This window comes from Acinetobacter sp. ME22 (assembly GCF_022012315.1).
GTDB classification, from domain to species: Bacteria; Pseudomonadota; Gammaproteobacteria; order Pseudomonadales; family Moraxellaceae; genus Acinetobacter; species Acinetobacter brisouii_A.
The window spans coordinates 57,672-173,014 of record NZ_JAKLTL010000002.1 but is presented as its reverse complement, the minus strand read 5'-3'; the positions used below and the strand labels follow the sequence as shown (position 1 = coordinate 173,014).

Sequence of the window (115,343 nt, the reverse complement as noted above, 5' to 3'; positions counted from 1 at the left end):
ATGGTTTTAACCCCAGCAATCAGACTCAGTAAAGTTGATTTTCCAACACCATCGGGGCCAATTAAGCCAACTGTAACACCGCGTGGCAAACGCAGACTCACCGCGTTTAATGCACACACTCGACCATAATGATGCGAAACAGCATCCAACCATACCGCGACTTGTTGCTCTGACATAAAAGTGTCCTCGCATTAAGATTGGGGAAGTTGAATTGCCCACTGTTTCGGCCAATTTGCCCGCGAATTCAGGCGGACATAACCATTGCCTGTCATGCCACCTTTAAGTAACTGGTTATAGCGCAAGGCAATCTCACTCGGAATTGCAAGCTTGACTTTATACATGAGTTTTTCACGCTCATCGGCTGTTTCAACATACTTGGGTGTAAATTGTGCTTGATCCGCAATAAATTTAATTTTGGCAGGGAAAACCGCATTTAAACCATCCAGCACAATACGGGCATCATCTCCAACTTTTAGCTTTCCAACCGTATTGGTCGGTAAAAATACCGTCATGGTGACATCGCTCGGATCAAGTAAAGTCACCACCTTACTGCCTGCTGCCAAGACATTGCCCACTTCTGCAATTCGATATTCAACCCGACCCGCTTTTGGCGCTCGAATCAGCATATCTTGATGTGTCGAATCGGCTGAATGAATTTGTGCTTGTGCCTGTCCAACCGCAGCGGTTGCTTCGGCTTGGGCTGCCTGTGCTGCATGAACGGCTGCCACTTCAGCATCATAAGCAGCTTGACGGCGATCAAGTTCGGCTTTAGAAACCAAGGCTTGCTGATACAACTGACGAGTATTTTCCAAGTCAAGTTTGGCAACTTTTTGCTGTTGTTGACGAGCGCTCACTTCTGCGGCAGCGCGTACCACAGTTTCTTTGGCACGATCTTTTCCTGCTTCAGCAGCCATAAGCTGACTATTACTCTGCTCTGAAGACAATTCAGCCAAGACTGCATTTTCCTTGACACTATCGCCTTCATTGACCAAAAGCTGTTGAACACGCCCTGCGTACAAGGTCGCAACATCTAGACGCTGTAACTCCAGTCGACCATTGGAGGTCGCAAAACCTTCAGGAAGTTGATTTTTACTTTTATAATTCATCCAAACGGCAACACCGATCAAAACGGCAACCGCGACAATCACCAACACCTTTTTCAGCATGATTTGTCACCTTATCGTTAAATCATTTAAATTTATAAATATTTGTAATGACGCTGAGTGTATGCGCTCTAGGTCTGAATATTAAATCATTAAAATTAATAAGCCTTTCAATCTTCAACGCTTTTACATATCAAGTTAAATGATATGTAAAAGCTATTTTTGACTCAAAAAGTGCTGAACTGATGCTACAGTAGCTCAATTTCAATTATTTATTTTTGTTATTTATCAGTCAAAAAATATAAGATTATTCATTTGATTTTAATCATAAATTTTTAAAATTCTGGCAATATTTTCACAAGTTCTAGCCAAGTTTTCTTGCCCATGTTGACATGCTGTTGCTAGATCACAACAACCATCCAAAATGCCAAAAATCGCTGTAAATCCTTCGCTATATAGTGTTTCAATACCTTTTCCGACATAGCCCGCACAAGCAAACACTGGTTTATTGAACTGCTTAGTCACTTTTGCAACGCCTAAAGGTGTTTTGCCAAATTGGGTTTGAAAATCAATTCCACCTTCACCTGTAAAGACATAATCAGCACAGGCAATATGCTTGGCAAGTTCTGTTTGCTCAATCACTAACTCGACACCCGAATGCAGCCTTGCACCTGTAAATGCCATCAGCCCCGCAGCCAGACCGCCTGCCGCCCCCGTACCTGTCACTTGAGCAAGATCAAGTTGACAAGCTTGTTGAATTTTTTTGGCAAAATAGCGTAAATTTTCATCCAATTGCCTAACCATGTCAGGTGTTGCACCTTTTTGTGGGGCAAAAACTGCCGAAGCACCTGTTTCTCCAACCAATGGATTACTCACATCACTGGCAATCAAAATTTCGACATGCTGTAAACGTGGGTCAAGTTCAGTTACATCTATCTGCTCAATCTGCTGCAATTGTCCACCTGACATCCCCTTTGCAAGGATTTGCCCATCTGCATTGAAAAAGCGCACGCCCAAGGCCTGTGCCATTCCTGCACCTGCATCGTTGGTTGCACTGCCCCCTAATCCAATGATGATTTTATCGACATCATAATCGAGTGCTGCGCGAATCAGTTCCCCCGTACCGAAAGTTGTGGTCAACAAAGGATTGCGCTGCTCAGGGCGGAGTAAATCTAAGCCATTGGCTTGAGCCATCTCAATCACCGCAGTTTTTCCCTGATCAATCAGTGCAAAATCAGCCCGCACTTTATCTGGATAGAATGAACCTGTGACCTCAAAACTAATTCGCTGACCTTCTCGTGCCAAGAGCAGGGCATCAACTGTGCCTTCACCTCCATCTGCCATAGGTACATGAATAAAACAGGCATTTGGGAAAATACGGGAAATCCCTGTTTGCATGGCTCGGCAAGCCTCAACAGCACTCATACTTTCTTTAAACGAATCGGGGGCAAGCACAAAGGTTTTTGGCATTTTATTATTCAATCTGAAAGTCATATATTTCAGCCCAATCTAAGGGATTTTTACCTCTAGGTCACGTTGATTTTCAACACGATTATGTTTAACGCTAACAGTACACTCGAAACAGCATAAATAATTTGTGATCAAGCGATTTAGCCCTGCCAAATCAGCTTATTTCATTTATAAAATAACAAGTTATTTTCAATGTTCAGCTTTTCTTAAGCTTTTCTCAGAAAGTCTTAAGTTTCCTCTTCTAAGGTTCTGAATAGTTTATCATTATGGATGCTTTATCTTGAAATGGTCTCGCCCTGTACTTGTTGCCTATGAGCGGAACAATTTAATTTTACTGCTGTTCGCAGCTTTGATTTTATCTGTATTTTTTCCAGTCAAAGGTGCACTGGATTTGTCTTTGAGTTTGCCGTGGGTTGATGCTCAGGGGCATTACTATTTGAGAGATAACTGGTGGTTAACACGGATTGGGCACGACGCCTTAAAACAGGGTGTCTGGTTGATTGCTTTTGTGCATCTCTATATTTTAATTGCAGGTTACTGGCAAGAAAAATGGCGCAGTTATCGCCGTTTATGTGGTTATATTTTGCTGGCAATGATCATGAGTACCAGTCTTGTGGGCTTACTTAAATCGCAATCTGAGCATGCCTGTCCTTGGAATATTGTTGAAATGCATGGTCAAACCGTGACTTGGAGTAAACATGTCATTGGCTTGGGCAAATGTTTCCCCGGTGGACATGCCTCTGCGGGATTTTCCCTGATTGCATTATATTTTGGCTATCGTCATCGGCATCCACGACTGGCAATCATGTGGCTTGTACTCGGTTTACTGATTGGCGGCATCATGAGCGGTGTACAAATGGTTCGTGGCGCACATTTTCTGAGTCATAATTTGTGGGCGCTGTGGTGGACTTGGGCTGTAGATCTTGTGATTTATATCATTCAAGCACATTGCTTTCATGCAATGCCTCAGACTGAGGATTCGACCATTTCAGAAATTTCAAATTAACCTGCAATCCATGCAAACATGCAGAGGGCTGAAACTGTAACTCTGCATGAATTTGTTGCAATGCAGTCTGTACAATCGACAATCCCAAGCCACTGCCCATTGCCTGATGTTGCGTCTTTTCCAAGCGCACAAAGCGCTGCATAACATGATCATATTGGCTTGGCTCAATGCCTGCACCATCATCATGAATCTCCAAATACACATATTGAGCATCTTGTTTCATATTCAGTAACACAATCCCTTGCTCAGGGTTATATTTAATCGCATTGTCTAGCAGATTCAATAAAATGGTCTCTAAGGCAGCGGGCAAAGCAGCCACCACACTATCGACATGCTCATCTTGAATATTCAACTGAATATCGACTTGTTTTTTATGCGCACTGGCCAGTAACTGCCCAACACAGCGTCGAGTGCTATCAACCAAATCGACCGCTTGTAACTGCTCCTTACCTTGTACTTCCTGATGCGCCAAACTCATCAACTGCTCGACCAAATGCGACATACGCTTTAGGCTTTGCTCCAAATCTTGTAAATTTTCAGCATAAGCTTTTGAGTCTTTTTGAGTTTTTGTAAGTAATGATGTCTGTAAGCGAATCGCGGTCAGGGGGGTACGTAATTCATGTGCCGCATTGGCAATAAACATTTTCTGCTGCTGCTGTGCTTGCTGAATACGCTGAAACAAATGATTCAACTCATCAATTGCAGGAGTAATTTCAGCAGGTAAATGCGCGATGCGTATTTCCGATAAATCTGAATAATCACGTACCGCAAAGGTTTGTTTAAGTTGATCAAGCGGTTTTAAATGATGACGAATCAGTCGATAAAATCCATAAATTGCAAATGGCATAAACAGCACATAAGGAATGAGCATGGTAAATGCCAATTGCTTGGCGAGATGACGACGAACCTTAATAAACTGACTAATCTGAATCTGTTTGTCAGGTAGTGGCAGGACATAAACTTTCAACTCACCACGAGAAGAATGAATTTTCTGAAAATGTGCTTCACTGGCATAAGCAATTAAATAATTCGGATGTGCTTTCTTTGATAACAATTCTTGTTTTGGCACAATATCAATAAATAAATCTGTTTCATCATAAGGTCGATGTGAGTCATACACCGACATACGATTCGGAATATTGTTCTTATCTAAAAAACTTGCCATCTCTTGCATTTGCCGATCGAGTACCTCTTCGGACTCTTCGAGAGAAATCTGATAAGCCGACATTCCGATCATAAAAAACAATAAGATACTAAAAATACAAACGCTCAAGGACATCCTTGAGCTGAGTGCTAAATGTTCATATCGCTGTTGTAACTGCTGGACATACTTACGCAGTCCTAATAAATTATTTTGCATGGGTTTCAATACAGTAACCTAAACCTCGTACCGTGCGAATCAGGTCTTTTCCCAATTTCTGCCGTAAATTATGTACATGAACTTCAATGGTATTGCTATTGATTTCGGTTTGCCAGTCATACAGTTTTTCTTCAAGCACTTGCTTCGAAAAAATTTGATTGGGATACATCATCATTGGCTCTAAGATTGCCCATTCTTTTTGGGATAGCTCAATATTTTTACCTGCTTTTAAGATGCGATGCGTGGTTGGAAACAGTTGAATATTACCCACTTTAAAGCAAATTTCTTCATCAATACTCAAGTGACTACGACGTAAAACTGACTCAATCCGTGCCGTCAGTTCCTCAAAATCATAAGGTTTAATCAGATAATCATCTGCCCCAAGTTTCAAGCCCAAGATTTTGTCTTTGCTTTGGTCTCGGGCGCTAATAATAATCACCCCCATACGATTAAGATCGGCTTTTTTACGAATATGTTTCAAGATTTCCAAGCCATCCAATTCAGGTAAGCCTAGATCAAGCAAAGCAATATGATAAACATTGCGAAATAGCAAATCTAAGGCCTGTAAACCTGTTTGTGCCCAATCCACTTGAAATTTTTCGTGCTGCAACAACTGGTAAGTACTCTTCCCAATCATTGCATCATCCTCAATATACAGCACTCGAATCATGCTAAATTTGCCCTTTGCAACTCGACAACATATCTAGTTTTTGGTCATACACTTGAGTCTGAACATTGAGTAAACCCAAAACGGTTGGGAATAAATTGTCCTGACTCCATGCACTGTCTTTATAATGTGACAAGCATTGATAAATATGATGACGTTCTGACCAGTTTTGCGAAAACCAAAACAACATTGGAATATGTGTCTGCTCTTTAGGCGCAACCATATAAGGTGTGCCATGCAAGTACAAACCACTTTCACCTGTAGACTCACCATGATCAGATAAATACAGCATACTACTGGCAACAGGCTGCTGTTTCAGCAAATCAATGGTCGATGCCAAAATATGGTCTGTATATACAATGGTATTATCATATGTATTAATCAATGCCTGATGATCACAGTTTTGAATATTATTGGTTTCACAAATCGGTGTAAATTTCTTAAATTCAGCAGGATAACGCTTGTAATAAGCAGGTCCATGACTCCCCATCTGATGCAGAACAATCAACTGATTTTGTTTTAAATTTTTCATATCTAAAGTTTTTAAATAATCAGTCAATGCATCAATCAAGATACCATCACGACACTCGCCATGATCACACCACTTTTGATAACGTGGATCATCTTTCGGTGAAATATAGTTTTTAATGCGGGTACATGTGCCTTTACAGCCTGAGTTATTGTCAATCCAAGTGACTTGATAACCCGCACGCTGTACGATATCGAGCAGACCTTCACGATGCGATGCCAAACCTTCATCATAGTCTTTACGTGGCATACCTGAGAACATACACGGTACAGACACCGAAGTTTGCGTACCACAAGATGATACATTATTAAAATTTAAGATATCCAGCTTAGACAGTTCAGGATTGGTATTTTTTGAATAACCATCCAAACTGAAATTTTGGGCACGAGCCGTTTCACCAACCACCAGCACCAAAATCTTCGGCTGACGTTGTGTAGCAGATATAACCACATGCGCATCTTGCCCATAAGCAACCAGTGGTTTATTGGCATGTTTGAATTGTTTACGAATATAACTTGTGCCACTCGACAAGACGTTCATCGGTGAAATCTGGGCTTTAAGCTGACGATGCTCACGAAAAATTGGGGCATATTGACTATAAAAAGAAAATAAACCTCCTCCCATCACAGCCAATGCTACAACCAACGATGCCACTTTGGTAAGTATGACTTTTTTAAAGGATTGGGGTTGAATCTGCAAAAAACTCAAGACCACAACAGGCAAAACGACTGTGAGCAGACACCAGAGTAAAAAGGGAAAGGACAATAAATCCAGTGTTTCATGTAAATCGGTCTGCGCAACATTTTCAATTTGGGCAGTACTCATCTCAACACCCAACTGATTCACAAAATAAGAGGTCATCCCCGTCATGATCACTAAAATAATGCTCAGCGGCTTGGCTGTACGTCGCCAATTCAATAACTGCAACACAAAAAAGTAAAAACTACTTAACAAAATAAATGTCACAAAGACAAATAAATAATTGCTCATACCCTGATATGAGCTTAATTGTGAAATATTGCGGTAAAAACTGAGATTGGTAAATCCTGCCAACCAACACGCAACTAAACCATTAAATAGCGCCAAAGGCAGACTGATTTTATTTTTTGAAATAAATGCCAGCATAATCAGATCATTGTTTAGAGAATGATCGCTATTAAAGCCTGTAAACCTTAAGAGTTTATTATCTACATAATTTTTAAAAATCAACAATTTAAATTAAAGATAGAATTTTTTTATTTTAATCTGAGCAAAAGCTTGGTTTTCTTCAAATGATTTCATCATTTGATCATCTATTTTTGTTATTGGCAGTCAAACCCTCAAGAAAAACCAGTCTATAAAAGACTGGTTTTTTTCTGTCACTTCGCCCAACTTAGAACGAATATTTGATCGACGCATAGTACGCACGACCCGGCTCATTATAAGTTTGGCTATTGGAATTACTATCCCGATAAATGACTTTATCAAACAGATTCGATACCCCAATACGTCCACTCAGGTTCTTATTGAACTTATAGCCAAAATTAATTCCTGCAATACTATAACTCTTCAAACTGGTTAAATTATCGAGGTCTGTAACATCTGCTTTGGTGACTGCGTACTGACGTGGCTTTTGGCGACCATATTGCGTATAAACAACATTCATATCTAGTTTGTCAGTAATGTCATAACCTAAAATCGAGTTAATCGTATAGATTGGAATGACTGACAACGGGTTACCTGTTTCTTTATTGACATTGTCATGGTAATAAGTGAAGTTGTTTGTCCAACGGATATTCCCCCAGTCAAACCCAAGACTTCCCTCTAAACCTTGAACCAATGCTTTTGGAATATTTTCCCATTTAAAGACATAATAAGTTGTTCCATTGCTGGTCACGGTGTCCTGTAAATCCGTACCAACTTCGATTTTGTTTTTATAGTCGTTGCGGAACCATGTTAAGCTAGCATTTACGATATCTTTCTTAAACTGAATCCCAAACTCTTTATTGACTGAAGTTTCAGGTTTTAAGTCAGCATTCCCCTGAATCAGACAGTAGGTATAACTCGAACCTGCTGGACAGCCATTTCCGCGACTCAGCAACAAGTAACCTTCAGCATTTTGATACAAGTTTGGAGTTTTATAGGCTTTGGCAATCCCGCCTTTTAAAGTGACATAATCACCCAATTTCTGAGTTAAATTCAGACCTGGACTCCAACTTGTCCCTGAACTGCTGTGATCATCAAAGCGTAAACTAACCGCAGCATCTGTACTACTGGTTAAACTGATATTGTCTTCAAGATAAGTCGACTTAATATCTGAGCTCATTTTGGTTCGATCGCCCGTGGTCAACTGTGCAGCATACGTCGAACCATCACTGGCTCCCACAGTCATTGATGATGGATCTACAAAATGATCATCGACATATTCCACCCCTGCCGTTAGCACATGAGGTACATAGAACTCAAACGGAATATTAACTTCACCATTAAGTCGGAAAGTTCGTAAATTATTGGTCGATTTATCGGTTGAGTTAATTGTTCCTTCTACTCCACCAGTTAAGCCTTCAATATATCGCTTGTTTTTAGTGTCATCATACTGGACAACAAATTTACTTTTCCCCCAATCCCAATCCGCATTATGAGTCAGCGCAAAACTCTGACGGTACATGGTATTGGTTTCTTGACCAATCAATGGACTTGCATAAGTCGTTTTGGTATTGGTTCCTGAGGTTGTATCGTAGTTGTACTGTGTATCCCCTGCATAGATATTACCTTGACGACTCACAGATGCATCTAAAGTTAAAGACTGTTGGTCATTGAGCTTCCAAAGCAACTGCCCAGATACATCTTTATTGCGCACCCCTTCACGTGGTGCTGCGGTACTTCCAATCGCACTGTTAAGATCAGCGGAATCCGCATCGGTTTTATTCCAGTTACCATATAAACGATAAGACAGCACATCATTAATAATCGGGCCGCTTAAGTTAAAACCAACGCGATTAGAAGCACCTTCTTTAGAGTTTTCAGGCTGATTGGTATAATATTCAAGTGATCCATGCGTTTTGTTACTGGCTTTTTTGGTGATAATGTTAATCACACCACCCATTGCACCATTACCGTAACGCGCTGCGGCTGGTCCACGTAAAACTTCAATATGATCAATATCTTCAGCAGGAACCCAATTGGTATCACCACGGGTATCACGATCTCCTGTTCGACCATAACGCACAGATTGACGCGAGTTGACAGGACGACCATCAATGAGAATTAGCGTGTTTTCAGGTCCCATGCCACGAATATCAACTTGTCGGTTATTGCCACGCACACCATTAGCACTATTTCCCGTCAGGTTAATACCCGGCTGACGCGCTAAAATTTCTGAAATATCATTTCTAACAGGGTTCTTTTCTATATCTTCTGCAGTAACTACTGAAGCCCCTAAAGACTGTTTTACTTGCTGTTCTGCCGTCACTACGATTTTCTGCATTTGAACGACATCTGACTGTGTCGAACTTTTAGTATTATCTTCTTGATCAGTACTATCAGCAGCTTGTGCCATAGTCGCCATTACTGTCAATACAGAAATGGATAAGAGAGATTGCATGATGCGCTTAGACATATAAAACCTATTGTTTTGTCATGAATATGTAAAAATTGCCGAGCTAATGTAACAGATTTAAATGAGAATGATAGTTAATTTAATAATTATTTTCATTTATCTTTTTTATAATTTATGCTTTAAACATATAATAATTTACTATTAATTGTATTTTAATAAACATTATCTTTAGGCTCTTTTTTATTTTAAATACCTATTAAATCCATATTTATTTTTTAAGATTTAAAATCAACATTTTTATTGTGATCTATTCATGAAAATAAATATACCTGCCTATTTTACGTCTATGACAATATTATTTATATGCAGCAGTACATTATATGCAGCACCACCTCAACAACCGCCACAGCAGCATAACTTTGAAGACTTATGCAGAGGCAAAGCAATTGGGACAAAAGTATCAAATAAACAAGGTGATAAAACAATAAAAGGCACATGTGAATTGGGTTTAAAACCCAATCATCCTCCAATGAATGGTGAAAATAGACCGCCGAAACCTCAACAGGGACCTGAAGGTGGAGCACGTCCGCCAATGCCAAACCCATGTCAAGGGAAGCGAATTGGAGATACGGTAACACTCAATCAAAAAGATAAAAATATGACAGGAAAATGTGAAATTCGATTTAGACCTGATATGCCAAAAGCATAATTAAAATATATCTACAGAATATTTTAATCATTATTCTGTAGATTATTTTACTTATATCATTAATATATTAAACGCCATTTTTTAAAGAAAATACTATATCCCTACAGCAGATCTAAAATTACTTGATAAATCATGTTTTTATCACGGTAATTTCACACAACTTGTCTTTCTTTACTATTTTCCGTAATCTGTGACAAATTTCTTCATCATTGGTCATAGACTTGCGTAAAGATAGTCGGCTGTCCCGTATGCTGCATGTCATTTTGCACATGGCATATGCCAAATCCCCCCTCACTTCTGAACAAATTGCAAAAATGATCGACAGTAATGCTGTCGTTGTACGGCGCACTTTGGCGGGTTTAAGAGAACAAGGCTATGTGCAATCCACTAAAGGGCATTATGGTGGCTGGATACTCAATTGTGCACTGGAAGATATTTCACTGTTCGATATTTACCAAGCTGTCGGTCAAGGTGACTTATTTACTCTACACACAGAGACTGAGCATCCCGATTGCTTAGTTGAAGAAGTGGTAAATCAATCTCTGCAAAGCATCCTCAATGAAGCTGAAAACTTAATTGTGCAACGCCTTAAAAATATCAAGCTATCAGATCTCTCTAAAAACTTTAATGCAGGTGCAAAGCTCACTCATTTTTAAAGACTGATTTTAAACATCATGCTTGCACTTTAATTAGTTTACCCTATCATGTAATTTTTAAAGTTACGTGATAGGGTAAATAATGTCTTCTGAAATATTACATGCTTTTTGGATGTGTCTGGTGATTGCACTTGCTGCAACCAGTATTTCCATCACCATTACTCAAACTGAGTTATTTGTTCCTGTACAACACTGGATGCAACGGTGTCACAGATTATTGGGCTATCTGTTTCAGTGTTTTTATTGTATGAGTCATTGGGTCGTGATTGTGATGGTACTGATTTACCAACCGATTTTAATTCACAGCCAATTTATTTGGATCGATTTGATGGTGTCGATTTTTGTCTGTATTACGCTGACCGCATGGATGTGCGGAGCAGTCTTTCAGGTCTTTGTGCTGGCAATTCGCAAAAAACAAAAGCAATTCGAATTCCAAAATCTGATCTCAAAATAAGATCAGATTTTGACAACAAGGCTATTCACGGTAACGGATCAATTTGGCAGGATTACCCGCGACAATCTGTCGTTCTTCTACCGATTTGGTCACCATGCTATTCATACCGACAATGGCTTGATCTGCAATGTTGATGCCATCTTTGATGCCCACATGTGCCCCAAGCCAAACATCTCGCCCAACCTGAATACCTTGCGAACGTACCGCTTGCTGATAAATCGGTTCAGCCAAGTCCATGCCATGATCAAACGCATATAAATGACAATACGCAGCCAAACGTGCCTGATCACCCAAAGTAATGCCCGCACGTCCACCATCTAAAATACAATGGTGATTAATCGCCACTTCATTGCCAATGGTTAATGGGCCGTGCAAGGTACAATCCGCAGCAATAAAGGTATTGTCCCCAATCGTGATTTTTCGACCACGTTCGGCAAAAATATGCGCTTGCGGGGAAATAAAACAGTTCTGACCAATTTCAACGGTTTCCATATCCATCAGGTAAGCCTGATATTCACGCTGCCACTGCTCCGCCCATTCACGATGTTTCGGCTTTAAACGCCAGTACAACCACGGCATATAGTTGAGACGCTGTTTATGCTGTTCACGATATTTGAGTAATGGATCATCAGCCTGCATCTTGCTGTTGCTCCTCTAAAATACGTAACTGTTCACGTCCACGGGTTACATCCTGAATTTTTTTGGCAAGCCCTTCAATTTGATGAACCTGTAACTTTGCTAAAATTGCAACACCTTCAGCGGTATAGTCTTCTTGAAACTCAATCTCTTGTTGTTGTAGCTCATATTGAAAGATTGCCCATTCACTAAATGAACAGGAAAATTTCACCTGTTTTTTTTCAATCAGTTCGATCTTTTCAGCTAAGAGTAAACATTGACCTGCTGTACCGCCATAAGCACGAACTAAGCCACCTGTCCCAAGTTTAATTCCACCATACCAGCGATTGACCAACACCAAAACATTGGTCAGTTCATTACCCTCAATGGTGGCTAAAATCGGTCGTCCTGCTGTCCCAGATGGCTCACCATCATCATTAAAACGGACGTGATGCCCAATTTTCCATGCCCAACATTGATGGGTGGTGGTGGTGTCTTTATACAAAGCCAAAAAATCCTTCACATCCTGTTCGGATTCAACAGGTGTGGCAAATGCCTGAAAACGGCTTTTCTTAATGTCTTCTTCAAAACTCACCAATGCTGCAATGGTAAATGGCATAACCCTGTTTCTATTCCCAATCTTAGGAGGCATATCATAAAAGGTCTGATGGCATAAGCAAATGTGCTTTTGCAATTTTCCCTCAGTAAAGATTAAAGTAGTGGCTCTTGCCGCCCTGGGGTATTAGCAAAACCTAACCCACCAAGCGCTTGTAAATAAGGCTGGGTTAAATATTCAGCTTGACCATTGAGTTGATTTAACAAGGTCATTGTTTCTTGGTTATCAGGCTGTTGTAAATATGCCGCTTCACACCAACGCACGGCTTGCACATAGTCAAAATATTGTGGACGATTAACCTGATCAGCATATAAAGCCGCCAGTGCAAGCATTGCCGCAACTTGACGCTGATTGGCAATCACCAATAAATACTCAATCACAACAGAGGCAATATCAGGATAATAGCTGTATTGAAATAATCGCTCTGTATAAATACGCCCAATATCATCGACTAAAAACTGATAACTGCCATAGCGTTTTTTTTCAAGCGCTGCACAAATACCACGGCACTCTTCCAAATATTCAATATGTTTTTGCAAATACCATTTAGGTTGCTGTTCTTCAGGCTCTAGTGCTTTATTTAGAAAATACACCCCCATATTAAACAATGCTGAAGGATGTCGCTGCGCTGCGGCACGTTTGGCATACAGCAACTCTTTATCTGGATCAAAATATTCACTGTCTTGTTGAGCATAAATATAGCCTGCTAAAAAAGACGGATAGACATAGCCTAAATGACTGGCTGCGACAAGCAAATCTAAAATGATGGCATAATCCTGATGTTCACTAAATATTTCTGTGACTTGATAATATGCACAATGTGCCCCTTCAGGATAAGCTCGTGGAGGTTCTAATGGAATTGCATATTCATACCATGAATAGGAAACCAACGGATTTTTCTCAACCCCTGACCAACCATGCTGACATAAAAAACCATACAACACAGCCGCAGTCGCCTGATACTGTCTGGAATGGTAAGCAATTTTCCCTAAAAAATCTGAAGATCTGGCATGCAAATACCAATAGCTGATGGCTTGATTAATGTGCTCAGCTTCAAAGACAGGAAATGCTGCTGCATGCTGATAACATGCCAAAATGTGTGGCTGATAATCTTCACCATCCTCAAGCAAACCATATAGATGAATCAGATACAATCCAACACGTGCACGATCCTGCTCTCGGAGCGGACGCTGATATAAAGCTTGAGCTTTAAGCAAACTACGGCGAATATCCGTTTGCTGCTCAGCCGTATAATACTGCTCAATCTCAGCAAACCATGCCATAAAAGCCAAAGTATTTTTTGCAAGTTCTGAGAAATCCTGACAATAATCCGAATCGCAGAATTCTATAATCTCTGTCAGGTCATGCACCCATTGTGGCAGTAAAAACTGACAATAGATGCGACACAATCCCAAAGCATATTGGCATTGCTGCGCATAAATTTTTAGCCAGAATAAAGGCGTTTCTACCTCTTCCCATTGCTGCTTATTTTGCAAATAACAAGGAATTTTCTCAGGTAAATCAATTTTCAGATGCGAATGTAAACCGCTACGCTGTGCCAAGCTCAGATCTTCACTACGAATTTTATGCTGTAAATGAAAAGAACGTTGCTTGATATACCACTCACGCCACCAACTTGGCATATTGAGTTTAATCACGCTTTGCAGCAAATACACACAAACGACACTTGCCTGTTCCGAGCGCTGGAAGGCCTGCATAGCATGAGCAAATAGCTGTTTTTGAGTTTCCCGAGCACAACGCCAATGGCTGTCATCAACATCAACTGCCCATGCATTGCCCCGATATTGCTCACCCCACATAAACCAGTAAAAACAACTGATCCAGTGGGGGTAAAAACTTTCAGGATAAGCCCGTTGCCAAGCATCTAGACATTGCAATGCATGTTCAGGATTGTGTAAAAACTGATGACGGAACATCTGCTCAGGCGTAATTAAACACAACTCTTCCCATGCAAAGGCTGGAAGCTGCTCACGGCGTTGCCACAGATCCGTAAAATATTGCTCTAATTCATCAAACTGATGCTGAGCTAATAGATCTTGTGGGAACTGACGCTGTTTACGCAAAAATTCATGGACATATTCTGCATGGATCATTATTAGGCTGCCTGCTCAAGTTGTAATTCTTGCAAGAAAGACAGATCCCATGCCAAATAATCCCAGTTATTCTGATGATGTTGCAAATAACGTGATACATCAACGGTTGCTGAACGGTCAATATTTTCATCATGCGACGTTAAAATCAGTAAAATTAACTCGCGCCCCTTGACATAAGCATCCCCAAGAGATTCCCAGTTCGAACAACAATCCTGAATAATTTGAGCAGATGCAAAAATATATGACCACGCTACCTGTTCTGAAAACTGATAAAACTGAACCAATAAGCGCATTAAGAAAATCTTTTGAATATGGTCAAATACAATCATGTCACGTAAATGCTGATGGGCTTTGGCATAACTCAATTGATAGATCTGATCCAACTGATCCGTCACAAAGTAATCTTTAAGAAATTTTAAAAGCTGTCGTTCCTGATGAATCGGACTATTCGATTTGATTTCCAGCATTCGATTTAAATGACTTAAATATTGTGTTTTATTCTGTTCAAATACCTCAGACTGCAATTTTTCAGAAGTGACTTCCTGCAATATGCCCTGACGATAATAAATTACATCGCCCGTTGCCAGTGCCCAACGCTGTGCTTCATAACCTGAATTTCGAAGTGATACCACCAAGCGATAACAATATTTAGTTATTCCATAAAAACAGCCTTTAATGATTGGAATACGGCTTAACATCGCCCAAAATAAAACCCAAAGCATCAGATACAGCATCAACATGCGTCTGGCAAAAGATGGAGCTTGCGTCGCTTTAAACTGAAATGGCAAATTAAAATAAGGAAATTGCTGCAAGCTGTTTAAATCTGAAGCTCTGACCTGTTGCTGATACTGGCGCACTGCCTGCACGATGCTATGCTCTGTTGGCTGCTGCGGTAGTTCAGTGTCTTGTGTTGCGCGACCTGCCAGTAAAATCCAGTTTAAACATGCGGTTTCTACAGGAAAACGTTGTAACAACCAAGGATGCTCAAAAACAATACTCTCTACGGCCTGTTCATGCTTGAGTTCATGAAAATAAAAATATAAATCACCTGTTTCTTGCTGTAGCTGTTGATCTTGCTCAAGCTCAGGTCGGTACAAAATCCCCATGTTTAAACAGTCAGGATTAGACTCAGAACTCGGCGCAAGAAAATTGAGTAAACTCAGCACATCATCGGCATATTTAGCAATTGGAACCGCATTTTGTTTGCCTTTAATTTGCTCAATTCGCCAGCCTGTGCCTGTCATATCTCGTTCTAGACTCAAGGTTACATGAGGCTTGTTATGGGCATCACGCAAGCTAAACAGGCGCAACATCCCCTCTTCTTTTTCAGTCACGTAATATTCGGCATACCCGCCTGTTAAAACTTCAAGATCTTCAAACTGCCCTAGACAGTGCTGCATATGCCATGACTCATACGCTAACTCTTGCCGCAATAACTGTCCTCGCGCTACGATTTCAACAAACTGTCCAGTTTCAACCGAAAGTATCGGTTGAATGGCTTGTAAGTTGCTTGCCCATTGCCCTTTTGCCAAGCGTTTTTTCATGCGCTCATGGTCTTTTTGCCACGCTTGCATGACTTGCTCATAGGTCATTTTCATAAATTTTCGGGCAAGTGGCGTATGCAAATGTGCATTAAAAAATTCTAATAATGGTTTTTCTAACTGAGTAATCTGCTGATGGTACGGATCAATATATAACATTTCAGCATGTTGATCATCCAGTTTAAGCCTAAACCACTGTGGGACAGGTTGCGGTAGCTGACACATTTGCCATGCTTGTAAGGAATTAATGCGTGCTACAGGCTGAAATTGCTGAATTAAATGCTCAAAGAATTTTTTCTCTAGCCATTGAGTAATTTCTGGAGCATCTTGGCGCTGTTGGCTACGTTGTACAATACTGTTTTTTAATTGTGGTGCATTGACAATATCACGGGTCATTTTCATTTTTAGATCAACTTATTATTAATATATTGTTTTATTTTAGAAATATTCATTTTTTCTAAAAATAGGTCTGTTGAATCAACCAAAACCAACCGAAAAATTGCAAAATCAAAAAGGCAACCTGCCAACGTACCAGCATCAAACATCCCCGTAAACGCTGTGACCATGGGCGTCCTAATTTTTTCTGATCAGCTAAACCGAGTGCCGCAAGTGCTTGATCCATCTGCTCAGTTTGCCATGATAACTCCACCTCTGAAGATTGGGTCAGCTGATGCAACAATGCCGCATCAAATTGAACACGACTGTGCAGATAAATTTGTACCAGTAATAAAGATGAAATCCCCACCATATAGAAAATCAGACTCCATGCACGCAACCCCACAAAAAGTGCGATGAATAAACTCAAGGTAAAAATGGTATAACTGGCAAAAATAAGATGCCGACATGAACGCAACAACTGCGCCATGATTTGAATTTGCTGTAACATATTATTTCAACTCATGATTAAATTTTTTAAGTTCTAAAATTTGTTGTTGTTTCAGGACAATCCACGGTCGTGCCTGCTGAATCATGGCAATCGCTTGATCGGTCTGCTCTGCCCAACCTTTCTGCAAAATCCATGCCGCCAAAACTGCACTGCTGCGCGAGTAGCCCAAAGCACAGAACACCACAATATGCCGAATATGATGGTATTGGCTTTCTTGGTAAAGTTGCTCAAACACCTTAACCGCTTGCTGTAGTTGCTGCGCTTCCAATACAGTCAAATCCAAACTGACATACTGTGCATAAACCGTATGTGCAGCAACAGGCAACTCAGCACAACAGTCCATCCATGCTTGTGTGTTTGGTTGTGGTTGGCTCGGAATACGCCCCAACTCTAGCATGATGCCATGCTGCGAAAGATGAAGTACCAATGAATTTTCAGGGTGTTTTTGTGTCCAAATTCGGCTATTGATCCATGCACAAAACAGATAAAGTAAAAATAATATCCATGCCGCAGGCGTTAAATTACCTTGTGGAGTCTTCTGCAACCAATGCACACGCACTAAGGCATAAGCCAAACTGAGTAAGGCAAAACTCAATGCAGGGTAAATTAACCAAAGTGCCCACGATCTAAGCCAACAGGCCAAAACCAATAAAATGATGGCTGGAATAGCATAAAAAATTGCCATTTTGATGTGTTTGCTTTGACGCTGCTGCAACGGCTCACTCGCAAATGGAGATTTGACCTGCAAGGGAAACAGCCACAGACACAATGCTCCCACCAGTAGACCTGTTGGCAGATCAATAAAATGATGTTGCCATGTGGTCAATACCGATATGCCGATTAACCCTGACCACAGATGCACCAACCAACGCCATGATGTTGCGACATGTCTACGATAAAAATCCCAAAGAATCAGCAGTAAGACAATATGCAGCGACGGCGCCTGATTATAAGGACGATCAAAGCCCATCAACACATCAAAGCACCAGCCAAAGAAGCCCTGTAATTCAGGTCGTTGCTGACTAAACATCAGTGGAAATGCCAAAAAGCAGCCGATACTGATCAATTGCGCGGTCAGCAAACGTAAAGCATGCCGATTCAGCTCAAAACGATTCCAGCACAGCAGCAAGGATAAACCGTAAAACAAATCGATTGACCAGTACGGCACTATTGTCCATGGTAAAAGTGGAATATGCCGTTCCCATGCAAAGACAATACTGGGCACATGGGACAGACTTTCCGCATAATGATTGGCAAAACCATAGCTTAAAAAGAAAAACGGCGCGAGCAGGCACAAATACAACACGCCATAACGCCATGTGCCTGCCTGTTTTTCAGTGAGTAAATCTCGCACTTTAAAGCTTTTTCGCAACAGATACGGTAAAAATACCGAATTCATCAATACATTGATCGACTTTACTAAAACCTGCCTGTTCAACCAACGCATCCATTTCCGCTTGGCTACGCAGACGCATCACCCATGCTTGTCCTTCACGATGTGAGGTTAGCGCACGTGCAATAAATTCTTGTTGTGGATGCCAGATTTGCCCTGTGTAAATTAGATAACCACCTTGTTCCATCGCCAAGTTTAAGCCTTGTAGCGATTGGCGCAGTGCATCATTATCGGCAAACAGTTCATATAAACCTGAAACCACAGCCAAATTGGCTTTCGGCTCAATCGCAGCCAGTTCATCTCGATTAAAGGCATCGCCCAGTTCAAACTTAGCGATTTTTTCTAAGCCTCGCTGCTCAATCAACAGCTCCCCTGCCGCGACATTCAAATCACTATAATCACGCAGTAAGGCTGAGCTTGGTGGTGTCTTCAGTTGAGCAATCGCATCTAAAATATAACGCCCATGACCCGCCGCAATATCCAAAATTTTCACGGATTGCTGATCATCTTGTAAACGCTTGGCATATTTGGCAAGTAACTGCTCAATATGCTGTTTACGCACACGGATCCCTTTCCAGCCAATCGCATTTAAATATTGATGATCAATCACTTTACCCAGTAAGTGCTGACTTTCTGTCTGATTGCGATAGACAAAATCGAGGGTACTACCCGAGTCATAACCTGTATCTTCGCCGATTTTTAAGGCTTCAGACCAGCGACTTCCCAGTTTCAGGTTGCCCTTGGTGAGTTTCCAGAACCAGTCTTTGACTGAATGTTTCGGCAAATCAGTTGAAAGTCGTTCTGCCTGCGCACAGCTTGCCCCGATTTTATCGGCATTTAAAAGTTGTGGCGCTTGATAAGGCTGTGCAAAGCACTGCTGAATAAAACGACGAATTTTGGCAATTGCCAGTTCACGGTTTTTTTCGCCTAAAGTGTCATGAAAAAAACCTTCCAAAACATGAAACTCTTTTTGTGGATGTGCCAAACGGGCATAAAATTGACGCTGTGGTTGTTGTTCCACCACAAAATCTGAACCTGAACACAGCACTTGCGTCGGCACATAAATATTTTTGGCATCATCGACCACTCGTTCCGCAGCAGCAGATAAACCGAGTAACATACGCACAGAAATGGCTTTGGCAATCAGAGGATCACGCTCATAACTTTTGGCGCGTTCTTCATCGTGGGTCAACATTTTGGCTTTAACATAGCTTTGAATGAAAAAGTTACCGCGTACCTGACTCAGTAAATTCAAACCCGATTTGGCAAAAGGCACATATAACTTGATCTCAAATGCAGGTGATGCTAGACACAGTGCCCGCAATTTTGGCGCATAGTCATGTACCCAAGTCGCAGCAATCACTGCACCAACACTCTGCCCAATCACAGCGATATTTTCGCTGGAAATCGCATATTTCTTTTGAATATGCTGTACAAAATACTGTAAGTCTTGCACACATGCTGAAAAACTCGGTGCATCACCACGTTGACCTGGCGATTTTCCATGTCCTCTTGCATCTAGAGCAAAAAAATCATAATCAGGTAAATCCAGCTCATTGACCAAATGTGACATTCGTCCCGAATGCTCATGCCCTCGATGCAGCAAAATAATCGCCTGTTTTACAGGTTGCTTGTGATTGCGCCAAGCCTGATAAAACAGAGAAGCGCCATCATGGCTGTTAAAATATTGCTGCGTATTGTTATACATCGTTGTTACCCCAAAGTGTGCACTACAGTGCTTTTTTAATTCGATTAAAAATCGTGATAAATAAACAAAATAAGATAATGATTAAAATACTATTACAAGAAAATTGCACGATTTTTTCGGTCAACCAAGCTTGGCAAGCCACCAGAAGTGCCAACAGACTAAAGGCAAATGCTCGGTCACTTTTCCCCATTGGTCCATCATATCGGCGGTCGACTCCAACCAATGGCGCCATGACGCCTGCATATTCACTCAATATCGCCAGAAAAGTGACGAAAAGTAAAAGTTCAGTCTGAATTTGTGTGACTACGATAAAACAGACATATAAGGCACTATCTGCAACCACATCACACAATTCATTGAGATATGCACCAAGCTTAGATTGTTGTTTAAACTCACGTGCCAACATACCATCAATTGCATTAAATGCCATCCGTAGTAGCATCCATACAGGAATCAGCACAAAACTCCATGCATGTATTGCGTTAAAGTTATAAAAATAAATGCCACAGGCAAGCAGTATAGATAACAGCATCGCGATCAGCGTTACCTGATTTGCTGTTACACCACGCTTATACAAGTATCGAACACTTGGTCGTAAACATCGTTGAAATGCAGGTTTAAGCTGATAAATCGATGGCATTATTATTTAAACTGTTAAAATTATTGTGTGAATTGTAAAAATATTAACACTAACAAAATATTGTGTTTTTGTGAATTTAGCACCAAAATCATGCGATTTTAAAGTTAAATTAAACTATTGATGGAACAATCAATTCAGTAGTCAACAGGATCAAAATCGTGAGCATACAAACTCAAGTCATTCAATATTCATATCAAGATCAACAATTAGAAGGTTATTTAATTTACCCTGCACCTTATATTCAGGCTTTAGCAGGATTACTGATGGCACCAAACTGGATGGGCATTAAAGATGGTGACCTAGAAATGGCGGTTGAAGTTGCAGCGCAAGGTTACTGTGTCTTTGTACTGGACTTATATGGTCAAGGTCGCCGCCCGAAAGATGCCGCCCAAGCAGGTGAATGGGTTTCCAAAATTAAAAATACAGAACACGAAGTCGGTTTACTACGTGCAGCACATCAAGCATTCTTAGAACAAGAGTTTTGCAAAATTGAACCAAACCACGTTGCAGCATTTGGACTTTGCTTAGGTGGACACAATGTTTTGGAATATGCACGTAGTGGAGCAGAAATTAAAGCAGCCGTTTCATTCCACGGCTCACTCGATCAATCTGGTTTATATAACATGCAGCAGTTTAAAGGCTCGGTTTTAGTGCTAGATGGTGCGTGTGATCCACTGGTTCCTCGTCAGCAATTGCAAGATTTTAGCGAAGAAATGAAAAAAACTGAACTCGACTGGCAGTTAATCAGTTATGGTAATACCTGCCATTCTTTTACTGAAAAAACAGCGAACAATCCAGGCATCCAAGAATATAACGAAAAATCATCAAAACGTGGCTTTCAAGCCATGTATGAACTCTTAGAAGACGTTTTCCAATAACCCTGAAAAACAGGATATTCATTCATGTACACTTTATGGATCGGCAATAAAAATTATTCATCATGGTCATTGCGGGCATGGCTCAGCCTACGCGCCCTAGAGATTCCTTTTGAAGAACAACTCAGTACATTGAATTTGGGGAGCAGCAGTTACCTCAAATTCAAAGCATTCTCACCTTCAGGTAAAGTACCTTGCTTAGTGGATGGTGAACATGTGGTTTGGGATTCACTGGCGATTATTGAATATGTTGCTGAACAATATCCTGTTTTATTCCCTCAAGACAAAACTGCACGTACATGGGCGCGTTGCGCTATGGCAGAAATGCACTCAGGCTTTATAGAACTTCGCTCACGTTGCCCAATGAATTGCTCACTGACTGGCATTGAAATTGAACACACGCCTGCGCTCGTTCACGATATTCAACGACTGGATGAACTACTTCAACAAGGTCTGACTCAGTTTGGTGGAGCTTGGTTAGCAGGTGAAAAATTTACGGCTGTCGATGCTTTCTTTGCACCAGTCGCATTACGTGCCCGCAGTTACAGTCTTAAATTTTCTGATAGCGTACAGCAATGGATGCAGCAAATTTTGCAACATCCTGCTTTACAAGAATGGTGTCAGCAAGGTGAACAAGAAGACTTTTAAACTTCTTTTCTCCAATAAAAAAGCCTGTGAAAACAGGCTTTTTGATTTTGATCTTTTAAGCATTATGCTTCAGGTACAGTTAGTTCAGTCATTGGCCAACGTGGAGTTGTGGTCACAGACAATCCATCACACGCGCCTGCTTTTAAACGCTGATAACCTGCAAATGCAATCATCGCACCGTTATCTGTACACAACGCAGGTTCTGCATAATAGACCTGAGCTTTAATCTTGGCGAGTTTTTGTTCCAGACTTTCACGCAAACGCAGATTGGCACTGACGCCACCTGCAATCACCAAACGTTTTAAACCAGTTTGCTTTAAAGCTTTCACTGATTTTTTCACCAAAGTATCGACAATCGCTTCTTGGAAAGATGCAGCAATATCGGCATCACGATTTTCATCACCCAGTTTTTTCATTTGCACTGAAACCGCAGTTTTTAAACCACTAAATGAAAAATCTAAACCTTGATGCAACATTGGACGTGGAAATTCAAAGGCTTCAGGATTACCACTCAACGCCAACTTGGCAATATTCGGCCCACCTGGATAAGGTAAACCCATCATTTTGGCGACTTTATCAAACGCCTCACCCGCTGCATCGTCAATAGATTCGCCAAGTAGCTCATACTGACCAATGCCATAAGCTGCCATTAACTGGGTATGCCCACCAGAAACAAGCAAAGCGACAAATGGAAACTCAGGTGGTGTTTTAGAAAGCAGTGGCGCAAGCATGTGCCCTTCCATATGGTGCACACCAATTGCAGGCTTATTTAAAGCAAATGCCAAAGTACGACCAAACAGTGCCCCTGTCATTAACGCACCCATTAAACCAGGCCCGCGGGTATAGGCAATCGCATCGATTTGGTTTTTCTGAACGCCACTTTGCTGTAACAGTTCATTTAATAAAGGAATCAGTTTACGAACATGGTCACGCGATGCCAGCTCAGGTACAACACCACCATATTCGGCATGTAGCTTAATTTGACTGTACAATACTTGACCTAAAAGCCCCTGTTCACTGTCGTAAAGCGCCAGCCCTGTTTCGTCACAAGATGTTTCTAAGCCTAAAACAATCATTTAAATGCCTATTTTCACTATCCAAATTACAGCCATCGCTATTATAGACTTGTGATATGAGATGTAAATGAGTAAAATACTGACCTTCACTTGTCAGCCATGCACAGTGCACGGCTGTTACCCATAACTTAATGAGGATTATTCATGCCACAAGTTAAATTGAAAGAAGGCGAACCAGTAGACGTAGCTATCCGTCGTTTCAAGCGTTCATGCGAAAAAGCGGGTGTTTTAGCTGACGTTCGTAAACGTGAATTTTACGAAAAACCAACTCAAGAACGTAAACGTAAAAAAGCTGCTGCTGTTAAACGCTATCAAAAGAAATTGACTCGCGAATCAGTACGTACTACTCGCCTTTACTAAGATTAATTTGTGATTGATTGACTCACCTGGACAAAATAAATGACTACTTTAAAAAACCAAATCACTGATGTTTTGAAAGCCGCAATGCGTGCTAAAGAAATGGACAAGTTGACGGTGATTCGTAGTCTACAGGCAGCAATCAAGCAAATCGAAGTCGATGAGCGCATAGAGCTTGACGATACTCAGGTTCTTGCGGTCATTGAAAAGCAAGTCAAACAACGTAAAGAATCGGTTAAAGCCTTTGAAAGTGCTGGCCGAGAAGATTTAGCTAGTAAGGAACAAGCCGAAATTGAGGTGTTATCCCAGTTTCTACCAGAAGCTATGACTGAGGAAGAGCTTGATTCCATCATTGCACAGACCATTACTGCGCAAGAAGCTACTAGCATGAAAGATATGGGTAAGGTGATGAACTCTCTACGTCCGCTCATAGCCGGGCGTGCCGATCCTGCACTTGCATCTGCAAAAGTAAAAGCAAAACTCGCTTAATACTGCAAAACTCCAAGTCAAAAACACACCCTCTCCAAAGTTTATTGCACAGCATCATCGATATACTGTGCAATCAGAATTTTTTTTATATCAAATTACAATTTAACTGTTTCAGACTCAAACCTGCTCTTGTCGAAATCATGGCTTTTAACTGCTCACGCGTAAATGTACGCTTGTCAGGTTTTAATAAATCACGATTTTGATCCATCAAATTATAAAGATTATTAAAATAAATCTGTGTAATATGGCAAGCTCTTTGGCTTTGTTGAGGCGTGATCTGTTTTGCAGAAGGATCGATTGTTTTAAGTAGCTCATCACGGCTTTGTATATATTGGCGCTTATATAGCTCCATTTTCTGATCCATTTCCGCCACATTGTGTACTTTCAATGAACTACTCGCCGCAAAGCAGGATAGACTCATTGAACACCCCAAAAGTAAAGTTACAATCATTTTCTTCATCAGTTCTTCACTCTAATTTTTTATTTATCGGTTATGATTTTAAATTTGGCATAATAATATCAACGCCCACATTATGCCAAAGCGTTAGTTTAACTTGCAGTTCACCCCCATTTTTTGCAAACTTTGATAATCAGGTGCTGCATAAACTGCCTGTTGAATAAATTCAGCCTTGGTTAAACTTCGATCTTCTGCTGCCAATAAATCACGATTTCGGTCTAATACTGCATACATATCATTAATTAAACCCTGAGTAATCTGACAAAAGCGTTGCGACTGTTTTTGGGTAAATTGAGTTGCTTTAGGATCGATTGATTTCAAAAAATCCTGCATTTCTTGATCATGCTTTTGTGTTGATTGATCAAGTTTTTGCTCTAATTCTTGTTGATTATTGACTTTCAAATCATCAGTCATTGCAGCAAAGCTTGAGCAACTTACCCATCCCAAAATAATAATACCAACCAATTTTTTCATATATTTCTCTAAATTTATGTCACTTTTATAAAGTAAATAGACGCTCCGCCTGCATATATTTTAAACGCTGAGCAATCGTTGCAGATAATGATACATTATCTTTTGCTAAACGCTGTGCATGTAATAAGGATTTAATCCCCTCTTCTTCATGACCCGACCAAAACTCAGCCTCAGCACGATAACGGAGTACCCGTATTGCTTGCACAGGAGATGCATCATCAAGTGCTGCGGCACGCTGCATCAAATCCCACCCTAGTACATCTCTAGGATTATCACGCAATATTTTATTGACCAAATTAAAAACAGGTGCAGGCTGATTTTTACGAATCAAAACTTCAGCCAATTTATAGGTTAAAGCCCGATTTTCTGGCATGATTTGCTGCTGTGCCAAAATCGTCTGATATGCCTGTTCAAACTGATGCTTTAAAAGAAAAATATCTGTCTGCAATAATGTTGCCAATATATTTTGCTCGGTTTTCAGCTGTGCAGTATTCAGTGTTGCTTGTGCCTGCATAGCATCACCTTGTTGCACATAAAATGCGGTCAATGCCAAAATTGCAGCTTGATTATGCTGAGTTTGCAAGGCTTTGAGTTGCTGTTCGGTGACATCGTTAGATAACACTGCTGCATATAACTTCACCAGCTCATAATCTGGATCACTGATATTGGGTTTAACATTTGGATATTGCCTTGCTCTAAGGCGTGCTTCACTCATACGTGCTGTCGTGAGTGGATGAGTCATCCAAAATTCAGGCATAAAACTCAGTTGAACTGATGAACGCTGCATTCTCTCAAAAAAATCAGCCATTGCATTGGGATTGTAACCTGCTGCAACAAGGTATTGCATCCCGATCCGATCCGCTTCTCTTTCCTGATCACGACTATAACTCAGTTGTTGACTTACTAAAGCTGCCTGTGTACCAAGCATGACCGCCGAACCTGCTCCAGCATCAGACTGGGTTGCAATCGCAGCCCCAACCAAAATCCCTGCAAGTGCCAACAAACCTTGTCCTTTAAAGGCTTCTTGTGAACGGCTGTAATGTCGCTGAGTCACATGCGCCACTTCGTGCCCTATCACACTTGCAACTTCATCACGGTTTTTTGCCAATTCAATCAAGCCTGTATTTATTGCAAAAACACCACCTGGCACAGCAAAGGCATTGACTTGTTTATCTTTAATAATGAATAAACCAATAGGCGCACCCAAATTGGTTTGGCTGATAATATTGTAAAAAATACGATCAAGCTGATCTTCCAGCCACGGATTTTGAATAACATTCAGATGAGCATGAATCTCACGATAAACCTTTTCTCCTAAAATTTTTTCATTCTGCTGATCGATCACCCCAACACTTACCCCACCAATATTAGGAACATCAAGGGCTTCAGGACGATAATGCTGCTGTGAAAAGTCATCGTCTGCTGCATGACTCGCTGTCATTAAGCCCATGCAACAGATCAATGAATAGAAAAAAGATGCCCCCATCCGCATATCAAATGCACCTACGTAGGATTAGGAAAAATTGGGATTTACAGCATAACGAGGTTGACGCTGCTGCAATGCATCCACCAGATTTTGGTAAGCAAGCTCAGCCATTTTTAGACGTGTTGCCTCAGTTGCAGAACCCAAATGTGGCAAGGTAACGACATTTTTCAGATGAAATAACTCAGACTCTTGTAGCGGCTCTTTATGGTAAACATCTAACCCTGCTGCAAAAATTTTCTGGGCTTTCAATGTTTCAATCAATGCTGCTTCATCAATCACTGAACCACGGGAAATGTTCACCAAAACAGCATGCGGCTGCATTTGGTTCAACTCTGCTTGCCCGATCAGTGCTTTAGATTCGGCATTTAAATCCACTGCAACGACCACAAAATCAGAGCGTTGTAATAACTCATTTAAACCACAGTATTGCGCATTAAAAGGTTGGGCTGCTTCAATTTTCTCACGGCGATTATGGTACAAAATATTCATGTTAAAACCATAAAAACCACGGCGTGCAATAGCTGCACCAATATGCCCGAGTCCAATAATTCCTAAAGTTTTCCCAAAAACATCTTGACCAAATTGTGCAGTCCCTACAGTGCGTTGCCATTGTCCCTGCTTAGTCCACTGATCTAGTTCAGGCACGCGGCGCGCTGCACTCATGAGTAAGGTAAATGCTAAATCTGCGGTGGTTTCTGTTAAAACATGTGGGGTATGGGCAAGCCAAATTTTCTTTTGATTTAAATAATTTACATCGTAATTATCATATCCTACGCTCACGCTCGAAATCACTTTTAAGCGCTGTGCAGGGGCTAAATTACTTTCATTGAGCAAACGACCCGCACCAATCATGCCATCTGCATCAACCACATGCTGCCTGATTTGTTCATTTATATCGCCCTGCTTCGGGTTAATCTGCACAACATCATAATCTTGCTGAAGTCGTTTCAAAATTTCTGGAGCGATTTGACTAAAAACCAGTACTTTTTTTGGCATGAAGTGATCCTAGAGTCTTAAAGGTTGAATCAGTTTCCATAATTGTTGTTTTAACAATGGCTGTTGTAGCATATCAGCTAAACTTGCAAGCTGTTGATGTTCAAGTGCCAAACCTGCTGGCAAGCTCCCAAAACAAAAAATTGTTTTTTCAGCAGCAATCACATCAAGAAAACCTTGTACATAATCGCCCAAACCTGCTGTATCTTGCAAGTTGGCTAAAGGAAACGGCCATTGCAATCCAGCATCCTGCAAAGATAATGCAGCCTGAATATTTCGCCAAAGCACTAAAGTTTCCGTGTTTAAATTCAATTGGTCTGTGAACAGCACAAATTTCTCGGCAATCAATGCCTGTAGCTGAAAAGCTTGAACTGGCTGAGTCTGCGCCGTCACAACAACTGAAGTTGCTTGAGAAAGTACCTGTTTCTGAACAGGCTGCTGAATTTCTTGCTTGATGGGTTGAATGACTTTTGGATCTTTGATCTCAATTTTTGCTGTGACAGGTTGCACAGAAATTGAAGGCGTTTGATCCCTGCTAATATCTTGATCTCGCCAGCACGTTGCAGAACTTGGCAACGTACGCGCAGCCATATGCCGAGGAATCCAGACATCAATTCCCATCATGGCAAGTTGTTGGCGCTGCTGCTGAATCATGTTCTCATCATCTTTCAAAAGTTGGCATAGTGTAGGCGATTTTCTCAGGAAACCGAACTATATTTGCCGATTTGCTACACGATCATAATGCTGTTTTTCTTCATCACCTGATCAACGATCTCATCTGTTTCAAAACCAAGACGCCAGTACAGCAACTGCAAGACATCCAGTTCATCTTGGGTAATGACTCGATCATTCCACAAACACTCTTCTGCAATACTCAAAATCCGCAAACGATCTCGCAGTAGCAAGCCTGAAATATCTTGCAAAATCTCACCTAAATCAATCGGTTCATCAGATAAATCTTGGTAATGCTGCCAGTCTTCAGGTTGTATCAATTTTCGGATTAGATTTTCTCGAATCTCCAATTGATTACTGGTATTGAGCTGTTGAACATGCAATAACGCATCCATTAAACGAACGATCTCAGGCAATACATCTTCAAATGCTGTCGGCATGTGTGTGGGTAATAAATTCAGTTGATATTTCACCCGCTCTATCAATAGACCATCGAGTAAGCCAATTTCACCATCTGCCTGTGCAATCAGCGCCAGTTTGGTTAAAAACTGCCGTGATGCGCTCAGTGGCATACGCTGAATGTTCTGACATGCCAAATAGAAAATCTGAACATGTTGCCGACCATCAATACTGAGCAAAGCATCAACAATCGCTCGACTGACCTCGGCATTTTTGGGCACAAACTCACGGTATTGACGAATCATTAAAATCGCAACCAGTACCTCGCGTGAGCCTGTTGCTGTTTGCAAAGCACGATCAATTTGTTCAGGGCGTGCCATTTTAACCCGTATTTTTGGATTAAGTGGCTTAATCGCATCTTTAATGGTAAAGCTAATCGGGGATAAGCGCAGCAAAGGTAAAGGCTGTGGCGCAGACCATGTAAAAGCAACCTCATGGGTTTCATCACCAAAAGGACGAAATAAACTAAAGAGTGGTTGAGTTTTGATTTTTCTCAGATTTTCAAGACGAAGATCTTCAAGCAAATTTGGATTCAGTTCATAAATTCGACGCTCAATATCGGGATGGATATTCAACCAACTCTGGCGACTTAAAGAATTTGCAAAACACATATGCGCAATCGATTCTGAGTAGGCACTATGAATCTGAGAGCCTGCATGATGCACATAAATCCGTAGCAAGGTTTGAATATTGGCATCATTAGCAACCAACTGTGTCGTGCTCACATCATTTTTAAAGGTACGTCCTGTTAAGGTAATAAATTTAATAAAACGTGAGATGAGCAAGCCAAGACTTCCCATCAGCCAAATCACACCACCCACAGCCACCAAAATGGTCTCGAACTTATTTTGACGCTTACTGTGATAAGGCTTGAAACCATGCCGTGCCACTTTACTGCCTAACTGGCTAAATGTGGTCAGGCTACTGAACATGATTTTTAAACGGGTATTCTGATAGGTTTCCCCTGTTAAAATCTGATTAAAGGCATTTCCAAATAAACCATAAAGTTCAACTTCATCTAGGTTTTGCAAAGCACCCCATGTAATCACGATCACCGTATCTTCAGGATGAACTCCTGCCGTTAATGCATTGACTCCAACCTCATCAGGAAGCACATATACCGCAGGAACATCGACCCCATATTGCTTGGCAAACTGCTGTGTAATTTTAATGGCGACTTTTTCTTCAGGGGTACTCTCTACAGGATTGAGAAATCGCGCTCGTAATTGTTTTGCTAATGAATGTCCGCCTTCACGAAAAACATAGACCTCATAAAGCACCGAACCAAGCATGATCGCCAAGATAACCAAAAGCACAATTGGGCTATACTGATACCAAAACACGGATTGAGTTGGATCGATATAGTGCATCACCAAACCAAAGGATAGGTTAAGCACCACCAAAGTCAGCACAATTGCCAATGAACAAATGGTCGTTGACCAAAACAAACTTTTCTGATGTCCTGAAGAAAGTGTTTCCATGACTCAATAACAGCCTCAATGCATACCTGCGCTTTCAATCATAAAATAAAAAAGCGGGGAAATCCCGCTTTTTCACTGCGCTGAGTAACAGGATTATTCTTCGCGAATACCCGTCAAATCAACCGATGCTGCATCGATATTCACATCAATGTAACCATCTTTTTTCTTTTTGGCATTGTCACTACGACTACGCTGCAAGTTGTCCAAATAGGCTTCATCAATATCGCCAGTGACATAAACACCGTCAAATACTGAACAGTCAAATTCACTCACTTCAGGCACTTTTGGAATACGAATTGCTTCTTTCAAATCTTCCAAATCTTGGAAAACCAGACGATCTGCACCAATGATTTCACGAATTTCTTCAACGGTACGATCAGAAGCAATCAGCTCAGTTTTTGCAGGCATATCAATACCATACACGTTTGGATATTTCACCATCGGCGCTGCTGAAGCAAAGTAAACTTTCTTCGCACCAGAGTCACGTGCCATTTGGATGATTTCGTTACAGGTTGTCCCACGTACAATCGAGTCATCCACCAACAAAACGTTTTTGCCTTTAAACTCAAGCTCAACAGGGTTCAGCTTTTGACGTACTGATTTTTTACGTTGCTGCTGACCTGGCATAATAAAGGTACGTCCCACGTAACGGTTTTTCATAAACCCTTCACGGAACTTAATCCCCAAAATATTTGCAAGCTCAAGTGCAGATGTGCGGCTAGTATCTGGAATTGGAATGACTACATCAATACCGTGATCTGTACCCCAATCTTTTAAGATACGATGCGCCAGTTTTTCACCCATTTTTAAGCGGGCTTTATACACTGAAATCCCATCAATCGTTGCATCTGGACGTGCAAAGTAGACATATTCAAAAATACATGGGAAGTATTTTGGATCTGTTGCACATTGTTTAGTAAACAATTCGCCTTCAGCATTGATATAAATTGCTTCACCTGGTGCAATATCACGCTCAACTTTAAAGCCGAGTGCGGTAATCGCAACCGATTCAGACGCAATGATATATTCAGTTTTGCCTGCATCGTTGATACGTGAACCGTAAATCAATGGACGAATACCATTTGGATCACGGAAACCGACCAAGCCTTGACCAGTAATCATGGCAACAACACCGTAAGCACCGCGGCAACGCTGATGTACGCGATGAACTGCATAGAAGATATCTTCTGGGGTCGGATGCAAGGTTCTGAGTTTTTGCAACTCATGTGCAAATACATTCAATAGAACTTCAGAGTCTGAATCTGTGTTCATGTGACGCAAGTCAGTTTCAAACAGATCTTGACGAATGTCGTCTGCGTTAGTCAAGTTACCATTGTGCGCCAATGTAATCCCGTAAGGTGAGTTTACATAAAACGGCTGTGCTTCTGCACTGCTTGATGAACCCGCAGTTGGATAACGAACGTGACCAATCCCGTAGTTACCTTGCAAAGCACGCATGTGGCGAGTGTGGAATACATCACGTACCAAGCCATTGTCTTTACGCAAGAATAAACGCCCATTGTGACAAGTGACAATACCTGCCGCATCTTGTCCACGATGCTGCAACATCGTCAAAGCATCAAATAACAATTGGTTAACTGGCGAATGACCAGCAATCCCAACAACTCCACACATAGTAACCTCGCAGACAAGCTTGGATTAATTAAAAGGGTTTTTAGTCGAATGCTCTGAGCGATTCCCTAGAGAAGACTCGCGCTCAGATGAGTCATCTGAAGCTTGAACTTCAGTCTGACTCTGATGATGATTCATATGTTTAATTGCATCACTGGCAAGATCTTTCGATAGATCGGCTGCAAGCGGTGCATAAGGCAAAAGTGCCTGAACAAATAAGGAATGCTTCCATGAGTCGGCACGATGTAACCAAGGTGCCAAACTTTGCATAATAATGAGAACGATAAATAAACTTTTCAGTGTACCAAAAGCTGCACCCGCTAGGCGGTTCAAAGGATCAAGTTTCAAAGTCTTGACCATGCTATTGAGCACCCCTGTCACCAGCCATGTCAGCACAATGACCACCAATGCTACGCAGGCGAAGGCAGCCACTTTTTGTACCATGACACTATGACTGACCCCAGACATTAATGGTGCAAGTGTCGCAGAACAACGACTCGCAATAAACAAGGCCAAGATCCAACCCAATAAATTCGCCAAAGCACTGAATAGTCCTTGTCGCAATCCATTGACACAACTAAATGCCAGAATTGCAATAACAATAATGTCTAAGGTATTCATAATTTTACGTCATAGAATGAATACAATCTTGTACCAAGTCTGGACCTGTATAAATCAGGCCACTATAGATCTGAACCAAACTTGCACCTGCCTGTTGTTTAGCAAGTGCTTGTTCACCTGCCAAAATTCCGCCAACACCAATCAGTGGAATCTGATTTTTTAACACAGCAGCAAAAGTTTTTAAACAGGCTGTACTTTTTTCAAACACTGGCGCACCCGACAAACCACCTGCTTCATCACCAAAAGGTAGATTTTCCACCCCTTCACGTGACAATGTCGTATTGGTCACAATCAGTCCGTCAACTTTAAATGCCAACAATTGCTTGGCAATAAAAGCAATATCATCTGTACTTAAATCAGGTGCAACTTTCAGTACCAAAGGCACGTAGTGACCGTACTGTTCAGCAAGCTCAGCTTGACGATTTTTTAAAGTTTCAAGCAAATGGGTCAATGCTTCGCCACTTTGCAGGCTACGGAGATTTTTTGTATTGGGTGATGAGATATTCACCGTCACATACGACGCATAATTGTAAACTTTTTCTAAACAGATCAAGTAATCATCTGCTGCTTTTTCAACAGGCGTATCAGCATTTTTGCCAATATTGATACCTAAAACACCTTTGTATTTGGCTGCTTTGACATTTTCCACGAGTTTGTCTACGCCATCATTATTAAAACCCATACGGTTAATAATGGCTTGAGCTTTCGGCAAACGGAATAAACGAGGTTGCGGATTACCGGATTGAGGGCGTGGAGTAATTGTTCCAATTTCGATAAAACCGAAACCTAGTGCCGCCAAGGCATCAATGTAGTCACCATTTTTATCTAGACCCGCAGCTAAGCCAACAGGGTTTGGAAATTCGATTCCCATACAGGTGACAGGTTTAGCAACAAACTTTGCTTGCACCAACCCCATTTTATGCGCAGTTTTCAGCCATGATAATGTAAGTTCATGCGCACGCTCTGGTGCTAACGAAAACAACAAAGGGCGAGCCAGTGAATACATCATAAAATCATCAAGTGGGTAGTTTTAAAACGCGCTTATTATAGGCATGCATCCTCAAAAACGCCATGCTTCACAACGCTTTATTTATCATATTCGTAACAGGGGTGTTGTGATTTTCATCACTAATTCTTGAGAAATCATTGAATTGCTCATTTATCACAAACAATTCAATGACAAATTTATCTTAAGCCAATGGAATAAAGCTTGCAGTTTGTGTTGATAAACCTTCAGCAATCACAGCTTGTTCATAAATTCGAGCTTCAGCAAGCGCAAAAGGATGAAAGGCAAGTTGTGTTAAACGCTCCGCAATAAAAGCCACAACATTCATATGACAGACCACCACAATCGACTCATACGGCAGTTTTGATAACCAGTCCACAGCTAAATCAGGATCATCATCAGGTTTAATGTGATCGCATAACATGACAGGCACATTTGAGAAATAGTACTGAATATGTGCCAGTGTTTCTTGTGCCCGCAATAATGGGCTAACCACAAAAAGGTCTGGCTGAACCTTATGTCGCAGAAATTCCGCGGTTTGTTCAGCTTGTAAATGTCCACGTTCGGTCAGCGGGCGTTTGGTATCATTCCCATGGACTGGAGGTGCAGCCTCACCATGACGAACTAAAGTTAATTGCATAAAATTTCCTGAAAGTGCAATCTTGAGGCTTTATACCTCAATAAGATGAAGATTTTCTTACACCTGCTGGTGTGGCAAAACAAATTCCACATCACTACGATGCCCACTTTTCATCAATGACAATGCAATCGAAAGTGGTGGTGCTTGTTCAAAGATCACATCATATAACGCATTGGTAATCGGCATATAAACGTCCAATTCTTTGGCACGAGTACGCACTTGTACAATGGTATTAATCCCTTCTGCTGTTTGTCCTAATTCTTCTGTTGCTTGCTGCAAGGTTTTTCCCTTTCCAAGTGCAAACCCAACCTGATAGTTCCGACTCAGTGGACTATTACAGGTTGCAAATAAGTCACCAACACCAGACAACCCTAAGAAAGTTAAAGGATTTGCTCCTAATTTTACTGCAAAACGACTCATCTCCGCCAATGCACGAGTCAAAATCATACTACGGGTATTTTCCCCTACACCATGCGCAGCCGCCATTCCCATCGCAACTGCATAAATATTTTTCAATGCACCGCCTAGCTCTACACCATGCACATCATCACTGGCAAAAACACGAAACAATGCACTATGCAAAGCTTGCTGGACTGCATAACGAACCTGTTCTGAATGGCTCGCAATGACTGTACCTGCGGGCATACCCGCCATAATTTCTTTGGCTAAGTTTGGCCCTGACAATACCCCATAAGGCACTTCTGGCAATTCTTCACGAATAATTTCACTCATAAAACTAAAGGTTTTTGCTTCAATCCCTTTGGTCAATGAAATAATGGCTTGTGCAGTAATGAATGGTTTAATTTTTTGGATAATACTGCGAAATGAATGACTTGGAATCGTGACTAAAATTAAATCTCGCTCACGAACTGCATGTTCTAGATCGGCTGTCACTTGCAAACTATGTTCAAGTTCAAAATCAGGTAAATAGCGTTTATTGACATGTGTTTGATTCATTTGTGCGGCTGTATCAGCATCTCGAATCCACAGCATGGTATCGCAGCCATTACGCGCAGCTAAATTTGCCATGGCTGTCCCAAAACTACCACCACCTAGCACAGTCACACGTAATGCTGTTTTTTTATCTACGGGCACAGCATCTACCAAATCTGTAAATTTCACTTCAGACATTTTTCTTTCTCAACTTGATTACGGTGCTGACCAATAACTGACATAATTCGACACTGTCAGTTCAGCACGTGGTGCTAATGCTTTTGCGGCTGTCCCGACATAAATAACGCCTGAAATCAGATCATGTGCTTGTAAACCTAGCGCTTTTTTCAAACTCACTGATTCAACAATAGCACCTGTGCGCCACATACTGGCAAAACCTTGACTCTCAAGTGATAAAAGAAGGTTTTGGACAGCCGCGCCTGAACTTAAAATTTGCTCAAACTCAGGTACTTTTGGATGCTCAACAAGATGAGTTAATGCCAAAACCAGCAAAGGTGCGCGCATTGGATGATTTTTAATACGTTCAATTTGAACTGGATCTATTTCAGGAAAATCTTGCTGCATTGAATTGGCAACGAGCTCTCCAAATGCAATACGTTGATTCGTTTCAACCACCACAAAGCGGGTTGGTTTTAAACGATGATGGTCTGGTGCAGTGAGTGCTGCTGCAAATGCCAAATCAAGTTGCTGTGCAGTGGGTGCAGGTTCAACAAGAAGACCGACTGACTGGCGCTGTTGAATATTATCATGAACTGCTTGTACTGTTGTATTTGCCATGAAGACTGTCATCTTTTCATCTAAACAATATAATTTAGATTAACATACTCTAAAAAATGAACTCTAGTTTTAGCAATAAAAAACACAGCAACAAAAGATCAGCAAAAAACAGCAACATGCCTATGATCACCATACACACTGCACAATATTTCTAAGGCACACTACAACTGCCTTCAATCAAGTTTCCAGAGGTCAAATGAAATATTTAACATTGATCAGTAGTTTTGGCATAGCAGTCGTTCTCAGTGCCTGTAGCTCTAATCCAGCTGCGACATTGGTACTACAAAATGAAAACCATCAATTTGAAGTAACAGGTTTAGGTAAAACGGCTGTGATCGCCAAAAATAATGCCATTCTTGCTGCCAATAAAACCTGCTCACGACAAACACCAATTCTTCGTAACGAATCCACAAACTACAACGGTATTTTTAAAAATGTAACCGATGAACAAACTGGTCGAAGCATCACAACAGCGACGGAAGTTATTGGTGGAATTTTAGGTTATAGTCCAAAATTACAACGGGATGATGACTATCAAACCACCTTGATTTTCACTTGTCAGAACAAATAAGTATAAAAAAAGGGATCAATCATGACCCCTTTTCATCTCAATATCTTAAATTAGCAATAACCATCTAAACGTGTAAGCGGTAATTTTTGTCCAATCGCTTTTTCAATATCAGACAAATAAAAGGCATCATCTTCTGACAAGAAGCTAATACTCACGCCTTGTGAACCTGCACGGCCTGTACGTCCAATACGGTGAACATAATCGTCAGATTGCTCAGGCAAAGTAAAATTCACCACATGTGATACGCCATCGACATGGATACCACGACCCGCCACATCGGTTGCAATCATGATGTTGTGCTGACCATTTTTAAACTGATCAAGCATTTTTAAACGTTTGTCTTGAGCAATTTCACCCGACAACATGACGACCTTATAGCCATCTTTTTTCAAACTGTCATATAAGCGACGCACCTGATCTCGGCGATTGGCAAAAATCATGACTTTTTCAATCGGCTCGTTATGCAAAACTTCTTGCAATAATTTGTACTTGTCTCGGTTAGAAACCACATACACACGCTGTTCAACATCTGCGTTGGTTTTCTTTTCTGGCTCGATTTCAACGGTGACAGGTTCAAATAACCACTGACGCGCCAAGTTTAAAACGTCATAACTAAAAGTCGCCGAGAACATTAGAGTTTGACGCTGCTCTTTACGTGGTGAGAAACGCACAATTCGTTTTACAGCAGGAATAAAGCCCATATCCAACAAACGGTCAGCTTCATCAATCACTAAAAACTCAACTTGATCTAACCAAACTTCTTTTTGTTCAGTGAAATCAATCAGACGACCTGGCGTTGCAACCAAAATATCGACAAACCCCGCATCAAGCTGTTTTCTCTGTTTATCGAAATCAACACCGCCTAGCAACGTCACAACATTTAATGAAGTGCATTTGGTTAAGTCTTTGGCGTCTTGCTCGATTTGTAAAGCCAACTCTCGAGTTGGTGCTAAAATCAATGCACGTGGTTCGCCACGATAACGCTGCTCTTGAATCGGATTATTCAACAAGTCATTAATAATACTAATTAAAAATGCTGCCGTTTTCCCTGTTCCTGTTTGCGCTCGACCAATCGCATCGTGACCTGCAAGCGTAAACTTTAAAACCTTTTCTTGAATCGGCGTCATGCTGGTAAAGCCCAACGCATCAATCGCCTGTTTTAACTGAGGATGTAAATTTAAGGTTTCGAAACCAGATGACATAAACCTGTTAATCCGTTATGCGCGTAAAATAAGTCGCCATTATAAACAAAAAACGCCCCAAATGTTATGGGGCGTTTTCTTAAGGTTAAGCACCTAAAAAGATCAGTCTAATGGCTGAACTTCTTCTGCTTGGAAACCTTTTTGACCTTGTACAACGCTGAATTCAACGCGTTGACCGTCACGAAGTGAACGGTGACCTTCGCCTAGGATAGCGCGGAAGTGAACGAATACGTCATCGCCGCTGCTACGTTGAATAAAGCCGAAACCTTTAGTGTCGTTGAACCATTTAACTACGCCTTGTTCACGTACTGTCATTAGTTAATCCTCTGTGATTAAAAAAAAGGATCACCCGGTGTTGCAAACAGTAGAGCGACAAGGTTTAAAAATAGTTATTATTTTTAAGCTTGTGATCATTCTGTAAAACTATTAACAAAATCCGGTTATATCCACATTGTCATAGGTTTTTTGCGAAATTGCATCCTACATACGGTTCCGAGAGTAGCATGCCTTTCAGTGAATTGATACAAAAATTTTTCATAAATATAGCATTTTATCAGCGCATGATTTTTCTTACATTTAGATTGTTTTTTACCACACCTTTCCTCTTTTTAAGATCTAGGCTTTTTGTTAGTATCTAGGGCTTTATTGAGTTTAGAACCCAGCTTTATGTCCGATCCTAAGGCAACTTTCATTGAAATTGATGCGATAGGCAAACCTTGCCCTATGCCGCTATTGATGTTGAAACGCGCAATAAAATCTGCACCTGCTCAACAAAAATTCTGCTTAAAAGCATCCGACCCCAACAGCGAAATCGATATTTTACGTTATTGTCAGATGCAGCAACTGAACTGTCAAATGATCAGAATTACTGAACATGAACTACACTACATCATTGAATCTGAATGAATAATACATGTACAGAATTTGAAGACACTGGCATAAAAGTTTACATTTCGCTACCCTTTTTGCCTTAATTCTGCTTCTAAAGCAGATTAAGATGAACACATTGATTTTGACTAGCTCATCCCTATAAGGAGTTTTCATGACTGACAGCAGCAATCAATTGATGCCCCTGTCATTGTCTGCACCCGGTGTGAACCTAGGCGCATACATCAGTACTGTCAATCAGATTCCAATTTTAACTGCCGAACAAGAAAAAGAGTTGGCAGAACGCTATTACTACGACCAAGATCTTGATGCAGCAAAAATGCTGGTCATGTCTCATCTACGTTTCGTTGTCCATATCGCACGTACTTACGCAGGCTATGGCTTGCCACAAGGCGATCTGATTCAAGAAGGCAACTTAGGCTTAATGAAAGCCGTAAAACGTTTTGACCCAAATATGGGCGTACGTTTAGTGTCTTTTGCAGTTCACTGGATTAAAGCAGAAATTCACGAATATGTGATTCGCAACTGGCGTATTGTCAAAATTGCCACGACCAAAGCCCAACGTAAATTATTCTTTAATTTACGTAGCTTAAAAAAATCCAGTAAAAAATTGACGCTTGAGGAAGCACAATCAATTGCCAATGACCTGAATGTTACCCCAGAACAAGTTCTGGAAATGGAAGGTCGTTTAACTGCATACGATGCAGCCTTTGAAGCGCAAAATGATGATGATGAAGAAGGTTCAACCCATGTTGCACCTGCATTGTACTTAGAAGACAGTCGTTACGACCCTGCGCGTTTGGTCGAAAATGAAGACTATGAAGAACAAAGTACCTCTGCACTGCACGATGCCATGAATCAGCTTGATGATCGCTCTCGTAATATTTTACAGCGTCGCTGGTTAGATGATGACAAATCAACCTTGCATGAGCTTGCAGCCGAATATAATGTCTCAGCGGAGCGGATTCGTCAGCTTGAAAAAAATGCGATGGAAAAAATTAAAGTTGCGATGTCATCCAACTAATTTTTTCGTTCATAAAAATGAATAAATTAGGCTGATTCTTCAGCCTTTTTTATTGCCCAAGTTTCATGCAAATAATCGTAACCCAGCCAAAAATTATGTTATGGTATAGCGCAAATTCTTGACGGAATAGCACAATGTGGCTTGCAATCTCTGCGTTAAATCTTGCGCTTGCAGTGATTCTCGGTGCCTTTGGTGCACACGGTTTAAAAGCTCGGGCAACCATTGACCAACTTTCTTGGTGGCATACTGCAACCGATTACTTTTTTTATCATGCGCTTGGATTATTAGCCCTTGCGATTTTGGCAAAAGTGTCACCACAGTTCCCAATCAAGGTCAGCTTTATTTGCATTCAAATTGGGATTGTATTCTTCTGTGGTTCACTCTATGTCATGGGCTTAGGTTTACCCCGTATTTTAGGGGCAATTACGCCAATTGGCGGTGCCTTTATGATTATTGGATGGTTAGCATTGGCTTGGAATGCCATGAAATTTGCAAAATGAGGACAGCATGCAAATCTTTTTAAACGGCGTGGCAACTGAAACGTCTTGTGAAAACCTACTTACATTAGTTCAATCTCTGGCCTTAGAAAATAAACGCTTTGCGGTTGAACTCAATGAAATGATTGTGCCGAAATCAAAATTAGAACAAACACAGATTCAAGCTCAAGATCATATTGAAATTATTCATGCCGTTGGTGGTGGTTAATAGGACATAATTATGCAAGACGCTCAATTTAACGATTCCCCTTTAATTATTGGTTCACGTACTTTTCAATCCCGCCTATTGGTTGGCACAGGCAAGTACAAAGATCTCAATGAAACAGATTTAGCGATTCAAGCCAGTGGCGCAGAAATTGTGACTGTTGCAATTCGCCGTGTGAATATCGGTCAGCACCCAGATCAACCGAATTTACTTTCTGTTGTTCCACCTGAGAAATACACCATTCTGCCAAATACAGCAGGCTGTTTCGATGCCAATAGCGCAGTTCGTACCTGCATGCTGGCACGTGAACTGCTTGATGGACACAATTTGGTGAAACTTGAAGTCTTGGGTGATGAAAAAACCTTGTACCCCAATATCACTGAAACACTGAAAGCTGCACGTACCCTAATTGACGATGGTTTTGAAATCATGGTCTACACCTCAGATGACCCAATTGTGGCTCAAGAGCTTGAGAGCATGGGCTGTGTCGCCATTATGCCTTTAGGCAGCTTGATTGGTTCAGGTTTGGGCATTTTAAATCCACATACCATTTCCATCATTAAAGAAAATGCAAAAGTTCCAGTGTTGGTCGATGCGGGTGTGGGTACAGCCAGTGATGCTGCGATTGCAATGGAATTGGGTTGTGATGGCGTGCTGATGAATACTGCGATTGCCAATGCACAAAACCCGATTTTAATGGCATCTGCCATGAAAAAAGCAGTTGAAGCAGGTCGTGAAGCCTTCTTGGCAGGACGTATGCCACGCAAGCGCATGGCAAATGCCAGCTCACCTGAAACAGGATATTTCTTTAAATAATTCAAATGTATGTATAAAAAAGCCAAGTTAAACTTGGCTTTTTTATTACCAGCGAAATTTGTCCCAGTTGTCTGGGTTCGCCCAAAACTTCGAGTTAAACCAGTCAGGCACATGTTTGTAGGTCAAAATATTAAACTGCCACAAGGTCAGACTACCCTGTTGCTGCGTTTTATCTAACATTTGAGTTAAGCCCAAAGCGCGCATTAATTGCGTATCCTGATGTGGACACACCACCACCAAGCGTTTTGCCATGAGATCACGTAATTTCACCAAAAGTCGCGACTTCTCGGTATCGGTTAAATTTTGCATTTCTGGGGTGTCGAGCAAAATGAAACCCAAATCATAGCGACGGGTAAAAGGCAGACTTAAAAAATCAGATACGTTAAAATATTGCCAGTCAATTGAGTGTTGTAAGCCGTGTTGGCAAAGATCCTGTCCAATACATAATGCAGTTTCAATGGGCTGCTCCTGACATAAATCGTCTAGCATTGAAGTGATGACATTTTGTTCAGCCATAAACTGCACCTTTATCTGAGTTAGAGAGAAATTGATATGGAATTACAAGGCATTTGCCATAAGATGCATGCCGATTTAGCCAACCATAGTGTAACCGAACAGAACACTCAAAAAGCGCATGTTGAATACAGCTTTATTCTAGACCAATCTCAGATCAATTTACCCTTTACTTTAGGTCAAGAGCTTGAAATTGAATGGACTGGGAAGATTTTCTGCGTCTCTTGCGGTGCAAAAACACCTAAATCCTATTCACAAGGTCACTGTTTTAAATGTTTTAAAACCAAAGCGTCTTGTGACATGTGTATCATGAAGCCTGAAACCTGCCATTATCATCTTGGGACTTGCCGCGAAGATGAGTTTGCCCACAGTGTTTGCTTTCAACCGCATATTGTCTATTTAGCCAACTCTAGTGCCTTAAAAGTCGGCATTACCCGCATTAGCCAAATGCCAACGCGTTGGTTAGATCAAGGTGCAACTCAAGCCTTGCCGATTATGCAAGTCGGTTCACGGCGCTTGTCAGGACAACTCGAAATCATGTTTGGTGAACAAGTCGCAGATAAAACTGACTGGCGTAAGTTACTCAAAGGTGAAGCTGAACCACTGAATCTGATTGAAGTTCGTGAGCAACTGGTCGAAGAATTTGCACCTAAAATTCAGCGTATTCGTGAAGAATTCAGTCAAAATCTGGAGTTTGATGAAGGTATTCAACTGCTTGATGACGAAAAAATGCGGGAATTCATCTATCCAGTCGAGCAATATCCTGAAAAAATCAAATCACATAATTTGGATAAAACCCCAACCATCCGTGGCGTTTTACAAGGGATTAAAGGTCAATATCTGATTTTAGATACGGGCGTGATCAACATTCGTAAATACACAGGTTACGAAATCATTATTCGCTCTTAAACTTAAAATCATAAAAAAGGCAGGAAATTCCTGCCTTTTTTAATTCTTAGATTAGCCTTAACGTGCTGCCAATAATTGCAAAATCGCGTGTACAGGATCTTCAGTATCCCCTGAAATCAATTGCTTATGCATGGTTATATGCTGCATCACTTGAATTTGAGCCGTTTCAACATTCATTAACTTTTCAATTTCCGCAGCCAATGCTTCAGGTGTTGCCTGATCCTGAATCAACTCTTGAATGACTTTTTTACCCGCAATAATATTCGGCAAAGAATAATATGGAATTTTGACCATCAAACGCATAATACGATAGGTCAACCAATGTAACTTATAAAATGTCACCATTGGACGATGCAATAACATCGCTTCGAGTGTCGCTGTACCTGAAGCCAAGGCAATGATATTACTTGCATTCATGACCAATCGCCCAATTTTCGACTCGGTATGCTGATTGTCAAGAACATGAATTTTGGCACGTAAACTTTCAGGATAATTTGCCAAAATCTGCTGAATTTGCGTTAAACGCTGCTCATTAATTGCAGGAACCAGATATTCATACTCAGGATATTTGGCTTGTAAAATCTGTGCAGCGCCAAACACCAAGGGGGCTAGTCGTTCCACCTCACCACGGCGGCTGCCTGGCAGTAAAGCAATATATTTGGCTTGCTCAGGAAGATTAAGTGCCTGTCGTGCTTGCTGAACGTGATTGTCTAATGGCAACTGTTTTGCCAGTGGATGCCCCACAAAAATCGCAGGAACTTGATATTTTTGATAAAATGCTTTTTCAAATGGAAATAGACACATCACCAAATCAATATTCTTTTTAATCCCAAAGACACGCTTTTGTCGCCATGCCCATACTGAAGGACTGACATATTGTACGGTCTTAATCGGTAACTGTTTTTGTTTGATGCGTTGAGATAAACGTAAATTAAAGTCAGGTGCGTCAATCCCAATAAAAATATCAACAGGCTTTTCCTGCCAACGTTCAACCAGACCATCTCGTACTGCGAATAATTGTTTGAGTTCTTTTAAAACTTCAACCAGCCCCATCACGGACAAAGTTTCCATCGGATAAAAACTTTGGAAGCCTTCAGCAATCATTTGTGGGCCACCAATCCCCTCAAATTCAACATCAACACCTTGCGCTTTAAAGCAACGCATCAGCTCAACGCCAAGAGTATCTCCTGAAACCTCACCAACCACGATGCCTATTCTGAGTTTACGATTTTGCAAGAATGTCTTCCTTTGGGCTTTATCATCCACAATATTATAAGAGATTTCGTCGCTTTACTTCATGCAAGTCATACAAACAACGAGATTTTCTGTATTCAGCTTTGCTTTTTCCTCACAAGATAAACCCAAGAATGATACTCATTCATGTAATTTTTTGTTGCATCAGACCTTATAATAGTTAATCATATTGCGAATCATTTTCATTATTTCTAATATTTGGAATAACGATGTTTAAGCCGAATGCTCTCTTCCTCGCCATCCTCAGCATCACTGCAACCTCAGTCTATGCGGAAGATAATCAAACACTCCCAACCATTACCGTTTCAGCAGACAAAACTGCAAGCAGCTCTGAAAAAACCAAAGCCTATACGGTCAAAGACAGTAGCAGTGCCACTAAACTTAATATTCCAGTCCAAGAAACACCTCAAACCGTCAATGTTGTGACGCGCCAACAAATGGATGACTTCAATCTGACCACGACCCGTGACATTTTGCGAAACACGCCTGGGGTTACAGTGACAGGTTTAGAAACCAACCGTACCACCTATACAGCGCGTGGGTTTGATATCTCCAATATTCTGGTGGATGGTGTTGGTATTCCCCAAGTAGATAGCTACAACTACAACGGTAATGACCCCGATGGCTATTTCTACGATCGTGTAGAAGTGATCAAGGGTGCAGATGCCTTGACCAATGCTTTAGGTGACCCTGGAGCAACGATTAACTATGTGCGCAAACGCCCTACTCAAGAATTTCAGGCAAATGCAGGAATTAGTTACGGATCTTGGGATACTCAACGTTATGAAGCCGACATTTCAGGCCCATTGACCCAAGATGGTCGAGTTCGTGCTCGCTTAACTGGCTATGAAAAAGCAGGAAATTCTTATATTGATCGCTATTCTGAAGAGAAAAATGGTGTTCAAGCCATCATTGAAGCAGATTTAACAGATTCGACCACTGCATCTGTTGGTTATTCCAAAGTTCACCAATTTACCAATGGCTCACAGTGGGGGGCTTTACCCCTGATTAACAGTGCAGGACAACAATTGAGTTATTCTCGTAGTTATAACTATGCACCATCGTGGACGTATTATGACTGGTCAATTGATAACTACTTTGCCTATATTGAGCAGAAACTCGGTGGTGATTGGAAAGCCAAGCTGAGCTATGATGAAAAAGCATCTACCCTGAAAGACAAGATGCTTTATCTTGGTGGCGCGCCCTCTGCAACAGATAACACTTCAGGCATTACCCTCTATCCAGAAATTTACAATCAGAAATTTCGTGAACGTACTATCAATTTGAATTTCAATGGGACTTATGGGCTATTTGGACAGCGTCATGAAGCTAACTTTGGCTACGCATGGTCAGATTATAATGTGAAAAGTTATTATGCATTAGGTGATAGCTATGGTGTGACCACAACAGATTTAGCCAGTTGGACACCTGCTACGCAATCATGGAGCAGTATTTATTCTGTCGATGATGTAAATATCATCATTAAATCGCTATATGGTGCAACACGTTTGCATCTGACCGATGATTTAAAAATGATTTTAGGCGCAAACTACACCGAAATTGACAATAAAAATACTTATCAAAAAAATAAGGTATCGCCTTATGCAGGCCTGACCTATAACTTCACCCCACATTACACGGGCTATGTCAGCTATACCTCAATCTTTAGACCTCAAACCATTATTAACAATGCCACAGGTAAAGTTTCTGATCCTGTTGAAGGCAAAAGTTATGAACTGGGTTTAAAAAGTGCTTGGCTGAATAACCGCCTGACGGGTTCGATTGCTGTATTTAGAACAGAGCAAAGTAACTTCCCACTTAACTCAACCTATAACGCAACCGATTTTAAATACTACTCGGATTTAGGCACAGTGCGCTCACAAGGGGTTGAATTGGGGCTTGCAGGTAAAGTCAGTCAAAATCTAGAAGTGTCGATGGGCTATAGTAAATTTAGCCTGAAAAATATGGAGACTGGTGTCAACCCTCGCCAATATAATCCGACCCAAACCTTTAATATTTTAACCACTTATACCGTTCCACAGTTACCAAAACTGAAAGTGGGCGCAAGTGTGCAATGGCAAGATGCGATTAGTGATCCAGCGACCAGTAACGGTTATGGCTTGATTAAACAAGGCAGCTATGCCCTGCTCAACCTAATGGCAAGTTATACCTTAAATGATCACGTTAGCTTCCAAGTCAATGGTAACAACGTGACCGATAAGAAGTATCTGACTGGTTTATATCAGGGACAAGGTTATTACGGCGCACCTGCCAACTATACGGTTGCGGTCAAATTTAAATACTAATCCATTCTCAAACATCTTTAACTCTTTCTTAAAGCCAATCCTTGTGATTGGCTTTTTTTATTGCTGCTTACAAAACAATTTAACTTGCATCTCTCAACACAATACGCAATCATATTGCGAATAATTTTCATTCGTATAAACTGGTCATATTCTATGCTTGCTTGGTCATATCGTTGGGCTGTCGCCTACCGCTTTTTAGTGGCGTTTGTCATGGGCTATGCTTGCACCAGTTTATTCATGTTAGTTCTGCTTAAAGTCTTTCAGCATTTCTTTGCCCAAGCTGAATCTGTGTATTTATCTGCCTTTATTGCCATCATTTTTTATGCCGTATTTGTTCTGAGCAGTTTCTGTATCCATTCATTGTTCAAGCTCAGTAGTGTTGCACTGATTCTATGTACCTCATTTTTTCTAGCTTCGAAATTTATAGGTTAAATGATGCATAAATCTATTCGACAATCGATGGCATGGCTGCATTCATGGTTAGGGTTAATGCTTGGTTGGGTACTATTTTGTATTTTTTTACTTGGAGCAACATCCTACTACCGCCAAGAAATCAATGCGTGGATGCAGCCTCAGTTTAATCATATTGAGGTTGATCAACAGCAAGCTATTCAAAATGCATGGGAATATTTAGAAGAAAATGCTCATGATGCCAAATCATGGTATATCAGCGTTGCTAATGCTCAACATCCCACCAGCAATGTCTATTGGCAAAAGTCCGATGGCAGCTATGCCATTAAAAATTTAGACCCTGTTACAGGTCAGGAAGTTCAGGCAGCGACAACGCAAGGCGGCGACTTTTTTTATAACTTCCATTTTCAGTTATTTGGTGTGCCCTACATGATCGGGCGACTGATTGTCAGTTTTGCTGCTTTTATTATGCTCATTGCGTTGATTTCAGGCGTGATTACCCATAAAAAAATCTTTACCGATTTTTTTACTTTTCGAACATTTAAAGGGCAGCGTTCTTGGCTAGACTTTCATAATGTGGTTTCTGTGATTGCTCTGCCGTTTTTCCTCACCATCACCTTTACGGGGCTGACCATTTTCTTTAACTTGTATTTGCCTTATGGCATACAGCAAGTCTATTCACCCAAGCAAAGCTTACAATTTTTTGAAGAAATTACCTCGACTCAACCAATCAGTACAGCACAAGGTCAATCCACAGCCATGCTCACGTTTGAGCAACTGAACCATAAAATACAACAACAATGGCCCAATCAGCCTGAGATCAATACGATTGAGGTCAAGGCTCCCTATACATCTTTGGCACAAATTCAAATTAAACAGTTAGAAGATCATAGCATTAGCTTAAAACCCGAACAGCTTTCAATTGCAGGTTCAACAGGACAGATTTTGCCTGATATTCGTAATTACAGTCCTGTCGCTACGCTTTATTCAGGTGTTTATGGTTTACACATGGCGCCGTTTGCTCAACCACTTTTACGTCTTGGGTTATTTTTTAGCGGACTTTTGGGCTGTGCCATGATTGCTTCAGGACTACTGCTCTGGAGTCTCAAACGTCAACTACATGCAAAATCTAAAAGCTTTCATTTTGGGCATTATCTGGTAGATCGAGGAAATCTTGCTTGTTTTGTCGGATTACCCATCTCAATGCTGGTCTATTTCTATCTCAATCGACTCGTTACGCCGTATATACATGGCAATAATTATGAGATTCAGGGCTTTTTTCTGACATGGCTCATCAGCTTGGTTGCTGCTCTTTTCACAAAAAAAGCCTATCTTTGGCGTAGCCAATTGACCGTATTGATTGCTTTAGCAACACTGTTGCCACTGGTCGATTACTATAGCCTCTATCAACAGCATCTTTTATTTAGCCAAAGTTATTGGACATATTTACGTGTTGATCTATTTTTTTGGTTATTTGCAGGTTTAGCTTTCTTAATCTATCGCAATATCCAACCGATTCAGCAACAGGCTCATCAACGTATACAGCGAAAATCATCCTTGAACTCAGAACTTGAGGCAAAATCGTGATGCTTATTGTCATTTTATTTGTCCTGATTTTTACTGGCTTTTATCTCCTGTTCCTAGTGAGTGAAAAACAGCTCAAACAAACCGCTCAATCCCGTTTTCAGATCATCTTAAAATATCGTAAATTGACACGTTTCAGTGCCTATCTTTGCTTTCTTTGTGGATTTTATCTGAGTATTTCCATCTATGGATTTTCCATTGGTTTTATTAGTAGCTGGATTTTCGCTTCGCCCATCATTTTTGCACTGATTTTATGCAATAACCGTTTAAAAAAACCTCTAAAACTATAAATTTCAAGATTTGAGGCGTTTATTCATTTTTAGAATAAGCAAATCATATTTTATGACTACATTTTTTCATAAAAACTCCTAAGATATGCACAAATTTATATAATGGCATACACTCATGGTTGATGCAGTTCAGTTCATTTTAGCAGGCATGCTTGTTGGTTTTTGTGTAGGTATCACAGGGGTGGGTGGCGGCTCACTCATGACGCCTATACTGATCAGTTTATTTAAGATCGAACCCCACATTGCGATTGGTACTGACCTGATCTATGCCTCAATTTCTAAGCTTTGCGGCTCGGCAGTACATGCCAAAAAATTGAATATCGTTTGGTCAATCGTCATTTGGCTGTCTATTGGCAGTATTCCTGCTTCCTTTGCAACGCATTGGGTTCTTGAGCATTATTTAAGTCAGTCCGCACAATACAAAGCCTTACTGACCATGGTGTTAGGTTTTATGTTGACCATCACAGGACTTTCTATTGTTTTTCGCTCACAAATCGAGAAATTCTTTAAGCGCTTCCGTGACCAACAGTCACCATCAGATGAATTATCTTTTACGGGGAAACGCCGTATTTATATCATCATCATGGGGGCAGTCTTAGGAATATTTGTGACCTTGTCTTCAGTCGGTGCAGGGGCTTTTGGGGTTATGGCGCTGATTCTACTTTTCCCAAATCTCCCGATGATCCGTATCATTGGTTCAGATGTTGCCCATGCCGTGTTACTGACTTTTGTTGCTGGTATGGCACATATGAGTTCGGGCAATGTCGATTTTCACCTTTTAGGTTGGTTACTCATCGGTTCGATTCCTGCAATTATTTTTGGCACACTCATCAGCTCGAAACTGCCAGAAAAAATGATTCGTAAAATTTTAGGCATTACCTTATTTTTACTGGGGATTAACTTCATCGTACATCCAAGCAAAGAAAAGCCAAAAGCCAAAGCTGAAACTGCAATGTTGATTCAGCCTGCAAATTCAACTCAACAGCATGTTTAATGCTGTTGAGCATTAGACTAATAGACGTTTTAAATCCAAAGTTTTAGTGCAATCACGCTCCTTTGTTTCATAAAGCATGCTATAGTCAGATTCATCCTGATGATCGTATTTTTTAACCAGTGAAGGCAATGAATAGTTTACAGCCCCATTCTATTACCTCAGCCGATATTGATGACATCAATATCCAAAGTATCCAACCGCTTGTTACTCCAGCACAATTAAAAGAAGAACTTCCTCTTTCTGAGCAAGCCTATCAAACTGTGCTCAAAGGACGTGACACGATTCGTAAGATTTTGGATGGTGAAGATAAACGTTTATTTGTGGTGATTGGCCCATGTTCAATCAATGATCCAAAAGCTGCACATGAATATGCTGAACGCCTTAAAGCACTCAGCGAAAAAGTCAAAGATACGCTTTACTTGGTTATGCGTGTCTACTTTGAAAAACCGCGTACCACGATTGGCTGGAAAGGTCTGATTAACGACCCAGATATGAATGACTCATTCAATATCGAAAAAGGTCTGCGTATTGGACGTAAATTATTACTCGAGTTGAATGAAGTCGGTTTGCCGTGTGCGACTGAAGCACTTGATCCAAACTCACCACAGTATTTACATGATTTAATTTCTTGGTCTGCAATTGGTGCACGTACTACCGAAAGCCAAACTCACCGTGAAATGTCTTCAGGTTTATCCTCTCCTGTAGGCTTTAAAAATGGTACAGATGGCGGTTTAACTGTTGCAACCAATGCGATGCAAGCTGTAAAACATGGACATAGCTTCTTGGGTCTCAATGAAGATGGTCAAGTTTCTGTGATTCGTACCAATGGCAACCCTTATGCCCACGTAGTACTCCGTGGCGGTAACGGCAAGCCAAACTACGATGCAACGTCTGTTGCAGAAGCAGAGCAAGCTTTGGCAAAAGCAAAAGTTAGCAATAAAATCATGATTGATGCTAGCCATGCCAACTCAAACAAAGATCCATACCTACAACCATTAGTTCTTAAAAATGTCACTGAGCAAATTCTCGATGGCAATAAATCAATCGTTGGGTTAATGGTTGAAAGCCACCTTAAAGGCGGTCGCCAAGATATTCCAGACAACTTATGTGATCTTGAATATGGCAAATCCGTGACTGATGGCTGTATCGATTGGGATACAACGGAAAAAACGCTACTTGAAATGCACGATGCATTAAAAGACGTCTTACCAAACCGTTAATTGTTTTACAATACGCCATCATGATGATGGCGTTTTTTATGATTGATCACACATGAACAGTTTAGAACAAGCGCTTAGCCAGACCCTCAACTTTCAATATATTCATGAACGTCTTTTGAGTTCAGGGCAGCCAACCGTTGAAGAGCTTAAGCTCATCAAAGCCTATGGTATTAATACCGTCATTAATTTGGCATTGAGTGATGCCAGCAATGCGCTTGAACATGAAGATAAAATTTGCCTTGAATTGGGGCTAAACTATATTCAACTTCCCATTCACTGGGAACTTCCCGATCCAGAGCAAGCTCTCTTTGTTCTCGATACCCTGAACTTTCTAGTGAAAGAACAAAGTATCTGGATACATTGCTCTAAAAATTATCGGGTGAGTGCATTGATGTATTTATATCGCCAGTACTATATGAACAATGACATTGAACAGGCACAGCATTATTTACACCAAATTTGGGAACCTAATGATACGTGGACAGGTTTGATCCACAATGTTGCTTTACAACTTCAAGGACGTAAAGCAACATTAGAGCTTCAACAAGCCCTGATGGGAAAAGCATTTTCATAATGCCTGTTCTTAGCTTGCTGCCACCAACAATACGGTGGCAGTTGCCAAAATTCCTTCCTGACGTCCAGTAAAACCTAACTTTTCAGTAGTTGTTGCTTTAATACTAATTTGCGAGACATCCACATCAAGCACATCTGCAACACTTTGACGCATATCTAAATTGTATTTCGCCAATTTTGGACGTTCACAAGCCACGGTCATGTCAGCATTACTGAGCATATATCCCCGATCTAAAATCAATTGATAGACGTGTTGCAACAGTTTACGACTATCTGCTCCCTTAAATTCTGGATCAGTATCTGGAAAATGCTGCCCAATATCACCGAGTGCCAATGCACCTAGCAAAGCATCACACAGTGCATGCAAGACCACATCACCATCGGAGTGTGCTTTTAATCCTTGTGTATGTGGAATTTGAACACCCGCCAATGTGACAAATTCACCATCTTCAAAAGCATGTACATCCATACCCTGCCCAATTCTAATTTTTGCAACCATGGTAAACTTCCTTCTAAGACTTGTGTTTGTTATTGCGGATTCGCTATAGTTAGCGCTAGCATCATATTGTCAAAGTATAAGCGATCATGTCGTTGAATTTTAATCTTTATAGCAATAAAGCATTCGGCTGTATGGTTATACTCAGTGTATTTGTGTGTATCCAAAGTTCTGCTGAACAACCGCTATGTCATTCAAAGTTGCATCAATCTCGCCAACTCTACTGTCATACTCAATACCAATCGCAAGTGAATCAGATTAATCAGCTTTATCTCAGTTCTAACTTAGTTACAAATGCCCCCTTACAACTTTTACACGACACACAAAATATGTGGCAAGCTCGCCTTGCTCAATGCAAAAATAAAAATTGTCTAGAACAACAATTTGATTTGCGTAGTGAAGACCTCAATGCTTATAGCTCACTCAATCAAAGTCTGACACAACATTTTATTAAATATCATCATGGTCAAATTGCTCAACCGCAGACCTATTTACAAATTCATCAATTAGAACAAGACAAAATTAAAATTGAAGGCTGGGTCTATCGCAATCCAAATACCAGTCTCGATAAACTTAGTTTTGCTTTTCTGGCATACTTGAATAATGCAGATAAAAGCAAGGTGACCAACAATGAAACTGCATGTCAGTATCAGTTTAATTATCAAAAAGCAGTCTTGGTCGTAAGCAGTACCAATCGTGTCAGCAAGAAAAATTGCCAACGTTTTACAGGCACATATCGCTTATATGACTAATTCAAAGTACAGCTCAAGTTAATTTGCTAATTGTTGAGCAGTTAAAATAAGTTCAGCCAACTGTAAATCTTCAGGGTAAGTTATTTTAATATTGTCAGAACGCCCATGCACAACAATCACAGGCTGCTGGGAAAACTCCAATGCACTTGCTTCATCTGTAATATTAATTCCAGCAGCCAAAGCATGTTCTATCGCTGCTTTTAATACAGAGAATTTTGCGATTTGCGGTGTTTGCGCCTGCCACAAAGCTTCACGGCTCACCGTAGTTTCAATCTGATTCTGATCAACCACACGCTTTAAAGTATCACGCACAGGCGTTGCTAAAATCGCACTACTGTTATGCTGTTGCGCCTTTTCAACTAAATCTTGTAATGATTTCAATAAAATACAAGGTCGCGCTGCATCATGTACCAGTACATAATCATCATCTGCTGCAAATGCTTCTAAATACTTTAAGGCATTGAATACTGAGTCAACACGTTCAGCACCACCCGAACAAAAATGAGCTTTGTCAGGAAAAGCTAAAGGGAGTTTTTGGGCAAGTTGATCTTCTGGACTAATCGCCAGAACATAACCTGCTAGAGGAAGTTGATTCAAACGCGCCACACTATGTTCAAGCACAGTCTGATCTAAGATGTTTTGATATTGTTTTAATTCAGTTTGTGAAAATCTGCGACCCGAGCCCGCAGCAGGAATAATAGCCCAAAGTTTAGTGCATATCTGGGCTGTCTTCATCTTCATTCGTACCTACATCTTGTTGCTTATTCGGATCAACATAAGTCGATTGATACTGCGTTGTAATTGTACTCATTTGTACAAAAGTTTCATGCGGCTTAATTAAACCTAAGTCCAAACGCGCATGTTCTTCAATCGCTTCTGCACCATTTTTCAAATCATAAACTTCTGCACCCAAGATTCGGTTACGCTCTTTTAGCTCTTGGTTAACTTCCGTTTGTTGCTGGATTTGTTGCATGAGTTTTTGATGATCATAATAACCACCCTCACCAAACCAGAACATATATTGAAACCCTGCGACCAAAATGATCGCAAGGCACAATATGATGCGACTTGAAAAAGAGTTAAAGGTCTCTTTCCAAAACATCAACATAAAGCTTAGTTCAAACCTTTGAATTCAGCTTTACCGCGATAAATCGCTTGCGTCAATTCTTCAATACGAAGCAATTGGTTATATTTTGATACGCGGTCAGAACGGCACAGTGAACCTGTTTTGATTTGACCCGCAGCAGTACCAACTGCCAAATCAGCAATGGTTGAATCTTCTGTTTCGCCAGAACGGTGTGAAATTACAGTTGTGTAACCATTTGCTTTAGCAAGGTAAATTGCATCTAAAGTTTCAGTCAAAGTACCGATTTGGTTGTACTTGATCAAAATTGAGTTTGCAACGTTTTGGTCAATACCGCGTTGTAAAATCTTCGGATTGGTTACGAACAAGTCATCACCAACCAACTGGATTTTATCACCCAAGATTGAAGTCAAGTACGCCCAACCGTCCCAGTCAGATTCATCTAGACCATCTTCGATTGAGATAATTGGATATTGTTTTACCAAACCTGCAAGGTAGTCGGCAAACTGGTTGCTTGTGAATGCTTTGTTGCCTTCACCTGCAAGGATGTACTGACCATTTTTGTAGAATTCTGAAGATGCACAGTCAAGTGCAAGCATAATGTCAGAACCTGCTTTATAGCCTGTTTGACCGATTGCTTCCAAAATAACCGTGATTGCTTCTTCGTTTGAACGCAAGTTTGGCGCAAAACCACCTTCATCACCAACAGCAGTGTTTAAACCTTTTTTGTTTAAAACTGATTTTAGGGAATGAAAGATTTCAGCACCCGCACGCAATGCTTCAGCGAATGAACTAAAACCTACAGGTTCAATCATAAACTCTTGAATATCAACATTATTATCTGCATGTGAACCACCATTTAAGATGTTCATCATTGGCACAGGCATAGACAATGTTGTTTGACCACGCAAATTTGCGATGTATTGGAACAAAGGAAGTTTTTGTTCAGTTGCCGCTGCACGCGCTGCTGCTAGAGATACAGCCAACGTTGCATTCGCACCCAATTTAGCTTTGTTTTCAGTTGCATCAAGCGCAATCATTTGTTCATCAAGTGATTTTTGCTCAAATACGCTTTGACCAACAAGCAAATTGCGAATATCGCTATTTACATTTTGAACTGCAGTACGTACACCTTTACCTAAGTAACGTGATTTATCACCATCACGAAGTTCAAGTGCTTCACGAGAACCTGTTGAAGCACCTGACGGTGCACATGCACGACCAACAACCCCAGAATCTAAAATAACATCTGCTTCGATGGTTGGGTTACCACGAGAGTCCAAAATTTCGCGCGCACGAATGTCAACGATTTGGCTCATGAACAATTCCTCTGTTAATTAATAAGCTAATGCATTCAACGCATTAGTGTGTGTCTAATTTTTCAAATCCTTTGACCAACGTATCCAATTCTTTAAGCTGAGCCAAGAATGGTTCAAGTTGGGATAAACGTAAGGCACATGGGCCGTCACATTTCGCTTCATCTGGATTTGGATGAGCTTCTAAAAATAAGCCAGCTAAACCTGTTGCCATGCCTGAACGAGCAAGCGTGGTAATCTGAGCACGGCGACCGCCCGCAGAGTCTGCACGACCACCTGGGGTTTGCAAAGCATGTGTCACATCAAAAAATACAGGCACATTCATGGCTTTCATGGTATCAAAACCCAGCATATCAACGACAAGGTTGTTATAACCAAATGCAGAACCACGTTCACAAAGAATCAACTTGTCATTGCCTGCTTCTAGACATTTATTCAAGATATGATTCATTTCACGTGGAGATAAGAACTGTGCTTTTTTGATGTTAATAATGGCATTGGTTTTTGCCATGGCTTCAACAAGGTCTGTCTGACGACTTAAAAATGCAGGAAGCTGAATAATGTCTGCAACTTCAGCCACAGGAGCCGCCTGATACGGTTCATGTACATCAGTGATAATTGGAACATTAAAATGTTTTTTAATGTCAGCAAGCCATTCAATACCTTTTTCCAAACCAGGACCACGGAAAGAATATAAGCTTGAACGGTTGGCTTTATCAAAGCTGGCTTTAAAGACATAAGGAATGTCTAAACGCTTACAAATATCGATATACGTTTCTGCAATCTCAAATGCAAGATCTTTTGATTCAAGTACATTCATGCCGCCGAATAGTACAAATGGCAAATGATTTGCCATTTGTATATCGCCTAAACGTACAATTTCTTGTGGTTTTAATTGTGACATTTAAACTTCCTGAAGTTGGAGTAATTTAATTTTTACTTTTTTGATACTGTTTTTTAGCTGCATCAATAAAGCTAGCGAACAACGGATGCCCATCACGTGGCGAGCTTGTAAACTCTGGGTGGAATTGCACTGCAATAAACCAAGGATGTGCAGGAATTTCAACCGTTTCAACCAAATGTTGTGCAACAGAATAACCTGAAATTTTCATGCCAACTTCTTCAAGCGGTGCAATAAAACGGTCATTCATTTCATAACGATGGCGGTGACGTTCTGTAATCTCAGCTTTACCATACACTTCACGTGTTTTCGTGCCTGCAACCAATTCAGATTTTTGAGCACCCAAACGCATTGTGCCGCCCAAATCAGACTCAACACTACGTTGTTGCAATTCGCCGCGCTCATCTAACCATTCAGTAATCAAACCAATCAATGGATATTTTGTAGCACGATTGAATTCTGTTGAAGTCGCTTCTGGTAATCCTGCAACATGGCGAGCATATTCAATGACTGCAAGCTGCATACCCAAGCAAATGCCCAAGAATGGAATTTCGTTTTCACGAGCGAACTGAATGGCTTTCATTTTCCCTTCAGTACCGCGTTCACCAAAACCACCTGGAACCAAGATTGCATCGGCATCTTTGAGCTCAGCCGCAACATCTTTTGATTCAAGTGCTTCTGCATCAACATAATCGATTTGCACTTTAACGCGGTTTTGAATACCCGCATGCAATAACGCTTCGTTTACTGATTTATAAGCATCTGGGAGTTCAACATATTTACCCACCATCGCCACACGTACTGTGTACTCTGGATTAAATAATGCTTCACAGACCTGATCCCAGTCAGACAAGTCAGCTTCTGGTAAATCGTTGTAACCAAAACGTTCACAGATCAAGTCATCAACGTTTTGTTCATAGAAATTACGCGGGATTTGATAGATTGTTTTTGCATCTTTACAAACAACAACTGCACGCGCTTCTACGTTAGTAAAGAGTGCGATTTTGCGTTTAGTGTCTGCATCAACATCATGTTCAGTACGGCAGATTAAAATATCTGGCTGAATACCAATCGAAAGCAATTCTTTTACAGAGTGCTGCGTTGGTTTAGTTTTGAGTTCAGCAGCAGATTTGATATATGGCAACAACGTCAAATGCATGAGCATGCTACGTTTGTGGCCAAGTTCAACCAATAACTGACGAACAGACTCCATAAATGGAAGTGACTCGATATCCCCAACTGTGCCACCGATTTCAACGATCGCAACATCGTAGCCTTCGCCAGCGCGAAGTACACGTTCTTTAATATTGTCCGTAATATGCGGGATAACTTGTACCGTACCACCGAGATAATCACCGCGACGTTCTTTGTTCAGGACGTCTTGATATACTCGGCCACTCGTAAAGTTATTGAGCTTGGTCATTTTCGCACGACGTAAGAAACGTTCGTAATAACCCAAGTCTAAGTCTGTTTCGGCGCCATCTTCGGTTACGAAGACTTCACCGTGTTGAAAAGGACTCATTGTCCCTGGATCGACATTAATGTATGGATCCATTTTAACCATGGTTACTTTTAAACCACGAGCTTCTAAAAGTGCAGCAACTGAAGCAGCTGAAATACCTTTACCTAGTGATGATACAACACCACCAGTAACGAAAATAAAATGGGTCATTCGGTTTCTCGTACAATCAAGCCTAAATCGGCATGCAATGCTGGGCAATTTTACTTTACTCTGGCCCTATAAAGCAAAGTCATTCCACAGGTATTCACATAACAAATTACAATTGCCTATTTTACCACCATTTTTGATGCAATATGGTGACATATCTGTACATTTGCAATTGAATTTTTATTGCTATAATGTCGCATCTTTATTTAAGTCAATTTTGTTACGCGATGAATAAGAAACTTCTGCTCTGCGGTGCGATCGCCGCTGGTCTACTTCTTGTAGCTTGCTCGAAAGAAAAAGAACCTTCTCAAGATAATCAACCTGCACAATCTGAGCAAACAACAAATCCTGCATCTGAGCAATTTCACTCTATTAATGAAACTACTGCTCCAGCAGCGTCTGAAGTTGCACCGCCTGCACCTCCAACCCCAAAGGTAGTGACCATTCAGCGTGAAGAAACTGAACATACCACCACAGAAATTCGTCGTGAAACGAAAGACGTAACTGCTGATACAGCAACTACGGACAACACCACAGCACCAGCAACCAATAGTTCAACTACTACAACAGAAAGTAGTGCAAATTCAAGTAATAGCCAAGCTGTCACTGAGAAAAAACCTGCTCCAAGCAAAAAAGCACATTTAACTGAAGATGATGCTGTTGCTGCTGCAATTGCTGCTGCAAAACCCGCACTAAACAACTAAGATTGCATGCTTAGCCATAAAAAAACCAGCGCAATGCTGGTTTTTTATTTCTAAACAGTTAAATCGTTGCTGCAAGTTCAGCGCCTTGGCGAATTGCTCGTTTAGCATCGAGTTCACCTGCTTCTTTAGCCCCACCAATCAAATGAACAGACTTGCCTTGTGCCAGCAGTTCATCATACATCGCGCTATAGGATTCTTGACCTGCGCAAATAATTACGTGGTCAACAGCAAGCAGTTTACGCTGCTCATTCACTATAATATGTAAGCCCTGATCATCAATTTTTTCATACGTAACGCCTGAGAGCATGTGCACATGACGATGTTTAAGACCAAGTCGATGAATCCAACCTGTGGTTTTCCCTAGATGTGCGCCAACTGCACTATTTTTTCGCTGCAATAAAAACACTTCTCGAGCCGCTGTTTCAGGATGACTGGCTTTTAAGCCTCCTGTATATTCATAACTCGGATCGATTCCCCATTCATCATAAAATTTTTCAGGCACAATACTGGCACTGGTTCCTGACTGCGTGATGAATTCAGCCGTATCAAACCCGATTCCTCCCGCGCCAATAATCGCAACCCGTTGTCCTATAGGTTGTTTCTCCTTTAAAACCTGTAAATAATTGAGAACCTTTGGATGATCAATACCCTCTATATCGAGTTGTCTTGGCGTGACACCTGTCGCAATCACAATTTCATCATAATCAGCTTGTTGCAAGCGATCACTATTCACGCGTTGATTTAATTTGAGTTGAATTTGTTCAGCATATAATTCAATTTGACGTTGAAAATAACGCAGTGTTTCATAAAATTCTTCTTTGCCCGGAATGGTTTTGGCAATATTAAATTGTCCACCTATTCGGCTTTCTGCATCAAATAAATCAATCTGATGCCCACGTTGTGCTGCATAAATCGCAAAGCTTAAGCCTGCAGGCCCTGCACCAATGACGGCAATTCGTTTTTTCTGAGTGGCTTCTTTAAAAATCAGCTCGGTTTCATAACATGCTCGTGGATTGACCAAACAAGATGCTATTTTCATCGAGAAAATCTGATCTAAACAGGCTTGGTTACAGCCAATACAGGTGTTGATTTCATCAGAACGCCCTTCACTGGCTTTAAGTACAAACTCAGGATCAGCAAGCATCGGGCGTGCCATGGAAACCATATCCGCATGACCAGATGCCAAAACATGTTCTGCCATTTCTGGGGTATTGATACGGTTCGACGTAATTAATGGAATCTTGACCTGACCTTTGAGTTTTTGTGTGACCCACGTAAATGCAGCGCGAGGCACTTTGGTGGCAATCGTTGGAATACGCGCTTCATGCCAGCCAATGCCTGTATTTAAAATGGTTGCGCCAGCTTGTTCAATTTTTTTCGCAAGATCGATGACTTCTTCTAAATTTGATCCACCTTCAACCAGATCTAACATCGACAGGCGATAAATAATAATAAAGTTTTCACCTACAGCTTCACGCGTACGACGTACAATCTCCAAAGCAAAACGAATACGGTTTTCATACGTACCACCCCATTCATCATCTCGATGATTGGTGCGTGCAGCGATGAATTCATTAATCAGATAACCTTCAGACCCCATAATTTCCACGCCATCATAACCTGCGTACTGAGCCATTTCGGCACAGTGAATAAAGTCATGAATGGTTTGCTCAATCTCCTCAGCACTTAATGCATGAGGTTTTACAGGGTTAATCGGCGCTTGTATTGCCGAAGGTGCAACAATGTTAGGTTGATAAGAATAACGCCCTGTATGCAGGATTTGCATGGCAATTTTACCACCTGCCTCATGTACAGCTTCAGTAATTTGGCGATGCTTTTCTGCATCTTCCTGATTATCGAGTTTTGAACCGCCCAAAAATGTCACGCCTGCTGCATTGGGGGCTATTCCTCCCGTGACAATTAAGCCTACACCACCACGCGCACGCTCAGCATAAAAAGCTGCCATACGTGCATAGCCATTTTCTGCTTCTTCCAATCCCACATGCATTGAACCCATCAACACACGGTTTTTTAATGTGGTAAATCCCAAATCTAAAGGGGCAAATAAATGCGGATAAGTCGACATTTCAGACTCCTGCTAGCATCATGCTGGCGTTATTATGCAATTTGTTGCATTTAGTTATAGTCAAGTTTCTTTTTCAATGCAACTTGTTGCATAATCTATTCAGTCACTTTTTGTTATCCTGTCAAAATTATGTCTTTAGCCCATGTTTTACTTACCAGTTTATTGGAAAAGCCAAGTACAGGCTTTGAATTGGCACGGCGCTTTGACCGCTCTATGGGCTATTTTTGGAATGCAACTCATCAACAGATTTATCGCGAGCTAGGACATATGCTCAGCAAAGGCTGGATTTCCACCGTAGATGAGGCTCAATCTTCTCGTAAAAAAGTCTATCAAGTGAAACAGTCTGGTCGAATTGAACTGGCTGACTGGCTCAGTAAACAAAGCCCTCCTGCCCAACTTCGTGAAGATTTGATGGTACGCCTTCGCGCAGAGGCAAAATTGGGTGGAAATTTGATTTTGCCTGAGTTACAACGCCATTTAACCCTCCATCAGGAAACGCTCAACATTTATCAAAGCATTTATCAAAAAGATTTTGGCGATAATATTCCACTACAACGGACGTTATATATTCATAAAATGATTTTAGAATTGGGCATACAGCTTGAGCTGGAGTGGATTAAATGGTTACAACAATTAATTCCCGTCTTGGCAAGATTAGAAGAATAAGGTGAGCTATGCCATTTTATGTCATGCGTGACCAACAATCTCTTTTTGTACGTGAATTTGGTCAAGGACAACAGGTTGTCATCGTGCTTTCAGGTTTAGGAATGAAAAGCTGGCAATGGCTACCTTTTTTGTATCAGCATCGTAAAAAATTTCGTTTTATTATTCCTGACTGGCGCGGTTTTGGGCATTCCCGACACTGTGAAATTCCTCAAGGTTTAGATGCCATTTCGAGTCATTGGCAAGATTTAAGTGATGTTATTCAGCATAAACATCTTGAAAAATTTATCGTGATTGCATACTCAATGGGTGCAACAACCGCTATGCATGGTATGGCACACGGCGATTTAACAACTTATCTGCAAGCCTATCTACATATCGATCAAAGCCCCAAAATTGCAGTCGATGCAACATGGTCACATGGACTTTTTGCTGAACAACAACAACTTTTTAAACAGCATTTGGCTCAGCTTTCTCAGTTATTACACACCTATCACCCTCATCGCTACATTCAAGAGCTGTCAAGCCATGAGCGTTTTCATCTGATTGCCATTTGGCATCAACTTCTTGAATTTCAAAATAGTAATGATTTATTTCCACGTTTATTTAAAGTGGCGCAACGTCATCATATGCTGCAACCGATTATTTTACCCATGCAGCGTTTAGATTATCTTGCTTGGTATGTCGATACATATTTACAGCATGATCAGGATTATCGTGTCGCTTTACAGCAACTGAACTGTCCAAGTACATTTTTTATGGGCACACGCTCTAAACTGTATCCAATTGAAGGACAACGCCTGATTGCCGCCAATATGCAGCAACAAGCACATTGTGTTGAATTTGAGCGCTCAGGGCATACCCCTTTGGTTTCTGAACCCAAAAAATTTGCTCAGGCACTTTCGGCTTTTTTACGACGACATCATCAACACTCAGGAGAATAATATGCAAAAACTGGTGATCTTTTCTGGCGCAGGAATGAGTGCTGAAAGTGGTATTGATACCTTTCGTGACAGTAATGGCTTATGGGAAAATTATGCCATTGAGGATGTTGCCACACCTGAGGCATGGGCGCGCCAACCTGAACTGGTACAACGCTTCTACAATCAACGGCGTAAACAGATCTTGGCAGCACAGCCCAACCTTGCTCACCAACTGATTGCATTATTACAAGCTTACTTTGAGGTCAGCGTCATTACACAAAATATTGATGACTTACATGAACGTGCTGGCAATCAGCACGTGATACATTTGCATGGCAATATTCGACTTGCAAAAAGTTCTGCACCAGATATATGCAAAGAATCAGAACATTTCTACCCAATTGATGGTTGGGAACTGCGTTTAGATCGTGATTTTGCTGAGGATGGCTCACCTCTGCGCCCACATGTGGTGTGGTTTGGTGAAGCAGTTCCCGAATATGAGCATGCTCAGCAGATTGTCCGTCAAGCTGATATTTTTATTGTGATTGGCTCAACTTTACAGGTTTATCCTGTCGCGGGTTTGATTCATCATATCCCAAAACATTGTCAGGCATTTTATATTGACCCTAAAGCTAGCCATGCCGCTGTACCCAAACAATATCAATTGATTCAAAAGACTGCGACACAAGGTATAGCTCAACTTTTTACACAACTGATTTCCTCCTAAGCAGATACCGAGTCATTCAAACAATCTACAAAAGAAAATCAGTGCTTTAGCATGTTCAATTCATTCATAAAAAAGCCATCCGAAGATGGCTTAAATCACCATTCAGATTAGCTGGCTTGTACAAATTCTTCGTCAGGAACAACTACAATTTCAGAGACTAAATTTTCAAATTTAAAAATATCATTGAGTTGCTCTTGAGTCAGTAAACCACGCTCAAGTACAACTTCAGGAATGGTTTTGTTCTCCGCAATACATTGTCTACCCAACTCATCACATAAACTATGCCCCAAAATCGGATCAAGTAAAGTCACTATTCCAACGCTACGCATCACTGAATCTCGACAGACTTGCTCATTGGCACGCACCCCTTGAATACATTTTTCATCTAGAGTACGTACCGCTTCAGTTAACAGTGAAATAGATTCTTGTATTGAATAGGCAATAACGGGTTCCATGGCATTTAACTGCAACTGTCCTGCTTCAGCAGCAAAAGTGATGGTCAAATCATTACCAATGACCTTAAAGGCAATCTGATTGACCACTTCAGGAATCACAGGATTGACTTTCGCTGGCATAATCGAGGAGCCTGCTTGCATTTCAGGCAATTGAATTTCAGCAAACCCTGCCCGAGGACCTGAACTGAGCAACCTTAAATCATTACTGATTTTGCTTAATTTTACTGCAAGACGTTTTAAGGTGCTCGATAAAATAATAAAGACCCCACAGTCACTGGTCGCCTCAACATAATCTTCACTGGTTTTAACCGATAAGCCTGTGATTTGGCGTAAATGTCGTGTCACCAATTTGGCATAACCCTGTACGGTGTTGACTCCTGTTCCAATCGCAGTTGCACCTAAATTGATTTCAAGCAGTAATTCTCTGGTTTTTCGGATCAGGCGGACATCTTCTTTTAGCAATGTAGCAAAGGCATGAAACTCCTGCCCAAGCGTCATGGGTACAGCATCTTGTAATTGCGTTCGCCCCATTTTTAAAATAGTTTTAAATTCCAATGCTTTATTTTCTAGTGATGCAATCAAGTGTTGCATTTGCTCAAACAATGGATCAAGTACACTATACGTAGCTAAACGTAATGCCGTTGGATACACATCATTGGTCGATTGTGACTTATTCACATGATCGTTGGGGTGTAAAATATCATATTGCCCTTTACGATAGCCCATCATTTCTAAGGCAATGTTGGCAATCACCTCATTGGTGTTCATGTTAATCGATGTACCTGCACCCCCCTGATAAACATCGAGCGGGAACTCTTTATACCAATGTTCTGGGGTCTGAATAATCAGGTCACATGCACCCTGAATAGCCTGACTCATCTGCTCACTAATTTTTCCAACCTCTAGATTGGCTTGCGCAGATGCTTTTTTGACTTGGGCTAACGCACGTAAAAAATGTGGCTGTTGCCCTACGGTTAATGAAGAAATCTTGAAATTTTCCAGTGCCCGTACAGTATGAATACCGTAGTAACAATGTTGAGGAACTTCTTTAATGCCCAATAAATCTTTTTCTAGTCGATTGGCTTTAACGCTATCCATGTTTAAACCCTTTACAAAATAATGCACTTCAACTGTGCAAAATCTAGCTTAATCAAAATTTAGATCAACTGCTTTAGCCAAATTGCTATTTATCAGTTATTTTTTAACTGGAAATGGTAGTTTTCGCCAATTGGGATTTAAACAGGATTATCCTGATGTTTTTAAAAGGGCAATTTTGAAATTTTTTTAAAAACTGACTAAAAATTAAACCAAAAATAAGATCTTATTGCTTTTAACTTTGTATCAACAGATCAAATTCCTCTAAAATGAATGCCTTCTTGCTCATCACGTGATTACATCGTAATCCTAAGGACGTATCACTTATGACTGTATTTGCATATACAGCACTCCCCACAACCTGATTGGCTTCACATACTGCACTTGCTGAATATTCACTTTTGATGAATTTTTAGCCTCGATTATTTCATTATTACTTTTGAATTTCCCTCTAAAAAACACCCTGATTATAGTGAGTTATTCGGTAATTATTTTGTAATTATAGATTTAATTCACTTGCTGAACCGCAACACACGGACCGTTTTTTAGACAGGATGATCTATGAACTATACTAATCCGACCGTTATTACCTTTATTCTGTATATTATTGCCATGGTTTGTATTGGCTTATATGCATACCGTTCAACTCGCGACTTTTCTGACTATATTCTTGGGGGGCGTAGCTTAGGCAGTTTTGTCACTGCATTATCCGCAGGCGCTTCTGACATGAGTGGCTGGTTGCTTATGGGGCTACCAGGCGCTATTTATGCCGCAGGACTTTCTGAAGCATGGATTGCCATTGGCTTGACGATTGGGGCTTGGCTCAACTGGCAATTTGTTGCCGGTCGTCTACGCGTCCACACTGAAGTCCAAAATAACGCACTCACATTACCAGATTATTTCACCAACCGTTTTAATGACTCAAAACGTGTCTTGCGTATTGTATCTGCATTAACGATTTTGATTTTCTTCTCAATCTACTGTGCTTCAGGTATGGTCGCAGGCGCACGCTTGTTTGAAACCATTTTCCATATGGATTACACCACTGCGTTATGGGTCAGTGCAATCGCAACGATCAGCTATGTGTGTATTGGTGGTTTCTTGGCAATTAGCTGGACAGACACTTTCCAAGCTGCAATGATGCTGTTTGCCTTGTTCTTGACCCCCGTATTTACCTATTTAGCAATTGGTGATGGTCAAGCACAATTCACGCAACTGGTTGAAACGGCACGTCCACATGCCTATGACATGTTCTCCAATTTGTCTAAGATTGCCATTCTTTCTTCAATGGCATGGGGCTTAGGCTATTTTGGTCAACCGCATATTCTTGTCCGCTTCATGGCGGCTGACTCGGTAAAATCAATTCCTGCCGCACGCCGTATTGGCATGTCATGGATGATTTTATGTCTTGCTGGTGCAGTTGGTGCGGGTTTCTTCGGTATCGCATTTTTCCAAGCACACCCAGAGTTTGCAGGCAAAGTCGGCACAAACTCTGAATTGGTGTTTATGGAATTGACTCAAATTCTATTTAACCCATGGGTTGCAGGAATTGTGATGGCTGGGATTCTCTCTGCTGTCATGAGTACATTAAGCTGTCAGCTTTTGGTGTGTTCGACCACACTGACCGAAGACTTTTACAAAGCATTTATCCGTAAAAACGCTTCACAAAAAGAATTGGTTTGGGTGGGTCGTTTAATGGTGCTTGCGATTGCAGTTTTCGCCATTATCTTGGCAAGCAACCCTGACAGTAAAGTTTTAGGCTTGGTGTCTTATGCATGGGCTGGTTTTGGTGCTGCATTTGGTCCACTAATCATTTTCTCTTTATTCTGGAAACGTATGACGCTAAGTGGTGCGGTTGCAGGGATGGTTGTTGGTGCTGTGACTGTCATCTTGTGGAAAAACATGTTTGCTGCCACAGGTATCTACGAGATTATCCCGGGCTTCATTTTTGCGACATTAACTATTATTGTGGTGAGCTTGATCAGCAAGCAACCTGCTCGTGATGTTGTTGAGCGTTTTGAACAAGCTGATGAAATCTATCGTCGTGAACATTAAGATCGACAGATAAATCAAAAGGCATGCTTTGGCATGCCTTTTTTATTTTTTGCTATGTAGCTTAATTTGCGTGGTTTCTTTGACGACTTGCATGACTGGATAACTGCGCGTTTCCTTCACGCCTGGTAGATGCCAAAGTACCTGCCCTGCAATACGCCGAAACTCGTCCATATTCTGACTGCGGATTTTAACCACAAAATCAAAACCACCACTGGTCATGTGGCACTCTAAAATTTCAGGGTGTTCCTGCACTGCATCGATAAAATCTTCCAGAACATGCGGCGTGGTTTTATCCAATAAAATCTCGACAAACACCAAAAAACCCGCTTGCAACTTCTCAGGATTGAGATGTGCGTGATAACCCAAAATAAAGTTTTCTTTATTGAGTTTCTGTACGCGAGCCATCACTGCTGTAGGTGATAAATTGACCGCTTCTGCTAATTTAATATTAGAAACACGCCCATCTTTCTGTAATAAATCCAGAATTTTGAGGTCTGTACGGTCTAGGCTAAAAAAAGCGTCTGACATATAAATTTTTCTCTAAAAAGAAGCCGAATTATAGTGAGTTATTTGGTAATGATTCTGTAATTATAGATTTAATCCACCTCTGGTTCAATTTTTTTAGCAACAGGACACGCGCCATGATGGAAACTGAAAAGGTCACTGCAACTCAATCGACCACTGTGACCGATATCACTGTTTTCGATGAAAAAAATCATTTCGAAAGCAAGATTAATCAGGCATGGCGCCGCCCTGAGCCTGAGGCAGTACAACAACTTTTACAATTTGCCCAATTGCCAAGTGAATTGGACAAAAAAATCTACGAACTCGCTTTCCGTTTGTCATCAGGTTTACGTGAGCGTAAAGCCTCTGCGGGTAAAGCTGGGATTGTGCAAGGCTTACTTCAAGAATTCTCATTGTCTTCCCAAGAAGGCGTAGCGCTGATGTGTTTGGCAGAAGCACTGCTTCGTATTCCAGATAAAGCAACCCGTGATTTGCTGATCCGTGACAAGATTAATCAAGGGAACTGGAAAGAGCACGTGGGTCAAAGTAGCTTGATGTTTGTCAACGCTGCGGCATGGGGTTTAATGCTGACTGGCAAAATCATGCAGCCAAGCAAAACCAGTTTATCGAGTATCTTAACGGGCATTTTGGCACGCAGTGGTCGCGGCATTATTCGTAAAGCGGTTGACGTTGCAATGCGTATGATGGGTGAACAGTTCGTTACAGGTGAAACCATTGAAGCTGCGCTTAACCACGCAAAAACTTTAGAAGCAAAAGGTTTCCGCTATTCATACGACATGTTAGGCGAAGCGGCATTTACTGAAAGCGATGCTGACCGTTATATGCAGGATTATGTTTCTGCGATTCATGCCATCGGTCAAGCGACAGCAGATAAAGACGTTTATACAGGCGCAGGGATTTCAATTAAATTATCTGCGATTCACCCACGCTACCAACGCGCACAACACGACCGCGTTCATACAGAACTGTATAGCCGTGTTTTAGAATTGGCGCGTTTGGCGAAACAGTACAATATTGGTTTAAATATTGATGCGGAAGAAACCGACCGCCTTGAACTGTCTTTAGAACTGCTTGAGCGTTTATGTTTTGAGCCAGATTTGGCAAACTGGAAAGGCATTGGCTTCGTGATTCAAGCCTACCAAAAACGCTGCTTCTTCGTAGTTGACTATATTATTGATTTAGCAAAACGCAGCAAAAAACGCCTGATGATTCGTTTGGTGAAAGGTGCGTATTGGGACAGCGAAATCAAGAAAGCACAAATTGACGGAATGAGCGACTACCCTGTTTATACCCGTAAAGTGCATACCGACTTGTCTTATATTGCCTGTGCGAAAAAATTACTGGCTGAGCCTGACTATATCTACCCACAGTTTGCGAGTCATAATGCACAAACTTTGGCAACGATTTACAATCTTGCCAACCCTGAAAAATACTACCCTGGTCAGTACGAATTCCAATGTCTACACGGCATGGGTGAACCTTTGTATGAAAATGTCGTCGGTTCAAAAGCTGAAGGTAAACTCGGTGTGCCATGTCGTATTTATGCGCCAGTGGGTACACATGAAACCTTATTGGCTTATTTGGTTCGTCGTTTATTGGAAAATGGTGCGAATACATCATTCGTCAACCGTATTGCAGACCAAAATCTTAAAATTGATGATTTGATTCAATCGCCAATGAAAGAAATTGAGCAAAATACCCAACATGACAAAACAGTCGGTTTGAAACATGCCTCAATTCCATTTCCAAAGAATTTGTATAGCTTAGACCGCGTGAACTCAAAAGGTTTTGACCTTGCCAATGACAGCTGTCTTGAAGAATTAAATACGGTTGCAAAACGCTTTGCTCAACATCAATGGCACAGTCAGGCATTGGTTGCAGGTCAAGCGGCTGAAGCCCAAGGCAACAATCAAGCCGTGATCAACCCTGCAAATCACAAAGATATTGTCGGTCATGTCAATGAAGCGACAGTTGAGCAAGTCGAACAAGCCTTGGCTCAAGCACAATCGCAACATAGCACTTGGCAAAATACCCCTGTGGTCTTGCGTGCTCAAGCGTTGGAACGTGCTGCCGACTTGATGGAAGAACGTCTGCTTGAACTGTTGGTTTTACTGTGCCGTGAAAGCGGTAAAACCTATGCCAATGCAATTGCAGAAGTTCGTGAAGCGGTTGATTTCTTGCGTTATTACGCAAAACAAGCACAGCATTTCCCAAATCAAAAAGCATTGCAAAGCTTAGGAACCATCTTGTGTATCAGCCCATGGAATTTCCCATTGGCAATTTTCACAGGGCAAATTGCTGCGGCTTTGGTCACAGGCAACTGCGTAATTGCCAAACCTGCTGAACAAACCCCATTGGTTGCTTTCCAAGCCGTGAAAATGCTGCATGAAGCGGGTGTTCCACAAGCGGTTCTCCAGTTCATGCCAGGTCAAGGTGAAACTATCGGTGCGAAACTCAGCCAAGATGCGCGCATCAGCGGGATTATGTTCACAGGTTCAACTGAAGTTGCGAAAATCCTGCAGAAAACTGTGGCACAGCGTTTGACTCAACAGGGTCAACCTGTGACCTTGATTGCAGAAACTGGCGGTCAAAATGCCATGATCGTCGATTCATCTGCACTGACTGAACAAGTGGTGTTTGATGCTGTCAACTCGGCATTTGACAGCGCAGGTCAACGTTGTTCAGCACTGCGTATTTTGTGTGTGCAAGAAGACAATGCCAAAACCGTATTGACCATGCTCAAAGGCGCGATGCAACAGCTTCGTGTGGGTAATCCTTACCTTTTGAAAACTGATATTGGCCCAGTAATTGACAGTGAAGCTCAACAAAACATTCAACGCCATATCAGCAAAATGCAAGGCAAAGGCTACCCTGTGCATCAACTGATGTTCGATCAAACTGTGACTCAGGCTCAACTTGGACAAGGTACTTTTGTACCCCCAACATTAATTGAGTTACCAAACCTGAATGATTTAGAGCGTGAAGTATTCGGCCCAGTGTTACATGTCGTGACCTATAAGTACGGCGAACTGGATGCCTTGATGCAACAAATCAATAACAAAGGTTATGGCTTAACTATGGGCTTACATACCCGTATTGATGAAACCATTCAAAAAGTCGTTGATTCTGCACATGTCGGTAACCTGTATATTAACCGTAATATTGTCGGTGCTGTGGTTGGTGTACAGCCGTTTGGTGGCGAAGGCTTGTCAGGTACAGGTCCAAAAGCAGGCGGTCCGTTGTATTTGTACCGTTTAATGCAAGATCACGCGTCAGCAGGTTTGACAACACCATTTGCAGTAAAAACCACATTGGTCGATCAAAATGCAGTCGCAACACAAAACTACCAAGCATTTAAAGCATGGGCTGCGAAAAACATCAGTGGCATCAACACCAATGCTGTTCCGAGTTTCATGGTCGATAAAATCTATGAATTGCAAGGCCCGACAGGTGAAAGCAACCAGTATGTGATTTTGCCACGTGAACGTGTGCTGTCACTGGCAACCACTGAACAAGAGCAGGTTTATCAATTACTGGCTATTTTCGCAGTCAACTCCAAAGTTGTCTTGGAACGTGACAATGCGTTCTTTGCCAAATATGCGCAGTCATTGCCTAAACAAATTCTAGATGCCATTCAACTGACTGATGACATTGCTACCGCACATTATGATGCTGTGCTGCATCACGGTTCGACCCAAGAGCTTGAAGCCTTGCAAAAAGTCATGGCAACGCGCACAGGTGCCATTGTTGGCATTACTCACATGTCAAATAACAGTGCCGATATTCCACTGGAACGTTTAGTGATTGAACGTGCGATTAGTATTAACACCGCAGCAGCAGGGGGTAATGCTAGCCTGATGACGATGACTGACTAATCCATAACTTTATTTCCTCAGCTCTCCCTCAGTGCCTCTGTCATGCTTCGTTCATGGCAGAGGTTTTTTCTTTTAGGCAATTGCAGCGCAAAACTAGGCTAATCCAGTCGAGTTTGTTAAGATTGCCGCTTTCGTTTAACGTGTATTTTTTTGTTCATGACCTCTGCATATCAACAACAACTGCAAGCCAAAGTCGAACGTATTCGCACCCAGTTTGCCGAATTCCAAACGCCAAATCTTGAAGTGTTCGATTCACCTGAACAGCATTTTCGTATGCGTGCAGAATTTCGCATTTGGCATACCGACACCGACTTGTTTTATGCAATGTTTGAACGCAACACTGACAACAAAGAAAAACAGGTGGTTCGTGTCGACAACTTCCCGATTGCAGCGCAAAGCATTAATGATTTAATGCCGATCTTGCTTGAAGCGTTAAAAGCAGAACCGCAACTGCACCAGCGTTTATTTGAAGTGGATTTTTTGGCAACACTCAGCGGTGAAATGCTGGTGACGCTGATTTATCACCGTAAACTGGACGAACAGTGGATTGCTGCCGCTAAAACCCTTGAGCAACAACTCAATATTAAAATCATTGGTCGTAGCCGCGGACAAAAGCTGGTGCTGACCGATGACTTCGTGGTGGAACAGCTTGAAGTTGATGGCCGCAACTATTTTTATAAGCAAATTGAAGGTGGCTTTACCCAGCCGAATGCCAAAGTTTGCGAAAAAATGCTGCACTGGGCTTGTGATGTGGCAAATGATGCTTCTGGACATTTGCTTGAGTTGTACTGTGGCAATGGTAACTTTACCCTACCGCTTTCACAAAAGTTTGACCGTGTACTGGCAACAGAACTGGCGAAATCTTCGGTCTACGCTGCCGAATGGAATATTGAAAAAAATCAGATTGAAAATATTCAGATTGCCCGTTTAGCGGCTGAAGAATTTACTCAGGCCTTTCATGGCGAACGTGAATTTCGTCGTTTGCAAGAAGCGCAAATCACGCTCAGCGAATATCAGTTTGATACTGTGTTTGTTGACCCGCCACGTGCAGGCATTGATGATGCAACCCTACAACTTTTACAGCAGTTTAAACGCATCATTTATATTTCATGTAACCCAGACACCTTACATGACAACTTGAAAACGTTGAGCCAAACCCATCGTATTCAGCGTTTTGCGTTGTTCGATCAGTTCCCCTATACCCACCATGTTGAAAGTGGTGTGGTACTGGAAAAGATCTAAACTTTTAAGATCAAGCCAAACAAAAAATTAAAGCCGATCAATGATCGGCTTTTTTAACAGAGTATCTTTATTTAGATATCACATGCGATTCATTTAATGCAGGCTCTTGAACTGATTTCGGCTGTGCTGATTTTCGGTTTAACAACAGATTCAGTAAAATTGCGGCAAAGGTTGCTGTCCCGATTCCACCCAAATCAAACGCCCCAATATGCAATGAATAGTTCCCTGTTCCCATAATAATGGTGATTGCGGCAACCAGCATATTGCCATTTTGAGAAAAATCGACCTGATTACTCATCCAGATCCGCGCACCTGCAATGGTAATCAAACCAAAAACTACAATGGATGCCCCACCTAAAATAGCGACTGGAATGGTACTGACCAACGCTCCAAATTTTGGTGACAAGCCGAGCAAAATTGCAAACACACCTGCAATCACGAACACCAAAGTCGAATAAATCCGTGTCGCAGCCATGACCCCAATGTTTTCTGCATAGGTAGTCATGCCTGTCCCACCAATCGATGCCGATAAGGTTGTACATAAGCCATCAGCAAAAAAGGCACGCCCCATATACGGCGAGATATCTTGCCCAGTCATGGCACTGACGGCTTTGAAGTGACCCAAGTTTTCAGCAATCAGAATAATCGCCACAGGTGCAATCAATAATGCAGCATTTAAACTAAATTCAGGATGATGGAACGTTGGCAAACCAAACCATGCAGCATTACTAATCGGTGCAAAATCAATCGGTTTCCCCAAACCCAAAACATTTGCCAAAACAAAATACAATGCATAAGACAACAGCAAACCGACCAACAACAATAAACGGCGCAACATGCCTTTGGTAAAGACTGCAATTCCCCCTATACACAAGACCGTCACCAGTGCCATCCATGTATCGAAGCTATTGCCCGACACCCCTTTAATGGTCACAGGTGCAAGGTTCAACCCAATGATCATCACAATCGAACCTGTCACCACAGGCGGTAGCAAGTTTTCAATCCATGCCGTGCCGATTTTCATGACCAGTAAACCAACCAGCATATACACGATACCACAGGCAATAATCCCACCGAGCGCCAACGCAATATGAGGATTCGCCCCAACGCCGTTATAGCCTGTCACCGCAGCCACTGCACCAATAAATGCAAAGCTTGAACCCAAATAACTCGGAACACGCCCACCTGTGATCAGGAAGAAAATAATCGTACCAATCCCCGTAATCAGCATGGTCAGACTCGGATCAAAACCCATCAGCAATGGCGCGAGCACCGTCGCCCCAAACATGGCGAAAGCATGTTGAATACCGAGCACAAGGGTTTGCCCTGCGGGTAGATATTCATTGGTTGCAACAGGGGTTTGTTCCAGATTCCCTTGATAAGGTCGCCATTGATTAAACCAACTTTCTTTCATAGTAATACTCCCTTGCTTATCAAGGTGTTGATCATGATTGATGACGTGTTAGATGATGATAGGCACGATCAAAATAGATCAGTCCCTGCGCACCCGTATTCAATTGTAATTGTTGAACTTCACAAAATAAAATGTCATGCGTCCCAATTGTGACAATTTGATTAATTTTACAGTCAAATGCCACCACGGCATCTGTTAATACGGGCGAGCCTGTCGTTAATGACTGCCATTCTCCCTGAGCAAAACGCTCGGGCATCGGCGTTTTACCGCCAAACAGATTGGAGAGTTGCGTATGATGCTGCGCCAATGTATTCACACACAGCACTTGGTTTTTATGAAAAATCGGGTAGACCGAAGCATTGCGATTTAGACAGACCAATAAAGTGGGTGGGCTATCGGTCACGCTACACACGGCTGAAGCGGTAAAGCCTGCGCGCCCTGCCTCGCCATCGGTAGTGACAATATTCACAGCCGCAGCCAAATTACTCATCGCTTGCCGAAACTGTTTTTGTGTTTCAGTCAGTTCAACAGGTGGTTTTGCTGCTTGTGCCATCATTTTATTCAACGCAGCAGCCGTATGTGAATTGGGTTGTAAAATACTCATGGTTTGCTCCTTGCATGCATCGTGATGCTTGCCCTATCGACAGGGCAAGTGCTGCTTGAAAACTCGATTACAAATGTGCGACTGAAGCAATTTCAATTAAAGCTTCTGCTTTGACCAAACCACATTGAATGCAATAACGCGCTGGTTTGTCGTTCGGGAAAAATTCGGCATAAACCTGATTAATCGCGGCGTAGTCCGCCCATTCTTTAATAAAAATCGAATTAAAGGTCACGTCATCCATGCTGCCCCCCGCAGTGACAATCACCTTTTGAATGGTTTCAAGCACATAACGGGTTTGTGCTGCGGCATCACCCACATGTACCACATCATTATTGGCATCGAGGGGCAATGTGCCTGAGACATAGACAATATTGTTGGCTTCGGTTGCAGGGACATACGGCGCAAGCGGTTTCCCTGTTCCTTCTGGAATAATCACATTTTTTGGCATGGCAAAATCTCCTTAAACCACTTCAGCTTGAGGTTGAGCAACTGGGGCAAAACTTTCTGCAAAACTTTGGGTGTCAGACACCCAACCAAAGAAGGTTTTGACATTAAATAAAGTCGCTTCATGCGCTTCGACTGGCCCTGCCTGATAACAAGCATCATCGAGCAGCACCCCGAAATATTCCAAAAAGAAACCATCACGCAAAGTTGATTCCACGCAGACGTTGGTGGCAATGCCTGTAAACACTAAATTGCGAATGCCTTTCGCACGTAAAATGCTGTCCAGTTGGGTATGAAAGAAGCCGCTATAACGAGGTTTTTCAATCACAATATCCTGTGGTGCGGGTTGCAGCTCATCAATCAGTTCATAATCCCAACCACCTTTAGACAAGAGCTTGCCTTGTAACTCAGGCTTTTTCTTCATGGTCTTAATGGCATTGGATTTATGAAAATTTGGAGAGCCTTCACCGCCTGCTTCCACATAGTCGGCATCCCAACCATTTTTAAAGAAAATCACTTGAATGCCCGCAGCATGCGCGACATCAATCGCCTGCTGAATCTGTTTCACGACTGGCTGCGTTTTCGATACATCAAAACCTGCCAAACCCAAATAGCCGCCCAGACTGGTATAGGCATTTTGCATATCCACCACGATGAGTGCAGTTTGTTTGGCATCGAGCTGAATGGACTCGGGTTCCGCCTTTAAAATCGGCGCGTTGGCTTGGGTAAAACTGGCACGGATGATTGAGTGGCTCATGCGCTTTTCTCCATAGAAAGATCAGTCACTTGGCTTGCGACAATGCTGTCTGCCAAAGTACGGCTTTTCATTAACGGTTGAATTTTTTCACCAAAATCTTTGACCCCTAAAACAAAGTCATCGAAGGTCAACAAAATGCCATCTGTGCCTTTGACTTCCGCAATTTCATCGAGCATGGCAGCGACTTTGGCATAAGAACCCACCAATGTTCCCATGTTGATATTCACAGGCGAAACGCTTGAAGCCATGTGGCGAATATTGGTGTCACTGCCTGAAATCTTGTCTTTGCCTCCCTGATCTTGCAGCCAAGCAATCGCTTGCATGTCCGCGCCATCGTTATAGCTTTGCCATTTTGCGAAAGCCTGCTCATCAGTTTCATCTGCAATCACCATAAACAGTACAAAGGTACTGACATCACGTCCTGTTTTATCGGTTTGTGCTTTGAGACGATCATTGATTGAGGCATAAGCAGTTGGCGTGTTTACACCCTTACCAAAGACAAAGTTATAGTCAGCGTATTGTGCGGAGAATGCCAAACCCTCATCGGACTGCCCTGCACAAATAATTTTTAAATCTTTGGATGGCTGAGGCTTCACCTGACAGTCATCCATTTGGAAAAACTCGCCTTTAAAGTCCGACTTTCCTGTCGCCCAAAGCTCTTTTAATACTTGAACATATTCCGACAAATACTGATAACGCTTGCCAAAATATTCATCACCCGGCCACATCCCCATTTGGCTGTATTCAGGACGTTGCCAGCCTGTGACGACATTGAGACCAAAGCGGCCATTGGAAATTGAATCAAGTGTTGCCGCCATACGTGCCACAATGGCAGGTGGCATCACCAGTGTTGCTGCGGTTGCATAAATCTTGATTTTAGATGTGACGGCAGCCAAACCTGACATTAAGGTAAAGCTTTCTAGATTATAGTCCCAAAACTCGGTTTCACCGCCGAAACCACGTAGTTTGATCATCGACAATGCAAAATCAAAACCATATTGCTCTGCGCTTTGTACAATTTCTTTGTTCAATTCAAAGCTTGGTTTGTACTGTGGTGCATTTTTAGAAATGAGCCAACCATTGTTGCCAATCGGACAGAAAACACCTACTTGCATACTGACACCTCGTTTATCCATAAAGTGTGAAAATCAAGACTGTGGTGCACTCACAGTATTTATTTTTAATAATGCAAATTGAATGCCAATATTATATATTGTTAAATATCATATATTTGTATTTATCATATGGTTTTATTATTTAGACCATTTAGTCCAACATTAAGCAATATCAAAATAAATCTGCACAAGCTTCGTGCACTTTTTGCGCACAAATCTCACTACCTTGCCTATTTCAGGACAAGTCTTTGCTACAATAGCCACAAATGAAAATCAGGTTAGCCCGATGTACGATGAAACAATGACTTCTGTAAAAAAAAGTAGAAATGCACAACAAAAACAACATCTCATTTTGAAAGCGGCACTTGAGGTTTTTTCCACTTATGGACTACAAGGTGCCAGCATGGAACAAATTGCCGAGACCGCTGGTATTTCCAAATCCAATCTGTTTTATTACTTCGCTGGAAAAGATGACTTATATGTGGCTGTGTTGTCACAAGTTCTGACTGCATGGTTATTGCCACTCAATCAACTGGAAAAAGAACAAGATCCTGCACAGGCTTTGGGAAATTATCTGGATGTAAAATTTCAGCTAGCCAAAGACTCACCACAAGCATCACGCTTATATGCTTTGGAAATGATGCAAGGTGCGCCCTATATCAACACGATTTTAAAAGGCTCACTCAAAAAACTGGTGCAACAGAAAACTGCAGTGATTAATGACTGGATTGAACAAGGGCGCTTAAAGCCTGTATCAGCGCTGCATTTAATTATTCATATTTGGGCAGTGACACAACACTATTCTGATTTTACCGTGCAGACCCAAGCCATTTCAGGCAAAACTCTAAAAAATAAAAGCTTCTATCAAGAAGCTTTGGCAACTTCGAAACAACTGTTAATTGAGAGCCTAATTCCTACGGTTGTAGAACATTAAAAAGCTCAGCGGACAACCCGATTGAGCTGTCCGCTTAAAAAATATGCAAGATATTAAACAATCTGACAGGTATCTTCAAAACTCAAACGTGGTAAACGCCCATAGAGTTTTTCAGGATTGCCATAACCAATATTGATCAGCAGATTGGTTTTCCATGTTGTCCCTGCCAAAAAAGTTTCATCGACCAGTGTTGGGTTAAAACCTGACATTGGCCCTGTATCGAGACCTAAACTACGACACGCCAAAATTAAGTAAGCAGCTTGCATGGAACTATTACGAAATGCAGTTTCATGGGCAAGTTCTGGACTTGACGTAAACCAAGATCTCGCATCGCCATGTGGGAACAACTCAGGTAACTTTTCATAAAATTCGCTGTCATAGGCCACTAAAACTGTGACAGGTGCCGTCATGGTTTTTTCGACATTACCTGAGGACAGCGCAGGTTTCAGTCTGGCTTTGGCTTCTGCACTTTGAATAAACACAAAACGTGCAGGCGAACAGTTGGCTGAGGTCGGCCCCATTTTCAGCAAATCATACAACTCCTGTAGCAACTCAGGTGCAATCGCTTTGTCTTGCCACGCATTATGCGTCCGCGCTTCACTAAACAACTTTTCTAAAGCGTATTCTTCCAGTTTTAAACTCAAACTATTCATCACGATTTCCTTGATTTAAGAACATAAATATTGCAATACACATGCATTAAACCAGTCAGGCTGCGTCACACTGCTGGCATGCCCACCTGTTGGGTACAGCTCAAAATCTGCATGGGAAATTAAACGAGACAGTGCCAGACCACGTTGCCAAGGCACTAAAAAATCATCCTGATTGGCAATCACCAAAACAGGCTGGGTGACTTCACGTGCCGTGTGTTCAGGTTGATACTGACGTAATTCTGCCAAACGCTTTTCTACATTTTCTAAAGGTGCAAAGTGGGCAATCGCCTGTTGCTCTTGCTGAACAAGCTGCTGATCATGTGTAGAAATCCATGCAGGCGGATACAAAAACAACGCTTGCGCCTGCACATACGCTGCGACACCTGCCTGACGTAACAAGGTCAAGCGCGTCGCAAAACAACGATTGGTATGTGCATCAAGTTGATCCCAAGCATTCACCACCACTAACTTTTCAACAAGGCAAGGTGCTAAACGTGCTAGCTCCAAACCGATAAAACCACCAAGCGCATGCCCAATAAAGTGACATTGATCAATTTTCTCTGCTTCTAGAATTTGCTGTAACTCAACCGCCATTGCAGGCAAAGAATAATTGTCTGGAAGAATGTCACTCTCGGGGAAAACGCCTTCTTGGTCATAGGTCAGCACATGAAAATGCTGCTGCAATGCGTCAATTTGTGACTGCCAATACTGTGCATGTCCACCTAAACCAGAACTTAACACCACAGTTTTGGCTTGGGACTTCGTTGATCGATAAAGAGAAACTGCCATTTTTTAAACCAAATAGTCCAATTTTTAATTATTAATTAGCAATAAAAATGCCAGAATCTATACCTCCTTTATTTTATTTATTCTTAACTCTCTTATTTATATGAAGAATTTATATGGATATATTTTAAAATCAGATCAGATGAATTTTATAAAATTATTTTTTGACCTTTTGGAAAATAAAAATCCATTAAAAAGAGATAAAAAGATCGAATAATGCCCCAATTTTGATCTTTCACCCATACACATCGCTTTGAATGGAATTAATCCATCTAGATAACAAATTTGTAAAAAAGTATGACAAAGCACACAAATTCATTTCTTTGTTTTTGATTAATTTTTCAGAAAAAATACGTTCAGCACATATCATCTTCATTTTTATGCACTACTTTCGCCAACTTGTTTTTTTATTTTTTTAAATTATATTCCGAATTATCTTAGGTTGCGTATGAAGGCTTTATGAGTTTTTGGCAGAAATTTTTTGGTGCACACGATCAGCATAATGACCACAAAAATCATGTGGCATGGGTTGAAAATGACTGTGCATGTAAAACCAATGATCAGCTACTTCAAACTTTGGCTTTAACTCAGGACGAGGATGTCATTAAGGGAATCAAGCGTATCCTGCTCTCACGTGGGTTTAGCCGCAAAGAATTAAATCAACTGACTTGTCCGATTCAATAATCCAGACTTGATCGAAAATAGCCACCCTGAATGCGGTGGCTATTTTATTTGTAGAGATCAGCTTACAAACTCCCCAAGTGCAGCCGATTTCGTTACAATACCGCTTTGTTCTAAACATTTAGGTTATTTGCGTGAAGTGGTTACAAATCCATATTACTGTTGATCAAGCACAAGTTGATTTTACTGAAACATTGTTACTTTCTTTAGGCGCAGTCAGTGTCACGCTAGATGATGCTGAAGATCAGGCATTGCTTGAGCCACTTCCAGGCGAAACTCCACTTTGGAACAAAGTGATTGTGACAGGCATTTACCAGCAAGATGACAGCGAACAAATCGATGTCGATAGTTTGGTGAAATTTGTACAAGAACAGCTTCCTGAAGCGCCTGTACGTTTTGACGAGCTTGAAGACCAAGCTTGGGAACGTGCATGGATGGACTACTATGAACCCATCCAAATTGCAGATAAGTTCTGGATCGTGCCTGAATGGTTAGAAGCACCCGATGCTGAAGCCACCAACATTAAACTTGATCCAGGTCTAGCCTTTGGTACAGGGAACCACGCCAGTACTTTCCTTTGCCTACAATGGTTAGGCAGTGTCGACCTAAAAGATAAAGTTGTGGTTGACTATGGTTGTGGTTCAGGCATTTTAGGCGTTGCAGCACTGCTTTTAGGTGCTAAAAAAGTTTATGCAACTGACATTGACCCACAAGCTGTACTTGCAACCCAACAAAATGCTGAATTGAATGGTGTTCTTGACCGTTTATACGTAGGCTTACCAGAAGAGTTCAATGCCGAATTTAAGAGCCAGCAAGCAGATGTTTTAGTTGCCAACATTTTAGCAGCACCGCTCATGGCACTTGCACCTGAATTTGCAAAACTGCTGAAAGCTGATGGTGAATTTGCACTTGCGGGTGTGATTGAAGAACAAGTGGCTGATGTTTCAGAAGTGTATCAAGAGTTTTTTGATATTTTAAATATCGAAAAACGTGAAGAAAACTGGTGCCGTATTTCAGGCAAACGCCAAAGCTAATCTGTTTAGGCAACGCTTATGTGTGACATACAAACCCAGTGCCCAAACTGCAAAACACAATACTTAGTTTCGCCAACACAGTTGTCGATTGCAAAGGGTACGGTTTGTTGTCCGAAATGCGAACACCATTTCAATGCTTACGAATTTCTCAGCCATTTACCTTATATTGCACAGTTAGAAGCCAATTACGAATCTGTCACCGCACTAGCACATCATCGTCTGCATGAACGAGGCAGTGAAAATGCTTTGGCTATTTTTGAGCGTAAAATTGAAACTTCTAGCCTCGACTTATTGAGTTATCTAAATACCCATATTGTCAAAGAAGAAGAAAATTTAAATTTTAAGCGTCATCCCTCATTTTTTAGTCTACAAAAAAATACGGCAACACGCCTGATTAATACATTGGTTCATTTGTTTTTACTGGTACTCAATCTTTTGGTCTTTGGGATTATTCTCAGTCAGTTCACGAATAATAATCGCGATTTGAAGCAACAATTTCCTCTACTAGGCATCTTTTCAGATCACGCATGCAGTGTTGTAAAATGTAACAATAAAATGAATACCGAACTTAGAATCGAAGCAACCAAGATCCATCAGGATTACCCAGAATTTACAACGATCACAGGTAAATTTGTCAATTACAGTCACAGCTCACGTACCTTACCTACAGTACAGGTTGTAACTCCCCAACGTATTTTTAGCTTTACACCCAAGCAATATTTACCTTTAGCACAACAAGGCAAACAACATTTGCAACCTCAGCAAAGCCTGTATTTTCGTATTGATATCCCGCTAAAAGATGCCAATCAGCAATTTAAACTACAGCTCAAAAAGGCTTTAGATTAAATCACGATAAAAAATACTCAAGCGTGGTTCATCAAGCAAATCTATACTCCTGTACAAGTTTTCACTCTTCCTGATTATTTTTATTCAATCTTCTGATATTCAATGCTCAGTCATCTATCAAACAAATAAATAAAATAAAATTAATAAAAAAAAACGATAAAATTTAATAAAATTCTGCATTAATTTTACTCACTTTTTCAGCGACAGTGGTATGATACGCGCCACGAAAGCTTGACCACACAAACATCTCGTAGAATTCCCATAATGAAATAAATTGCCAGATGTGCATTATCCCAATATTGCGCATGTAGCAGTTTTTTTATTTTAAAATTTGGCTGTAACAATTCTTTAACAACTGTTACGCTTATTTTTTGGTCAATACAGACAATGTATGGCAAGCTAGTTACTTATTTTTAATATTCTCTTCACAAGCTGAACTGAATATTTTTTAACCTTTTATAAACTCAACCACTTTTATCCAAGTGGTTATAGATTATTCGGATTAAAACGCATGAATAGCAAATCTCCTATTTTTACTGCACAATCTGATGTAGCGCTTCGCATCCACGTGGATCGCGCAGTTCGTCATTATTTTGCACAACTGCAAGGCGAGCAACCTGCTCAGGTATATGACATGGTGCTAGCAGAAATGGAGAAACCTCTTTTATCTGTTGTTTTAGAATACACTCGCGGCAACCAAACTCGCGCTGCTGAAATTCTAGGACTAAACCGTGGTACTTTGCGTAAAAAGTTAAAAGCTCACGGTTTAATGAGTGAATAAATGATAAAATGCTCACGTCGTCGTGGGCATTTTTTTTGCCTAAATGTTTAATCTGAAGACTTGAAAATCATGACTATTAAGCGCGCTTTAATCTCAGTTTCTGATAAGACTGGTATTGTTGAATTTGCTCAAGAACTTGCAAATTTGGGTATTGAAATTCTTTCAACTGGCGGTACATACAAGTTACTCAAAGACAGTAACATCGCTGTTGTTGAAGTATCTGAACATACTGGTTTCCCTGAAATGATGGATGGTCGTGTTAAAACTCTACATCCAAAAATTCACGGTGGTATCCTTGCTCGTCGCGGCTTAGATGAAGCAGTGATGCAAGAACACAACATCGACCCAATTGATCTTGTGATCGTGAACCTTTATCCATTTGCAGCAACGGTTGCAAAACCAAACTGTTCACTTGCAGATGCGATTGAAAACATCGACATCGGTGGCCCGACAATGGTTCGCGCTGCGGCTAAAAACCATGCCTCTGTAGGCATCATCGTCAATGCGTCTGACTATGCAACTGTTGTCGCTGAACTTAAAGCAAACGGTGCATTGTCTTACGAAACTCGTTTTGACTTGGCTGTGAAAGCATTTGAACACACAGCTCAATACGATGGTATGATCGCGTCTTACCTTGGCGCTCGCGTAGGTAAAGAAGAAGGTCAAGCAGACAAATTTGCTCGTACTTTCAACACTCAATTAGTGAAAGCACAAGACCTTCGTTACGGTGAAAACCCGCATCAATCAGCTGCATTCTATGTTGATCCTGCTGCAAAAGAAGCATCAGTTTCTACATCTAAACAGTTACAAGGTAAAGAACTCTCTTATAACAACATCGCAGATACCGATGCAGCACTTGAATGTGTGAAATCTTTCGCTAAACCTGCATGCGTGATTGTAAAACACGCAAACCCTTGTGGCGTTGCAGTATCTTTAGACGGTATCAAAGCTGCGTATGACCTTGCCTATGCAACAGATCCTGAATCTGCATTTGGTGGCATCATTGCATTTAACCGTGAGTTAGATGTTGATACAGCGAAAGCGATTGTGGAACGTCAATTTGTTGAAGTGATCATTGCACCAAGCATCGCTGAAGGCGTACTTGAAGTGACTGGCGCGAAGAAAAATGTTCGCGTATTGGTCTGTGGCGATCTTCCTGCAATTGACGAACGTGCACCACAACTTGACTACAAACGTGTCAATGGCGGTTTGTTGGTTCAAGACCAAGATTTAGGTATGATCAAAGCATCTGACTTGAAAGTTGTGACGAAAGTTGCGCCGACTGAACAAGAAATTGATGACTTAATCTTTGCTTGGAAAGTTGCGAAATACGTTAAATCAAATGCGATTGTTTATGCAAAAGGTCGTCAAACCATTGGTGTTGGCGCAGGTCAAATGAGCCGCGTAAACTCAGCGCGTATTGCTGCCATTAAAGCAGAGCATGCGGGTCTCGTGGTTGAAGGTGCAGTGATGGCATCTGACGCATTCTTCCCGTTCCGTGATGGTATCGACAATGCTGCGAAAGCAGGCATTAAATGCATCATCCAACCGGGCGGTTCTATGCGCGATGAAGAAGTGATTGCAGCAGCAGATGAACATGGCATTGCGATGGTGTTCACAGGTATGCGTCATTTCCGTCACTAATTGATTAGAAATCATATTTATTAATCCCTCTAAATCCCTCTTTGTAAAAAGGGGGACTTTTCATATAAGCAACCTTGGTTTTCTTATATGATCACCTCCCTTTTAAAGGGAGCTCAGGAGGGATTCTTTTCTTTGAGGGATTTTTGAGAATGAACATTTTAGTTTTGGGTAGCGGTGGTCGTGAACATGCCTTAGCATGGAAAATCGCGCAAGATGCAAAAGTCAGCAAAGTCTTTGTAGCACCAGGTAACGCAGGTACTGCAACAGAAGAAAAATGCGAAAATGTACAACTGGATATTCTCGACAATCCAGCCATTATTGAATTCGCAAAAAATAATGATGTCGCTTTAGTTGTTGTTGGCCCAGAAGCACCGCTTGTGAATGGTGTGGTTGATGCGGGTCGTGCAGCAGGTCTAAAAATTTGGGGTCCAACTCAATACGCGGCACAACTTGAAGGTTCAAAAGCGTTTGCCAAGCACTTCTTAAAACGCCACAACATTCCAACTGCATTCTATGATGTATTTACAGAAGTCGATGCAGCGAAAGCATTTGTTGAAAAGCATAGCGCGCCAATCGTGATTAAGGCAGATGGTCTTGCAGCAGGTAAAGGCGTCATCGTTGCAATGAGCAATGAAGAAGCGTTTGCTGCGATTGATGACATGTTGGCAGGCAACAAGTTCGGTGATGCAGGTTCTCGTGTCGTGATTGAACAGTTCCTTGCAGGTGAAGAAGCGTCATTCATTTGTATGATTGATGGTCAAAACATTTTGCCTATGGCAACTTCACAAGATCACAAACGTATTTTTGAAGGTGACCAAGGGCCAAACACAGGCGGTATGGGTGCATACTCTCCTGCACCTGTGGTGACTGCTGAAGTATTTGAACGTGTAATGACTGAAATTATGCGTCCTACCGTAGACGGTATGGCAGCAGATGGTCATGTTTATACAGGTTTCTTGTATGCGGGCTTGATGATTGATGAACAAGGTCAGCCGCGTGTAATCGAATTCAACTGCCGTTTTGGTGACCCTGAAACTCAACCAATCATGATGCGTTTACAATCTTCATTGGTTGACTTGGTTGAAGCGGGTCTTGAAGGCAATTTGCCTGCCGAAGCACAGTGGGATGAACGTAAATCAATTGGTATCGTTCTAGCGGCTGAAGGCTACCCTGAAAGCGTGCGTAAAGGCGATGTGATTTCTGGTTTAGGTCAATCTCCTGAAGGCACAAAAGTGTTCCATGCAGGCACTGCAAGCAATGACAAAGGTCAGGTCATCACTTCAGGTGGTCGTGTACTCTGCGTCACTGCGTTAGGTGATAGCGTGCTTGAAGCTCAAGTCAATGCTTTAGAAGTGTGTGGTCAAATCACATTTAACGGCATGCAATACCGTAGTGATATCGGTTACCGCGCAATTGCACGTGAACAAGCATAAGTTCTCATTTTTCTAAGTAAAAACGCTCTTTAGAGAGCGTTTTACTTTTTTATAGCCTTTACCACAAATTTTCATATGATTTGTGTTTTTTATTGTTTTGCGCGGTAAATACAACTCTTTATACTGCCAGCAATCTTGCTCAGATACACTTTTGTGAAAATATTTCAATGAAAATCAATCGTGCACCATACAGATTCTGTATGCTCCCCTATTGTGCATTTTGTTTTCTTGGTATCATGAGCACAATTTCACACCGATGTAACTGATCTATGCTGTGTCTGACCTTAGATATTTGTTCAGACAAGTACCAACATCGTTTTTATTTCCAATCTCCCTGTTGACTTCAGCGGTTTGCTGCACATGGCGATAGATCAACGACTGTTAGATCAGCCGTTTAGTGGTTTTATCCAAATCACTAAATATTATTGATTAGGAACACACACCTCATGAAAAAACTATTGAGTATTGCTTTAGGTACAAGCGTACTTCTTGCCGCAGGTTGCAGTAAAAATGCACCTGAACAAAGCAGCACCACCAAAGCTGCCGATGCCAATCAACCACAAAAAATCGTTCTTGCATCGACAGGTTCAGATACTGATGTTTGGCAATTTATCGCGACATTACCTGAAACTAAAAAAGCAGGTATTCAGCTTGAAGTGAAAAACTTCACTGACTATGTAGCCATGAATAATGCAACTGCAAATAAAGAAGTCGATGCCAATGCATTCCAATCATATAACTATATGGTTGCTTACAATGCTGAAAGCAAGTCTAAAGTTGCAGCAGTTTCAACAACTTATATTGAGCCAATGGGTATTTACTCAAGCAAATACAAAAAAGTGGATCAATTCCCAAGCAATGCAACTATTGCAATTCCAAATGATGCAGCCAATGAAGCACGTGCTTTATCTTTATTGCAAACTGCGGGTTTAGTGAAGCTAAAAGCTGACTTTAACCCAATCCAAGGTACGACCAACGATGTTGTAGAAAATCCAAAACATCTACAACTTAAACCAATTCCAATGGCAACCGCAGTACGTGTGAAAAATGACGTTGATGCGATTGTTCTTGGTAATACCTTGGCAATGGAAGGTGGCTTAAACGTACTTAAAGATGCTTTGTTCTATGAACCAGCTGACCAATCAACAAAACTTTATGTCAACCTTGTTGCAACTGCAGCAGGTCGTGAAAATGATCCTATTTTGAAAAAATTAGGTGACTTGTACCATACGCCAGCAGTGAAAAAATTCATTGATGAGAAATTTGGCGGTACAAAAATTGATGTAAACAAACCAGTCAGCTACTTTACTGAAAACAAACAGTAAGATAGATGTAAATGAACAGGCAAAGTATGTTTCTTTGCCTGTTTTTCTTTTTAGTATAGTTTTTGACCCCATGATTCAATTTAAAAACATTTCAAAGCACTATCAGCTTAAAGGACAAACGCTGCGCGCGCTTGACCAAATCAATCTCGATATTCCTGAAGGAAGTATTTTCGGGATCATTGGTTATAGCGGTGCAGGTAAAAGTACCTTAATTCGCCTGATTAATCTGTTGGAACGCCCAACCGAAGGTCAGGTCATTATTAACGGGAAAGACTTTACTGCATTGGATGCGCGTGCATTACGTCAAGAGCGTGCCAATATTGGTATGATTTTCCAGCATTTCAATTTGCTTGAAACCAAGACGGTTGCAGAAAATATTGAAATGCCAATGAAATTACTGGGCGTCAGTAAGGAAAAACGTCAAGCACGTTTAGATGAGCTGCTTTCTTTTATTGACCTCAGTCATAAAAAGAATGCTTACCCTGACGAACTTTCTGGCGGTCAAAAACAACGTGTCGGGATTGCACGTGCGCTTGCAAATCATCCCAAAATTTTACTGTGCGATGAAGCAACCTCTGCCCTTGATCCACAAACCACACAGTCTGTTTTAGACTTATTGAAGAAAATCAATAAAGAACAAAATATTACGATTGTCATGGTCACACATGAAATGGACGTCATTGAAAGCGTCTGTGATTATGTTGCGGTTATGGAGTCAGGTAAAGTCATTGAAACAGGTAAAACAGTCGATCTATTCAGCCGACCACAGCAACCAACTACAAAGAACTTTATTCAAACTGTGTTACAGCAACAATTGCCAAGCAATATTCTGAAACAGCTCGAACATCAACATGAGCATAGCATTTACTGTTTGCAGTTCTTGGGACAGTCGGCACAGCAACCTGTCATTCAAGCAATGATCAAACAGTTTGATATTAGTTTGAATATTCTATTTGCAAATATGACTGAAATTGATGGTACGGTGATTGGTCAAATGTTTGTACAAATCTTAGGTGATGCGGTGATTGTTGCCCAAGCGACTGATTACTTAAAGCAACAAGGGGTTGAAGTCCGTCAACAAGGAGCACAATCATGAGAGATTGGATTGTACAATGGTTGACTGAAGTGACTCAGCCATTTTGGCATAGTTCTCTGAGCATTGATCAGTTCGTTACAGCATTGCAAGAAACTTTCCAAATGGTGTTCTTTGCACTGATTTTTGGTGGGATTTGGGGACTTATTCAGGCGATTGTATTATTGGTGACTCGCCCTGAGGGAATTCTCCCGAATGCTGTGGTTTATCATATTCTTAACCCGATTGTGAATGCCTTACGCTCTTTGCCATTTATTATTCTGCTGATTGCTGTGATTCCATTTACTCAGTGGCTGGTTGGCTCTTCAATTGGGACTTGGGCGGCGATTGTCCCCCTCACCATTTATGTTGGCCCATATATGGGGCGTCTTATTGAAACCTCATTGCTTGAAGTCAATGAAGGTATTATTGAGTCAGCACAGTCTATGGGTGCAACGCCTTGGCAAATCATTTTTAAGTTTATTTTGCCTGAAGCGCGTAGTTCGCTCATTTTAAATATGACAACTGCCACCATCAGTTTGATTGGTGCAACAGCTATGGCAGGTGCAGTCGGTGCGGGTGGTATCGGTGATTTGGCTATTTCTTATGGCTATCAACGTTTTGACAGTAGCGTCATTATTTTAACCGTGATTGTTTTACTGATTTTGGTGCAGATTGTTCAAACACTAGGAAATTGGCTCGCCAAATTACGATAAGATTTGATTATTCCAAAAAAATGCCATCAGATGATGGCATTTTTATTTCAGGTCATCTTAGAAACGGTAGGTCACACCGACTTTGGCAGATGGCAACCACTTGTATTTATCATCATTGGCAATTTTATTTTCCTGTGCTTTTAAATCACTTTGAAATTGAGCATTGCTGCCACCAGAATTGACAGTTGCATCCGATGCCAGTGTTACAGTTGGATTATCTGTGTAGTAAGCACCAATTTCTCCAAATACACCCCAGTGCTCACTCAGCATTGGACGAGCACCAATTCCGACATACGGCGCAATATCATTTTTATACTTCATTTTGCCTGTAATATTGCCGTCAATGTTGTATTTATTGTCATTAACGGTGACATTGCCATTGCTAGACTGTGAAGTCAGTTTATAGTCATTGTCCAAATATGCTGCCCCTGCTGCCACATAAACTGACTTGGCAAAGGCATTCTGACTTGCTCCCCAAGGGTGCATTTCTGCATTTAAATAGACGTTGTTGTTATTGTCCTGATCGAGATTGTATTTGGTTCCATGACTTTTAATATCATTACGCCAATTAATATCTCCACCGTTATAACCCAAACTTACACCAACATAAGGGTTTACATCCCAAGTCAATGCACCACCATAACCTGTTGTACCTGCTTCAGCACGTACGGAAGTCGGCAAGTAGGTTTTATAAGTATTGCCTGGTTCTGTAATCACAGGTTCATCTGCCAAAGCAACCCCTGCAATGGAAAACAGTGTTGAGGCAACCAAAATCTTTTGAAATTTTTTCATTGAGATGTCTCCTAACAAATCGTGAATTTTCACTGACAGTCTTGCAGTTATGATTGGACATACTAGAGTTAAAAGTGGCTTTTTTTCATACGTTTTTTATGCTGAATTTGCAGGGTTTATGTTATTGTTTGATACAGTTTTTCAAAATATTTCATGAAAATTTTCCTGAAATATATTAAAAATCAAATAGTTCAATTTTAGCTTATATACATAAAATAACCAAATCAATAGCCTCACTTAATAGATTGGATTTAGGTCTTGAACTTGCTTTTCCTGAAATCTTGACTGTTTTGCTATTTTTTCAACCGCATGACTTTATTTTTAGTGTAAAATCGCTGTAATTTTTTGAGCGTAATTTGGGATTAGCATATGTCTGAACTTGCTACAATTATTGAACAAGCCTTTGAAAACCGTGCCAACTTTACTGCAGCAGACTGTCCTGCTGAAGTTCGTGATGCTGTTGAGCAAGCGATTCAAGGTTTAGACAACGGTAGCCTTCGTGTTGCAGAAAAAATTGATGGTGAGTGGGTTGTTCACCAATGGTTGAAAAAAGCGGTACTTTTATCATTCAAACTCAATGATAACAAACCAATCGAATCTTGCGACCTTCGTTTCTACGACAAAGTTGACACTAAATTCAAAGGTTGGACTGAAGAACAATTTAAAGCCGCTGGCGTACGTGTTGTACCACCAGCAGTTGCACGTCGTGGTAGCTTCCAAGCGAAAAACGTTGTCCTTATGCCATCTTATGTGAACATCGGTGCATATGTTGATGAAGGTACAATGGTTGATACATGGGCAACTGTAGGTTCATGTGCACAAATCGGTAAAAACGTTCACTTGTCTGGTGGTGTTGGTATTGGTGGTGTTCTTGAACCACTTCAAGCAAACCCAACCATTATTGAAGACAACTGTTTCATCGGTGCACGTTCTGAAATCGTTGAAGGCGTGATCGTTGAAGAAGGTTCTGTAATTTCAATGGGCGTGTTCATTGGTCAATCAACCAAGATTTATGACCGTGCAACTGGCGAAATCCATTACGGCCGCGTACCAGCAGGTTCTGTGGTTGTTGCGGGTAGCCTTCCATCTAAATGCGGTACTTACAGCCTATACGCTGCAATCATCGTGAAAAAAGTGGATGCGCAAACTCGTGCAAAAACTAGCTTGAACGATTTGCTTCGCGACGAGTAATCTCGACACTGTTGCGGAACTTAAACCGTTCCTCGGAGCGTCCATCGCTCCTCGTCTCTACGGTTGTAAAATCGTAGAGATTTTTGTTTTTTAAAATACCATGGTTACTTTACTATGAATCCGCTTCGCTCCTCTCAAATCCCTGTGACTGATCCTGCCGCAGGTTTACGTATTACCGAGATTTTCTATTCACTACAAGGTGAAGCGAATACCGCAGGACTACCAACGGTTTTTATCCGTTTAACAGGTTGCCCACTGCGCTGTACCTATTGTGATACGACTTATTCCTTTGAGGGTGGTGAGCGCTGGTCTTTAGATAAAATCATTGAAACTGCTCAATCTTATCAAACCCCGTATATTTGTGTGACAGGTGGCGAACCACTGGCTCAGCCTAACTGCATCACACTCATAGATCGCTTATGTGAGATGGGTTTTGAAGTTTCTTTAGAAACCAGTGGCGCGCTTGACGTCAGCAAAGTTGATCCGCGCGTTTCTAAGGTTCTTGATCTAAAAACCCCAACTTCAGGTGAAGCACACCGCAATTTACTCAGCAATCTAGACTTACTGACCACCAAAGATCAGATCAAATTTGTGATTTGTAATCGTGAAGATTATGAATGGTCAAAGCAACAAGTTGCAGAGTATCAGCTCGACCAAAAAGTCAGTACCGTTTGGTTCTCCCCTGCTTTTGCTGTCGAGAAAGGCAATGCCAAATTGCCACGTTTTGCGCGTGACTTGGCTCAGTGGATTTTAGATGATCACCTCCCTGTTCGTTTTCAGTTACAACTGCATAAACTGTTGTGGCAAGATGAAACAGGTCGTTAATTAATTTTTTTGGAGAATGAATATGCGCCCACGCGCCATAGTTTTATTATCTGGTGGCTTAGACTCAACTACTTGTTTAGCTTGGGCGCAAGCACGCTATGAATGTATTGCCCTCAGCTTTCAGTATGGTCAGCGCTCAAGCACCGAACTTGATGCAGCCAAAGCACTGGCTGAGCGTTCGGGTGTAGAACATCGCATTATCAATATTGATTTAGGCAACCTTGGTGGCTCAGCACTGACTGACCATAACATTGCTGTCCCTGAACAGGCACAAGAAGGTATTCCTGTAACTTATGTTCCAGCACGTAACACCATTTTCTTGTCTTATGCACTAGCAGCAGCCGAAGTTTTCTCTGCCGAAGCCATCGTGATTGGCGTAAATGCTGTAGATTACTCAGGTTATCCTGACTGCCGACCTGCATTTATTGAGGCTTTTGCCAACCTTGCAAGCCTTGCAACTAAAGCAGGCGTTGAAGGAAAACCACTTAAAATTGAAACACCTCTGTTACATTTATCTAAAGGGAATATAATACGTCTCGGTCTTGAACATGGTGTAGACTACAGTCAAACAGTCTCTTGCTACCAAGCAGACGACCAAGGACGTGCTTGTGGTAAATGCGATAGCTGCCGTTTACGTAAAGAAGGTTTTGCTCAGGCAGGTGTTGCAGATCCAACACGTTATATACCTCAATAAAAGGCAGGTTTTATGAAATTTTTAAATTCAAAACTGATTGTTTCTACTCTTTTTTCTGCACTTGCATTCACTGCAACAGTTTCTCATGCAGCACAAGACCCATCTAAAAGTACGAACGTGCGTGGTACGTTAATTGGTAACTGTAAAGAAAGTGCAGGTAAAGGTGGCAAACTGACTGCTGCGGAAGCAGATAAGTTTTGTACTTGCCAAGTCGATGCTGAAGGTCGTTTGACTAAAGCACAAGAATGGCAAATTATCAGTACTGTAAATCAAAAGAAAAGCCCAAGCTCACTTCCTTTCATTCAACAGCAAAACAAATCAATCCAATCTTGTTTCGGCCCACAGCTGACTTCAAAACTAAAATCATTGTCTGAAGAAGCAATGAAAAATGCTCAAGCAGCAGAGAAAAAGAAATAAGACATCACCACTGAGTGATTCAATTAACTAGCCACAATGTGGCTAGTTTTTTTATGGAACAACGCATGACATTAGAAACAGAAAACTTGAATATACACCACGCTTGGAACAGCAATGCTCAAGATAAAAAATTTGTCGCTTCTTACAGTGGCGGTAAAGACAGTACTCTCGCCCTCTATCAAGCTATGCAGATGGGCGAAGCGATTGGTTTAATCGTCATGCTTGAGGAAAATGGGCAAAAGTCGCGCTCACATGGTATGTCACTTGAAATTATCCATGCGCAGGCTGAAGCGATTGGACTGCCGATTTTAACAGCCTCTGCGACATGGCAAAGTTATGAAGCACAGTTTATTCAGCTTCTTGAACAGCAAAAATCGCTTGGTGCAGAAGTTCTTGTGACGGGTGATATCGACTTACTCGGTCATGCTGAATGGAACCAATCCGTTTGCGATAAAAGCCAGCTTCAACTGTGCATGCCACTCTGGCAAAAACCACGTTTAGAGATTATTCACGAATTGATTAACTTGGGTTTTCACAGTGTGATTGTTACCGTAAATCTCAATCTAGGTATGAAAGCCGAAGACCTAGGGCGAGTCTTAACCTCTGAATATGTGGATGAGCTCTGTGCGCGTGGCATTGATCCTTGTGGTGAAGCAGGTGAATTTCACACTACAGTGATTGATGGACCGATCTTCAAAAAACCACTTTCAATTTGCAAAGGTGATATTCTCTATCACGAAAATTATGCATTTTTACCACTCACATTAGAACATCATGCCATTTAAGGATTGAACATGACAGACAGTATCCAACTTCCAAATCAGACCTTTCCAACAACAACAGGTGATATCAACTTAGCTGAAGTGAAATCTGAATGGTTGATTGTTTATTTTTATCCAAAAGACTCAACCCCGGGTTGTACCACTCAAGCCGTTGATTTTTCATGCATCCAAGATCAATTTACAGAACAAGGTGCAACAATTTTGGGTATTTCTCGTGATTCGGTTAAATCACATCAGAACTTTACTGAAAAACAGGCATTAAAAATTGAACTGATTAGCGATAAAGAAGAAGCGCTCTGCCAGCATTTCGACGTGATTAAAGAAAAAAATATGTATGGCAAAAAGGTGATGGGTATTGAACGCTCAACCTTTATTTTCCATAACGGCAAGCTCGTTAAAGAATATCGTAAGGTCAAAGCTGCAGGTCATGCAGAACAAGTTCTTGCTGATTTAAAAGCCTTGAAAGCAGCCTAACAAATCATAGCTAGCCTGTGCGCTAGCTATATTCTTAAAAATGATTACTATCTTGAGTTGCAAAGCGTCGCTGTAACTCTGCATAAATTGGCGTGGTTTGAAATTTCTCTAGAAACTCAATCGTGCCTTGTGGGAAATATTGGGTCTGAATTTCACCACGATAATACGCTTCCCGCATCGGTGTCGCAGAAATCGAATCTTTCAAACTCTCTAATTCAACCAATGTCCAGTTTGGAAATAATTCTAAATAATAAGACGACTCATCTTTAAAGTGACCAATCAGTCCAATCTTGGCTTGTGCAGGGGTTTTTTCAGCAACCAAATCTTTGACCAGCTTCACCCATTTCTGATCATCATAAACATCAACAACATGTACAAAAACAATACGTTGTTGATCTTCCTGAGAAAAGTTTGACAAAATCATCTGTTCACGTTCTTGCGCCAGAAACGGATTTTTAATACTGCGTTCTGATTGAGCCGAACCTAAAGCAATAATGACTTTGTGGCTTTGTTGCAATGCAATCTCAATGGTTTGCATGTGTGCCAGATGAAATGGTTGAAAACGCCCAATGAAAACAAGATAATCAAAGTGATACATCATAGGATAGCAATAATTAAACCAAGGGATGGTGAAGTGTAATGATAAAGAATCATCGTGAAGCATAACAATTTACCATGTGAAAATCACGAAATACTGAAATAAAGGACATGAAAAATGACGCTCACTTGTTTAACTCAAACTCATCAGCATTTACAGGCCGTTCTCGAAGATGGTGTACTAACGTTAGCCATTGACCGTGCCATTGCCAAAAATGCGATTTATAGTGGGTTGTATTTATGGATTGCTCAGGCACTCGATCAAGCCGATAACAGTGATGAAGTCCGTGTTGTCATTCTGCGTGGTGCTGGCGATGACTTTACTGCAGGCAATGACATGCAGGACTTTCTCGAATCCATGCAGCAACCCGATGCAACACCCGCAGCAGAACAGCCCCCATTTGTTTTACTTAAATCAGCCGCTAAATTTTCTAAACCTTTAATTGTTGCAGTAAAAGGCGTGGCGATTGGGATTGGGGTAACTTTATTACTACATGCAGATTTGGCTTTTGCAGATGAATCTGCGGTGTTCCAATTACCATTTGTCAGTCTAGGGCTTTCTCCTGAAGGTGGCGCAAGTAAATTACTGGTACAACAGGTCGGCTATCATCATGCAGCGGCGCTGCTCTTTACTGCACAAAAATTTGATGCACATGCCGCAGAAAAATTTGGTCTGATTAATCAGGTATTCTCAAGTGAACATATGCATGCGCCTTATCATTTAATGGCATTGAAAGAACACCGAGATGTTTATGATTTTGCTGATCAAACTGCAAAAACCATGGCAAAACTTCCGATTGCATCACTCAAACAAACCAAAGCACTGATGAAGCAGAATCTACCTGAAATCTTGAAGTGGATTGATGAAGAAGCTGAAATTTTCATGCAACGGGTTAAATCCCCTGAACTCCATGAAGCAGTCAATGCTTTCTTAGAAAAGCGCACAGCCGACTTTTCAAGATTCAATTAAAACCCTTTCTACAGCAGGTCTAATCCTTAGATCTGCTGTTTTTACAACAAAATCCCACATGCAAGTTTTTTATAAATTACCGATAATGCTCTGATCTTGTTGAGCGATAATCAAATATGAGCACCTCAGATCTTACAAAAACGCGTTACCACGAAGCTGCACCGACTGATATTGATGTCAATCAATTTAAAAAAGTGGTTGAAAGCCGCCGTTCCGTACGTAAATTTACGGACACCCCGATTCCTGCTGAAGTTTTAGATCAATGCCTCGACTGGGCAATGCTCGCTCCAAGTTCATCCAACCTACAACCATGGATGTTTTATGTCGTTCAATCGACTCAAAAGAAAGCACAACTGGTCAAAGCCTGTATGGGGCAGTTGGCTGCTCGAACTGCATCTGAGCTGATCGTTTGCGTAGCACGTACTGATCGCATTGATGAAATGGCAAAGAAAAATCTCAGTCATTTCCCGATGCCTAAAACGCCAAAAGCCGTGCAACAGTATTACCGTTTTATTGGATATAACTACCGCACAGGATTTTTGAATACTATTGGCAATGCCAAGAAACTGGCGTTTAGCGTTGTTCGTCAATTTACACCGCTGCCTGTCACCGCATTTAGTCCTGCGGATCGTCAACTTTGGGCTGTGAAAAGCACTGCTCTTGCCTGCGAAAATTTAGTTTTAGCACTTCGTGCTTATGGTTTTGATAGTTGCATGATGGAAGGTTTCGATGAACCACGTGTGCGTAAAATTTTACAGCTCAGTGATGAAGAATACCCTGTAATGGTGATTGGCGCTGGTGAACGTGCTGAGGATGGGGTGTTTTTCCCACAGTATCGTTTTGAGCGTGAGCTATTTGTTCAGAAGGTTTAAAGATTATTCTATATAGAATCTTTTCAACATGATTTTAATTTTAGGATTAACCTTCGGTTCGACCTACTTTTCTTTCGGGAAAAGTAGGCAAAACCATTGTCATCTGCAAAACTCGTCAAAAACTATCTTGATACCTATAGATCGCAGAAACATTTTTTTCATAATTCATCCAAACTCGAACAGTTGCAGATGACGTTTCCACGTATCCAATATTAGTTTTTCAAATTCATTAGAATTTAACATCTATCATTTGAATAAACTCAAAAGCAGGTTCTTCATACGGATGACTGGCTTGTAACGCTTGAACTACTTGCTTGGCATGTGCTTCAGGAACAATGGTTTCTACACGCCATTCTTCAAGTTGTTCAAGCTGATCAAGTTGTCCTAAAAATGGGTCTGCACCCTTCACAGGTTTAAACTGTCCAATGCCTTTCACTTGCCACGCGCATTGTTCATAGTTGCCGATGCCGCCTGCACCTGCAGCAAATATGGCTTGTTTGGTCGATTCAAGATGGCTTTCAGGAACGTAGTAGATAAGTTTGAGCATTATTATTCTCTATTTAGATAAATAATCTTTTCAATCTGTGAAGATGGGATGGTTTTCCCTCTTCCAGCATTAGCCCCTCTCTTTGTTACTGCTTTATCATCTAAAACTAAGTCCCAATAATTTTTTAAAATATGATCCAATTCATTAGCTTTTCTTTCTACATAAAATTTAACCACAGTTGGTTTTAATACACTTAAAATTAAAGCTTTAATTTTATGATAATCATATTTATCAAATACTTCTGAAATATCAAATCCTATAGAAGATTTTGCATCTTTAAGTCGATAAAAGCCATTGATACCATCAATTTCAGATTTTTCCTCGTTGAAACCTTTTTCTCGAATAATGTTTTGTAAGGACTCAATACGAATGTTCATATTCTTGATCTCTGGCACTAGAGCAGTAACTTTATGCATAAAACTTGCTATACCATCTACACTATTGAGCAATCCATCTTCAAACCAAGATTGCTGCCCATTTGTTATACAACGGTGATAAAAACTAATCTGAAAATTTGGATTATCAAGCTCTCTTTGTTCTTTATTTAATAAATTTCTAATCTCCCAAAGAGTAAATCCAATATCTTGATCAATATAACTGCCTAGTTTCTGAATAATAGGCTTTATTTCATCTGTTCTTGAATTTATTTCTTGAACTGATATTTGATAATAATTCGCCAAACTATTTAAAGCATCCTGTTTAGAGTCATAACTAAATTTATAAATATTCATAAATGCAATTTTTATCTATTTGATTGAATACTCAGTATAAACAGATTTTAAGGCAACAAAAAAGCCACCTTGCGGTGGCTTCTTAACTTAGCTAAATTCAACGATTAACCAATAAATTTACGTGCGTTACGGAACATACGTAACCATGCACCATCTTCAGTCCAACCCTCAGGTGACCAAGAATGCTGAATCGCACGGAAGTTACGTTCAGGGTGCGGCATCATAATTGTCGCACGACCATCTTTAGAGGTTACACCTGTAATCGCATCTGGTGAACCGTTCGGGTTCAACGGATAATGCTGCGTTGGCTGACCATGACTGTCGACATAACGTAAAGTCACTTGGTTGCCTGCTTGCAAGCTTGCCAAGTTCTCAGCACTTGCGACAACAAGACCTTCACCATGTGCAACCGCGATTGGTAAAATCGAACCTTCCATGTCTTGCAACAACACAGACGCTGATTTTTCGACACGGACATTGACTGCACGCGCTTCAAATACTTCTGATGTGTTACGGTGGAAGCGAGGCCAAGCTTCCGCACCCGGAATGAGTGGCGCAAGTTGTGAAATCATTTGACAGCCGTTACACACACCTAAAGTGAATGTGTCTTGACGGTTAAAGAATTTCTCGAATTGATCACGGAGTTTTGCATTGAACAACACTGACTTTGCCCAACCACCACCAGCGCCTAGTACGTCACCGTAAGAGAAACCACCACAAGCCACCAAGCCTTCGAAGTCATTTAGATCAACACGACCTGCAAGTAAATCGCTCATGTGAACGTCGACTGTGTTAAAGCCAACTTTGTCAAATGCAGCGGCCATTTCAGTCTGACCGTTGACACCTTGTTCACGCAAGATTGCCATGCTTGGACGGCGAAGGTTCAAGAATGGTGCTTCAACAGGTTCATTCAAGTCATACGTTGGTTGTGCAATCAAACCTTTGTGGTTTTTGTCAGCAATCAATGCAAATTCTTGATCCGCAGTTTCAGAGTTATCACGTAAACGCTGGATTTGATGCGAAACTTCTGTCCATGCTTGTTGTAATTCAACACGTTCTAAAGTCAAACCATTCACATTTAACTGATCGCTGTTGTTGACTTGACCGACAATAGTAATTGCATCTTTCAAGCTTGATGCCGCAACTTCAGCTTCAAGTGCAGCCCAATCTGCTGCTTTGATTTGTACCACTGCACCAATTTCTTCAGCAAACAAGCTTTCAGTGCTTTGGTTTTCCAAAGCCACACCTAGGCGTGAAGTGAACATCATTTCAGCAACAGTTGCCAACAAACCACCATCACCGATGTCATGGTAAGCCTGAATCAGACCACGATTGTTCCAGTCCTGAATCAATGCAAAGAATGCTTTGAAGTCATCGAAGCTATCGACATCTGGAGTCACTGAACCGATTGCTTTATACACTTGTGCAAGGATCGAACCGCCTAAACGGAACTGACCTTTTGACAAATCAATACGGACAAGTACTGAATCATCCAGTTGTTTCAATTCTGGCGTCAATGTTTTGCGAACATCTAAAACAGGTGCAAATGCAGTAATGACACCTGTCATTGGTGAAGTGACGGCTTTATCGACACCTTCATCATTCCAAGTGGTACGCATTGAAAGCGAGTCTTTACCGACTGGAATTGCAATGCCTAACGCTGGGCACATTTCCATACCAATCGCTTTTACACCTTCAAACAAAGCTTGGTCTTCACCTTGCTGACCTGCTGCTGCCATCCAGTTCGCAGACAATTTAATATCGCTGATCTGTTCAATGTTGGCACACATGATGTTTGAAATGGCTTCAGCCACAGCCAAACGTGCAGATGCTGCTGGGTTAAGCAATGCAACAGGTGGACGTTCGCCCATTGCCATTGCTTCACCTGTATAACCTTCAAGGCTTGTGGTTGTGACTGCTGCATCAGCAACAGGAACCTGCCAGCGACCTACGAGTTGGTCACGTGCCACCATACCTGTAATTGAGCGGTCACCGATGGTGATCAAGAATGATTTAGATGCAACGGTCGGGTTTTTCAAGACACGGAAGATCGCATCTTTTAAGTCCACTTGAGCAGCATCGAAATCGTCACCTTGACGTTCGATAGTTTCGTATGAACGGCTCATACGTGGCGTGCCACCCAACATCACTTGCATTGGCATATCCACTGCTTTGTTTTCAAACAATGGATCTTCAACCGTCAAGTGACGCGCTTCAGTCGCTTCACCCAACACTGCAAACGGACAGCGTTCACGCGCACAAATCGATTCAAATTGTGCTAAAGATTCTGGACGAATCGCCAAAACATAACGCTCTTGCGCTTCGTTTGACCAGATCTCCATTGGAGACATCCCAGGTTCAAGCGATGGAATCTTACGTAAGTTCAACACTGCACCTAACTCGTGATCATTCACCAGTTCAGGCATAGCATTGGATAAACCACCCGCACCCACGTCATGTACAGACACGATTGGGTTAGCATCTTCCAAGCGCCAGCAGGTATCGATCACTTCTTGGCAACGGCGTTCCATTTCTGGGTTTTCACGTTGTACCGAAGCAAAGTCAAGGCTTTCACCCATGGTACCGCTATCTACAGAAGATGCTGCACCACCGCCCAAACCGATCAACATCGCAGGGCCACCCAATACGATGAGCAAATCTTTTGGCTGAATCGCATCTTTTTCAACGTGATCAGGGCGAATGTTACCGTAACCACCCGCGATCATGATTGGCTTATGGAAACCTTTCACATCACCGTTGACGTTTTGTTCAAAAGTACGGAAATAACCATTTAACGCAGGACGACCAAATTCGTTGTTAAACGCTGCGCCACCCAACGGCCCTTCAATCATGATTTGTAATGGCGATGCCATACGTGAAGGTTTACCGTAGTTCTCTTCCCAAGGTTGTTCAAAACCAGGAATGTTCAGGTTAGACACGGTAAAGCCTGTTAAGCCTGCTTTTGGCTTACCACCACGACCTGTCGCGCCTTCATCACGGATTTCACCGCCCGAACCTGTTGCCGCACCTGCAAATGGAGAAATGGCAGTTGGGTGGTTGTGGGTTTCCACTTTCATCAAAATATGAGCCGCTTGGCTCTTGTATTTATAGATGTAATGACCTGTTTCTGCGTCTTTTTTCGGGTAGAAACGCATAGTGTCATAACCGACAATCACCGAAGCATTGTCTTTATATGCCGACAACACGTCATTCGGTGATTCTTTATAAGTATTTTTAATCATTTGGAACAAAGACAATGGTTGTTTTTCACCATCGATTGTCCATTCTGAACCAAAGATTTTATGACGGCAGTGCTCAGAGTTGGCTTGAGCAAACATCATCAATTCGATGTCGTTCGGGTTACGACCCAATTTGGTGAACGCTGCTGTTAAATAATCAATTTCTTGTTCTGATAATGCAAAACCAAACTCTTGGTTCGCAGTCACAAGCGCTTGCTTGCCTTCACCCAAAATGTCAATTGAGTTTAATGGCTTTGGTGCAGTTTCTGAGAAAAGTGCTTGAGCATCATCTAAGTGTGCAAATACAGTCTCAGTCATGCGGTCATGCAATACTTGTTTCACCGCAGGAGAAACGTCGCTGACACCTTTTAGCGTAAATAAAAGACCACGCTCTAAACGGTGTACAGGGGTATTACAGTTTTGGAAAATATCCGTCGCTTTAGACGACCATGGTGAAATTGTCCCAACACGTGGAGTCACCAAGATTTGAATTTCATCAGCTGCCGCTTGGCGCAACTCGAAAGACTGACCATCATTTAAAAGTTGTAAAGCTGACTGATATTGCTGCTCGTTGAGCGCTTGATCAAACAGATAAACCCACTGGCTATCAAAAGATTGAACAGAACTAATTGACGTCAAACGTGATAATAGTTGAGTTTTCTTAAAAGAAGAATGCGCTGAGGCACCGGCCACGATAAACATGTTGATTTTGGCTCCACGGGCTTGTCGTTAATGACGTTACCGCAATGTGACTTAGAGAGAGCGCATATTCTACTGTGAAAAGCCCAAATCAGCTAGATCAAGAATCAGGATTATGTAAACGAATTTTCATGAAGTCTTTATTTTTTCGATATATTTTTTTTACGCTGCTTATTTAAAACACAATTTTTTTTTCGAATTGATCTGACTGTATAACAAATCGGCGACTGAAAGCTGTATTTCAGCTGCCGATTCATCCTTTTATGCCGCTTCATCTGCAATATAAATCGGCAAACTGACCTGCATCCGCATCGCCATATCACAGAGATACACTAGACGAACCAAGTGATCAATCGTCAACTTAGGTCTGGCAAGTGTCTGTACCAATTGCTGTTGTAGCAATGACATGCCCGCTTGTTGTGCCAGTTGTTGCTGATCTTGCAAAATCTGGCGCTGCGAATCGGTCAACCATAAACGTCCTGAACTGCTTAAACTGCACAGTACATCAAGCACAGGCTCACATAAACGCTGAGCCAAAGTCTGCTGTAGCTGATAGTGCTGTTGATGTTGCTTTTTCTTGGCGAGCAATTGCTCAATTCGCCCCACCAAGCTTTCTTTCAGCGTTTTTTTCTGCTGCGGTACAGCATCAAAATCAAGCTGAAATAGCACTTGTCTAGGCTGAACCACATCTAAAAACAAGCTGATCGGCGTTAAACGCAACTGGTGCGACTGAACTGATAATGATGCAAATACGGCAACAATTTTTTCAGGTTCAAGACACAAGCGTTCCAGTTTGCGAATACGTTCCAGACTTTGCGTGTTCCAGTCCAAACGTAGCTGCAAAACATTCTCCGCAGCATCGTAGACTGACCACCACAAGCACTGTTCGATTTCATCGACCTGAGGTGAGTCACAACGGGCAATTTTCAATAACACCTGTTGTGCTAAACCTTCCACAGATTGCATTTGGCTTTGCCAGTGCTGCTGTAATTGTTGCCAGTCTTGAAAGGCAGCTTGCTCAAAAATCGGCTGATAATGTTCCAAGCTTAACTGGGCAAGCTGAGTATGTGCCTGACTTGAACCTGAACTGGACAAGCGCCCCTGCTCAGAAAAACGCGGCTGCAACAAGCGCACATGTCGCTGCATCAAACTTTCAGCAGTATGTTGCCAAATACTGTGTTGCCCCCAAGCCCGATAACGGTCAAAACTAGGATCTTGCCCTTGAGCGCGGGCGATGGTCACATCAATTGGACGCTGTTGCTGCATTTCCCAAAAATACAAACTCAAACCACGCGCACCACCTTGGGTATGCCACCATCTCGCCCCGAGCGGTAACAGATCTAACTCTGTCTGTTCGCTATCGTGTTGATAGTTCTGCCTTGACTGCCCACGTAACTGAATCAAATGCTCAGCATGACTGTGCTGCAACTGATGCAGATAACTCAGCATTTGTACGATATAACACAGGCTTTCTCGTTCATTGGCATGCTCATCACGGCGCACTAATGCGCTCACCTGACCACTGAGTTGACGCAACATGCCTGCCAAACGGGGCAAGCCTTCACTGCGTGCGGAAACATTCAGTAAATGCAACTGCCGTGCCGTCATGCTGCTAATATGTGCCAAGCCCTGTTGTAATAACTGGGTGAGGTCTTGCTGTAACTCTTGAATAAACTGGCGTTCACTGTCACTGAGCAAGGCAGGATTTTCCTGATCGCTCAGCTCCAGTTGTTGCCAGATTTTTCCATGTTGAAACTGTACCAAGCTCAATGCTGCCAAGTGTAAAGCGGGCTGATCTTTTTCCACATCGGACAGCATGCCTGCAAAACCTGCCCCAGCCAAATAGCTAACCTGCTCATTTAACTCAGGCAACTGTACCCGAACCCGATAGGCTTCAATGCTGATCTTGATGCTGTACCTTTGCCATTGTCGTGCCCACTGAATGGCTTTTTTCGCAGCAGATTTCCCAATTTTCTTGGCAATCTGATCAAGATCAAGTGCCAACATTTCCGCCAAGACATCAACCGTAGGCGATGCTTCCTCAATCACTGAATTTGCTGTTCCCTCGGTTGAGGAACTTTCAGTAGTGCTTGTACTCTGATGATTTTGCTGTAGCCACAGCACCGCTGCGACAATATGTTTACACGCACCTGTTGCAGGGCAAGAGCATTGTGCCTGATGTAAGCCTGTTGCACTCAAACAGACCTGCTGACCATCACTTTGAATCAACACCTGATCGGGCTGTTCTTCCTGTAAACTGACTTTATTGGCATCGACATCTTTTAACGCACGGCGCACCAATCCCACATTGGCAAAGGTGGACAGACTGTCCTGATCATAAGATAAATATTGAATTTTCCAGCTCATTGCATCACCTCTGCCATCCATTCAGCAAAATGTTCAGGCGTCAGCGCAGCCACAGACATGCCACGTTCACTGAGTTTTTGTGCCATTTGCATGTCATACACAGGCTGTGCCTGTTCATCCAACGCCGCCAGTCCAAGCAGCTTCACCTGCTGACTACTCAGGCGACTAATTCCACCCAGTAAATGCGCCACCGAACCGCCTTCTTCAAAGTCACTGATCAGGGTAAAAATGGTGCGATTCGGCTGAGTCACCAAACGCTCACAATAGTTCACCGCTTTGGCAATATCTGTTCCCCCGCCAAGCTGTGCAGTCAGTAAAACTTCCACAGGATCACTGGCAAGATGTGAAACATCAACCACATTGGTATCAAATAAAACCAGATGTACTTTCACCGCAGGCAAACTGGCTAAAATACTGGCACAGACCGCGCTATACATCACCGAACTTAGCATCGAGGCACTTTGGTCAACACACAAAATCACCGTCCACGGCAAATGTCGTTGTACTCGCGCATTAAAAAATGGCTGTTGAATCACCAGTTTTTGCAAATCTACATTGTAATGTTTCAGGTTGGCTTGAATGGTACGCCGCCAGTCAAAGTTTTGACTATTCGCCACCAATGAACGGCGAAAACGGTGCTTGCGCCCATGAATGCTATTGACAAAATTTGCCTTCAAACGGGCAACGATTTGCTCGACCACACGACGAATAATCTCGCGCACAGCGTCACGGGTTTCGCTATTCATTCGCCCGCGCATACTCAGTAAGGCTTTGGCAAGCTGCGGGGTTGGCTCAAGATGCTGCAACGTATTGGCATCTTTGAGTAAACCATCGAGTTGATAACGCTCAATCGCTTGGGTCTGCACCCGTTCAAAAGTACTTTGTGGAAAGAGCTTGCGGGCGCTATTTAACCAATTCACCGCCGTCAGTTGTGAATTGTCCAGTGAGCCATGACGGGACTGCCCTGCCACTTGCCCACGCCCGTCATATTCACGGTTATATAAATAATCCAATGTGCGTTCCAAACGCAGTTGTTCAGCATCGAGCTGAACCTGATTTAAGGCGCGGTCGCTATAACGTCCAAGCACTAAGCGCCAACGAGCAGCCGTATCATGTTCTTGCTTCATGCCTGCTCCTCCTGCGTGAACCACATTTCTAATTGTTGCTGTTGAAGTAGTTGCACTAATTGTTGATTGAGCTGCACACCTTGCAACATTTCGGTTTGTGAAATTTCGCTGCTGACCACAGTTAGACTCAAGCTCGACACTTGATTGAGCTGTGCCATATGTTCAGCAAAATGTGCCGTTTCTTTGGGTTTTAAATAGGTAAAGGCAAAACGTAAATCAGGCAACAATGCGATAAACGTCTGTTCATCCCAAGAGGTCAGCAGTTGGTTGAGCAAATCGCCCAATTCCCGATAATGCAGCAACAACTCGGGCGCAGCCTGTAAAATGCCTGACAAATATTGCACCGCATGTTCAGGAGTTGCTCCGATGCCAAAACGCTGTAACAGCGATTGCTGCAAATCCTGCTCGGCATATTTCCCATCTAAAAATGCCAATGCATCTCGACCACCCGCCAATAAATCAATTTTCTGCCATGCAACATCCAAACGCTGCAAACTTTGATAAAGCTGACTCAATAATTGTTGAGGGCAATCTAGAATCCGTTCAATCTGCTGTGCCAATTCGCGTAATTGCAACACCTGTTGCAGTACAGCTTGCTGTTGCTCAGGCGCAGGTGTGCTGTGTTGTTCCAGTAAAAATAAGGCACTCGGCAAAACCTGTTGCAGTAAGGCTTTGAGTTCAGGCTGTTGCTGAAAACCGAGAAAATCTTTACCTGTCCACAAGTTCAGTAGCTTTTGTCCACACTGAATCACCGAAGACAGCTCAGGGTCATTGGGTAAATATTGCTGCACTTCGGCAAACAAGGCAGGAATCTGTTGATACAGCCCCATCACCGCAGCACGCAACAACAACTGCACCGCCTGATGTGATGAACGTCCTTGACCTGCCTCATAAAAACGCTGTTTCAATTGAAGCAATTGCTGAATGGCTAAGCTCTGCACATCACCCGCTTCCGCAGACAGTTCAATCAGCCGCGCTTCAACTTGCGGTGTCCACGCATATTCCCATTCTTCAAACAGTAAATGTAACTGTCCACCTGTCAGAAAATCAGGGCCTGTCTGATGTCGGGCAAAACCCACTTGCAAGAAACTCAGTAAATGCAAAAAACGGCTGCGTAAACGATGTTTAGGATTACGCAGTACATCCAGTTTAGCGCGTTTACTGATGGTATCATCCAGTTTAAAACGATGCGCTTTGGCAAGTTCCACCACTTGCGCCAGTAGCGGTGGCGTTTGAGTCGAGCTAACCACTTGTCCAAGCTGTGCCCCACTCAAAAGCTGCATCAATGTTTGCTGAAACGCCTGCTGCCCATCATCCAAACTGCCTTTAACAAAACTACTTTGGCAGGCATCAATCAAGTCATAACGGCTGATCAGTGCATGTTCACGCAAGGCAGCCAAGCCCACTGCCTGTTCACTGGCAGTCTTTACGGTAATAAAACTGCTGTCCAAAACTTGCTGCTGACGTAATTGTTGTGACAAATCGGAAATGACATCAATACATAAACGCTGACGTTGCTCGGCATCACTCTGTTCAGACGGCGTATTCAATTGCTGCCAACAGCGTTGATAAAATGCGGGGGATGGCATGCCTGAGGCATAACCATTTAAAGCATCCAAACGGTCAAAGCTATAACGGATCAGCCATGCCTGATCCTCCTGATCGGCAGATTTAAACTTTTTCAAGGGCTTCGGTGAGTCTTGCAATAACTGCCCTGCCAACTCCTCAATCAGTGCCAAGGTATGAAAGCCACCTGTAATAATACAGATGTCACCCTGCGCCTGTGCATGGCAGTCTAAAATCGATTGCAACATGCAGCGTTCACGGATCAATGACGCTTCTGCCGCAAGCACACTCGGCTCATAATCCAGTCGTGACATGCTGCACCAGAGCTGCACTTCAGCAAAAAATTGCTGCCAGTGGCTCAGTTCAGCCTTAGATTTCAGCTCAAATAAATGATCCCACAGTTCATCATGGTTACGGCAATTCAGGCGGCTCGCCAGTGCTTGAATATACTGGCTATGTGCCAAATAGCGCTCCTGCTGCAAACTTTGCGCCTGCCATGTTTGTGTGTGACTGACTTGCTGCTCATGTTCGACCTGACTTGACCATGCCAAATCAATAAACTCCACCTGTGCATTGATCTGTTTAGCGGTTCGTAACGCCACCCATTCAGGCGAATAGTCACAAAATGGAAAATAAGCACTGCGATAGTGTTTCTGTGGCGTCTCTGCACCTGATTCTGGCACTAGATTCGGCGTACTCAGTTCAGTCTGACATAAAATTGCCAGTGGCGGCTGACTGTCAGGATGCTGCAAATCGCTCAGTAAAGGATTGAATGATTTGGGTGCTTCAATCAACACATGGGCAGGTTGTAATTGTTGTAATGCCTGTAAAGTTGCATAGGCACAGGCAGGGCTATGATGGCGAACCGCAAGAAAATGAATGCCACGTTCAGCAAGCTGGTTTTGCCAGTGTTGGGCTTGCTGTAAACGGGCGGGCAAAGTGGTGTTAGTCATGTGTGATCTATATCCAAGGCAGGGTTGCAAGGTCTGTCAACTCAAACCATTACAGACCCGATGCAAACTGGGTCGCGGATTGCCTGCACAAACAGGCATCACGCGAACTTGATGAAGAAAGCGCACAAGGCTTATTGCCAGAAGGTTTTACCTGCATCAAAAAAAGCTTTCCATGTTGCATCTTGCTTGGCACGTTCACGCGCCACATTGTCCATATAAAAACGCATGCGCTTGGCATCATCAGGATTATCTTTGAGCACTACACCAATCAACTGTTTGGCAATCGCCGCAGCATTTAAACTTTGATCTCCCAAGTAATAACCTTCCAATGCCGCAGCATAGACAATATTCACCGCTTCGGCGGTTGACATCACCGCATCTGGAGTTTTCAGGGTGGTACCATCCTTGGTGGTTCCTTGACGCAATTCCTGAAAGATCGTCACAAGCAGATCAATCACCGATTCAGAAATATTGACCTGTGCTGACAAATCGCCCAATTCACGTTGCAACTGAGTAAAGACCAGTTCACGTTCAAACACAGCATCAGCAATCGGTTTCACGGTTTCAAAGTTAAAACGGCGTTTGAGTGCCGAAGACATTTCATGCACACCACGATCACGTAAGTTGGCTGTGGCAATGATATTAAATCCTGCTTTGGCATAAATTCGCCCTTGCTGCCCAAGCTCAGGAATCATCATGGTTTTTTCTGACATTAACGACACCAGTACATCCTGAATTTCGGGCGGGCAGCGGGTAATTTCTTCAAAACGGATAATCTTCCCTTGCTGCATGGCTTGATACACAGGCGATGGCACCAGTGATTTTTCATTCGGCCCTTCAGCAAGGAGTAAGGCATAGTTCCATGAATATTTCAGGTGATCTTCTGTTGTACCTGCTGTGCCTTGAATGGTTAAACCAGAATCATCACTAATCGCGGCTGCCAGTAATTCTGAGAGCATGGATTTTGCGGTTCCTGGTTCACCCACTAACATCAAGCCCTGTTTACCCAGTAAAGTCACAATGGCTCGATCGACCAGTGCATCATCCCCAAAAAACTTACGGCTGATCTTGAGTTGTTCATTGCCTAAAATAAACTGACGGACGGCTTTAGGTGAACGAACCCAGCCCAATGGCTTGGCAGCGCCGCCATCATTTTGGGTCAAAATGTCCAGTTCTTCCTGAAAACGCTGCTCGGCACTCTGTTTAATAATCTGTTGTTGTGTCATGTACTTAACCAATTCTATTGTGATCTATTGCTTTGCGTGCCGACCCCAATGACTTGGGGCAGCATCATTTTGATTACCAAGGGGTTTTCTTTTGCCATTCAGGATCAAAACCTCGGCATGCAGCCGCCACAGCCAAATAGTCGGCATAGCACTCTGCAAATAAAATTGGCGGTACATCTTTGAGTTGCATGTCACTACTGTTCCAAGAACGCCCTTTGACTTTGCTAAAGCTCAAACGGTATAGCACCGCAGGCATATTTTCTTCAGGGAAATAACTGCCACTAAAATAAATAAATGCCGAAATCCCCAAACTATTAAAGGTTTTGTAGTAATACTCAAATACGCCGCCATCTTCTGCTTGCCCACGCTGATACCCTAGTTTGGTGACTGTGCCACGCAAGGTAAAGGTATCGGTCATCCAGCCCAAATGGTCATCGATCTGATCTTTATTCGCCAGTTCCAGTTCAGGCAATACATGATCAAGCTGTTTAAACAAGCCTTTGACTTTATAGTCTTTATAATGCTGCTGCCATGCTGCAATCTCATCAGCATCCATCAGTGCAGCATGCGCCAAACGAATCTCACTGTCTTGGCTGAGTTCCACTTCATCATCGTCAGCATTGATCAAACTGCCATCTTCGGTTGGACGGAAGGTATTTAACACTTCACCTTGCGCCATTTCCTGCCAGACCAAACGCTGAATCAACAAGCGCATCACAGGATGTTCCGCCAAATACTGCTGCCAGTCATTGACTGTCCAATGACGGTTAGCACATATCGCTTCATATAAACGAGCAGTTTGCAAATCAATGATTTGTTTCAGTTCTTTTTTGCTGCTACTGAACTGTTTTTTAGTTTCTTTGACCAGATCGGCATCATCGGTTTGGCGCGGTGCAGGCAATGCCTTAATCACTTTACCTTCTTCATTTTTCAGAACCATTTTGAGCTGATCATCAAGAACTACGGTGAACTCGCGTTCGCCAAAGCTCAAACTTAAAACACCTTGCTCATCAAACCCTGCGGTTGGAATGGTTCGATCTGCCAGTTCATCATTGCTCCAGCCATTACGTTCTGCAATCACCTCAATATACTGACGTGCTTTTTCCTGTACCGAAGCGGTTCGATAACGACGCGCAATCGACAGTAAGAATTGGATAATTAACGGATCATTGCTGTTGGAAATTGCGGCGAGCATGGCTTCAATTTGCGCACGGCGCTGGTAATGATCTTTCATATATTGCTGCAACAGGCGCACCGCTTTATGCCCCTGAATCCCGCTACTCAGTGCCAAAATTCCTTTATCAGAAATGGCTGATCCCAAATAACGTGACAGCACTTCACGCTTAATCTGTTCGATCATCTGCTCAAGAGTGAAATGCTCATAATGTGCATAGTATTCAGGGTATTTGTGACCATAGCGCTTAAATGCATCATGATAACTTTGCAAACGTGCAGGTGCTTGTTGCTGCGCCTCTGCTAAAGCCTCTTCTTGGGTTGGTGAACGCACATCCTGATGGGCAAAACCTGCAAACAGGAACTCACCCAATTGCTGCTGACTATCGAGTGACAATAAACTCAAATAACGCTGAAATAATGCATTCCCGACAGGATCTTTGAGTTTATGTGCCAACACCACCCACCAGCGTAAAATGGTTTCGCTGACGGCTGATCCATCTTGCCAAGTCAATGCAGGGAACGGCTGATCTAACAACCATTTCAGACTGGTTGGCAATTTGGCTTTTAAGCCTTTTTCAGCATCTTTGAGTAAGTGTTCAGGCGACAAATGCGCAGAAATATCTTCACCCAATTTTTCCAGTGCAGTCAGTAATGCTGCAATCACTACTTCACGTTTTTCTTTTTTCAATGCAGTTTGTAATGCAGCAATCGCAGCCACATCGTTGAGACGGACGAGCCACTCTGCGGCAACGATACGAATTTCCTGCTTACTCGATGCTAAACCCTCTTCCGCACGTAAGCGAATGTCAGGTAGTCGTTGCAACAATTGCTGTGCCTGCAAACGGTAACTTTTGCTTTCGCCCAAAGCCAGTTCGAGTAAACGCGGAATAAATTGGGTAGGTAACTGCGGGAAATAACCCAAAATTTGCAAGGCAGCAGCCACATCATAACTTTCATAGTAGCCATGTAACTGCGAAGGCAATAAGCCCAAAGCTTCAGCCAAAAAGTCAGGTTTCTCCGCAAAAAATGGCCAAACATGCTCAGGGGCTAAACGATCCAAAGCATCATCATAGTTGGACTGCAATAAGAAATAAGCAACGGATTGATCAGCCTGATCTATGCCTGCTTTTTGAATCGCATCACGCAATTGACGCAAATCAAGCTTGGCATAATCCTCAGCTTTTAAGCAATCATTGAGTGCATAAGTACTGAGATGCATTCGCCCTTCACGTATATAACGATGCCCCATCGCAATTAAAAAATGAATCAAGTTATATTCAGGCAACTGACTCAAACGCTGTTTATAGAAAATAATTTCTTGATCTAAATCTTTTTTCTTGGCAGATACTTCAGCATTTAACACATCAAAATAGCTAAAAATGGTGGCTTCATTGAGTTTTTCTAAACTCGCACAACGCTGCTGACGCCATTTGCTTTTCCATTTTTCCTGCTTGTTCTGTTCAATTTCAGCTTCGGCATCTTGTTTGGCTTTTGCCAGTACATCACGATAATTTTGCAGCAGAATATCTTTAGTTTGCTCAGGTAAATGGACAAACTGAATCGGTTCATAACTTGGAATATCGTATTGATCTTGCTGCTCAGCACGATCAAGTGATGCCAAACGTGCTAGTGCCTGCTCAATCGTCTGAATTACGGTTTTACTTTTTTCTTGAGTCAAGGCATGTTCCAGAGTTGACTGACTGACTGTCCCCAAACGCGCCAACAAATCGGCTGCATAACCTCTTTCTTTCGGTGCTGCATTGGCTAAGCGCTCTGCCAAATATTGCTGTACATCTTGTTCTTCCAAACCTGCCAGCATTGACTGAGCAGCGCTGCGCACCTTTTTACTGCTAGACACTGCACAACTCACAATCAACGATGGAAATTGCTTGGCAACCTTTGGATATAACTCCAAATAATTAAACAGGTTTAACTGACCATTGGCAGAAAGTCGTTGATAGAGTGTTGAAAAATCGTCTGAATGCTGTTGAATATAATCTTTTAGATCGGGCAAACGATAGAATAAATCCAAATTACGCCAGTAATACTCAGACATATTATCGCGGTCAAATAGTGCATTCAGGATTAATGTACCCTCAAGCTGCTCTTGCTCTAGGAGTTCATGCAGCATTTGCACAGACCAGTTTTTGCGAAACTGCATATTTTTATTGATGGTGTGATCGCCCAAACTGCTATGCAATCCATCAATCATCAAATAAATCAACCAGCTCGGAACTTCAGCATTTAAACGGGTAAGATTTTGTTCACGAGTCGCAGCAACTAAAAATTTGCCAAAACGGACGGTTTGCTCAAAGCTTAAGCCTGTTCCAATATGGTTATAAAAATTCACTCGAGCATTTTTAGATTGATTAATGAGTTTCTTATTATTTTGTGCTAAAAACTGAGAACTTGGAGAAACACTCCACCAGTTGAGTGTAGCGGGCTGCCCCAATAAAATAGCAACATCGTCATTTTGACGAGATTGCAAGGTCATTAAAATTTCGGGATGTTGTCCTGACCAAATATAGTCAAAAATTTGAGCAGGATATTGCTCATCCGATGCTTGCAGTGGTGCAACCACTTTATACAGCAACTCTGCTGCGACTTTTTGTTGTTTCTTATCTTCTGATTCAAAACCTAACTGACTGAATACATTTTCTAGCATCATTTAACCTTTTATCTTATCTCTTTTAGGAGAGATTCATTCTCATCTGTAAAAAGTATAATCAAATTTTATAAAAAGTATTGTATGTTTTATACGTTGTGCGACATTATTTGTCGTTCATGTTTCTCACTGCTTTCGTGAGATTAATGCATGCCGACATCAAACAGAGAACCGATCCAAAAACTAAATAGCATCGCCAAAATCCCCCAAATAACCACACGGCTTGCGCCTTTCAACATTGAACTGCCTCCTGCATAACTGGCAATCGCTCCTAAAATTGCCAGAGACAATACCCCAACAAGACCGATTCCAACTTGTAACCACGTTTCAGGAACAACCCAAATAGCTAACAATGGGCACAATGCCCCTAAAGCAAAAGATAATGCAGAAGAACATGCCGCCTGTAATGGCTGTGCCAAAGTTTGTTCAACAATCCCAATTTCATCACGGGCATGTGCTTGTAAAGCATTATGTGCTGTCAACTGTTTGGCGACCTCGGCAGCCAAGCTTGCTTCCAACCCACGCTGTGTATAAATTTTAGTTAATTCTTTAAGTTCTTGTTCTGGATTATGGTGCAACTCATGCGCTTCCATTTTCAAATCTGCATGTTCAATATCCTGCTGTGATTTGACCGAAATATACTCGCCTGCCGCCATAGATACAGCGCCCGAAATTAACCCTGCGATACAACTGACCAAAACCGTGTGTGCAGATGCGCCACTTGCGGCAATCCCAATCACCAAACTGGTCACAGAAATAATCCCGTCATTTGCCCCCAACACTGCGGCACGTAGCCAACCCGAACGCTCGGTATAATGTTTTTCAATATGTGAAGAGTGTCGTGTCATGATCTTTTACGCTTTCTCTTATTTTGATCTTTAGGGTGTATATAACATGAATCTGTTCATCACTTCGACATCTGTTGCATCTAAACTGCGCACGACAAGTCATTACGACAACTCCTGACGTTATACGCTAGAGTCTCACCCACTTTTTTGGCATGATGTCTTTTTACAAGGAATAACAATACAATTTATGAGACAAATGCGTTGGTTAGAATTGCTCTCTGCAATTCGTTTAGGTACAAAAAAAACAGGAAATGAACAACTTGGGCGCAGTCCATTTCATAAAGACTATGACCGTATCATTTTTTCTCAAAGCTTTCGGCAACTCAACCGTAAAACTCAGGTTCACCCCCTGACTCAACATGATGGTGTACATACACGCCTGACACATTCCCTAGAAGTGTCCTGTATTGGGCGCTCCCTTGGCATGATGGCTGCCGAAAAAATCAAAGATGATTTACCCATGTGGGTGACGCCTGCCGATGTTGGGGCAATTATTCAGGCAGCTTGTTTGGCGCATGATATTGGTAATCCACCTTTTGGACATGCAGGTGAATATGCTATTCGTGAATGGTTTGATGATGCTGCTCATACCAATTTTCTCACTGAACTTAGCCCTGAGGAACAAGCCGATGTACGCCAGTTTGAAGGCAATGCGCAAGGTTTAAGACTATTAACTCGAATCGACTATCACCCCAATGACGGAGGGATGCGTTTAACTTGTGCCACTTTAGGTGCTTACCTTAAATACCCTTGGCTGTCTAAAACCATTGAATCCCAAGGTGACAGCCCTTCACATCAACGTGCAAAATTCGGCTGTTACCAAACAGAAAAAGAAATTTTAAAAGATATTGCCGAACAGCTTGGACTGATTCAACTTGGTGAATATCACTATTGTCGTCATCCACTGACCTATTTGCTCGAAGCAGCCGATGATATGTGCTATGCCCTCATTGACCTTGAAGATGGGATTAGTCTCAATATTTTGACGTATCAAGAAGTCGAGCCGATCTTTCTCAATCTGATTGCAGATTATGGTATTCCAAGTGAATTGTCCGTTCCGTGGAGTACATGGCAGCAAAAAATTGCGGCTTTGCGTGGACGTGTCATGAAACGCCTAGTCGATGAAGTCACGACAGCTTTTGCCAAGCATCAATACCAAATTTTGACAGGTCAACTCAATGGAAACCTGTTACAGTACTGCGCCCCAGATATTTCCGAAGGAATTGAACGTGCAAAAAATCTGGCTCGTGAAAAAATTTTTGGGCATCGAGAAAAACTCGACTTAGAAATTGTTGCACACATGAGTTTACAAACTATTCTCGATGCTTTCATTCCTTTGACTGTTCCAAACAAGCAACTCAGCTTTAAAGATCAGCGTATGATGTCAATTTTGCAGCAATATGGCGCACATTTTGCAGAAAATCACTACCAAAACATCATGCAGGTACTCGATATTATCAGTAAGTTTTCAGATCATGAAGCTTATGACCTCGCGCAAGTTTTACAAGGTCGTCCGACCTCTTTGATTTAATTTCAGGAAAAATTCACATGATTGGCTGCTTAATCGGCGAAATTATTTCCATCGAAACTGCACCATGCGTTTTATTAAACGTCAATGGTGTCGGCTATGAAATAGACACGCCACTTTCAACTTTTTGCCAATTACAAAAGGGGCAAAAAGTGACACTATGGACACACTTGGTTGTGCGTGAAGATGCACAACAATTGTATGGTTTCTTAGATGCCCAAGAAAAAAGCATTTTTAGAACATTACTCAAAGTCAATGGTGTAGGTCCCAAAATGGCGCTGGGGATTTTATCTACACTCAGTGTCGAACTACTCATTCAAACGATTGAACATGATGACGTCAACACTTTGGTCAAAGTGCCAGGGGTAGGCAAAAAAACCGCCGAACGTTTATTAATTGAATTAAGAGATCGTATTAAAGGGCTATCTGGGAATCTACCCCAAAATCACCCCAATAGCACATTAAAACTTTCTGGCAATTCTGCAATTGCAGAAGCCGAAGCAGCATTACAGTCATTGGGCTATAAACCTGCCGAAGCACAAAAAGCAATTGCTTTAGTCAAAGATCAATTTACCGATGTCGCAGACCTGATTCGTGCGGCGCTTAAATCTATGATGAAATGATAAGCACCATGCAAGATCGATTAATTAGTAGTGTAGAAAAAACTGAAGATCATATAGATCGTGCCATTCGCCCAGCCACGCTATCAGACTATGTTGGGCAACCCGTTGTGCGTGAGCAAATGGAAATCTTCATTGGGGCTGCCCGTGGTCGTAGTGAAGCACTCGATCATACTTTGATTTTTGGCCCACCAGGTTTAGGCAAAACCACACTTGCCAATATTATTGCCCGTGAAATGGGTGGCAATTTAAAGTCGACTTCAGGCCCTGT

Annotated in this window: 109 protein-coding genes (2 of these 109 cut by a window edge); 50 read left to right on the top strand and 59 right to left on the bottom strand. The window is 41.7% G+C overall.

Features of this window, described 5'->3' with window-relative positions; all coding sequences use genetic code 11:
* From rbbA to LVY74_RS03475, 3 genes are all read right to left on the bottom strand, one after another.
* Positions 1 to 176 carry the beginning of a ribosome-associated ATPase/putative transporter RbbA gene (gene rbbA, locus LVY74_RS03485; protein WP_237813856.1) on the bottom strand. It extends 2,593 nt beyond the left edge of the window, so only the first 176 of its 2,769 coding nucleotides appear in the window; the start codon lies at positions 174 to 176; its stop codon lies beyond the left edge, outside the window.
* A gap of 15 nt (positions 177 to 191) precedes the next feature.
* Entirely contained in the window at positions 192 to 1,166 is a 975-nt protein-coding gene (locus LVY74_RS03480; protein WP_237813855.1) for an HlyD family secretion protein, read from the bottom strand.
* Positions 1,167 to 1,424: 258 nt separating this feature from the next.
* Positions 1,425 to 2,573 carry a glycerate kinase family protein gene (locus LVY74_RS03475; RefSeq protein WP_237813854.1) on the bottom strand — a complete coding sequence of 383 codons (1,149 nt, stop codon included), beginning with the start codon at positions 2,571 to 2,573 and terminating at the stop codon, positions 1,425 to 1,427.
* Between the two features lie 280 nt (positions 2,574 to 2,853).
* Between LVY74_RS03475 and LVY74_RS03470 the strand changes: the two genes are divergently transcribed.
* Positions 2,854 to 3,579: a phosphatase PAP2 family protein gene (locus LVY74_RS03470; RefSeq protein WP_237813853.1), complete on the top strand. Its 726-nt coding sequence runs from the start codon at positions 2,854 to 2,856 to the stop codon at positions 3,577 to 3,579.
* Here LVY74_RS03470 and LVY74_RS03465 read toward each other — a convergent pair.
* The 4 genes from LVY74_RS03465 to LVY74_RS03450 all read right to left on the bottom strand — a co-directional run bounded on the left by LVY74_RS03465 (position 3,509) and on the right by LVY74_RS03450 (position 9,733).
* The gene (locus tag LVY74_RS03465) at positions 3,509 to 4,948 is read right to left on the bottom strand and encodes a sensor histidine kinase (protein ID WP_442862768.1); all 1,440 of its coding nucleotides are present in this window, start codon (positions 4,946 to 4,948) and stop codon (positions 3,509 to 3,511) included. The genes LVY74_RS03470 and LVY74_RS03465 overlap by 71 nt on opposite strands.
* Positions 4,929 to 5,609, bottom strand: coding sequence for a response regulator transcription factor (locus LVY74_RS03460; RefSeq protein ID WP_151710975.1), 681 nt, complete (start codon positions 5,607 to 5,609; stop codon positions 4,929 to 4,931). Before LVY74_RS03460 ends, LVY74_RS03465 begins: the two co-directional genes overlap by 20 nt.
* Position 5,610: 1 nt before the next feature.
* Positions 5,611 to 7,260, bottom strand: coding sequence for a phosphoethanolamine transferase (locus LVY74_RS03455; protein ID WP_237813852.1), 1,650 nt, complete (start codon positions 7,258 to 7,260; stop codon positions 5,611 to 5,613).
* Positions 7,261 to 7,507: 247 nt separating this feature from the next.
* Positions 7,508 to 9,733, bottom strand: a complete 2,226-nt coding sequence (locus tag LVY74_RS03450) for a FepA family TonB-dependent siderophore receptor (RefSeq protein ID WP_237813851.1) — start codon at positions 9,731 to 9,733, stop codon at positions 7,508 to 7,510.
* A gap of 253 nt (positions 9,734 to 9,986) precedes the next feature.
* Here LVY74_RS03450 and LVY74_RS03445 point away from each other — a divergent pair, with 253 nt between their 5' ends.
* The 3 genes from LVY74_RS03445 to LVY74_RS03435 all read left to right on the top strand — a co-directional run bounded on the left by LVY74_RS03445 (position 9,987) and on the right by LVY74_RS03435 (position 11,492).
* Positions 9,987 to 10,382: a hypothetical protein gene (locus LVY74_RS03445; protein ID WP_237813850.1), complete on the top strand. Its 396-nt coding sequence runs from the start codon at positions 9,987 to 9,989 to the stop codon at positions 10,380 to 10,382.
* Positions 10,383 to 10,603: 221 nt separating this feature from the next.
* Complete coding sequence (locus LVY74_RS03440; RefSeq protein WP_237813849.1) at positions 10,604 to 11,038, top strand: Rrf2 family transcriptional regulator; 435 nt, start codon at positions 10,604 to 10,606, stop codon at positions 11,036 to 11,038.
* Between the two features lie 82 nt (positions 11,039 to 11,120).
* Positions 11,121 to 11,492 carry a hypothetical protein gene (locus LVY74_RS03435; RefSeq protein ID WP_237813848.1) on the top strand — a complete coding sequence of 124 codons (372 nt, stop codon included), beginning with the start codon at positions 11,121 to 11,123 and terminating at the stop codon, positions 11,490 to 11,492.
* Between the two features lie 21 nt (positions 11,493 to 11,513).
* On the opposite strand, the gene LVY74_RS03430 is transcribed toward LVY74_RS03435, so the two are convergent.
* From LVY74_RS03430 to LVY74_RS03395, 8 genes are all read right to left on the bottom strand, one after another.
* Positions 11,514 to 12,131 carry an acyltransferase gene (locus LVY74_RS03430; RefSeq protein ID WP_237813847.1) on the bottom strand — a complete coding sequence of 206 codons (618 nt, stop codon included), beginning with the start codon at positions 12,129 to 12,131 and terminating at the stop codon, positions 11,514 to 11,516.
* Positions 12,121 to 12,726: an IMPACT family protein gene (locus LVY74_RS03425; RefSeq protein ID WP_237813846.1), complete on the bottom strand. Its 606-nt coding sequence runs from the start codon at positions 12,724 to 12,726 to the stop codon at positions 12,121 to 12,123. Before LVY74_RS03425 ends, LVY74_RS03430 begins: the two co-directional genes overlap by 11 nt.
* A 92-nt stretch (positions 12,727 to 12,818) precedes the next feature.
* The gene (locus tag LVY74_RS03420; protein ID WP_237813845.1) at positions 12,819 to 14,837 is read right to left on the bottom strand and encodes a DUF4034 domain-containing protein; all 2,019 of its coding nucleotides are present in this window, start codon (positions 14,835 to 14,837) and stop codon (positions 12,819 to 12,821) included.
* Positions 14,838 to 14,839: 2 nt separating this feature from the next.
* Positions 14,840 to 16,780 carry a DUF1266 domain-containing protein gene (locus tag LVY74_RS03415; RefSeq protein WP_237813844.1) on the bottom strand — a complete coding sequence of 647 codons (1,941 nt, stop codon included), beginning with the start codon at positions 16,778 to 16,780 and terminating at the stop codon, positions 14,840 to 14,842.
* Positions 16,781 to 16,835: 55 nt separating this feature from the next.
* Complete coding sequence (locus LVY74_RS03410) at positions 16,836 to 17,264, bottom strand: hypothetical protein (protein WP_237813843.1); 429 nt, start codon at positions 17,262 to 17,264, stop codon at positions 16,836 to 16,838.
* Between the two features lies 1 nt (position 17,265).
* Positions 17,266 to 18,618 (bottom strand): phosphatase PAP2/dual specificity phosphatase family protein, encoded by a 1,353-nt coding sequence (locus LVY74_RS03405; protein ID WP_237814098.1) that lies wholly within the window; start codon positions 18,616 to 18,618, stop codon positions 17,266 to 17,268.
* Between the two features lies 1 nt (position 18,619).
* Positions 18,620 to 20,365, bottom strand: a complete 1,746-nt coding sequence (locus LVY74_RS03400) for a bifunctional alpha/beta hydrolase/class I SAM-dependent methyltransferase (RefSeq protein WP_237813842.1) — start codon at positions 20,363 to 20,365, stop codon at positions 18,620 to 18,622.
* 22 nt (positions 20,366 to 20,387) lie between these two features.
* Positions 20,388 to 21,005 carry a CDP-alcohol phosphatidyltransferase family protein gene (locus LVY74_RS03395; RefSeq protein ID WP_237813841.1) on the bottom strand — a complete coding sequence of 206 codons (618 nt, stop codon included), beginning with the start codon at positions 21,003 to 21,005 and terminating at the stop codon, positions 20,388 to 20,390.
* Positions 21,006 to 21,163: 158 nt separating this feature from the next.
* Here LVY74_RS03395 and LVY74_RS03390 point away from each other — a divergent pair, with 158 nt between their 5' ends.
* Both LVY74_RS03390 and LVY74_RS03385 read left to right on the top strand, forming a co-directional pair.
* Positions 21,164 to 21,883 carry a dienelactone hydrolase family protein gene (locus LVY74_RS03390; RefSeq protein WP_237813840.1) on the top strand — a complete coding sequence of 240 codons (720 nt, stop codon included), beginning with the start codon at positions 21,164 to 21,166 and terminating at the stop codon, positions 21,881 to 21,883.
* Positions 21,884 to 21,907: 24 nt separating this feature from the next.
* Positions 21,908 to 22,528 carry a glutathione S-transferase family protein gene (locus LVY74_RS03385; RefSeq protein WP_237813839.1) on the top strand — a complete coding sequence of 207 codons (621 nt, stop codon included), beginning with the start codon at positions 21,908 to 21,910 and terminating at the stop codon, positions 22,526 to 22,528.
* A gap of 62 nt (positions 22,529 to 22,590) precedes the next feature.
* On the opposite strand, the gene tsaD is transcribed toward LVY74_RS03385, so the two are convergent.
* Entirely contained in the window at positions 22,591 to 23,604 is a 1,014-nt protein-coding gene (gene tsaD / locus LVY74_RS03380) for a tRNA (adenosine(37)-N6)-threonylcarbamoyltransferase complex transferase subunit TsaD (RefSeq protein ID WP_237813838.1), read from the bottom strand.
* A gap of 144 nt (positions 23,605 to 23,748) precedes the next feature.
* On the opposite strand from tsaD, the gene rpsU reads away from it, so the two are divergent.
* Both rpsU and LVY74_RS03370 read left to right on the top strand, forming a co-directional pair.
* Positions 23,749 to 23,964: a 30S ribosomal protein S21 gene (gene rpsU / locus LVY74_RS03375; protein WP_004652785.1), complete on the top strand. Its 216-nt coding sequence runs from the start codon at positions 23,749 to 23,751 to the stop codon at positions 23,962 to 23,964.
* A gap of 39 nt (positions 23,965 to 24,003) precedes the next feature.
* On the top strand, positions 24,004 to 24,450 hold the full coding sequence (locus LVY74_RS03370) for a GatB/YqeY domain-containing protein (RefSeq protein WP_151710744.1): 447 nt from the start codon (positions 24,004 to 24,006) through the stop codon (positions 24,448 to 24,450).
* Positions 24,451 to 24,535: 85 nt separating this feature from the next.
* Here the strand turns inward: LVY74_RS03370 and LVY74_RS03365 are convergent, their stop codons facing one another.
* From LVY74_RS03365 to LVY74_RS03310, 12 genes are all read right to left on the bottom strand, one after another.
* Positions 24,536 to 24,910, bottom strand: coding sequence for a hypothetical protein (locus tag LVY74_RS03365; RefSeq protein ID WP_237813837.1), 375 nt, complete (start codon positions 24,908 to 24,910; stop codon positions 24,536 to 24,538).
* Positions 24,911 to 24,994: 84 nt separating this feature from the next.
* On the bottom strand, positions 24,995 to 25,381 hold the full coding sequence (locus LVY74_RS03360; protein ID WP_237813836.1) for a hypothetical protein: 387 nt from the start codon (positions 25,379 to 25,381) through the stop codon (positions 24,995 to 24,997).
* Positions 25,382 to 25,406: 25 nt separating this feature from the next.
* The gene (locus LVY74_RS03355) at positions 25,407 to 26,822 is read right to left on the bottom strand and encodes a M48 family metalloprotease (protein ID WP_237814097.1); all 1,416 of its coding nucleotides are present in this window, start codon (positions 26,820 to 26,822) and stop codon (positions 25,407 to 25,409) included.
* A 72-nt stretch (positions 26,823 to 26,894) separates the two neighbouring features.
* Entirely contained in the window at positions 26,895 to 27,863 is a 969-nt protein-coding gene (locus LVY74_RS03350) for a 2-hydroxyacid dehydrogenase (protein ID WP_237813835.1), read from the bottom strand.
* A 9-nt stretch (positions 27,864 to 27,872) separates the two neighbouring features.
* Positions 27,873 to 28,514 carry a hypothetical protein gene (locus LVY74_RS03345; RefSeq protein ID WP_237813834.1) on the bottom strand — a complete coding sequence of 214 codons (642 nt, stop codon included), beginning with the start codon at positions 28,512 to 28,514 and terminating at the stop codon, positions 27,873 to 27,875.
* A gap of 74 nt (positions 28,515 to 28,588) precedes the next feature.
* Complete coding sequence (locus LVY74_RS03340) at positions 28,589 to 30,472, bottom strand: peptidase M48 (protein ID WP_237813833.1); 1,884 nt, start codon at positions 30,470 to 30,472, stop codon at positions 28,589 to 28,591.
* Positions 30,473 to 30,565: 93 nt separating this feature from the next.
* Complete coding sequence (gene purF / locus LVY74_RS03335) at positions 30,566 to 32,107, bottom strand: amidophosphoribosyltransferase (protein WP_151777499.1); 1,542 nt, start codon at positions 32,105 to 32,107, stop codon at positions 30,566 to 30,568.
* Between the two features lie 24 nt (positions 32,108 to 32,131).
* Positions 32,132 to 32,725 (bottom strand): CvpA family protein, encoded by a 594-nt coding sequence (locus LVY74_RS03330; protein WP_237813832.1) that lies wholly within the window; start codon positions 32,723 to 32,725, stop codon positions 32,132 to 32,134.
* 4 nt (positions 32,726 to 32,729) lie between these two features.
* Positions 32,730 to 33,734 carry a quinone-dependent dihydroorotate dehydrogenase gene (locus LVY74_RS03325; RefSeq protein WP_237813831.1) on the bottom strand — a complete coding sequence of 335 codons (1,005 nt, stop codon included), beginning with the start codon at positions 33,732 to 33,734 and terminating at the stop codon, positions 32,730 to 32,732.
* A 181-nt stretch (positions 33,735 to 33,915) separates the two neighbouring features.
* Complete coding sequence (locus LVY74_RS03320; protein WP_151777501.1) at positions 33,916 to 34,371, bottom strand: SixA phosphatase family protein; 456 nt, start codon at positions 34,369 to 34,371, stop codon at positions 33,916 to 33,918.
* 57 nt (positions 34,372 to 34,428) lie between these two features.
* Positions 34,429 to 35,502 carry an NAD(P)H-dependent glycerol-3-phosphate dehydrogenase gene (locus LVY74_RS03315; protein ID WP_151710733.1) on the bottom strand — a complete coding sequence of 358 codons (1,074 nt, stop codon included), beginning with the start codon at positions 35,500 to 35,502 and terminating at the stop codon, positions 34,429 to 34,431.
* 18 nt (positions 35,503 to 35,520) lie between these two features.
* Positions 35,521 to 36,102: a nitroreductase family protein gene (locus tag LVY74_RS03310; RefSeq protein ID WP_237813830.1), complete on the bottom strand. Its 582-nt coding sequence runs from the start codon at positions 36,100 to 36,102 to the stop codon at positions 35,521 to 35,523.
* Positions 36,103 to 36,298: 196 nt separating this feature from the next.
* On the opposite strand from LVY74_RS03310, the gene LVY74_RS03305 reads away from it, so the two are divergent.
* Positions 36,299 to 36,673, top strand: coding sequence for a hypothetical protein (locus tag LVY74_RS03305; protein ID WP_237813829.1), 375 nt, complete (start codon positions 36,299 to 36,301; stop codon positions 36,671 to 36,673).
* 50 nt (positions 36,674 to 36,723) lie between these two features.
* Here the strand turns inward: LVY74_RS03305 and rhlB are convergent, their stop codons facing one another.
* On the bottom strand, positions 36,724 to 37,875 hold the full coding sequence (rhlB, locus tag LVY74_RS03300) for an ATP-dependent RNA helicase RhlB (RefSeq protein ID WP_151710955.1): 1,152 nt from the start codon (positions 37,873 to 37,875) through the stop codon (positions 36,724 to 36,726).
* Between the two features lie 102 nt (positions 37,876 to 37,977).
* Positions 37,978 to 38,190, bottom strand: a complete 213-nt coding sequence (locus LVY74_RS03295; RefSeq protein ID WP_151710954.1) for a cold-shock protein — start codon at positions 38,188 to 38,190, stop codon at positions 37,978 to 37,980.
* A gap of 351 nt (positions 38,191 to 38,541) precedes the next feature.
* Here LVY74_RS03295 and LVY74_RS03290 point away from each other — a divergent pair, with 351 nt between their 5' ends.
* From LVY74_RS03290 to LVY74_RS03270, 5 genes are all read left to right on the top strand, one after another.
* A complete protein-coding gene (locus LVY74_RS03290) occupies positions 38,542 to 38,781 on the top strand; it encodes a sulfurtransferase TusA family protein (RefSeq protein WP_237813828.1) in 240 nt (79 codons plus the stop codon).
* Between the two features lie 136 nt (positions 38,782 to 38,917).
* Complete coding sequence (rpoH, locus tag LVY74_RS03285; protein WP_151710952.1) at positions 38,918 to 39,787, top strand: RNA polymerase sigma factor RpoH; 870 nt, start codon at positions 38,918 to 38,920, stop codon at positions 39,785 to 39,787.
* Between the two features lie 134 nt (positions 39,788 to 39,921).
* Positions 39,922 to 40,287, top strand: coding sequence for a DUF423 domain-containing protein (locus tag LVY74_RS03280; protein WP_111891969.1), 366 nt, complete (start codon positions 39,922 to 39,924; stop codon positions 40,285 to 40,287).
* A gap of 7 nt (positions 40,288 to 40,294) precedes the next feature.
* Positions 40,295 to 40,492 carry a sulfur carrier protein ThiS gene (gene thiS / locus LVY74_RS03275; protein WP_111891971.1) on the top strand — a complete coding sequence of 66 codons (198 nt, stop codon included), beginning with the start codon at positions 40,295 to 40,297 and terminating at the stop codon, positions 40,490 to 40,492.
* Positions 40,493 to 40,504: 12 nt separating this feature from the next.
* Positions 40,505 to 41,305, top strand: a complete 801-nt coding sequence (locus tag LVY74_RS03270) for a thiazole synthase (RefSeq protein WP_111891973.1) — start codon at positions 40,505 to 40,507, stop codon at positions 41,303 to 41,305.
* A 45-nt stretch (positions 41,306 to 41,350) separates the two neighbouring features.
* On the opposite strand, the gene LVY74_RS03265 is transcribed toward LVY74_RS03270, so the two are convergent.
* Complete coding sequence (locus tag LVY74_RS03265) at positions 41,351 to 41,821, bottom strand: DUF6231 family protein (RefSeq protein WP_151777508.1); 471 nt, start codon at positions 41,819 to 41,821, stop codon at positions 41,351 to 41,353.
* A gap of 36 nt (positions 41,822 to 41,857) precedes the next feature.
* Between LVY74_RS03265 and LVY74_RS03260 the strand changes: the two genes are divergently transcribed.
* Positions 41,858 to 42,727, top strand: a complete 870-nt coding sequence (locus LVY74_RS03260) for a DUF2797 domain-containing protein (RefSeq protein ID WP_237813827.1) — start codon at positions 41,858 to 41,860, stop codon at positions 42,725 to 42,727.
* 57 nt (positions 42,728 to 42,784) lie between these two features.
* On the opposite strand, the gene lpxB is transcribed toward LVY74_RS03260, so the two are convergent.
* The gene (gene lpxB / locus LVY74_RS03255) at positions 42,785 to 43,963 is read right to left on the bottom strand and encodes a lipid-A-disaccharide synthase (protein WP_237813826.1); all 1,179 of its coding nucleotides are present in this window, start codon (positions 43,961 to 43,963) and stop codon (positions 42,785 to 42,787) included.
* Between the two features lie 227 nt (positions 43,964 to 44,190).
* On the opposite strand from lpxB, the gene LVY74_RS03250 reads away from it, so the two are divergent.
* The 6 genes from LVY74_RS03250 (at position 44,191) to LVY74_RS03225 (ending at position 51,360) form a co-directional block, all read left to right on the top strand.
* Positions 44,191 to 46,287 (top strand): TonB-dependent siderophore receptor, encoded by a 2,097-nt coding sequence (locus LVY74_RS03250; protein ID WP_237813825.1) that lies wholly within the window; start codon positions 44,191 to 44,193, stop codon positions 46,285 to 46,287.
* Positions 46,288 to 46,440: 153 nt separating this feature from the next.
* Positions 46,441 to 46,719, top strand: coding sequence for a hypothetical protein (locus tag LVY74_RS03245; RefSeq protein WP_237813824.1), 279 nt, complete (start codon positions 46,441 to 46,443; stop codon positions 46,717 to 46,719).
* A gap of 3 nt (positions 46,720 to 46,722) precedes the next feature.
* Positions 46,723 to 48,285, top strand: coding sequence for a PepSY-associated TM helix domain-containing protein (locus LVY74_RS03240; RefSeq protein ID WP_237813823.1), 1,563 nt, complete (start codon positions 46,723 to 46,725; stop codon positions 48,283 to 48,285).
* A 402-nt stretch (positions 48,286 to 48,687) separates the two neighbouring features.
* Positions 48,688 to 49,566 carry a sulfite exporter TauE/SafE family protein gene (locus LVY74_RS03235; protein WP_237813822.1) on the top strand — a complete coding sequence of 293 codons (879 nt, stop codon included), beginning with the start codon at positions 48,688 to 48,690 and terminating at the stop codon, positions 49,564 to 49,566.
* Between the two features lie 128 nt (positions 49,567 to 49,694).
* Positions 49,695 to 50,786 carry a 3-deoxy-7-phosphoheptulonate synthase gene (locus LVY74_RS03230; protein ID WP_237813821.1) on the top strand — a complete coding sequence of 364 codons (1,092 nt, stop codon included), beginning with the start codon at positions 49,695 to 49,697 and terminating at the stop codon, positions 50,784 to 50,786.
* Between the two features lie 52 nt (positions 50,787 to 50,838).
* Positions 50,839 to 51,360, top strand: coding sequence for a protein tyrosine phosphatase family protein (locus LVY74_RS03225; RefSeq protein ID WP_237813820.1), 522 nt, complete (start codon positions 50,839 to 50,841; stop codon positions 51,358 to 51,360).
* A 9-nt stretch (positions 51,361 to 51,369) separates the two neighbouring features.
* On the opposite strand, the gene ispF is transcribed toward LVY74_RS03225, so the two are convergent.
* Positions 51,370 to 51,858, bottom strand: coding sequence for a 2-C-methyl-D-erythritol 2,4-cyclodiphosphate synthase (ispF, locus tag LVY74_RS03220; protein WP_237813819.1), 489 nt, complete (start codon positions 51,856 to 51,858; stop codon positions 51,370 to 51,372).
* 86 nt (positions 51,859 to 51,944) lie between these two features.
* On the opposite strand from ispF, the gene LVY74_RS03215 reads away from it, so the two are divergent.
* Entirely contained in the window at positions 51,945 to 52,607 is a 663-nt protein-coding gene (locus LVY74_RS03215) for an A1S_1983 family putative colistin resistance protein (RefSeq protein WP_442862766.1), read from the top strand.
* Between the two features lie 18 nt (positions 52,608 to 52,625).
* Here the strand turns inward: LVY74_RS03215 and ispD are convergent, their stop codons facing one another.
* Genes ispD through LVY74_RS03190 form a run of 5 tightly spaced genes read right to left on the bottom strand, consistent with a single transcriptional unit; the run spans position 52,626 to position 57,580 of the window.
* Complete coding sequence (gene ispD / locus LVY74_RS03210) at positions 52,626 to 53,348, bottom strand: 2-C-methyl-D-erythritol 4-phosphate cytidylyltransferase (RefSeq protein WP_237813817.1); 723 nt, start codon at positions 53,346 to 53,348, stop codon at positions 52,626 to 52,628.
* Positions 53,317 to 53,709 (bottom strand): cell division protein FtsB, encoded by a 393-nt coding sequence (ftsB, locus tag LVY74_RS03205; protein ID WP_237813816.1) that lies wholly within the window; start codon positions 53,707 to 53,709, stop codon positions 53,317 to 53,319. Before ftsB ends, ispD begins: the two co-directional genes overlap by 32 nt.
* An 11-nt stretch (positions 53,710 to 53,720) precedes the next feature.
* The gene (gene eno, locus LVY74_RS03200; protein WP_237813815.1) at positions 53,721 to 55,010 is read right to left on the bottom strand and encodes a phosphopyruvate hydratase; all 1,290 of its coding nucleotides are present in this window, start codon (positions 55,008 to 55,010) and stop codon (positions 53,721 to 53,723) included.
* Between the two features lie 43 nt (positions 55,011 to 55,053).
* Positions 55,054 to 55,911, bottom strand: coding sequence for a 3-deoxy-8-phosphooctulonate synthase (gene kdsA, locus LVY74_RS03195; protein ID WP_237813814.1), 858 nt, complete (start codon positions 55,909 to 55,911; stop codon positions 55,054 to 55,056).
* 25 nt (positions 55,912 to 55,936) lie between these two features.
* Positions 55,937 to 57,580, bottom strand: a complete 1,644-nt coding sequence (locus LVY74_RS03190; RefSeq protein ID WP_237813813.1) for a CTP synthase — start codon at positions 57,578 to 57,580, stop codon at positions 55,937 to 55,939.
* Positions 57,581 to 57,804: 224 nt separating this feature from the next.
* Here LVY74_RS03190 and LVY74_RS03185 point away from each other — a divergent pair, with 224 nt between their 5' ends.
* Positions 57,805 to 58,281: a hypothetical protein gene (locus LVY74_RS03185; RefSeq protein ID WP_237813812.1), complete on the top strand. Its 477-nt coding sequence runs from the start codon at positions 57,805 to 57,807 to the stop codon at positions 58,279 to 58,281.
* A gap of 58 nt (positions 58,282 to 58,339) precedes the next feature.
* On the opposite strand, the gene LVY74_RS03180 is transcribed toward LVY74_RS03185, so the two are convergent.
* Entirely contained in the window at positions 58,340 to 60,367 is a 2,028-nt protein-coding gene (locus LVY74_RS03180; protein WP_237813811.1) for an NADPH-dependent 2,4-dienoyl-CoA reductase, read from the bottom strand.
* A 129-nt stretch (positions 60,368 to 60,496) separates the two neighbouring features.
* Here LVY74_RS03180 and LVY74_RS03175 point away from each other — a divergent pair, with 129 nt between their 5' ends.
* From LVY74_RS03175 to LVY74_RS03165, 3 genes are read left to right on the top strand one after another with little or no spacing between them, the layout of a single operon-like run.
* Entirely contained in the window at positions 60,497 to 61,033 is a 537-nt protein-coding gene (locus LVY74_RS03175) for a PadR family transcriptional regulator (protein WP_237813810.1), read from the top strand.
* A gap of 8 nt (positions 61,034 to 61,041) precedes the next feature.
* Positions 61,042 to 61,974, top strand: coding sequence for an alpha/beta fold hydrolase (locus LVY74_RS03170; protein WP_237813809.1), 933 nt, complete (start codon positions 61,042 to 61,044; stop codon positions 61,972 to 61,974).
* A 1-nt stretch (position 61,975) separates the two neighbouring features.
* Positions 61,976 to 62,680 (top strand): SIR2 family NAD-dependent protein deacylase, encoded by a 705-nt coding sequence (locus LVY74_RS03165; RefSeq protein ID WP_237813808.1) that lies wholly within the window; start codon positions 61,976 to 61,978, stop codon positions 62,678 to 62,680.
* A 107-nt stretch (positions 62,681 to 62,787) separates the two neighbouring features.
* Here LVY74_RS03165 and aspA read toward each other — a convergent pair whose 3' ends face one another.
* A complete protein-coding gene (gene aspA / locus LVY74_RS03160; RefSeq protein WP_237813807.1) occupies positions 62,788 to 64,233 on the bottom strand; it encodes an aspartate ammonia-lyase in 1,446 nt (481 codons plus the stop codon).
* A 558-nt stretch (positions 64,234 to 64,791) separates the two neighbouring features.
* Here aspA and putP point away from each other — a divergent pair.
* Positions 64,792 to 66,285 carry a sodium/proline symporter PutP gene (putP, locus tag LVY74_RS03155; RefSeq protein WP_237813806.1) on the top strand — a complete coding sequence of 498 codons (1,494 nt, stop codon included), beginning with the start codon at positions 64,792 to 64,794 and terminating at the stop codon, positions 66,283 to 66,285.
* Between the two features lie 42 nt (positions 66,286 to 66,327).
* On the opposite strand, the gene LVY74_RS03150 is transcribed toward putP, so the two are convergent.
* Positions 66,328 to 66,813, bottom strand: a complete 486-nt coding sequence (locus LVY74_RS03150) for an Lrp/AsnC ligand binding domain-containing protein (protein WP_045792865.1) — start codon at positions 66,811 to 66,813, stop codon at positions 66,328 to 66,330.
* A 116-nt stretch (positions 66,814 to 66,929) separates the two neighbouring features.
* Here LVY74_RS03150 and putA point away from each other — a divergent pair, with 116 nt between their 5' ends.
* The gene (gene putA / locus LVY74_RS03145) at positions 66,930 to 70,685 is read left to right on the top strand and encodes a trifunctional transcriptional regulator/proline dehydrogenase/L-glutamate gamma-semialdehyde dehydrogenase (RefSeq protein ID WP_442862773.1); all 3,756 of its coding nucleotides are present in this window, start codon (positions 66,930 to 66,932) and stop codon (positions 70,683 to 70,685) included.
* Between the two features lie 156 nt (positions 70,686 to 70,841).
* On the top strand, positions 70,842 to 71,927 hold the full coding sequence (gene trmA / locus LVY74_RS03140) for a tRNA (uridine(54)-C5)-methyltransferase TrmA (RefSeq protein ID WP_237813804.1): 1,086 nt from the start codon (positions 70,842 to 70,844) through the stop codon (positions 71,925 to 71,927).
* Positions 71,928 to 71,994: 67 nt separating this feature from the next.
* On the opposite strand, the gene LVY74_RS03135 is transcribed toward trmA, so the two are convergent.
* The 5 genes from LVY74_RS03135 to rutA form a co-directional block, all read right to left on the bottom strand.
* On the bottom strand, positions 71,995 to 73,341 hold the full coding sequence (locus LVY74_RS03135) for a solute carrier family 23 protein (protein WP_237813803.1): 1,347 nt from the start codon (positions 73,339 to 73,341) through the stop codon (positions 71,995 to 71,997).
* A 31-nt stretch (positions 73,342 to 73,372) separates the two neighbouring features.
* Positions 73,373 to 73,897, bottom strand: coding sequence for an NADH-dependent FMN reductase RutF (rutF, locus tag LVY74_RS03130; protein ID WP_237814096.1), 525 nt, complete (start codon positions 73,895 to 73,897; stop codon positions 73,373 to 73,375).
* Between the two features lie 115 nt (positions 73,898 to 74,012).
* Positions 74,013 to 74,393 carry a pyrimidine utilization protein C gene (gene rutC, locus LVY74_RS03125; RefSeq protein ID WP_237813802.1) on the bottom strand — a complete coding sequence of 127 codons (381 nt, stop codon included), beginning with the start codon at positions 74,391 to 74,393 and terminating at the stop codon, positions 74,013 to 74,015.
* A 12-nt stretch (positions 74,394 to 74,405) separates the two neighbouring features.
* Positions 74,406 to 75,146, bottom strand: a complete 741-nt coding sequence (gene rutB, locus LVY74_RS03120; RefSeq protein WP_237813801.1) for a pyrimidine utilization protein B — start codon at positions 75,144 to 75,146, stop codon at positions 74,406 to 74,408.
* Positions 75,143 to 76,261 carry a pyrimidine utilization protein A gene (gene rutA, locus LVY74_RS03115; protein WP_237813800.1) on the bottom strand — a complete coding sequence of 373 codons (1,119 nt, stop codon included), beginning with the start codon at positions 76,259 to 76,261 and terminating at the stop codon, positions 75,143 to 75,145. Before rutA ends, rutB begins: the two co-directional genes overlap by 4 nt.
* Before the next feature lie 286 nt (positions 76,262 to 76,547).
* Between rutA and LVY74_RS03110 the strand changes: the two genes are divergently transcribed.
* A complete protein-coding gene (locus tag LVY74_RS03110; RefSeq protein ID WP_237813799.1) occupies positions 76,548 to 77,195 on the top strand; it encodes a TetR family transcriptional regulator C-terminal domain-containing protein in 648 nt (215 codons plus the stop codon).
* Positions 77,196 to 77,248: 53 nt separating this feature from the next.
* Here LVY74_RS03110 and LVY74_RS03105 read toward each other — a convergent pair whose 3' ends face one another.
* Together LVY74_RS03105 and rutD are read right to left on the bottom strand one after the other, a co-directional pair.
* Positions 77,249 to 77,848 (bottom strand): malonic semialdehyde reductase, encoded by a 600-nt coding sequence (locus LVY74_RS03105; RefSeq protein WP_237813798.1) that lies wholly within the window; start codon positions 77,846 to 77,848, stop codon positions 77,249 to 77,251.
* A 15-nt stretch (positions 77,849 to 77,863) separates the two neighbouring features.
* Positions 77,864 to 78,637, bottom strand: coding sequence for a pyrimidine utilization protein D (gene rutD / locus LVY74_RS03100; RefSeq protein ID WP_237813797.1), 774 nt, complete (start codon positions 78,635 to 78,637; stop codon positions 77,864 to 77,866).
* A gap of 456 nt (positions 78,638 to 79,093) precedes the next feature.
* On the opposite strand from rutD, the gene LVY74_RS03095 reads away from it, so the two are divergent.
* The 9 genes from LVY74_RS03095 (at position 79,094) to LVY74_RS03055 (ending at position 88,166) form a co-directional block, all read left to right on the top strand.
* The gene (locus tag LVY74_RS03095) at positions 79,094 to 79,318 is read left to right on the top strand and encodes a hypothetical protein (RefSeq protein ID WP_151710543.1); all 225 of its coding nucleotides are present in this window, start codon (positions 79,094 to 79,096) and stop codon (positions 79,316 to 79,318) included.
* 131 nt (positions 79,319 to 79,449) lie between these two features.
* A complete protein-coding gene (prmA, locus tag LVY74_RS03090; RefSeq protein WP_237813796.1) occupies positions 79,450 to 80,349 on the top strand; it encodes a 50S ribosomal protein L11 methyltransferase in 900 nt (299 codons plus the stop codon).
* A gap of 18 nt (positions 80,350 to 80,367) precedes the next feature.
* Positions 80,368 to 81,195: an MJ0042-type zinc finger domain-containing protein gene (locus tag LVY74_RS03085; RefSeq protein WP_151776829.1), complete on the top strand. Its 828-nt coding sequence runs from the start codon at positions 80,368 to 80,370 to the stop codon at positions 81,193 to 81,195.
* Between the two features lie 511 nt (positions 81,196 to 81,706).
* Positions 81,707 to 81,976, top strand: coding sequence for a DNA-binding transcriptional regulator Fis (fis, locus tag LVY74_RS03080; RefSeq protein WP_004751481.1), 270 nt, complete (start codon positions 81,707 to 81,709; stop codon positions 81,974 to 81,976).
* Positions 81,977 to 82,045: 69 nt separating this feature from the next.
* Positions 82,046 to 83,620, top strand: coding sequence for a bifunctional phosphoribosylaminoimidazolecarboxamide formyltransferase/IMP cyclohydrolase (gene purH / locus LVY74_RS03075; protein WP_237813795.1), 1,575 nt, complete (start codon positions 82,046 to 82,048; stop codon positions 83,618 to 83,620).
* 149 nt (positions 83,621 to 83,769) lie between these two features.
* A complete protein-coding gene (gene purD / locus LVY74_RS03070; protein ID WP_237813794.1) occupies positions 83,770 to 85,053 on the top strand; it encodes a phosphoribosylamine--glycine ligase in 1,284 nt (427 codons plus the stop codon).
* 446 nt (positions 85,054 to 85,499) lie between these two features.
* Positions 85,500 to 86,378 carry a MetQ/NlpA family ABC transporter substrate-binding protein gene (locus tag LVY74_RS03065; protein ID WP_151776832.1) on the top strand — a complete coding sequence of 293 codons (879 nt, stop codon included), beginning with the start codon at positions 85,500 to 85,502 and terminating at the stop codon, positions 86,376 to 86,378.
* 70 nt (positions 86,379 to 86,448) lie between these two features.
* Positions 86,449 to 87,474, top strand: a complete 1,026-nt coding sequence (locus tag LVY74_RS03060) for a methionine ABC transporter ATP-binding protein (protein WP_237813793.1) — start codon at positions 86,449 to 86,451, stop codon at positions 87,472 to 87,474.
* Positions 87,471 to 88,166, top strand: a complete 696-nt coding sequence (locus LVY74_RS03055) for a methionine ABC transporter permease (RefSeq protein ID WP_151709710.1) — start codon at positions 87,471 to 87,473, stop codon at positions 88,164 to 88,166. The genes LVY74_RS03060 and LVY74_RS03055 overlap by 4 nt, the downstream gene beginning before the upstream one ends.
* A 57-nt stretch (positions 88,167 to 88,223) precedes the next feature.
* On the opposite strand, the gene carO is transcribed toward LVY74_RS03055, so the two are convergent.
* Positions 88,224 to 88,958: an ornithine uptake porin CarO gene (gene carO / locus LVY74_RS03050; RefSeq protein ID WP_237813792.1), complete on the bottom strand. Its 735-nt coding sequence runs from the start codon at positions 88,956 to 88,958 to the stop codon at positions 88,224 to 88,226.
* 369 nt (positions 88,959 to 89,327) lie between these two features.
* Between carO and dapD the strand changes: the two genes are divergently transcribed.
* From dapD to LVY74_RS03020, 6 genes are all read left to right on the top strand, one after another.
* Positions 89,328 to 90,149, top strand: coding sequence for a 2,3,4,5-tetrahydropyridine-2,6-dicarboxylate N-succinyltransferase (gene dapD, locus LVY74_RS03045; protein WP_111892061.1), 822 nt, complete (start codon positions 89,328 to 89,330; stop codon positions 90,147 to 90,149).
* A gap of 114 nt (positions 90,150 to 90,263) precedes the next feature.
* Positions 90,264 to 90,974, top strand: a complete 711-nt coding sequence (gene queE, locus LVY74_RS03040) for a 7-carboxy-7-deazaguanine synthase QueE (protein WP_237813791.1) — start codon at positions 90,264 to 90,266, stop codon at positions 90,972 to 90,974.
* A 22-nt stretch (positions 90,975 to 90,996) separates the two neighbouring features.
* On the top strand, positions 90,997 to 91,668 hold the full coding sequence (gene queC / locus LVY74_RS03035; RefSeq protein WP_237813790.1) for a 7-cyano-7-deazaguanine synthase QueC: 672 nt from the start codon (positions 90,997 to 90,999) through the stop codon (positions 91,666 to 91,668).
* A gap of 12 nt (positions 91,669 to 91,680) precedes the next feature.
* Entirely contained in the window at positions 91,681 to 92,085 is a 405-nt protein-coding gene (locus tag LVY74_RS03030) for a hypothetical protein (RefSeq protein WP_237813789.1), read from the top strand.
* 65 nt (positions 92,086 to 92,150) lie between these two features.
* The gene (locus LVY74_RS03025; RefSeq protein WP_269090926.1) at positions 92,151 to 92,870 is read left to right on the top strand and encodes a diphthine--ammonia ligase; all 720 of its coding nucleotides are present in this window, start codon (positions 92,151 to 92,153) and stop codon (positions 92,868 to 92,870) included.
* Between the two features lie 9 nt (positions 92,871 to 92,879).
* Positions 92,880 to 93,341 (top strand): peroxiredoxin, encoded by a 462-nt coding sequence (locus LVY74_RS03020; protein ID WP_237813788.1) that lies wholly within the window; start codon positions 92,880 to 92,882, stop codon positions 93,339 to 93,341.
* 34 nt (positions 93,342 to 93,375) lie between these two features.
* On the opposite strand, the gene LVY74_RS03015 is transcribed toward LVY74_RS03020, so the two are convergent.
* Entirely contained in the window at positions 93,376 to 93,939 is a 564-nt protein-coding gene (locus tag LVY74_RS03015) for a nicotinate-nicotinamide nucleotide adenylyltransferase (protein WP_237814094.1), read from the bottom strand.
* Positions 93,940 to 94,056: 117 nt separating this feature from the next.
* On the opposite strand from LVY74_RS03015, the gene LVY74_RS03010 reads away from it, so the two are divergent.
* Positions 94,057 to 94,908 carry an enoyl-CoA hydratase-related protein gene (locus LVY74_RS03010; protein ID WP_237813787.1) on the top strand — a complete coding sequence of 284 codons (852 nt, stop codon included), beginning with the start codon at positions 94,057 to 94,059 and terminating at the stop codon, positions 94,906 to 94,908.
* A 116-nt stretch (positions 94,909 to 95,024) separates the two neighbouring features.
* Positions 95,025 to 95,780 carry a nitroreductase family protein gene (locus LVY74_RS03005; protein WP_237813786.1) on the top strand — a complete coding sequence of 252 codons (756 nt, stop codon included), beginning with the start codon at positions 95,025 to 95,027 and terminating at the stop codon, positions 95,778 to 95,780.
* A gap of 229 nt (positions 95,781 to 96,009) precedes the next feature.
* Here the strand turns inward: LVY74_RS03005 and LVY74_RS03000 are convergent, their stop codons facing one another.
* The 9 genes from LVY74_RS03000 to LVY74_RS02960 form a co-directional block, all read right to left on the bottom strand.
* Positions 96,010 to 96,327 (bottom strand): NGG1p interacting factor NIF3, encoded by a 318-nt coding sequence (locus LVY74_RS03000; protein WP_237813785.1) that lies wholly within the window; start codon positions 96,325 to 96,327, stop codon positions 96,010 to 96,012.
* Positions 96,328 to 96,329: 2 nt separating this feature from the next.
* The gene (locus LVY74_RS02995; RefSeq protein ID WP_237813784.1) at positions 96,330 to 97,058 is read right to left on the bottom strand and encodes a hypothetical protein; all 729 of its coding nucleotides are present in this window, start codon (positions 97,056 to 97,058) and stop codon (positions 96,330 to 96,332) included.
* 104 nt (positions 97,059 to 97,162) lie between these two features.
* Positions 97,163 to 100,999 (bottom strand): phosphoribosylformylglycinamidine synthase, encoded by a 3,837-nt coding sequence (gene purL / locus LVY74_RS02990; RefSeq protein WP_237813783.1) that lies wholly within the window; start codon positions 100,997 to 100,999, stop codon positions 97,163 to 97,165.
* A gap of 258 nt (positions 101,000 to 101,257) precedes the next feature.
* The gene (locus tag LVY74_RS02985) at positions 101,258 to 103,363 is read right to left on the bottom strand and encodes a hypothetical protein (protein ID WP_237813782.1); all 2,106 of its coding nucleotides are present in this window, start codon (positions 103,361 to 103,363) and stop codon (positions 101,258 to 101,260) included.
* Entirely contained in the window at positions 103,360 to 104,490 is a 1,131-nt protein-coding gene (locus tag LVY74_RS02980; RefSeq protein WP_237813781.1) for a VWA domain-containing protein, read from the bottom strand. The genes LVY74_RS02985 and LVY74_RS02980 overlap by 4 nt, the downstream gene beginning before the upstream one ends.
* Positions 104,487 to 107,009 carry a DUF5682 family protein gene (locus LVY74_RS02975; protein WP_237813780.1) on the bottom strand — a complete coding sequence of 841 codons (2,523 nt, stop codon included), beginning with the start codon at positions 107,007 to 107,009 and terminating at the stop codon, positions 104,487 to 104,489. The genes LVY74_RS02980 and LVY74_RS02975 overlap by 4 nt, the downstream gene beginning before the upstream one ends.
* A 131-nt stretch (positions 107,010 to 107,140) precedes the next feature.
* Positions 107,141 to 108,235, bottom strand: coding sequence for an ATP-binding protein (locus LVY74_RS02970; RefSeq protein WP_237813779.1), 1,095 nt, complete (start codon positions 108,233 to 108,235; stop codon positions 107,141 to 107,143).
* A 73-nt stretch (positions 108,236 to 108,308) separates the two neighbouring features.
* Positions 108,309 to 112,079, bottom strand: coding sequence for a DUF4132 domain-containing protein (locus LVY74_RS02965; protein ID WP_237813778.1), 3,771 nt, complete (start codon positions 112,077 to 112,079; stop codon positions 108,309 to 108,311).
* 140 nt (positions 112,080 to 112,219) lie between these two features.
* Positions 112,220 to 112,924 (bottom strand): VIT1/CCC1 transporter family protein, encoded by a 705-nt coding sequence (locus LVY74_RS02960; protein ID WP_237813777.1) that lies wholly within the window; start codon positions 112,922 to 112,924, stop codon positions 112,220 to 112,222.
* A gap of 187 nt (positions 112,925 to 113,111) precedes the next feature.
* On the opposite strand from LVY74_RS02960, the gene LVY74_RS02955 reads away from it, so the two are divergent.
* The 3 genes in view from LVY74_RS02955 to ruvB are tightly spaced (at most 17 nt apart) and all read left to right on the top strand, a layout consistent with a single transcriptional unit that may run on beyond the window.
* Positions 113,112 to 114,455 (top strand): deoxyguanosinetriphosphate triphosphohydrolase, encoded by a 1,344-nt coding sequence (locus LVY74_RS02955; protein ID WP_237813776.1) that lies wholly within the window; start codon positions 113,112 to 113,114, stop codon positions 114,453 to 114,455.
* Positions 114,456 to 114,472: 17 nt separating this feature from the next.
* Complete coding sequence (ruvA, locus tag LVY74_RS02950) at positions 114,473 to 115,075, top strand: Holliday junction branch migration protein RuvA (RefSeq protein ID WP_151709729.1); 603 nt, start codon at positions 114,473 to 114,475, stop codon at positions 115,073 to 115,075.
* Positions 115,076 to 115,083: 8 nt separating this feature from the next.
* Positions 115,084 to 115,343 carry the start of a Holliday junction branch migration DNA helicase RuvB gene (ruvB, locus tag LVY74_RS02945; protein ID WP_237813775.1) on the top strand. The gene runs 739 nt beyond the window's last position, so 260 of the gene's 999 nt are visible here — the first part of the coding sequence; it begins with the start codon at positions 115,084 to 115,086; the stop codon falls past the right edge of the window.

What these genes read in the sequence shown, in the direction of transcription:
- LVY74_RS03135 (WP_237813803.1), bottom strand. Translation starts at nt 73,341, where the DNA reads ATGAAAGAAAGTTGGTTTAATCAATGGCGACCTTATCAAGGGAATCTG.
- LVY74_RS03480 (WP_237813855.1), bottom strand. Translation starts at nt 1,166, where the DNA reads ATGCTGAAAAAGGTGTTGGTGATTGTCGCGGTTGCCGTTTTGATCGGT.
- ispD (WP_237813817.1), bottom strand. Translation starts at nt 53,348, where the DNA reads ATGAAGATGAAGACAGCCCAGATATGCACTAAACTTTGGGCTATTATT.
- rpsU (WP_004652785.1), top strand. Translation starts at nt 23,749, where the DNA reads ATGCCACAAGTTAAATTGAAAGAAGGCGAACCAGTAGACGTAGCTATC.
- LVY74_RS03165 (WP_237813808.1), top strand. Translation starts at nt 61,976, where the DNA reads ATGCAAAAACTGGTGATCTTTTCTGGCGCAGGAATGAGTGCTGAAAGT.
- LVY74_RS03235 (WP_237813822.1), top strand. Translation starts at nt 48,688, where the DNA reads ATGGTTGATGCAGTTCAGTTCATTTTAGCAGGCATGCTTGTTGGTTTT.
- LVY74_RS03305 (WP_237813829.1), top strand. Translation starts at nt 36,299, where the DNA reads ATGAAATATTTAACATTGATCAGTAGTTTTGGCATAGCAGTCGTTCTC.
- rutD (WP_237813797.1), bottom strand. Translation starts at nt 78,637, where the DNA reads ATGGCAGTTTCTCTTTATCGATCAACGAAGTCCCAAGCCAAAACTGTG.
- LVY74_RS03345 (WP_237813834.1), bottom strand. Translation starts at nt 28,514, where the DNA reads ATGATTCAGCAGCAGCGCCAACAACTTGCCATGATGGGAATTGATGTC.
- LVY74_RS03000 (WP_237813785.1), bottom strand. Translation starts at nt 96,327, where the DNA reads ATGCTCAAACTTATCTACTACGTTCCTGAAAGCCATCTTGAATCGACC.
- LVY74_RS03015 (WP_237814094.1), bottom strand. Translation starts at nt 93,939, where the DNA reads ATGTATCACTTTGATTATCTTGTTTTCATTGGGCGTTTTCAACCATTT.
- LVY74_RS03055 (WP_151709710.1), top strand. Translation starts at nt 87,471, where the DNA reads ATGAGAGATTGGATTGTACAATGGTTGACTGAAGTGACTCAGCCATTT.
- trmA (WP_237813804.1), top strand. Translation starts at nt 70,842, where the DNA reads ATGACCTCTGCATATCAACAACAACTGCAAGCCAAAGTCGAACGTATT.
- carO (WP_237813792.1), bottom strand. Translation starts at nt 88,958, where the DNA reads ATGAAAAAATTTCAAAAGATTTTGGTTGCCTCAACACTGTTTTCCATT.
- queE (WP_237813791.1), top strand. Translation starts at nt 90,264, where the DNA reads ATGAATCCGCTTCGCTCCTCTCAAATCCCTGTGACTGATCCTGCCGCA.
- LVY74_RS03280 (WP_111891969.1), top strand. Translation starts at nt 39,922, where the DNA reads ATGTGGCTTGCAATCTCTGCGTTAAATCTTGCGCTTGCAGTGATTCTC.
- LVY74_RS03150 (WP_045792865.1), bottom strand. Translation starts at nt 66,813, where the DNA reads ATGTCAGACGCTTTTTTTAGCCTAGACCGTACAGACCTCAAAATTCTG.
- LVY74_RS03030 (WP_237813789.1), top strand. Translation starts at nt 91,681, where the DNA reads ATGAAATTTTTAAATTCAAAACTGATTGTTTCTACTCTTTTTTCTGCA.
- purD (WP_237813794.1), top strand. Translation starts at nt 83,770, where the DNA reads ATGAACATTTTAGTTTTGGGTAGCGGTGGTCGTGAACATGCCTTAGCA.
- LVY74_RS03005 (WP_237813786.1), top strand. Translation starts at nt 95,025, where the DNA reads ATGAGCACCTCAGATCTTACAAAAACGCGTTACCACGAAGCTGCACCG.
- LVY74_RS03270 (WP_111891973.1), top strand. Translation starts at nt 40,505, where the DNA reads ATGCAAGACGCTCAATTTAACGATTCCCCTTTAATTATTGGTTCACGT.
- putP (WP_237813806.1), top strand. Translation starts at nt 64,792, where the DNA reads ATGAACTATACTAATCCGACCGTTATTACCTTTATTCTGTATATTATT.
- LVY74_RS03295 (WP_151710954.1), bottom strand. Translation starts at nt 38,190, where the DNA reads ATGACAGTACGTGAACAAGGCGTAGTTAAATGGTTCAACGACACTAAA.
- LVY74_RS03240 (WP_237813823.1), top strand. Translation starts at nt 46,723, where the DNA reads ATGCATAAATCTATTCGACAATCGATGGCATGGCTGCATTCATGGTTA.
- LVY74_RS03245 (WP_237813824.1), top strand. Translation starts at nt 46,441, where the DNA reads ATGCTTGCTTGGTCATATCGTTGGGCTGTCGCCTACCGCTTTTTAGTG.
- LVY74_RS03400 (WP_237813842.1), bottom strand. Translation starts at nt 20,365, where the DNA reads ATGTATAACAATACGCAGCAATATTTTAACAGCCATGATGGCGCTTCT.
- LVY74_RS02995 (WP_237813784.1), bottom strand. Translation starts at nt 97,058, where the DNA reads ATGAATATTTATAAATTTAGTTATGACTCTAAACAGGATGCTTTAAAT.
- LVY74_RS03215 (WP_442862766.1), top strand. Translation starts at nt 51,945, where the DNA reads ATGTCGTTGAATTTTAATCTTTATAGCAATAAAGCATTCGGCTGTATG.
- LVY74_RS03385 (WP_237813839.1), top strand. Translation starts at nt 21,908, where the DNA reads ATGTACACTTTATGGATCGGCAATAAAAATTATTCATCATGGTCATTG.
- putA (WP_442862773.1), top strand. Translation starts at nt 66,930, where the DNA reads ATGGAAACTGAAAAGGTCACTGCAACTCAATCGACCACTGTGACCGAT.
- LVY74_RS02975 (WP_237813780.1), bottom strand. Translation starts at nt 107,009, where the DNA reads ATGACTAACACCACTTTGCCCGCCCGTTTACAGCAAGCCCAACACTGG.
- eno (WP_237813815.1), bottom strand. Translation starts at nt 55,010, where the DNA reads ATGAGCCAAATCGTTGACATTCGTGCGCGCGAAATTTTGGACTCTCGT.
- LVY74_RS03370 (WP_151710744.1), top strand. Translation starts at nt 24,004, where the DNA reads ATGACTACTTTAAAAAACCAAATCACTGATGTTTTGAAAGCCGCAATG.
- LVY74_RS03350 (WP_237813835.1), bottom strand. Translation starts at nt 27,863, where the DNA reads ATGCCAAAAAAAGTACTGGTTTTTAGTCAAATCGCTCCAGAAATTTTG.
- rutB (WP_237813801.1), bottom strand. Translation starts at nt 75,146, where the DNA reads ATGAGCCACTCAATCATCCGTGCCAGTTTTACCCAAGCCAACGCGCCG.
- LVY74_RS03420 (WP_237813845.1), bottom strand. Translation starts at nt 14,837, where the DNA reads ATGATCCATGCAGAATATGTCCATGAATTTTTGCGTAAACAGCGTCAG.
- ruvA (WP_151709729.1), top strand. Translation starts at nt 114,473, where the DNA reads ATGATTGGCTGCTTAATCGGCGAAATTATTTCCATCGAAACTGCACCA.
- LVY74_RS03225 (WP_237813820.1), top strand. Translation starts at nt 50,839, where the DNA reads ATGAACAGTTTAGAACAAGCGCTTAGCCAGACCCTCAACTTTCAATAT.
- fis (WP_004751481.1), top strand. Translation starts at nt 81,707, where the DNA reads ATGAATAGCAAATCTCCTATTTTTACTGCACAATCTGATGTAGCGCTT.
- LVY74_RS03410 (WP_237813843.1), bottom strand. Translation starts at nt 17,264, where the DNA reads ATGTTACAGCAAATTCAAATCATGGCGCAGTTGTTGCGTTCATGTCGG.
- LVY74_RS03060 (WP_237813793.1), top strand. Translation starts at nt 86,449, where the DNA reads ATGATTCAATTTAAAAACATTTCAAAGCACTATCAGCTTAAAGGACAA.
- rhlB (WP_151710955.1), bottom strand. Translation starts at nt 37,875, where the DNA reads ATGTCATCTGGTTTCGAAACCTTAAATTTACATCCTCAGTTAAAACAG.
- LVY74_RS03230 (WP_237813821.1), top strand. Translation starts at nt 49,695, where the DNA reads ATGAATAGTTTACAGCCCCATTCTATTACCTCAGCCGATATTGATGAC.
- LVY74_RS03415 (WP_237813844.1), bottom strand. Translation starts at nt 16,780, where the DNA reads ATGAAAATGACCCGTGATATTGTCAATGCACCACAATTAAAAAACAGT.
- dapD (WP_111892061.1), top strand. Translation starts at nt 89,328, where the DNA reads ATGTCTGAACTTGCTACAATTATTGAACAAGCCTTTGAAAACCGTGCC.
- rpoH (WP_151710952.1), top strand. Translation starts at nt 38,918, where the DNA reads ATGACTGACAGCAGCAATCAATTGATGCCCCTGTCATTGTCTGCACCC.
- LVY74_RS03360 (WP_237813836.1), bottom strand. Translation starts at nt 25,381, where the DNA reads ATGAAAAAATTGGTTGGTATTATTATTTTGGGATGGGTAAGTTGCTCA.
- LVY74_RS02955 (WP_237813776.1), top strand. Translation starts at nt 113,112, where the DNA reads ATGAGACAAATGCGTTGGTTAGAATTGCTCTCTGCAATTCGTTTAGGT.
- tsaD (WP_237813838.1), bottom strand. Translation starts at nt 23,604, where the DNA reads ATGATTGTTTTAGGCTTAGAAACATCTTGTGACGAAACAGGGCTGGCG.
- LVY74_RS03445 (WP_237813850.1), top strand. Translation starts at nt 9,987, where the DNA reads ATGAAAATAAATATACCTGCCTATTTTACGTCTATGACAATATTATTT.
- LVY74_RS03340 (WP_237813833.1), bottom strand. Translation starts at nt 30,472, where the DNA reads ATGGAAACACTTTCTTCAGGACATCAGAAAAGTTTGTTTTGGTCAACG.
- LVY74_RS03450 (WP_237813851.1), bottom strand. Translation starts at nt 9,733, where the DNA reads ATGTCTAAGCGCATCATGCAATCTCTCTTATCCATTTCTGTATTGACA.
- LVY74_RS03105 (WP_237813798.1), bottom strand. Translation starts at nt 77,848, where the DNA reads ATGAATAGTTTGAGTTTAAAACTGGAAGAATACGCTTTAGAAAAGTTG.
- LVY74_RS03315 (WP_151710733.1), bottom strand. Translation starts at nt 35,502, where the DNA reads ATGTCTGAAGTGAAATTTACAGATTTGGTAGATGCTGTGCCCGTAGAT.
- LVY74_RS03095 (WP_151710543.1), top strand. Translation starts at nt 79,094, where the DNA reads ATGAGTTTTTGGCAGAAATTTTTTGGTGCACACGATCAGCATAATGAC.
- LVY74_RS03310 (WP_237813830.1), bottom strand. Translation starts at nt 36,102, where the DNA reads ATGGCAAATACAACAGTACAAGCAGTTCATGATAATATTCAACAGCGC.
- LVY74_RS03290 (WP_237813828.1), top strand. Translation starts at nt 38,542, where the DNA reads ATGTCCGATCCTAAGGCAACTTTCATTGAAATTGATGCGATAGGCAAA.
- LVY74_RS03395 (WP_237813841.1), bottom strand. Translation starts at nt 21,005, where the DNA reads ATGCCATCGATTTATCAGCTTAAACCTGCATTTCAACGATGTTTACGA.
- LVY74_RS03355 (WP_237814097.1), bottom strand. Translation starts at nt 26,822, where the DNA reads ATGACAGCGAGTCATGCAGCAGACGATGACTTTTCACAGCAGCATTAT.
- kdsA (WP_237813814.1), bottom strand. Translation starts at nt 55,911, where the DNA reads ATGTCACAATTAAAACCACAAGAAATTGTACGTTTAGGCGATATACAA.
- LVY74_RS03085 (WP_151776829.1), top strand. Translation starts at nt 80,368, where the DNA reads ATGTGTGACATACAAACCCAGTGCCCAAACTGCAAAACACAATACTTA.
- LVY74_RS02980 (WP_237813781.1), bottom strand. Translation starts at nt 104,490, where the DNA reads ATGAAGCAAGAACATGATACGGCTGCTCGTTGGCGCTTAGTGCTTGGA.
- LVY74_RS03455 (WP_237813852.1), bottom strand. Translation starts at nt 7,260, where the DNA reads ATGCTGGCATTTATTTCAAAAAATAAAATCAGTCTGCCTTTGGCGCTA.
- LVY74_RS02970 (WP_237813779.1), bottom strand. Translation starts at nt 108,235, where the DNA reads ATGACACAACAACAGATTATTAAACAGAGTGCCGAGCAGCGTTTTCAG.
- LVY74_RS03325 (WP_237813831.1), bottom strand. Translation starts at nt 33,734, where the DNA reads ATGATGTATTCACTGGCTCGCCCTTTGTTGTTTTCGTTAGCACCAGAG.
- LVY74_RS02960 (WP_237813777.1), bottom strand. Translation starts at nt 112,924, where the DNA reads ATGACACGACACTCTTCACATATTGAAAAACATTATACCGAGCGTTCG.
- LVY74_RS03265 (WP_151777508.1), bottom strand. Translation starts at nt 41,821, where the DNA reads ATGGCTGAACAAAATGTCATCACTTCAATGCTAGACGATTTATGTCAG.
- LVY74_RS03065 (WP_151776832.1), top strand. Translation starts at nt 85,500, where the DNA reads ATGAAAAAACTATTGAGTATTGCTTTAGGTACAAGCGTACTTCTTGCC.
- LVY74_RS03025 (WP_269090926.1), top strand. Translation starts at nt 92,151, where the DNA reads ATGACATTAGAAACAGAAAACTTGAATATACACCACGCTTGGAACAGC.
- LVY74_RS03010 (WP_237813787.1), top strand. Translation starts at nt 94,057, where the DNA reads ATGACGCTCACTTGTTTAACTCAAACTCATCAGCATTTACAGGCCGTT.
- LVY74_RS03425 (WP_237813846.1), bottom strand. Translation starts at nt 12,726, where the DNA reads ATGCCATTTACCATTGCAGCATTGGTGAGTTTTGAAGAAGACATTAAG.
- LVY74_RS03020 (WP_237813788.1), top strand. Translation starts at nt 92,880, where the DNA reads ATGACAGACAGTATCCAACTTCCAAATCAGACCTTTCCAACAACAACA.
- LVY74_RS03110 (WP_237813799.1), top strand. Translation starts at nt 76,548, where the DNA reads ATGTACGATGAAACAATGACTTCTGTAAAAAAAAGTAGAAATGCACAA.
- rutC (WP_237813802.1), bottom strand. Translation starts at nt 74,393, where the DNA reads ATGCCAAAAAATGTGATTATTCCAGAAGGAACAGGGAAACCGCTTGCG.
- LVY74_RS03365 (WP_237813837.1), bottom strand. Translation starts at nt 24,910, where the DNA reads ATGAAGAAAATGATTGTAACTTTACTTTTGGGGTGTTCAATGAGTCTA.
- LVY74_RS03260 (WP_237813827.1), top strand. Translation starts at nt 41,858, where the DNA reads ATGGAATTACAAGGCATTTGCCATAAGATGCATGCCGATTTAGCCAAC.
- LVY74_RS03170 (WP_237813809.1), top strand. Translation starts at nt 61,042, where the DNA reads ATGCCATTTTATGTCATGCGTGACCAACAATCTCTTTTTGTACGTGAA.
- aspA (WP_237813807.1), bottom strand. Translation starts at nt 64,233, where the DNA reads ATGGATAGCGTTAAAGCCAATCGACTAGAAAAAGATTTATTGGGCATT.
- purF (WP_151777499.1), bottom strand. Translation starts at nt 32,107, where the DNA reads ATGTGTGGAGTTGTTGGGATTGCTGGTCATTCGCCAGTTAACCAATTG.
- thiS (WP_111891971.1), top strand. Translation starts at nt 40,295, where the DNA reads ATGCAAATCTTTTTAAACGGCGTGGCAACTGAAACGTCTTGTGAAAAC.
- ftsB (WP_237813816.1), bottom strand. Translation starts at nt 53,709, where the DNA reads ATGTTTTGGAAAGAGACCTTTAACTCTTTTTCAAGTCGCATCATATTG.
- LVY74_RS03180 (WP_237813811.1), bottom strand. Translation starts at nt 60,367, where the DNA reads ATGTCGACTTATCCGCATTTATTTGCCCCTTTAGATTTGGGATTTACC.
- rutF (WP_237814096.1), bottom strand. Translation starts at nt 73,897, where the DNA reads ATGATGGCACAAGCAGCAAAACCACCTGTTGAACTGACTGAAACACAA.
- LVY74_RS03475 (WP_237813854.1), bottom strand. Translation starts at nt 2,573, where the DNA reads ATGCCAAAAACCTTTGTGCTTGCCCCCGATTCGTTTAAAGAAAGTATG.
- purL (WP_237813783.1), bottom strand. Translation starts at nt 100,999, where the DNA reads ATGTTTATCGTGGCCGGTGCCTCAGCGCATTCTTCTTTTAAGAAAACT.
- LVY74_RS02985 (WP_237813782.1), bottom strand. Translation starts at nt 103,363, where the DNA reads ATGAGCTGGAAAATTCAATATTTATCTTATGATCAGGACAGTCTGTCC.
- LVY74_RS02965 (WP_237813778.1), bottom strand. Translation starts at nt 112,079, where the DNA reads ATGATGCTAGAAAATGTATTCAGTCAGTTAGGTTTTGAATCAGAAGAT.
- ispF (WP_237813819.1), bottom strand. Translation starts at nt 51,858, where the DNA reads ATGGTTGCAAAAATTAGAATTGGGCAGGGTATGGATGTACATGCTTTT.
- purH (WP_237813795.1), top strand. Translation starts at nt 82,046, where the DNA reads ATGACTATTAAGCGCGCTTTAATCTCAGTTTCTGATAAGACTGGTATT.
- LVY74_RS03430 (WP_237813847.1), bottom strand. Translation starts at nt 12,131, where the DNA reads ATGCAGGCTGATGATCCATTACTCAAATATCGTGAACAGCATAAACAG.
- LVY74_RS03190 (WP_237813813.1), bottom strand. Translation starts at nt 57,580, where the DNA reads ATGACCCATTTTATTTTCGTTACTGGTGGTGTTGTATCATCACTAGGT.
- LVY74_RS03435 (WP_237813848.1), top strand. Translation starts at nt 11,121, where the DNA reads ATGTCTTCTGAAATATTACATGCTTTTTGGATGTGTCTGGTGATTGCA.
- LVY74_RS03250 (WP_237813825.1), top strand. Translation starts at nt 44,191, where the DNA reads ATGTTTAAGCCGAATGCTCTCTTCCTCGCCATCCTCAGCATCACTGCA.
- LVY74_RS03185 (WP_237813812.1), top strand. Translation starts at nt 57,805, where the DNA reads ATGAATAAGAAACTTCTGCTCTGCGGTGCGATCGCCGCTGGTCTACTT.
- LVY74_RS03330 (WP_237813832.1), bottom strand. Translation starts at nt 32,725, where the DNA reads ATGAATACCTTAGACATTATTGTTATTGCAATTCTGGCATTTAGTTGT.
- queC (WP_237813790.1), top strand. Translation starts at nt 90,997, where the DNA reads ATGCGCCCACGCGCCATAGTTTTATTATCTGGTGGCTTAGACTCAACT.
- LVY74_RS03320 (WP_151777501.1), bottom strand. Translation starts at nt 34,371, where the DNA reads ATGCAATTAACTTTAGTTCGTCATGGTGAGGCTGCACCTCCAGTCCAT.
- LVY74_RS03460 (WP_151710975.1), bottom strand. Translation starts at nt 5,609, where the DNA reads ATGATTCGAGTGCTGTATATTGAGGATGATGCAATGATTGGGAAGAGT.
- rutA (WP_237813800.1), bottom strand. Translation starts at nt 76,261, where the DNA reads ATGCAAGTAGGTGTTTTCTGTCCGATTGGCAACAATGGTTGGCTCATT.
- LVY74_RS03175 (WP_237813810.1), top strand. Translation starts at nt 60,497, where the DNA reads ATGTCTTTAGCCCATGTTTTACTTACCAGTTTATTGGAAAAGCCAAGT.